This window comes from Lautropia dentalis, assembly GCF_003892345.1.
Classification (GTDB): Bacteria; Pseudomonadota; Gammaproteobacteria; order Burkholderiales; family Burkholderiaceae_E; genus Lautropia; species Lautropia dentalis.
In genome coordinates, this window is sequence record NZ_RRUE01000001.1 from 1788106 (window position 1) to 1903448 (window position 115343).

The 115343-nt window shown below is 65.9% G+C and carries 83 protein-coding genes, 6 tRNA genes, 2 pseudogenes and 1 riboswitch (2 of these 92 only partly in view); of the genes and pseudogenes, 56 read left to right on the forward strand and 35 right to left on the reverse strand.

Translation table 11 applies throughout. The annotated features are described in order from the left end of the window. Both EHV23_RS06925 and EHV23_RS06930 read right to left on the reverse strand, forming a co-directional pair. On the reverse strand, positions 1–454 hold the 5' end (the start) of the coding sequence (locus tag EHV23_RS06925; RefSeq protein WP_125095282.1) for an MFS transporter. It extends 830 nt beyond the left edge of the window; 454 of the gene's 1284 nt are visible here — the first part of the coding sequence; the start codon lies at positions 452–454; its stop codon lies beyond the left edge, outside the window. Then, positions 454–2376 (reverse strand): monovalent cation:proton antiporter-2 (CPA2) family protein, encoded by a 1923-nt coding sequence (locus tag EHV23_RS06930; RefSeq protein ID WP_125095283.1) that lies wholly within the window; start codon positions 2374–2376, stop codon positions 454–456. Before EHV23_RS06930 ends, EHV23_RS06925 begins: the two co-directional genes overlap by 1 nt. 380 nt (positions 2377–2756) lie before the next feature. On the opposite strand from EHV23_RS06930, the gene epsC reads away from it, so the two are divergent. Further along, positions 2757–3719 (forward strand): serine O-acetyltransferase EpsC, encoded by a 963-nt coding sequence (epsC, locus tag EHV23_RS06935; protein WP_125095284.1) that lies wholly within the window; start codon positions 2757–2759, stop codon positions 3717–3719. 116 nt (positions 3720–3835) lie between these two features. Continuing rightward, positions 3836–5035, forward strand: coding sequence for a sulfate/molybdate ABC transporter ATP-binding protein (locus EHV23_RS06940; protein WP_125095285.1), 1200 nt, complete (start codon positions 3836–3838; stop codon positions 5033–5035). Positions 5036–5055: 20 nt separating this feature from the next. Here the strand turns inward: EHV23_RS06940 and EHV23_RS06945 are convergent, their stop codons facing one another. The 5 genes from EHV23_RS06945 to folD form a co-directional block, all read right to left on the reverse strand. After that, positions 5056–6000 (reverse strand): CysB family HTH-type transcriptional regulator, encoded by a 945-nt coding sequence (locus tag EHV23_RS06945; RefSeq protein WP_125095286.1) that lies wholly within the window; start codon positions 5998–6000, stop codon positions 5056–5058. A 246-nt stretch (positions 6001–6246) separates the two neighbouring features. Then, positions 6247–7134, reverse strand: coding sequence for a DMT family transporter (locus EHV23_RS06950; RefSeq protein ID WP_125095287.1), 888 nt, complete (start codon positions 7132–7134; stop codon positions 6247–6249). Between the two features lie 217 nt (positions 7135–7351). After that, positions 7352–8032 (reverse strand): DUF4124 domain-containing protein, encoded by a 681-nt coding sequence (locus EHV23_RS06955; protein WP_125095288.1) that lies wholly within the window; start codon positions 8030–8032, stop codon positions 7352–7354. Between the two features lie 32 nt (positions 8033–8064). Further along, the gene (locus EHV23_RS06960; protein ID WP_125095289.1) at positions 8065–10224 is read right to left on the reverse strand and encodes a M3 family metallopeptidase; all 2160 of its coding nucleotides are present in this window, start codon (positions 10222–10224) and stop codon (positions 8065–8067) included. 59 nt (positions 10225–10283) lie between these two features. Then, positions 10284–11147: a bifunctional methylenetetrahydrofolate dehydrogenase/methenyltetrahydrofolate cyclohydrolase FolD gene (gene folD, locus EHV23_RS06965; RefSeq protein ID WP_125095290.1), complete on the reverse strand. Its 864-nt coding sequence runs from the start codon at positions 11145–11147 to the stop codon at positions 10284–10286. 196 nt (positions 11148–11343) lie between these two features. On the opposite strand from folD, the gene EHV23_RS06970 reads away from it, so the two are divergent. From EHV23_RS06970 to EHV23_RS06985, 4 genes are all read left to right on the forward strand, one after another. After that, a tRNA-Ala gene (locus tag EHV23_RS06970) sits at positions 11344–11419 on the forward strand. Between the two features lie 61 nt (positions 11420–11480). Then, positions 11481–11556: transfer RNA gene (locus EHV23_RS06975), tRNA-Glu, on the forward strand. Positions 11557–11614: 58 nt separating this feature from the next. Then, a tRNA-Ala gene (locus EHV23_RS06980) sits at positions 11615–11690 on the forward strand. Positions 11691–11694: 4 nt separating this feature from the next. Continuing rightward, positions 11695–11770, forward strand: a tRNA-Glu gene (locus EHV23_RS06985). A gap of 460 nt (positions 11771–12230) precedes the next feature. Here the strand turns inward: EHV23_RS06985 and EHV23_RS06990 are convergent. Next, positions 12231–12317 (reverse strand) — tRNA-Leu (locus EHV23_RS06990). A gap of 45 nt (positions 12318–12362) precedes the next feature. Here EHV23_RS06990 and rnr point away from each other — a divergent pair. Both rnr and rlmB read left to right on the forward strand, forming a co-directional pair. Beyond that, positions 12363–15113: a ribonuclease R gene (gene rnr, locus EHV23_RS06995; protein WP_125095291.1), complete on the forward strand. Its 2751-nt coding sequence runs from the start codon at positions 12363–12365 to the stop codon at positions 15111–15113. A gap of 102 nt (positions 15114–15215) precedes the next feature. Continuing rightward, positions 15216–15965, forward strand: a complete 750-nt coding sequence (gene rlmB, locus EHV23_RS07000; protein ID WP_125095292.1) for a 23S rRNA (guanosine(2251)-2'-O)-methyltransferase RlmB — start codon at positions 15216–15218, stop codon at positions 15963–15965. Positions 15966–16180: 215 nt separating this feature from the next. On the opposite strand, the gene EHV23_RS07005 is transcribed toward rlmB, so the two are convergent. Together EHV23_RS07005 and EHV23_RS07010 are read right to left on the reverse strand one after the other, a co-directional pair. Beyond that, on the reverse strand, positions 16181–17626 hold the full coding sequence (locus EHV23_RS07005) for a sodium:solute symporter family protein (protein WP_125095293.1): 1446 nt from the start codon (positions 17624–17626) through the stop codon (positions 16181–16183). After that, positions 17623–17759, reverse strand: a riboswitch (TPP riboswitch). Its footprint overlaps the gene before it by 4 nt. A 3-nt stretch (positions 17760–17762) precedes the next feature. After that, positions 17763–18200, reverse strand: a complete 438-nt coding sequence (locus tag EHV23_RS07010) for a hypothetical protein (RefSeq protein ID WP_125095294.1) — start codon at positions 18198–18200, stop codon at positions 17763–17765. A 243-nt stretch (positions 18201–18443) separates the two neighbouring features. On the opposite strand from EHV23_RS07010, the gene thrS reads away from it, so the two are divergent. Both thrS and infC read left to right on the forward strand, forming a co-directional pair. After that, positions 18444–20354, forward strand: coding sequence for a threonine--tRNA ligase (gene thrS, locus EHV23_RS07015; RefSeq protein ID WP_125095295.1), 1911 nt, complete (start codon positions 18444–18446; stop codon positions 20352–20354). Between the two features lie 131 nt (positions 20355–20485). Next, positions 20486–21040 carry a translation initiation factor IF-3 gene (gene infC, locus EHV23_RS07020; RefSeq protein ID WP_238990379.1) on the forward strand — a complete coding sequence of 185 codons (555 nt, stop codon included), beginning with the start codon at positions 20486–20488 and terminating at the stop codon, positions 21038–21040. Between the two features lie 73 nt (positions 21041–21113). Here infC and EHV23_RS07025 read toward each other — a convergent pair whose 3' ends face one another. Then, on the reverse strand, positions 21114–22136 hold the full coding sequence (locus EHV23_RS07025; protein WP_125095297.1) for an LLM class flavin-dependent oxidoreductase: 1023 nt from the start codon (positions 22134–22136) through the stop codon (positions 21114–21116). Between the two features lie 474 nt (positions 22137–22610). On the opposite strand from EHV23_RS07025, the gene EHV23_RS07030 reads away from it, so the two are divergent. The 3 genes from EHV23_RS07030 (at position 22611) to tfpB (ending at position 28146) form a co-directional block, all read left to right on the forward strand. After that, the gene (locus EHV23_RS07030; protein WP_125095298.1) at positions 22611–24383 is read left to right on the forward strand and encodes a hypothetical protein; all 1773 of its coding nucleotides are present in this window, start codon (positions 22611–22613) and stop codon (positions 24381–24383) included. A gap of 197 nt (positions 24384–24580) precedes the next feature. Further along, a complete protein-coding gene (locus tag EHV23_RS07035) occupies positions 24581–26317 on the forward strand; it encodes a hypothetical protein (RefSeq protein ID WP_125095299.1) in 1737 nt (578 codons plus the stop codon). Then, positions 26314–28146: a type IV pilus assembly ATPase TfpB gene (gene tfpB, locus EHV23_RS07040; protein ID WP_125095300.1), complete on the forward strand. Its 1833-nt coding sequence runs from the start codon at positions 26314–26316 to the stop codon at positions 28144–28146. Before EHV23_RS07035 ends, tfpB begins: the two co-directional genes overlap by 4 nt. 160 nt (positions 28147–28306) lie before the next feature. Here the strand turns inward: tfpB and EHV23_RS07045 are convergent, their stop codons facing one another. From EHV23_RS07045 to EHV23_RS07075, 7 genes are all read right to left on the reverse strand, one after another. Beyond that, a complete protein-coding gene (locus EHV23_RS07045; protein ID WP_203228897.1) occupies positions 28307–29242 on the reverse strand; it encodes an ankyrin repeat domain-containing protein in 936 nt (311 codons plus the stop codon). Between the two features lie 288 nt (positions 29243–29530). Further along, positions 29531–30901 (reverse strand): APC family permease, encoded by a 1371-nt coding sequence (locus EHV23_RS07050; RefSeq protein WP_158615870.1) that lies wholly within the window; start codon positions 30899–30901, stop codon positions 29531–29533. Between the two features lie 200 nt (positions 30902–31101). Beyond that, entirely contained in the window at positions 31102–31704 is a 603-nt protein-coding gene (locus tag EHV23_RS07055; RefSeq protein WP_158615871.1) for a peptidylprolyl isomerase, read from the reverse strand. 135 nt (positions 31705–31839) lie between these two features. Beyond that, a complete protein-coding gene (locus EHV23_RS07060; RefSeq protein ID WP_125095303.1) occupies positions 31840–33261 on the reverse strand; it encodes a molybdopterin molybdotransferase MoeA in 1422 nt (473 codons plus the stop codon). Between the two features lie 54 nt (positions 33262–33315). Next, positions 33316–34080 carry a molybdenum cofactor guanylyltransferase gene (gene mobA / locus EHV23_RS07065; protein WP_125095304.1) on the reverse strand — a complete coding sequence of 255 codons (765 nt, stop codon included), beginning with the start codon at positions 34078–34080 and terminating at the stop codon, positions 33316–33318. Next, on the reverse strand, positions 34073–35212 hold the full coding sequence (moaA, locus tag EHV23_RS07070) for a GTP 3',8-cyclase MoaA (RefSeq protein ID WP_125095305.1): 1140 nt from the start codon (positions 35210–35212) through the stop codon (positions 34073–34075). Before moaA ends, mobA begins: the two co-directional genes overlap by 8 nt. A 197-nt stretch (positions 35213–35409) precedes the next feature. Further along, positions 35410–38712, reverse strand: a complete 3303-nt coding sequence (locus EHV23_RS07075) for an Rne/Rng family ribonuclease (RefSeq protein WP_125095306.1) — start codon at positions 38710–38712, stop codon at positions 35410–35412. Between the two features lie 631 nt (positions 38713–39343). On the opposite strand from EHV23_RS07075, the gene EHV23_RS07080 reads away from it, so the two are divergent. The 3 genes from EHV23_RS07080 to EHV23_RS07090 all read left to right on the forward strand — a co-directional run bounded on the left by EHV23_RS07080 (position 39344) and on the right by EHV23_RS07090 (position 42643). Beyond that, entirely contained in the window at positions 39344–40405 is a 1062-nt protein-coding gene (locus EHV23_RS07080; RefSeq protein ID WP_125095307.1) for an RluA family pseudouridine synthase, read from the forward strand. Positions 40406–40604: 199 nt separating this feature from the next. Further along, positions 40605–41300: an HAD family hydrolase gene (locus EHV23_RS07085; RefSeq protein ID WP_158615872.1), complete on the forward strand. Its 696-nt coding sequence runs from the start codon at positions 40605–40607 to the stop codon at positions 41298–41300. A gap of 332 nt (positions 41301–41632) precedes the next feature. Beyond that, the gene (locus EHV23_RS07090) at positions 41633–42643 is read left to right on the forward strand and encodes a S49 family peptidase (RefSeq protein ID WP_125095309.1); all 1011 of its coding nucleotides are present in this window, start codon (positions 41633–41635) and stop codon (positions 42641–42643) included. Positions 42644–42986: 343 nt separating this feature from the next. Here the strand turns inward: EHV23_RS07090 and EHV23_RS07095 are convergent, their stop codons facing one another. Beyond that, positions 42987–43946, reverse strand: coding sequence for an SAM-dependent methyltransferase (locus tag EHV23_RS07095; RefSeq protein WP_203228898.1), 960 nt, complete (start codon positions 43944–43946; stop codon positions 42987–42989). 41 nt (positions 43947–43987) lie between these two features. Continuing rightward, complete coding sequence (locus tag EHV23_RS07100; RefSeq protein WP_125095310.1) at positions 43988–44569, reverse strand: Maf family protein; 582 nt, start codon at positions 44567–44569, stop codon at positions 43988–43990. 58 nt (positions 44570–44627) lie between these two features. On the opposite strand from EHV23_RS07100, the gene EHV23_RS07105 reads away from it, so the two are divergent. The 20 genes and pseudogenes from EHV23_RS07105 (at position 44628) to pgsA (ending at position 64854) form a co-directional block, all read left to right on the forward strand. Continuing rightward, entirely contained in the window at positions 44628–45158 is a 531-nt protein-coding gene (locus tag EHV23_RS07105; RefSeq protein ID WP_125095311.1) for a YceD family protein, read from the forward strand. A gap of 115 nt (positions 45159–45273) precedes the next feature. Then, a complete protein-coding gene (rpmF, locus tag EHV23_RS07110) occupies positions 45274–45456 on the forward strand; it encodes a 50S ribosomal protein L32 (RefSeq protein WP_125095312.1) in 183 nt (60 codons plus the stop codon). 83 nt (positions 45457–45539) lie between these two features. Continuing rightward, a complete protein-coding gene (plsX, locus tag EHV23_RS07115) occupies positions 45540–46622 on the forward strand; it encodes a phosphate acyltransferase PlsX (protein ID WP_125095313.1) in 1083 nt (360 codons plus the stop codon). 39 nt (positions 46623–46661) lie between these two features. Beyond that, the gene (locus EHV23_RS07120) at positions 46662–47702 is read left to right on the forward strand and encodes a beta-ketoacyl-ACP synthase III (protein ID WP_125095314.1); all 1041 of its coding nucleotides are present in this window, start codon (positions 46662–46664) and stop codon (positions 47700–47702) included. 92 nt (positions 47703–47794) lie between these two features. After that, on the forward strand, positions 47795–48745 hold the full coding sequence (fabD, locus tag EHV23_RS07125; RefSeq protein WP_125095315.1) for an ACP S-malonyltransferase: 951 nt from the start codon (positions 47795–47797) through the stop codon (positions 48743–48745). Continuing rightward, entirely contained in the window at positions 48742–49512 is a 771-nt protein-coding gene (gene fabG, locus EHV23_RS07130; protein WP_125095316.1) for a 3-oxoacyl-ACP reductase FabG, read from the forward strand. The genes fabD and fabG overlap by 4 nt, the downstream gene beginning before the upstream one ends. 143 nt (positions 49513–49655) lie before the next feature. Continuing rightward, on the forward strand, positions 49656–49895 hold the full coding sequence (acpP, locus tag EHV23_RS07135) for an acyl carrier protein (RefSeq protein WP_125095317.1): 240 nt from the start codon (positions 49656–49658) through the stop codon (positions 49893–49895). Then, positions 49895–51130 (forward strand): beta-ketoacyl-ACP synthase II, encoded by a 1236-nt coding sequence (gene fabF, locus EHV23_RS07140; RefSeq protein WP_125095318.1) that lies wholly within the window; start codon positions 49895–49897, stop codon positions 51128–51130. The genes acpP and fabF overlap by 1 nt, the downstream gene beginning before the upstream one ends. A 282-nt stretch (positions 51131–51412) precedes the next feature. Further along, positions 51413–51949 (forward strand): hypothetical protein, encoded by a 537-nt coding sequence (locus tag EHV23_RS07145; protein WP_125095319.1) that lies wholly within the window; start codon positions 51413–51415, stop codon positions 51947–51949. An 81-nt stretch (positions 51950–52030) separates the two neighbouring features. Further along, positions 52031–53590: a DegQ family serine endoprotease gene (locus EHV23_RS07150; RefSeq protein ID WP_125095320.1), complete on the forward strand. Its 1560-nt coding sequence runs from the start codon at positions 52031–52033 to the stop codon at positions 53588–53590. A 173-nt stretch (positions 53591–53763) separates the two neighbouring features. Continuing rightward, a complete protein-coding gene (gene lepA / locus EHV23_RS07155; RefSeq protein WP_125095321.1) occupies positions 53764–55557 on the forward strand; it encodes a translation elongation factor 4 in 1794 nt (597 codons plus the stop codon). A 347-nt stretch (positions 55558–55904) separates the two neighbouring features. Beyond that, positions 55905–56786, forward strand: a complete 882-nt coding sequence (gene lepB / locus EHV23_RS07160) for a signal peptidase I (RefSeq protein WP_125095322.1) — start codon at positions 55905–55907, stop codon at positions 56784–56786. A 74-nt stretch (positions 56787–56860) separates the two neighbouring features. After that, complete coding sequence (locus tag EHV23_RS07165; protein WP_125095323.1) at positions 56861–57238, forward strand: DUF4845 domain-containing protein; 378 nt, start codon at positions 56861–56863, stop codon at positions 57236–57238. A 15-nt stretch (positions 57239–57253) separates the two neighbouring features. Further along, positions 57254–57940, forward strand: a pseudogene (gene rnc / locus EHV23_RS07170) (ribonuclease III); the annotation flags it as partial. 180 nt (positions 57941–58120) lie between these two features. Then, positions 58121–59107 (forward strand): GTPase Era, encoded by a 987-nt coding sequence (gene era, locus EHV23_RS07175; protein WP_338034498.1) that lies wholly within the window; start codon positions 58121–58123, stop codon positions 59105–59107. Beyond that, complete coding sequence (gene recO / locus EHV23_RS07180; RefSeq protein ID WP_125095325.1) at positions 59104–59817, forward strand: DNA repair protein RecO; 714 nt, start codon at positions 59104–59106, stop codon at positions 59815–59817. The genes era and recO overlap by 4 nt, the downstream gene beginning before the upstream one ends. A 223-nt stretch (positions 59818–60040) precedes the next feature. Next, positions 60041–60817, forward strand: coding sequence for a pyridoxine 5'-phosphate synthase (locus EHV23_RS07185; protein ID WP_125095326.1), 777 nt, complete (start codon positions 60041–60043; stop codon positions 60815–60817). Between the two features lie 73 nt (positions 60818–60890). After that, entirely contained in the window at positions 60891–61886 is a 996-nt protein-coding gene (gene nagZ, locus EHV23_RS07190; protein WP_203228899.1) for a beta-N-acetylhexosaminidase, read from the forward strand. Between the two features lie 187 nt (positions 61887–62073). Further along, positions 62074–64017: an excinuclease ABC subunit UvrC gene (gene uvrC, locus EHV23_RS07195; protein WP_125095586.1), complete on the forward strand. Its 1944-nt coding sequence runs from the start codon at positions 62074–62076 to the stop codon at positions 64015–64017. A 261-nt stretch (positions 64018–64278) separates the two neighbouring features. Further along, complete coding sequence (gene pgsA, locus EHV23_RS07200) at positions 64279–64854, forward strand: CDP-diacylglycerol--glycerol-3-phosphate 3-phosphatidyltransferase (protein WP_125095327.1); 576 nt, start codon at positions 64279–64281, stop codon at positions 64852–64854. A gap of 345 nt (positions 64855–65199) precedes the next feature. Here the strand turns inward: pgsA and ltrA are convergent, their stop codons facing one another. The 3 genes from ltrA to EHV23_RS07220 all read right to left on the reverse strand — a co-directional run bounded on the left by ltrA (position 65200) and on the right by EHV23_RS07220 (position 68629). Further along, the gene (gene ltrA / locus EHV23_RS07205) at positions 65200–66576 is read right to left on the reverse strand and encodes a group II intron reverse transcriptase/maturase (RefSeq protein WP_125095169.1); all 1377 of its coding nucleotides are present in this window, start codon (positions 66574–66576) and stop codon (positions 65200–65202) included. A 449-nt stretch (positions 66577–67025) separates the two neighbouring features. Continuing rightward, positions 67026–67099 (reverse strand) — tRNA-Cys (locus EHV23_RS07215). A 150-nt stretch (positions 67100–67249) separates the two neighbouring features. Further along, complete coding sequence (locus EHV23_RS07220; protein ID WP_238990315.1) at positions 67250–68629, reverse strand: Y-family DNA polymerase; 1380 nt, start codon at positions 68627–68629, stop codon at positions 67250–67252. A gap of 176 nt (positions 68630–68805) precedes the next feature. Between EHV23_RS07220 and EHV23_RS07225 the strand changes: the two genes are divergently transcribed. Further along, the gene (locus EHV23_RS07225) at positions 68806–69027 is read left to right on the forward strand and encodes an HP1242/YdcH family protein (RefSeq protein WP_125095328.1); all 222 of its coding nucleotides are present in this window, start codon (positions 68806–68808) and stop codon (positions 69025–69027) included. A 175-nt stretch (positions 69028–69202) separates the two neighbouring features. Here EHV23_RS07225 and ppk2 read toward each other — a convergent pair whose 3' ends face one another. Both ppk2 and EHV23_RS07235 read right to left on the reverse strand, forming a co-directional pair. Beyond that, positions 69203–70549 carry a polyphosphate kinase 2 gene (gene ppk2 / locus EHV23_RS07230; RefSeq protein ID WP_238990316.1) on the reverse strand — a complete coding sequence of 449 codons (1347 nt, stop codon included), beginning with the start codon at positions 70547–70549 and terminating at the stop codon, positions 69203–69205. A 345-nt stretch (positions 70550–70894) separates the two neighbouring features. Further along, entirely contained in the window at positions 70895–71182 is a 288-nt protein-coding gene (locus tag EHV23_RS07235) for a c-type cytochrome (RefSeq protein WP_125095329.1), read from the reverse strand. A 982-nt stretch (positions 71183–72164) separates the two neighbouring features. Here EHV23_RS07235 and EHV23_RS07240 point away from each other — a divergent pair. Beyond that, complete coding sequence (locus EHV23_RS07240) at positions 72165–74468, forward strand: multicopper oxidase family protein (RefSeq protein ID WP_158615873.1); 2304 nt, start codon at positions 72165–72167, stop codon at positions 74466–74468. A 217-nt stretch (positions 74469–74685) separates the two neighbouring features. Here the strand turns inward: EHV23_RS07240 and EHV23_RS07245 are convergent, their stop codons facing one another. Continuing rightward, positions 74686–75063 carry a c-type cytochrome gene (locus EHV23_RS07245; protein ID WP_125095331.1) on the reverse strand — a complete coding sequence of 126 codons (378 nt, stop codon included), beginning with the start codon at positions 75061–75063 and terminating at the stop codon, positions 74686–74688. 847 nt (positions 75064–75910) lie between these two features. Beyond that, positions 75911–76237 (reverse strand): annotated as a pseudogene (locus EHV23_RS07250) (winged helix-turn-helix transcriptional regulator); the annotation flags it as partial. Between the two features lie 439 nt (positions 76238–76676). Between EHV23_RS07250 and EHV23_RS07255 the strand changes: the two are divergent. Beyond that, complete coding sequence (locus EHV23_RS07255; protein ID WP_125095333.1) at positions 76677–77690, forward strand: zinc-binding alcohol dehydrogenase family protein; 1014 nt, start codon at positions 76677–76679, stop codon at positions 77688–77690. 197 nt (positions 77691–77887) lie between these two features. Beyond that, on the forward strand, positions 77888–79066 hold the full coding sequence (locus tag EHV23_RS07260; RefSeq protein ID WP_125095334.1) for an MFS transporter: 1179 nt from the start codon (positions 77888–77890) through the stop codon (positions 79064–79066). 1 nt (position 79067) lies between these two features. Here the strand turns inward: EHV23_RS07260 and EHV23_RS07265 are convergent, their stop codons facing one another. Then, the gene (locus EHV23_RS07265) at positions 79068–79730 is read right to left on the reverse strand and encodes a glutathione S-transferase (protein WP_125095335.1); all 663 of its coding nucleotides are present in this window, start codon (positions 79728–79730) and stop codon (positions 79068–79070) included. Between the two features lie 106 nt (positions 79731–79836). Further along, positions 79837–80751: a LysR substrate-binding domain-containing protein gene (locus EHV23_RS16015; RefSeq protein WP_238990317.1), complete on the reverse strand. Its 915-nt coding sequence runs from the start codon at positions 80749–80751 to the stop codon at positions 79837–79839. Between the two features lie 188 nt (positions 80752–80939). Between EHV23_RS16015 and EHV23_RS16490 the strand changes: the two genes are divergently transcribed. The 3 genes from EHV23_RS16490 to EHV23_RS07290 all read left to right on the forward strand — a co-directional run bounded on the left by EHV23_RS16490 (position 80940) and on the right by EHV23_RS07290 (position 83221). Beyond that, positions 80940–81299, forward strand: a complete 360-nt coding sequence (locus EHV23_RS16490; protein ID WP_203228900.1) for an SGNH/GDSL hydrolase family protein — start codon at positions 80940–80942, stop codon at positions 81297–81299. Between the two features lie 179 nt (positions 81300–81478). Next, positions 81479–82597 (forward strand): alkene reductase, encoded by a 1119-nt coding sequence (locus EHV23_RS07285; protein WP_125095336.1) that lies wholly within the window; start codon positions 81479–81481, stop codon positions 82595–82597. 237 nt (positions 82598–82834) lie between these two features. Next, entirely contained in the window at positions 82835–83221 is a 387-nt protein-coding gene (locus EHV23_RS07290) for a pyrimidine dimer DNA glycosylase/endonuclease V (RefSeq protein ID WP_125095337.1), read from the forward strand. Positions 83222–83893: 672 nt separating this feature from the next. Here the strand turns inward: EHV23_RS07290 and EHV23_RS07295 are convergent. After that, positions 83894–84847 (reverse strand): L-lactate dehydrogenase, encoded by a 954-nt coding sequence (locus EHV23_RS07295; RefSeq protein WP_125095338.1) that lies wholly within the window; start codon positions 84845–84847, stop codon positions 83894–83896. A 377-nt stretch (positions 84848–85224) separates the two neighbouring features. On the opposite strand from EHV23_RS07295, the gene EHV23_RS07300 reads away from it, so the two are divergent. The 5 genes from EHV23_RS07300 (at position 85225) to EHV23_RS07320 (ending at position 93322) form a co-directional block, all read left to right on the forward strand. Beyond that, positions 85225–87240 (forward strand): DNA topoisomerase IV subunit B, encoded by a 2016-nt coding sequence (locus EHV23_RS07300; protein ID WP_125095339.1) that lies wholly within the window; start codon positions 85225–85227, stop codon positions 87238–87240. 42 nt (positions 87241–87282) lie between these two features. After that, positions 87283–89634, forward strand: a complete 2352-nt coding sequence (parC, locus tag EHV23_RS07305; RefSeq protein WP_125095340.1) for a DNA topoisomerase IV subunit A — start codon at positions 87283–87285, stop codon at positions 89632–89634. 288 nt (positions 89635–89922) lie between these two features. Beyond that, positions 89923–92010: a molecular chaperone HtpG gene (gene htpG / locus EHV23_RS07310; RefSeq protein ID WP_125095341.1), complete on the forward strand. Its 2088-nt coding sequence runs from the start codon at positions 89923–89925 to the stop codon at positions 92008–92010. A gap of 112 nt (positions 92011–92122) precedes the next feature. Then, positions 92123–92473 (forward strand): VOC family protein, encoded by a 351-nt coding sequence (locus tag EHV23_RS07315; RefSeq protein WP_125095342.1) that lies wholly within the window; start codon positions 92123–92125, stop codon positions 92471–92473. Positions 92474–92512: 39 nt separating this feature from the next. Continuing rightward, positions 92513–93322, forward strand: a complete 810-nt coding sequence (locus EHV23_RS07320) for a class I SAM-dependent methyltransferase (protein WP_125095343.1) — start codon at positions 92513–92515, stop codon at positions 93320–93322. A 48-nt stretch (positions 93323–93370) separates the two neighbouring features. On the opposite strand, the gene tehA is transcribed toward EHV23_RS07320, so the two are convergent. Both tehA and EHV23_RS07330 read right to left on the reverse strand, forming a co-directional pair. Continuing rightward, the gene (tehA, locus tag EHV23_RS07325) at positions 93371–94330 is read right to left on the reverse strand and encodes a dicarboxylate transporter/tellurite-resistance protein TehA (protein WP_125095344.1); all 960 of its coding nucleotides are present in this window, start codon (positions 94328–94330) and stop codon (positions 93371–93373) included. Between the two features lie 83 nt (positions 94331–94413). After that, the gene (locus EHV23_RS07330) at positions 94414–95178 is read right to left on the reverse strand and encodes a sulfite exporter TauE/SafE family protein (protein WP_125095591.1); all 765 of its coding nucleotides are present in this window, start codon (positions 95176–95178) and stop codon (positions 94414–94416) included. A gap of 172 nt (positions 95179–95350) precedes the next feature. On the opposite strand from EHV23_RS07330, the gene EHV23_RS07335 reads away from it, so the two are divergent. The 3 genes from EHV23_RS07335 to EHV23_RS07345 all read left to right on the forward strand — a co-directional run bounded on the left by EHV23_RS07335 (position 95351) and on the right by EHV23_RS07345 (position 98228). Next, positions 95351–96313 (forward strand): ABC transporter permease, encoded by a 963-nt coding sequence (locus tag EHV23_RS07335; protein ID WP_125095345.1) that lies wholly within the window; start codon positions 95351–95353, stop codon positions 96311–96313. 3 nt (positions 96314–96316) lie between these two features. Next, positions 96317–97111, forward strand: a complete 795-nt coding sequence (locus tag EHV23_RS07340; protein ID WP_125095346.1) for an ABC transporter ATP-binding protein — start codon at positions 96317–96319, stop codon at positions 97109–97111. Positions 97112–97247: 136 nt separating this feature from the next. Next, positions 97248–98228, forward strand: coding sequence for an ABC transporter substrate-binding protein (locus EHV23_RS07345; RefSeq protein ID WP_125095592.1), 981 nt, complete (start codon positions 97248–97250; stop codon positions 98226–98228). A gap of 326 nt (positions 98229–98554) precedes the next feature. Here EHV23_RS07345 and EHV23_RS07350 read toward each other — a convergent pair whose 3' ends face one another. Further along, the gene (locus tag EHV23_RS07350) at positions 98555–98977 is read right to left on the reverse strand and encodes an HU family DNA-binding protein (RefSeq protein WP_125095347.1); all 423 of its coding nucleotides are present in this window, start codon (positions 98975–98977) and stop codon (positions 98555–98557) included. 453 nt (positions 98978–99430) lie between these two features. Next, the gene (locus EHV23_RS07355) at positions 99431–101314 is read right to left on the reverse strand and encodes a hypothetical protein (RefSeq protein ID WP_125095348.1); all 1884 of its coding nucleotides are present in this window, start codon (positions 101312–101314) and stop codon (positions 99431–99433) included. Between the two features lie 250 nt (positions 101315–101564). Between EHV23_RS07355 and serA the strand changes: the two genes are divergently transcribed. Both serA and EHV23_RS07365 read left to right on the forward strand, forming a co-directional pair. Continuing rightward, positions 101565–102791, forward strand: a complete 1227-nt coding sequence (serA, locus tag EHV23_RS07360; protein ID WP_125095349.1) for a phosphoglycerate dehydrogenase — start codon at positions 101565–101567, stop codon at positions 102789–102791. Positions 102792–103027: 236 nt separating this feature from the next. Beyond that, on the forward strand, positions 103028–103546 hold the full coding sequence (locus EHV23_RS07365) for a CreA family protein (protein WP_125095350.1): 519 nt from the start codon (positions 103028–103030) through the stop codon (positions 103544–103546). 65 nt (positions 103547–103611) lie between these two features. Here EHV23_RS07365 and EHV23_RS07370 read toward each other — a convergent pair whose 3' ends face one another. Continuing rightward, a complete protein-coding gene (locus EHV23_RS07370) occupies positions 103612–104658 on the reverse strand; it encodes a TonB-dependent receptor (protein ID WP_238990318.1) in 1047 nt (348 codons plus the stop codon). A gap of 894 nt (positions 104659–105552) precedes the next feature. Here EHV23_RS07370 and EHV23_RS07375 point away from each other — a divergent pair. The 3 genes in view from EHV23_RS07375 to EHV23_RS16025 are tightly spaced (at most 5 nt apart) and all read left to right on the forward strand, a layout consistent with a single transcriptional unit that may run on beyond the window. Then, the gene (locus EHV23_RS07375) at positions 105553–108519 is read left to right on the forward strand and encodes a DEAD/DEAH box helicase (protein WP_203228901.1); all 2967 of its coding nucleotides are present in this window, start codon (positions 105553–105555) and stop codon (positions 108517–108519) included. Beyond that, positions 108520–112674: an exodeoxyribonuclease V subunit gamma gene (gene recC, locus EHV23_RS15215; protein ID WP_203228902.1), complete on the forward strand. Its 4155-nt coding sequence runs from the start codon at positions 108520–108522 to the stop codon at positions 112672–112674. A gap of 5 nt (positions 112675–112679) precedes the next feature. Next, on the forward strand, positions 112680–115343 hold the 5' portion of the coding sequence (locus EHV23_RS16025) for a UvrD-helicase domain-containing protein (RefSeq protein WP_420813048.1). 2466 nt of this gene lie beyond the right edge of the window; the window shows 2664 of its 5130 coding nt (coding positions 1–2664); it begins with the start codon at positions 112680–112682; its stop codon lies beyond the right edge, outside the window.

A 115343-nucleotide genomic window follows, 5' to 3' on the forward strand; every position in this document is an offset into this window, starting at 1 on the left:
GGTTGCGCTTGGCCAGGGCCGGCAGCAGCACATTGCTCATGGCAATGGCGGCAGACATGAGCGCCGTACCCAGAATGAGTGTGGGGGTCGAGGCAAAGCCGGCCCGTACGCCCAGACCGATGATCAGCACCAGATGGGCGGCAATCAGCACCCGCTCCATGCCGAAACGCTGTGCCAGCCGCGAGGCCCAGGGCGAGCAGAACGCAAAGGCCATCAGCGGCAGCGCAGTCACGAAGCCCATCAGGCTGGCCGACAGCCCCAGACTGTCGCGGATCGGGCCCACCACGGGACCGACCACGACGATGGGCGCGCGCAGACTGGCGCCCAGCATGATGACGGCAAACAGCAGCAGCCAGACGGGCAGGGCATGGTGCCCTGGCGCCGTGGCTGGCTGCGGGGGCACGCCCGCCGGTTCGCCGACGGGCCGGGGTGGGGTTCGGGGCTGGCCGGGCATCAGCCGCCCTGCACCGGTTCGCTCATGTTCATGTCGCCGTGTTCGGTGGTGGTCTCGGCGGCGTCCTGCGGCCAGGCGATGGACTGGTCGTGCAGCAGCTGGCGGATCAGGCGTTCGGTTTCGGCAATCTCCACGCGGGCGATGTCGATCAGCGCCTTGTTCTCGAAAATGCCGATGCTCGGGTCATACGCCTTGGCGGCCACGGCCATGCCATGACGGTTGCGGTGGAAATACAGGTTGCCCACTTCCTCGGCCTTGGGCTTGGGCATGCCCAGGCATTCCAGGGCCCGCTTGCCGCAGCGCACGGCCGAATCGAAGTTCTCGCGCACGATCTCGTTGGCACCGGCATGCACCAGCTCGTAGGTGTGCTGCGAGTCGTAGGAGCGTGCCACGATCTTCATCGACGGGTTGATCTTGTGGGCAAACTCGACGATCTGCAGCGCCTGTTCCGGGTTGTCGATGGCCACCACCAGCAGCTTCGCCTCGGCCAGACCGGCCGTCAGCAGCATTTCCTGCCGGGCGGCATCGCCGAAGTAGGTTTCCACCCCGAAGCGCTTGTAGCCGGCCACCGTGGCGGCGTTGTGGTCGATCACGGTAGTCTTGTAGCCGCAGGCCGTCAGCATGGCATTGACCACGCGGCCGAAGCGGCCGTGGCCGGCGATGATGACCGGGTGTTTCTGTTCGATGTGGTCATCGGCCTGCTCGGGGCCGGCCGACTGGTAGGCCCGCGGCACGATCAGCTTGTCGTAGACGATGAACAGCAGCGGCGTGAACAGCATCGACAGCGCCACCACCAGCAGCAGCTTCTTGGCAATGGCCGAGGGCATGACGCCGTTGCTCTCGACCAGCGTGAGCAGCACGAAGCCGAATTCACCGGCCTGGGCCAGCGCCAGCGCGAACAGGCTGCGGTGCAGCCGCTTCAGGCGGAACATCAGGCCCAGCAGCCAAAGGATGGCGCCCTTGGCCACGATGACGGCCAGCGTCAGCCCCAGGATGGACCAGAGCTTGACATAGAGATAGTCCATATCGATGCCGGCGCCCACCGTGATGAAGAAGAGCCCCAGCAGCAGCCCCTTGAATGGCTCAATGTTGCTTTCCAGCTCGTGACGGTACTCGCTGTTGGCCAGCACCACGCCGGCCAGGAAGGTGCCCAGCGCGGGGGAGAGGCCGATCAGCGACATCAGCACCGCAATGCCGATGACCAGCGCCAGCGACACGACGGTGAAGATCTCGCGCAGCCGGGCGGCGGCGATGTAGCGGAACACCGGGGCCGCCAGGAAGTGGCCGCCGACGATGATCATGCCGATCACCCCGAAGGTGATGCCGGCCTTCTGGTAGCCGGGCATGCCCGCCAGCAGGTTGATCGAATCCGAATGGTGGGCCACCTCGTCCACCTGGTGGCTCAGCTCGGGCAGGGCCAGCAGCGGCAGCAGCGCGAGCATCGGGATCACGGCTATATCCTGAAAGAGCAGCACCGAAAAGCACGCCTGGCCGCCCTGGCTGTTGAGCAGGTTCTTCTCGCCCAGCGTCTGCAGCACGATGGCGGTGGACGACATGGCCAGCACGCAGCCGGCGGCCACGCCCACCGTCCAGGGTTGCCCCACCAGCAGCGCAATGCCGGTGATGGCCGCAATGGTGAGGATCACCTGCAGGCCGCCCAGGCCCAGCAGCTTGTAGCGCAGCTGCCAGAGCTTGTGGGGCTCCAGTTCCAGCCCCACCAGAAACAGCATCAGCACCACGCCGAATTCGGCCACGTGCTGGATGCTTTCGGTTTCCTGCCCAACCAGGCCGAAGACCGGACCGATCAGGATGCCGGCAATCAGGTAGCCCAGTACCGAGCCCAGGCCCAGCCGTTTGGACAGCGGCACGGCAATGGCGGCCGAGATCAGGTAGATGAAGGCACTGAGCAACAGGGAGGTCATGCGAGAAGGTCCTGCGGAGCGGGCTGTGGGCGGGGCGAAGGGGGGCGCGGGAGCGGGCACTGAAGCGGTGCCGGCGTGCTGCCCGCAGGGGCAGGTGACGGCAGGGCGCCGCAGGGCGGCCGCTCGCGGGCTGCGCAACATTCTAGCGATTATGCCGGGTGCACAGATCGACCGGCATCGACCGGCGGACGGCCGGTTGACATGGCCGGCAGTGGCGTGGGCTTTGCGACACGGCAGGCGGCCGATATGCCCGGAAACCGTTGCCCTTCGGGGGGCACCGGCATGTCCGATATGCGCCTGCCGCATGACAGGAGGCGTGGGCATGCACAGACCTGATGGTGCGATGGGCGGTATATTCGGGGGGACTGGATTTCCACACGATGGTGACGATGATCAAACCTTCCTTTGGTATAGACGAGGTGGTGGCGCAGCTGCGCGAACGCCGCAACAGTGCCCTGCGTGCCCGCCAGGGCAATGAAAGACCGCCGCTGCTGCCGTCGCGGCAGGTACTGGCCGAGGTGGTCGGCGGGCTGGCGGCGGCGCTGTTCCCGCATCGCCTGGGCCGCCCCGATCTCTGTTCCGAGAACATCGACCACTATGTCGGCTACACGCTGGACATGGCGCTGTCGGCCCTGCACCAGCAGGTGCGGCGCGAGCTGATGTTCCGCTCCGGCTGTCAGGATCTGTGCGCCGACGAGAATGAACGGGCCGTGTCCGTCGTCCAGCGCTTCGGCCAGGCCCTGCCGCGGGTGCGCGAGCTGATCGACTCGGATGTCACCGCTGCCTACCAGGGCGACCCGGCCGCCGGCAGCAAGGACGAGGTGCTGATCTGCTACCCGGGCATCTGGGCGATGATCCACCACCGGCTGGCGCACCTGCTCTACAACGAAGGCATCACCCTCACGGCGCGCGTGATGGCCGAGCTGGCGCATTCGGCCACCGGCATCGACATCCATCCGGGCGCCCAGATCGGTGATCATTTCTTCATCGATCACGGCACGGGCGTGGTCATCGGTGAAACCGCCATCATCGGTCGCCAGGTGCGTCTCTATCAGGCCGTCACACTGGGCGCCAAGCGCTTCAACGTCGAGGAGGACGGTTCGCTGGTCAAGGGTGAGCCCCGCCATCCCATCCTGGAAGACGAGGTCGTCATCTACGCCGGTGCCACCGTGCTCGGGCGCGTCACCATCGGCCGTGGCTCGGTCATCGGCGGTAACGTCTGGCTCACCCGTTCGGTGCCGCCCGGCAGCATGGTCTCGCAGGCAGGTGCCGTCACCGCACCGGAAGTGGCCCAGGGACGCATCCCCAACGATGCCGAGCTGTGGCGTGCCTTCGGCATCTGACATCGTGATTGCCGTTGCCTTCTGACGCCCTTTGACGGCCGGGCGCTTCGGCCCGTGATGGGTCGGGTGCTCGTGGTCGACCCTTGGCGATACGTGGCAGACATCCCGCATCCGACATGAGCATCCTGATCGATCATCTGAACAAGCGCTTCGGCGCTACTGTGGTCTGCGACGACATTTCTCTGGACATCCCGTCCGGCTCGCTGGTGGCGCTGCTGGGGCCGTCCGGCTCGGGCAAGACCTCGCTGCTGCGCATCATCGCCGGGCTGGAGCAGCCCGACAGTGGCCGCGTGCTCTTTCATGGCGCCGATGCCACCCATGCCGACCCGCAGGCGCGGGGCGTGGGCTTCGTGTTCCAGCACTACGCGCTGTTCAACCACATGACCATCTTCGAGAACGTGGCCTTCGGGCTGCGGGTCATGCCGCGCAGCCGCCGGCCGGCCGAGGCCGACATCCGCCGGCGGGTGCATACGCTGCTGGAACTGGTACAGCTCGACTGGCTGGCCGACCGCTACCCGCAACAGCTCTCCGGGGGCCAGCGCCAGCGGATCGCGCTCGCCCGGGCCCTGGCCGTGGAACCGAAGGTGCTGCTGCTGGACGAGCCCTTCGGGGCGCTCGATGCCCAGGTGCGCAAGGAACTGCGCCGCTGGCTGCGGCGCCTGCACGACGAGATGCACGTCACCAGCGTGTTCGTCACGCACGACCAGGACGAGGCCATGGAAGTGGCCGACCGGGTGGTGGTGCTCAACCGCGGCCGCATCGAACAGACGGGCACGCCGGAAGAGGTCTACGACCGGCCCGCCACGCCCTTCGTGCTGAAGTTTCTGGGGGATGTGAACCTTTTCGAGGGGCACTTCGCGGCCGTGCATCCTGCTGGCCAGGCTGCAGGCACACCGTTCGCGGGCGCTGCCGTGAACGCCCGGACGGTGCAGGAACGGCAGGGAACCGATGCGGAACCGGGGGCGCAGCAGAGTCAGGGGGCAGACACGAAGCAGGAGGCGAACCGGACCGTCGTCTACGTGCGACCGCACGAGATCGATGTGGTCGATGGCCCCGGCCCCGGCACGCTGGCCGTGCAGTTCTCGCAGGCGCTCACCGTGGGGCCGCGCACACGGCTGGAACTGAAGCGCCCGGACAACGGCAGCTTCATCGACGTGGAGCTGTCGCGCGAGGCCTGGCAGGATCTGCAGCGCCGTCACACCGTGCAGCGGGGCGACACGCTGCACCTGCGGGCGCGGCAGGAGACCCGCTTCGAGGCCGGCGCCGACTGGTCGGGTGCCCATGGGGCGCCGGCCGACCCCGCCGTCATGATCTGAGCGTCCGGCTGGCAGCCGTTTCAGATCTGGAAATCGATCCCCGGCGTCTGCGTGGCCGCCTGTTCCACCACCTCGCGTGTCAATGGCGAGGCAAAGGTCTCGATGAAGTCGTACACGTAGCTGCGCAGGAAGGTGCCGCGCCTGAAGGCCAGCCGCGTCACGTTCACCGGGAAGAGCTGGCCGGCATCGATGGCCCGCAGCCGTGTGTCGCGCTCCTCGTCGAAGGCAATCGACGCCACGATGCCGATGCCCAGCCCCAGCTCCACGTAGGTCTTGATCACATCGGCGTCCATGGCCGTCAGCACCACGTTGGGTGACAGGCCACGGGCCTGGAAGGCATCATCGATGCGCATACGGCCCGAGAAGCCCGGGCTGTAGGTGATCACCGGATAATCGGTCACCCGCTCCAGCGTCAGCGTCTCGTCATCGAGCAGCGGATGGCGCGGCGGCACGATCACACTGTGCGTCCAGCGATAGCAGGACAGCGTCACCAGCGGCTCGTACTCGGTCAGTGCCTCGGTGGCAATGCCGATGTCGGCTTCACCGTTGAGCAGCATTTCCGCCACCTGCTGGGGCGAACCCTGATGCAGCTCCAGCTGCACGTCCGGATAGCGGCGCCGGAAATCGTGCACCGCATCGGGCAGCGCGTAACGCGCCTGCGAATGGGTGGCGGCAATGCTCAGCTTGCCGGCCGACTGGCGGGCGTATTCCTCACCCACCCGCAGCAGGTTCTCGGCCCCCGCCAGAATGCCCTCGATGACGGGCAGCGCCACGGCCCCGGCCTGGGTCAGTGAAGTCAACCGCTTGCCGGCCCGCACGAACAGCTCGAAGCCCAGTTCCTGTTCCAGTTCGCGAATCTGGCGGCTCACGCCGGGCTGCGACGTGTGCAGCGCCCGCGCCACTTCCGTGAGATTGAAGCCGCGGCGCGCGGCCTCGCGGACGGAACGCAATTGCTGGAGATTCATGGTGCCGTGTCAGAGAGTGTCACAATGGCACCGATGATAGACGCTCGCCCGGCGTCATTTTGCGCGAAAGCTGCGGAAACGGCCCCATGACAGCCGTAAAACGGCACCGAAAGGGCTGTTACTGCCCAGCCTGCATGCAAGGACATGCGGAAATGGCATAACAACCGTGATAATGCCTATCGTTCAGTATCTGGGCGTGTTCATCCAGTACCTCCGGCTGTCATTCAACGGTGGGACCGCCCGGCCTTACGGCCTTCGCCGCCAGGACGAAGGGCGCAGTTCACTGATGATGACCCCTGCCACGATCAGCGCAGCGCCCAGCAGGGCCATGGCAGGGAGGCGATCTCCTGCCAGTCGTCCGAATACGCCGCCCCAGACCGGCTCGCCGGCGTAGATGACGGTGGCACGCGTGGGCGAGACCGACTTCTGCGCCCAGTTCATGGTCAGCTGGATGACGGCGCTGGCAGCGCCCAGCCCCAGGACGCTGCCGGTGAGCACCCAGGAAAAGACGGGTACCTGTTCGCCCGCGGCCGGCACCAGCAGCAGCGAGAGCACCCCGCCCACCAGCAGCTGCACGACGGTGACCCGCCGGCTGTCCACCGAGCCGGCAAACCGGCCGATGAGAATGATCTCCGCAGCAATGGCCACGGCGCTGCCCAGCGTTGCCAGTTCGCCGATGCTCAGGGAAAGGGCGCCAGCCTGTGGACCGGCCAGCAGAATCAGGCCGGCAAAGGCGCAACCGATGCCCAGCCAGCTCATCAGGTGGGGTGGGCGTCGCAGGACGGCCCACTGCAGCAGGGGCACGATCGGAACGTACAGCGCCGTGATGAAGGCAGACTGGCTGATGGAGATGGTCTGCAGTCCCCAGGTCTGCAGACCATAGCCGCCAACGATGGATATGCCGACGAGCACACCGGCCATCAGCTCGCGCAAGGTCAGTCCCCCCAGTGTGCGACGAAACACCAGGGCCATCATCAGTCCCGCCGTCACGAAGCGGAGCCCGACGAAAAACAGGGGGCCGGAATGGTGCAGGGCGGCGTGAATGATCAGAAAGGTCGCGCCCCAGACCACCGTGATGGCAATGAGCGCCAGTTCCTGGCGGGAAAAGGGCAGCGTGATCGGGATGCGGTGCATGGAGAAAACGGAACAGGAAGCAGGCCGCACTATACTCTGAAAGACCTCCTGCAGAAGCACGCGCACAGCCGGTGCGTGCCGTTGCGCGAGGACGAACGGGTCCATGCCATGCGCTGGGGGATGCATGTCCGGGCGACGACAAAAAACCCCGCCTTCGTGTGAAGGTCGGGGTTGTCGGGAGGATCAGGAAAGCCGGAGACACCCGGCCATTCATGACTCAGAACCGGAACGAGGCCGGCGCGTTGCCTCCCCGGGTGGCGCCCGGGTCGATGCGCTGGCCGCCGGCCGGACGCACCTCGCTGGCATCGATGATGCGCACCGGCTGATGGAAGCTGGCGCTGCCCTGCAGGGAATCTTCGGGGGCCAGACTGGCCGAGGCCGGATACTGGTAGGTGGCGGGCAGTTCAGATTCGCGCGGATACTGTGCCGAATCCAGCAGCTTGTTCCAGGCATTCACCTCGTAGCCCACGCTGCGCTGCTCGCCCACCTTGATGGCCGGAAAGCCATTGCCGGTGAAGCCCAGCGCCTTGAAGCGCTCGAAGTCGGCATGCGTCATCACCTTCCATTCCTGGAAGGGGATGCCACGCTGGCGCAGATGGGCGGCCGCCAGGCCACAGGGCTGACAGTCCTTCGCCACGAACAGCGCCACCGGGCTGGCCTTGGCGGCCTGGCGCAGCGCCTGCGGGAAGTGGATGGTCGGGTCTTCCGCCGGCCGCGCCATGGGCGTGACGGTCATGCCGCCCGGGCGGCGCATCGGCTGCGCGTCTTCCGAGGGCGGATGATCACCGTAAACGACGTTGCCGTTCGGGTCGGTCCATTTGTAGGTGGCGGCGGCGGCCGGCTGTGCTGCCAGGCCACAGGCCGTCGCCACAAGCAGGATTGCCGGAAAAACCTTCATGTCGCTCCTTGAGCCTCGCGGGGATGGGTTGCCTATGCTTCCACCATCCCATTATGCCGAAGCAGGGCATCCAGCTCGGGGGCCCGACCTCTGAACGCCCTGAAAGAGTCGATGGCCGGTCGGCTGCCCCCTGCCGAGAGTATCTCCTGCAGGAAACGCTGGCCCACCGCCGGGTTGAACAGCCCTTCCTCCTCGAAGGCGGCATAGCAGTCGGCCGACAGCACCTCGGCCCACTTGTAGCTGTAGTAGCCTGCCGCATAGCCGCCGGCAAAGATGTGGCTGAAGCTGTTCTGGAAGCGGTTGAAGGCGGGCGGCAGCAGCACCGCCACCTCCTGGCGCACGGCATCCAGGATGCGCTGCACCGGATTGGCCTCGCCGGCGGCCAGCGCCTGCGCCGCCTGCTGGTGCAGCAGCATGTCGAACAGCGAGAATTCGATCTGCCGCAGCGTCTGCAGTCCGGCCTGGAAGTTGCGGGCCGCCAGCATCCGGTCGAACAGCGCCTTCGGCATGGGCTCGCCGGTCTTCACATGGTGGGTCATCGATTCGACGATCTCCCATTCCCACGCCCAGTTCTCCATGAACTGGCTGGGCAGCTCCACCGCATCCCATTCCACGCCGGAAATGCCCGACACCGCCAGCGCATCCACCTGCGTCAACATGTGGTGCAGCCCGTGGCCGAATTCGTGGAAGAGGGTGGTGACATCGTCGTGCGTGAGCAGCGCGGGCTGCCCGTCGACCGGTGCCTGGAAATTGCAGACCAGATAGGCCACCGGCGTCTGCAGCCGGCCGTTCTCGTGCTGGCGGCCACAGCAGTCGTTCATCCAGGCGCCCGGCTGCTTGGCTTCGCGTGCATACAGGTCCAGATAGAACTGGCCCAGCAGCTCACCGTTGCGGGTGATGCGGTAGAAGCGCACGTCCGGATGCCAGCCCTCGGCCTGGTCCTCGCCGATCTGCACGCCGAACAAACGCTCCACCAGCCCGAACAGGCCAGCCAGCACGCGCGGCAGCGCAAAATACTGCTTCACCTCATTGTCCGAGAAGGCATAGCGTTCCTGCTTGAGTGCCTCGCTGGCATAGGCCGTATCCCAGGCCTGCAGCTCGGGCAGGCCGAGTTTTTCGGCGGCAAAGGCGCGCAGCTCGGCCAGATCCCTTTCGGCAAAGGGGCGGGCACGCACGGCCATGTCGCGCAGAAACTGCTCGACCTGTGCCGGGGTGTCGGCCATCTTCGGCACCAGCGACAGGTGGGCATAGCTGTCCAGTCCCAGCAGCTTCGCCTTTTCCTCGCGCAGACGCAGGATCTGCTGGATCAGTGCCGTGTTGTCCTGGGCGCTGCCTTCGGCGGCCCGGGTGGCGTAGGCACGGTACATCGTTTCGCGCAGCGAACGGTCGTGCGCGTACTGGATGACGGGGAAGTACGACGGGAACTGCAGCGTGAAGCGCCAGCCCTGCTTTTCATGCCGTTCGGCATCGGCCCGGGCAGCCGCCACCGCGTCGTCGGGCAGGCCGGCCAGCCGCGCACGACCCTCTTCCGTGTCCGGAATCAGCAGCTCGAAGGCATTGGTGGCATCCAGCACGTTTTCGGAGAACTTCTGCTGCAGGGCCGCCAGCTCTTCCTGGATGGCCGCGAAGCGCTCACGGGCCGGCGACTTCAGCTCGGCGCCGCTCAGCGTGAAATCGCGCACTTCGTGATCGATGGCCGTCTGGCGGGCAGCATCCAGCGCTGCATGGGCCGGACTGGCACGGAAGGCCCGGTACTTGTCGAAGAGTGCCTGGTTCTGGCCCAGCCGGGTCCAGAACTCCACCACACGGGGCAGATTCTGGTTGAAGGTTTCGCGCAGCGCGGGCGTGTCCATCACCGAATTCAGGTGCTGCACGATGCCCCAGGCGTGGCCCAGCCGCTCGGTGGCCTGCTGCAGCGGCAGCACCAAGCCCTCCCAGGTCAGTGGCGCGTCGGGGGCCGTGACTTGGGCCAGCGCCCGGTCGGCATCGGCCAGCAGCACATCCAGGGCCGGCGAGACGTGTTCCGGCTCGATGGCCGTGAAGTGCGGCAGCTGCGACGGGCCGGCCAGCAGCGGGTTGGTGGCTGTGGTGGAAGCCTCGGCAGAGGTTTCGGCCCTGGCGGAAACGTCCGAGGAAGAAACGTGGGAAGCGGTATGGGTATCAGTCTTGCCGGAAGAAGAAGTAGTGGTCATGTCGGGGAAAGGGGAAATGAGTCTTCAGTGCGACGGAAGGGCGCAATGGGGCATGTGGTTCAGTGAGCCAGCCCCAGCTGCCGGCGGGCCGCGGTGATGGTGTTCTGCAGCAGCATGGCAATGGTCATCGGCCCCACGCCACCCGGCACCGGGGTGATCCAGCCGGCCACGTCCTTTGCGCCCTCGAAGTCCACGTCACCGGCCAGCTTGCCATCCGGCAGGCGGTTGATGCCCACGTCGATCACCACTGCGCCCGGCTTGATCATGTCGGCCGTGATCATCCGGGGACGGCCCACGGCCACCACAAGAATGTCGGCGCGTCGTGTCTGGGCGGCCAGGTCGCGCGTCTTGCTGTTGCACAGCGTGACGGTGGCGCCTGCCTGCAGCAGCAGGTGCAGCTGCGGCTTGCCCACCAGATTGCTGGCGCCCACGATCACCGCTTCGGCGCCCCGCAGGGGTACCCCGGTGGTTTCCAGCAGGCGCATCACGCCCAGCGGCGTGCAGGGCACCAGCTGCGGTGCACCGGTCATCAGCGCCCCGGCATTGGCCACGTGAAAACCATCCACGTCCTTGATGGGCGAGATGGCCTCGATCACCCGCCGGGTATCGATATGGGCCGGCAGCGGCAGCTGCACCAGAATGCCATGCACGGCCGGGTCGTGGTTCAGCCGGTCGAGCAGTGCCAGCAGGTCGGCCTCGCTGGTGCTTTCGGGCAGATGCTCGCTCACCGAATGAAAGCCGGCCGCTTCGCAGGCGCGGATCTTGTTGCGCACATAGACCTGGGAAGCAGCCGAATCGCCCACCAGAATCACGGCCAGTCCCGGGCGCTGGCCGGTGGCAGCCAGAATCCGTTCGGCCGCCAGGCGGACCTCTTCTCGAACCTGTGCGGAGATGGCCTTGCCATCGATCAGTCGTGCAGTCATGGGAAAGTGCTTCCTCGGGCAGGGATGAACAATGAGCCTGAATCGTACCCGGAAGGCCGCGAACCTGCCTGCACGGCCTGCTTATGTGTTAAATAGCGTTAACCGGTGGCCCGTCAAGTAATTTTTGCCCGAAACGACTTGCGCCCCCTGCCAAAAACTGGTTATTATCCCATTTATCGACTGATTGCGATTCCACGGGGGTATAGCTCAGCTGGGAGAGCGCTTGCATGGCATGCAAGAGGTCAGCGGTTCGATCCCGCTTACCTCCACCAGCTTTCAGTCCGGTCAATCCTGCACAGGGTTGTTGCAGTAAACGCATACAGTGCAGTTCACGTCCCGTTCGTCTAGAGGCCTAGGACATCACCCTTTCACGGTGAGTACAGGGGTTCGAATCCCCTACGGGACGCCACAAGGCGCAGGTGCTCGTCACCCGCGTTTTTTGTTGGAACTGCAGGCATGCGCCGCTTGGGGGTATAGCTCAGCTGGGAGAGCGCTTGCATGGCATGCAAGAGGTCAGCGGTTCGATCCCGCTTACCTCCACCAAGAAGTCCCGTTCGTCTAGAGGCCTAGGACATCACCCTTTCACGGTGAGTACAGGGGTTCGAATCCCCTACGGGACGCCATCTTTCCGGATGGTTTCTCCATCCCGGCACTGCAGTAAATCCCGTCCTGTCATTTCGCTTCGGTCATTTTCGTCCAGGCATCCTGTTGCGTGCGCCGTTCTGCGTGCATGTGGTCTGTATCCATCCATCGCCCGTCCGTGTGGTATGCGCGCCAGTGCGGGAACGAATGAGCACTGCACGCGCCAGTCGTATTTGCCGTGTGCGCAGAGCCTGCCGTATGTATGGGACCTTATGGGACCTGTCACGCGAAACGCACACCGCTCTGGCGACATGCTGCTGCCATGGTGCCTTCTGGCCTGTTCCGATCCTGGGCCCAAAGTGCTCGCAGACTTCTGCAGAGAATCCTGATGGACAGAATGCTGCCCGAAGACGGAAAGCCGGGACGAAAAAAATCCCGCTGCAGCAGGAACTGGAGCGGGATCTTTCAGATTCAAACCGGTTGAAAACCAGTCTGAAGAATTGGTGCCCAGAAGAGGACTCGAACCTCCACACCATTGCTGGCGCCAGGACCTGAACCTGGTGCGTCTACCAATTCCGCCATCTGGGCAATCGATAAAATGGTATTTTAGGTGTTTTTCTGGGCTTGTCAAACATGCAAGAGACAATCGATCCTCCCAGCCGACAGGCCATTCTGGATACGCTGGCCGAGGAGGGGGCGCCGCTCGGCATCGAACAGCTGATCGAGCGCCTGCAGGTGCCCGATGAGGCACTGGTGGGCATGCGGCGTCGTGTGGCCGCCATGCAGCGCGACGGGCAGATTCTCGCCGGGCGCAAGGGCGCCCTGATGCTGGTCAGCCGCATCGACCTGATTCCCGGCCGGGTGTCCGGCCACCGGGATGGTTTCGGCTTCATGCTGCCGGATGACGGCAGCCCCGACATCTTTCTGCCGCCGCGCGAGATGGCCAAGGTGATGCACGGCGACCGGGTACTGGTGCGCCGCATCGGCGCCGACAGCCGGGGCCGGCCCGAAGGCAAGATCGTCGAGATCACACTGCGCAACCCGCGCCCCGTGGTGGGCCGGCTGGTCAGTGAGCGCGGCGTGCTGATGCTCGCTCCCGAAGACCAGCGCATCAAGCACGACATCCTCATCGAGCCCGGTGGTGCGGGCGGGGCACAGCCGGGACAGGTGGTGTCGGCCGTCATCATCGAACCACCGGGCTGGAACAAGCCGCCCATCGCCCGTGTCACCGAAGTGCTGGGCAGCATGGACGATACCGGCATGGAAATCGAGATTGCCGTGCGCAAGTTCGACGTGCCGCACCGCTTTCCCGATGACGTGCTGGCCGAGGCCGACGCACTGCCCGACACGCTGCGCCCGGCCGACTACCGCAACCGCGTGGACCTGCGCGATGTGGCACTGGTCACCATCGACGGGGAGGACGCCCGCGACTTCGACGATGCCGTCTACTGCGAGGCCGTCACCGATGCCCGAGGCCGGCCGAAGGGCTGGCGCCTGCTGGTGGCCATTGCCGATGTCAGCCACTATGTGCGCCCCGGCAGCCCGCTGGATGCCGAAGCGCAGTCCCGCACCACCTCGGTGTATTTTCCGCGTCGCGTCATTCCGATGCTGCCGGAAAAACTCTCCAATGGCCTGTGCTCGATCAACCCCGAGGTCGACCGGCTGGTGCTGGTGGCCGACATGGTGATCGATACGGCCGGCGAGGTCATTGCCTACCAGTTCTATCCGGCCGTCATGCATTCGGCAGCCCGGCTGACCTACAACGAGGTCTGGGGCATTCTGGGTGGAGACGACGTGGCCGCCATCGAACGCCGCAGCGCGCTGCTGCCCCGCCTGCACGAGCTGTATGCGCTCTATCAGGCGCTGGAAGCTGCGCGGAAGAAGCGGGGGGCCATCGAATTCGACACCCCCGAAACGAAAATGCTCTGCGATGCACAGGGCCGCATCACCGAAATCGTCGCCCAGAGCCGCAACGATGCCCACCGGCTGATCGAGGAATGCATGCTGGCTGCCAATACCTGCGCAGCCGATTTTCTGGTGCGCAACAAACACCCGGGACTGTACCGGGTGCACGAGGGCCCCAGTGCCGACCGGCTGGCCAAACTGCGTGAATTTCTGGCGGGTGCCGGCCTGTCGCTGGGCAATGCGGCCCAGGAAGCGAAGGAAAAACGCGGACCCCGGCCGCAGGACTACCAGATTCTTTCGCAGCGCATCCATGGCCGCCCGGACGCCGCGCTGCTGCAGACCATGATGCTGCGCTCCATGCAGCAGGCCGTCTACACCCCAGACAACCAGGGGCACTTCGGCCTGGCCTATGACGCCTATGCCCACTTCACCTCGCCGATCCGCCGCTATCCGGACCTGCTGAATCACCGTGCCATCAAGGCGCTGCTCGAACATCGCCGTTATCAGCCCGCCATCACGTGTGCCGGGCCGTCCGCCGGCGAAGAGGCTGCTGCCGATGGGCGCGCGCATGAGGCCGGGCGGGCGCGTGCAGCCGGCGCCGCTGCGCCAGCGGCTGGGGGGGGGGCCTCCCGGGGCCGGGATTCCGTGTCCCGCGGTGAATCGCTGGCCGTCTGGGAATCGCTGGGCCAGATCTGCTCGGCCAACGAACGCCGTGCCGACGAAGCCAGTCGCGACGTGCAGGCCTGGCTGAAGTGCGTCTACATGCGTGACCGCATCGGCGACCATTATCGTGGGCATATCACCGGTGTGGCGCCGTTTGGCCTCTTCATCACGCTGGATGACCTGTACGTGGAAGGCATGGCACACGTGTCCGAACTGGGCAGCGAATATTTCCGCTTCGACGAGGCGACCCAGATGCTGATGGGCGAACGCACCGGTAAATGCTACGCCCTGACCGACGAGGTCGAGGTGGAAGTGATAGCCGTCAATCTGGAAGCACGACGCATCGATTTTCGCCTGCTGAACGACAGCAGCCGGCGCCGTGCCGATGATGCCCGTATGTCGGCGCGTGCCGGCGGCAGCCCGTCCCGGTCATCGGCACGCAGCGTCGACCCGTCCCGTGCAGCGGAGCATGCTGCCGGCTCGTCCCGCACCCAGACGCGCTTTGCCGGTACGCCGTCCCGCGCAGCGGAGCGTACGGCCAGTGCGTCATCTTCCGCAGCGGAGCGCACGGCCAGTGTGTCATCTCCCACAGTGGAACGCACGGCGAGCACCGCTCCCACCCGCACACCGGGGCGGGGCGCTGGCAGTCGCGCTGCTTCGCAGGCTGAAAAGCCCACGGTCAAACTGGGGCGCCGCTCCGCGGCCCGCACTGCCACGACAGGCCGTGCGGGGGCCTCTGCTGCCAGGGCCGGAGCAGGGCGCTCGGGCACCACGGCCAAACCACCCCGGGCTTCCACCCGGAAACGCAGCAGCTGACTGCCCTGTGCTCATCTGGTGAATTCGCCAGGGGGCGCTTCCTGACCCCTTTCTGCCCCGCCGGCCACGCGGCCGGTTCGGCTTCCTTTCGGAATATCCCTCATGCAGCTCTATGGTTTCCATGCGGTGATGGCGCGGCTGCGCCAGGCACCGGCCAGCTTCAAGTCACTGTATGTGGACCGCCAGCGCGATGACACGCGTGTGCGCGACCTGCTGAAACTGGCACAACAGCAGCAGGTGCAGATCACCCGTGTCGAGGCGGGGCGGCTGGACCGCATGGCCGGCGGAAAACGTCATCAGGGTGTGGTGGCGCAGGTGGAGACGCAGACCATCAATACCGACCTGCCCACGCTGCTGCGGGATCTGGAAGGCCGCGAACGGCCGCCGTTCCTGCTGCTGCTCGACGGTGTGACCGATCCGCGCAACCTCGGTGCCTGCCTGCGCAGCGCCGATGGCGCCGGCGTCGATGCCGTGATCGCCCCCAAGGACCATGCCGCCCCGCTGACCGACGTGGCCATGCACACGGCCAGTGGGGCAGGGGAGTCGGTGCCCTACATTCTGGTCACGAACCTGGTGCGTACCGTGGAGCAGCTGCAGGACGCTGGCTTTCAGGTGTATGGTCTGGCCGACCAGGCCGATGCCGACCTCTATCAGACCCGCTTCGAAGGGCCCGTGGCCATCGTCATGGGCGCCGAGGACAAGGGTCTGCGCCGGCTGGTGCGCGAGCAGTGCGACGTGCTGCTGTCCATCCCGATGATGGGTAGTGTGTCCAGCCTCAATGTTTCGGTGGCTACCGGCGTGGTGGTGTACGAAGTGCTGCGCCAGCGGCAGGCGCAGGGCATTAGCAGGTAAATGCCCTCCTGAATATTCTGCCCGGCCGGGTCATGTGGCCTGCCGGCACGCTGGTGTGCGTGCATGACTGTGCTGGCGGTGTCCTGAAGCCCATCGAGGATGCCGCGCCCCTGCCACCTTGTCCCGCACACCCAAAGGGGATTCCGTGGGGTCGAATGAGTTCGTGCACGCTCCCGCCAGTACCTGTGTTCCCCGGAGCCGGGCCTGATCCCGAATCAGAACCGCTGCACACTGTCGTCCAGCGATTCCAGCCGGAATTCGGTGCGATTCCTGCGCACCAGCCGCAGCATACCCGTGACGGCCACCGGCACCAGCGCCGCCAGCAGAAAGGATTCCAGCAGCGTGTCCATGGGCTGGTCCGGGCGGGGGAACATCATCAGCCCTGCCGCCAGCCCGGCCAGCGTGCCCAGCAGCGCATCCACCCCATCATGCCGGCGGCTCCAGAGTCCGAAAAATACCGGAAAGGCCGCCGCTGCACAGAGCAGATCGGCCAGCAGGAACAGGTACAGCACACTGAAGCCCTGCGCCGCCACGATCATCACCGGAATGGCCAGCAGCAGCACCAGCCCGCGTGACAGCCGCAGCAGCCGGGCCTGCGACGCCTGGGGCATCAGTCGCGCGCTATCCACGGCAATGATGCTGCCGATGGCACTGATGGCCGTATCGGCACTGCTCATCACCAGCGACAGCCCCAGCGGAATGAAGGCCAGTGCCACCCACGGCACCACCCTGGGGATCACCACGGCAAAGAGGGCCACCGAGGCCTCGCCGCCCGGCTCCAGTGCCACCCAGGCCAGACCGAACATGCCCATCAGGAAAATGAACGGCACCACCAGCAGCCCGCCCAGCAGAAAGCCGCGCTGCATGTCCACCACCGAGCGGGCCGCATAGACGCGCTGCCAGCTGCCCTGGTGAAAGATACCGGTGAGCAGAATGGCCACGAAGAAGGTTGCACCCGCCTTCAGTCCAGCCGAATCGCCCAGATCCAGCAGATGGGGGGCCTTCTGCATCAGCCGTTCCGAAACGGGGCCAGGTCCGCCCGTGATGTGCCAGCCCACCGCCACCAGCGCCAGCAGCAGCGGCACGATGATGATGATCTGCACCTTGTCGGTGAAGATCGACGCCTGCAGCCCGCCCACCGCCGTGTAGAGCAGCACCGTGCCCATCACGATCACCGCCGTCAGCCCCATCGGCACCGGTGCCAGCAGCGTCATCAGCATCGAAATGGCCGTGATCTCCGCGGTCAGCTCGATGAACACATAGAACACCATGATGGCCAGCGTCAGGCCGTACAGGGGTCGGCCATAGCGGGCAATCAGATATTCCGTCAGCGAATGCCCATGGGGCATCAGCTCGCGCATGCGCCGCCCCAGAACCAGCATGGCCACCAGGGGTGACATCGAACCCAGCGCATAGCCGATCACCGCCGACATCCCGCCCCAGGTAGCCGACTCGGCCGGGGAGAGCAGAATCCATGCCCCCAGCGCCGAGGCCAGCAGTGTGGCCAGCGTGGCAATGGGACCCTGCGTATTGCGCGCCGTGACGAAGGCGTCGAGATCCTCGTTGTGCCGCCGGGCATACAGGATGCCGGCCGCCGCAAAGAGTGCAGAAAAGACCACCAGCCAGCAAATGGCCTCGGTGGTGCCGAGTGGGGTATTCACGAATAATCCTCCTTCCCTTCGCCGGCATGATCCGGATCAGGTTCTAAGGGTCTTGGCGGTATGCCAACTCTCAGTCCGCGCACATCACGCTGGCCATGCCAGCCCGATGCGAGGGACTCCCCCAGGAACGGCAGCATTATAGGAACGTTTCGTATTCAGGGTTTTCCCGGATCAATGTCTCCCCGTGTCGAAGCCGCAATGCCTGAAAAGGCGGGGGCGCGTGCAGTGACATCCGGAGGACGGCTTCGATGGGAAACGCCCCGGACTGCGGGTTGCTTCTTTCGCTCAGCACTGGCGCGAACAGACACCTGCCTTCGTAGGCGCGGTTCACCCGCGACTGCGTGAAATCGCGAAAGAAGCAACCCTCCGCCCGGGGCTTGCGGCTGGCAGAGGACGGCCGGAGCTTCTTGCGCTTTTCTGTCGCGTCGAAGCCGCAATGCCATGAATCCGGGAAGTGGCCCGGGGAGCGGGAGGCTCCTGCGGCGATTTCGCGGTACGCGTGAACGACTTTCTGACAGTCGGGCGTCAGCCCGATTGTCGGAAAGTGTTTTAGCGCTGGAGGTTTGTTGACCACGACGCAGGTCGTGGGCAACAAAGCTTCAGTGAGCGTATGAGCCGCAGGAGCCTCCCGCTCCCCGGGCCGCCCCACCCGAAGTCGTCTTCCGTGAACAGCCGCTACCCCCCAAAGCCGTCCTCCACACGCTCCACCGTTGTACTGACACAACGAATCCCAGAATCCCCCGCACCCTGTGATATCTTTCCGGCTTGCTTGAATAGGCTTCCTGCGTTTTCAGAAACCCTCACCTCCTGCCCAGACGTGCCCATCATCTCCCTGCCGGACGGCTCCCAACGCCGCTTCGATGAAGCTGTCACGGTGGCCCAGATTGCCGCCTCCATTGGTCCCGGACTTGCCAAGGCCGCCATCGCCGGCCGCGTCAACGGAAAACTCGTCGACCTCTCCCGCACCGTCACCGACGACGCCGAGGTCGCCATCGTCACCGACAGGGATCCAGACGGCCTGCACATCATCCGGCACTCCACCGCACACCTGATGGCCTACGCCGTGCAGGATCTGTTTCCCGAGGCACAGGTCACCATCGGCCCCGTCATCGAAAACGGCTTCTACTACGACTTTGCCTACAAGCGCCCCTTCACACCCGAAGACCTCGCCGCCATCGAAAAACGCATGCACGAGCTGGCAAAGCTCGACGAGGAAGTCGTGCGCGAGGAATGGGACCGTGACGAGGCTACAAAATACTTCCTCTCGGTCGGCGAAAAATACAAGGCCGAGATCATCCAGTCCATCCCGGCCGAAGAAGACATCACCTTCTATCGCGAAGGCCGCTTCGTCGACCTCTGCCGCGGGCCGCACGTACCCTCCACCGGCAAGCTGAAGGTCTTCAAGCTGATGAAGGTGGCCGGCGCCTACTGGCGCGGCGACGCCAACAACGAGATGCTGCAGCGCATCTACGGCACCGCTTGGGCCAAAAAGGACGAGCAGGACGCCTACCTGCACATGCTCGAAGAGGCCGAAAAGCGCGACCACCGCCGGCTGGGCAAGGAACTGGACCTGTTCCATACCCAGTCCGAGGCCCCGGGCATGGTGTTCTGGCATCCGCGCGGCTGGGAGATCTGGCAGCGGATCGAACAGTACATCCGCGACCGCTACCGCGAAAATGGCTACCAGGAAGTGCGCTGCCCGCAGATCCTCGACGTGGACCTGTGGAAGCGTTCCGGCCACTGGGACAACTACAAGGAGAACATGTTCTTCTCCGAATCCGAGAAGCGCGAGTATGCCGTCAAACCGATGAACTGCCCGGGCCACGTGCAGCTCTTCAATGCCGGCCTGCGCAGCTATCGCGACCTGCCGCTGCGCTACGCCGAATTCGGCTCCTGCCACCGCAACGAACCCTCGGGAGCGCTGCACGGCATCATGCGCGTGCGCGGCTTCACGCAGGACGATGGCCACATCTTCTGTACCGAGGCACAGGTGCAGGAAGAGGTCACCCGCTTCCACCAGCAGGCCATGGCCGTGTACCGGGATTTTGGCTTTGACCAGGTCTCGGTCAAGCTGGCCCTGCGCCCGGACCAGCGTCTGGGTACCGACGAGGCGTGGGACCACGCCGAGAACGCCCTGCGTGCGGCGCTGTCCGCCTGCGACGTGTCGTGGGAGGAACTGCCGGGCGAGGGCGCCTTCTATGGCCCGAAAATCGAGTATCACCTGAAGGACTCCATCGGCCGGGCCTGGCAGGTGGGCACCATTCAGTACGACCCGATGATGCCCGAGCGCCTGGACGCCGAATACGTGGCCGAGGACAACAGCCGCCGCCGTCCGATCATGCTGCACCGGGCCATCGTCGGCTCGATGGAGCGCTTCATCGGCATGCTGATCGAGCACCACGCCGGTGCCATGCCCACCTGGCTGGCGCCGGTACAGGTGGCCGTGCTCACGGTGACGGACTCGGCCGCAGACTATGCCGAAGACATCCGGCAACGGCTGATAAAACAAGGATTTAGGGTTATCTCGGATTTGCGGGGCGACAAGATCGGCTATAAAATCCGGGAGCACAGCCTGCAGAAGATTCCCTACCTCGTCGTGGTCGGCGAGAAGGACCGGCAGGCCGGCACGCTGGCCGTCCGGGCCCGGGGTGGCAAGGATCTGGGCAGCATGAGTTTCGACGGTTTTGCCGGTCTGCTGTCGCAGCAGGTGGCAGACAAGGTACATTGAGGCCGGTGGGAGTGCTGCAGCAGAGGTTGCGGTGCTCCTTTTGGCCATTCGGGGGCCGTACATGCCTGTGTGGCGTGTACAGGGCATGAAGCTCGGGGCTTCCGCTGCGCCGCCAGCCGCGTGCTGCCGGCATTCGTTCAGTTCATTCGGAGAAAATCAGCATCGCTACCGAACGCAACCACCGCATCAACGGTGAAATCCACGCCCCCGAGGTTCGCCTGCTGGGCAAAGACAATGAACAGCTGGGCGTTTTCCGTCTGGGTGAAGCCCGTCGCATGGCCGAAGAGGCCGATGTCGATCTGGTCGAAATCGCCCCCACCGCCACACCGCCGGTCTGCCGGCTGATGGACTACGGCAAGTTCCGCTATCAGGAACAGAAGCGTGCGGCCGAGGCCAAGGCACGCCAGAAGGTCGTCCAGATCAAGGAAGTGAAGTTCCGTCCGCAGACCGACGACGGCGACTACAACATCAAGCTGCGCAACATGATCGGCTTCCTGCAGGATGGCGACAAGGTGAAGATCACCCTGCGCTTCCGCGGCCGTGAAATGGCGCACCAGGAGTTTGGCATCCGGCTGCTGGAGCGGGTGCGCAACGACATCGAGGAGATCGCCCAGGTCGAGTCGATGCCGCGCCTCGAAGGCCGCCAGATGGTGATGATGGTCGCGCCGAAAAAGAAAAAGCAGTGAGCTGCATGCAAAAAGGGGGGCCGATGCCCCCTTTTTGCTGCCGCAATCACTGCCGCACGCGCTGCAGAACCCGTCAGCGCCAGCCCAGCAGCGGCGCCACGTGTCTGACCACGGCATCCAGCAGGTGGACGTTGTAGGCCACCCCCAGCTGGTTCGGAATGGTCAGCAGCAGCGTGTCGGCCTCGGCAATGGCCTCGTCCTCGGCCAGCTGCCTGGCCAGCACATCGGGCTCGGCCGCGTAGGCGCGTCCGAACACGGCACGGAAGTCCTTGTCGATGTAGCCCACGCTGTCGCCCCGGCGGCCCTCATGGCCGAAATAGTGCCGGTCCATGTCGTCCATCAGCGGGAAGATCGAGCGGCTCACCGACACGCGGGGCTCGTGCGTGTGGCCTGCCTTTTTCCAGGCGTCGCGGTACAGGCGGATCTGCTTGGCCTGCTGCACATGGAAGGGTTCGCCGCTTTCGTCTTCCTTCAGCGTCGAGCTTTGCAGGTTCATGCCCAGCTCCGCCGCCCAGACGGCCGTGGCGTTCGATGCCGCCCCCCACCAGATGCGGCTGCGCAGCCCTTCCGAATGCGGCTCCAGCCGCAGCTTGCCCGGCGGGTTGGGGAACATCGGCTGCGGGTTGGGCTCGGCAAAGCCCTTGCCCTGCAGCATTTCCAGAAAGACCAGCGCATGGCGGCGCGCCATGTCGGCATCGGTCTCGCCCTCGGTGGGCTCGTAGCCGAAATAGCGCCACCCGTCGATGACCTGCTCGGGCGAGCCGCGGCTGATGCCCAGCTGCAGCCGGCCACCGGCGATCAGGTCGGCGGCGCCGGCGTCTTCCACCATGTAGAGCGGGTTTTCATAGCGCATGTCGATGACGCCGGTGCCGATCTCGATGCGGCTGGTGCGGGCGCCGATGGCGGCCAGCAGCGGGAACGGCGAGCCCAGTTGCCGGGCAAAGTGGTGCACACGAAAGTAGGCCCCGTCGATGCCGATCTTCTCGGCCTCGACCGCCAGCTCGATGGACTGCAGCAGCGTGTCGGCTGCCGTACGGGTTTGCGAACCGCTGGCCGGTGACCAGTGACCGAAGGAAAGGAAACCGAGTTTTTTCATGGCAGTGGCCTTCGAGGCAGTTGCTGCTCATATCCTACCAGTTCTGGTATGCCGGACCGGCATGACCTGATGCCCGTGGCGCAGAAATGCGCCTGTGTGGAGCGGGGCGGCAACGGGGGGCGTGACGATCGTGTGTCATGCGGCAATGGCGTTGCGGTGCATGGTGATGGAGTCATGTGACAGTGGGCTTGATCCGACAACGGCATGGTTATGCAACGGGGAGCGTTGCCATGGGCGGCGAGGTAAAGAAAGGGGAGCGGGCCGGCTGCCGTGCCGTCAGGGCGGGTCGACCGTCTGCACCGCGGTGGGTGGCAGTCAGGGGACATGGGGCGATACCGTGGAGGACGGGGCCATGACACGCGCCGGGGCGCTGTCTGGCGTGTTCATGGGGCCATCGGTGGGACCGAACGGGCCCGTGGCACGCGCTGGATTCTTTTCCAACGGGGTTCGGGCGCGGTTTGGCGGGAGAGGTACATGTCCATCGTTCTGCTGTTGCTGTTTGCGCTCAGCGTTGTGTACACGGGGCTTCGCGCTACATGGGAGCGTGGTCCCGGGCATGATTTTCTGGAGGCGCAACCGGATGAACAGGAATTCCGGGCGCCCGCCATATTCGGCATGCTGCTTCTGCTGGCATGGTTCTGGGAGTTGCCATCTTTTTCCGGTACGTGGTGGCTCTTGCCCCTGGCGTTGCTCGTCCTGTGGCTTGCCCTGTTCATGCTGTGTGCGTTGGGTGCGGCGCTGATTCATCCCGAGCAGCTGGGGCTTTCGTCAGGCCACGCCCGCAGCACCATGACCGTCGTTTTCATGGACAGGGGCAGTGAGCCTCGTGGTGCTTCGGTTCTGATGTTTCTGGCGTTGACCGCGGCACTGATGGCCCTTTTCGTGTATCTGCTGCCGGATGAGGCCGTTCGGCTGCGGCAGAACACGGGTACTGGCCTGTTGCTGGTGATGGCCGCTTCGGGGGCGATGCTCGGGTGGGTATTGTTCCGGCCCTGGTCGATCATTCGCCAGCACCCGAACCGGGAGGATGCCCAGGCATTCTGCCTGCTGGCCATGATGCTGTTCTTTCATGCTGCACTGCTGGCCGTGCCTGCCGAACGTGAGGGCCGTTTGGCTGTGTTTGGGAGTGGGGTGCTGCTGCTGTGCGCAGCCCCTCTGCTCAGGCTTGTTCGCTGGGTGACTGGTGGGGCGCATGGCCCGGGCAGGCAGATGAGTGCTGTGACCCTGTACCTGCTGTGCATTCCGGTGTGCCTCATGACGGGTGTGATGCTTGTCCCTGACGTGCCTGCGCAGGAACCACTGCCATCGATGGCGGTGCAGCACGCAGCCATGACCCGTCAGGACGCAGCCATGACCCGTCAGGAGGCGCAGCAACAACGGGAACAACAGCGCGCGCTGGTGGCCAGCGTGCCGCCAGCACCGGCGCGGAGCACGGCACCGGCAGAATCCGTGACCGCAGCACCGGTGCCGGATGGAATGGCCGCAGGGAGGAGAACCCCGGAGCCGAAGCCGGAGACCGAATCGGGCGGGAGATCGGGGCCGGGCATCGCAGCGCCTGTGGCAGGGAATGCCCGGGTTACATCTGCAGGGCTATCCGCGGATGCGGCAGAATCGCCGCTGGAGACACGATTGGCGCAGATCGTCCGTGAGCGGATTCGTGACCTCATTACAGATGTTCCCGATGTGCGCGTGACGCGCAATGACCGGGGGACGTTCCGGATCGAGATGCGGCCCGGTGTTTTCTACTACCAGCCGGAAGACGGTGATGTGATCGGGCGTGTGGCGGAAAAGCTTCATGATTCCCTTCGCGCCGTGGCTGCGGAAGGTGTGCACATGCATGCGGTCGAGATGCAGGTCTGGGCGAAGGCGAAGGACCGTTACGGCAACCCGTTCGAAAAGCCGGTGCTATCGCTGTCGCTGCACGACCCGGACCTGTCGCGCATCAACTGGCAGGGGATCGACAGGGCGCAAGTGCTCGATCTGGTGCGGGCGAAATGGCAGCCGGATGGTCTGGCGGCGGCCAGGGCGTACTGCCTGAAGCCTGAACACCGGTATGCATCGCCGGAGTTCTGTACCGCGGCAGCTCAGGCGGATGCGGCCAGTGGTGTGGTGCGGCAGGCGGGTGTCGTAGCGCAGTCCACCTCGTTCGAGTCGCCCACCGCAAGGCGTGCATCACACGGGGAAAATTCCGGCAGTGCTGGTAGCCGGACGGGTAATGAGCGGACGTCCCGATCCGGAAAACGCTGATCGCATGGTTGGCAATGCGGCGTGAATGGCTCCCATGACACTCGCCAGTGTGTCCCGGAGGGCGGAAAGACCATTCTTCCGTCAGTTGTCAACCGTTGGGTACATCCGGTCTCGACGCACCAGTGGGTGGGTTTCTATGCTGTGACGCGGAGGCGAAAGAAGCCATCACACGCTCTACCGATTGGGGGTCCTGTGCCATGACTGTCATTCTGCTTTTCATGTTCGTCGTCCTTGCTACCCGGGCAGGGGTCAGGCGTGCCTGGCTGGTTTCCCCCCAGGGACATGTGGCCTTCGATCCCTGGGAAGCACGACTGGCGCTGCTGGTGCTGGCACTGCTGGTCTACAGTCTGGGCAAGGGCCTGGGGACTTCGCATGCATCACCCTGGGAGCTGGCGCTGGCAATGGCATGGCTCGTGGTGGCGATGGTGGCCCTCGGTGTGCTGGGGCAGGCGGTGATTCGGCCGCAGCTGCTGGGTCTGGGATATGGTTCACCGGTGCCCGGAGAAGCAGGGACGGGGCAGGATGGCCGGGATCCGCTGCTGCTTTCCTGTGATGGGGCTGGTTCGGCAGCAGCCCGGCTGCCGGTCAGTGCGGACGTACACCACCTGCCCGGGAAAGACCGGAATACCGTCGTGATGGCGGCACTGGCCTTTTTCATTCTGGCCCTGTGGCTGTTCATCGATGCGCTGCCCGAGGGGAGCGAGGCACGTGCGCGTGTGGCCTATGGTCTGCTGCTGGTGACGTGGCTGGCCTTCTTTGTGCTGGTGCGTCTGGTGTTTCGGCCCTGGGCGGTGTTTCTCGACCATCGGAGCCGGGATGATGCCGAGGCGCTGACGCTGATTGCACTGATGTCATTCCATGGTGCGTACGCGCTGGCGGTGCCCCGAACGCATGGAGACCTGCTCGGTGTCGAGGTCAATGCATTTTTCATCGGAGCGTTGACGCTGCTGGTTTGTCTGGGAAGCTGGATCAGGTACCGGCGTGTTCCGCGGCGCGGCGCTTCGGTTGTCCTGTACCTGCTGGTGCTGCCCTTCTTTCTGGTGGCACTTGCCGATGCGGGGCGCCTGGCCACGGAGCTGGCCGGGATGCCTGCGCCTGCAGCCGGGCCGCTGAAGCCGGAGGCAGGCGAGCGTCCGACTGCGTCTACCGGGGAACGGCGCATGCCGGGGGCTCCGGTGCAGTCCGGCCTGGAAATGGCGACTGCTGCAGCGGGGGAAGTGCAAGGGCAGATGCCAGAAACTGTGCAGGCGGGACAGACGGCGACAAACACGAGGCAGGTGAACAGTCGTGCCTCCCATGCACCGGTTGTTCCGACGGTGACGGTGCAGGCTGCTGCGCCCGGTGCGTTGTCTGCGCCGGCGGACGTGCATCCTGCCGGACAGGTATCGTCTGATCTCCCCGCGGCGCAGGAGGACCGCGCTTCACAGGCCATCGTGCAGGAAAGGCGCGACGCGCTGCTGGAGAAAGCCCTGCTCGGGCGGGTAGCGTATGGTCAGGACGTGGAACTCGACCGCAACGATTATGACCAGTACCGGGTTGCCGTTCACATCGATCTGCCCTGGGCAGAACCCTCGATGCAGGCGTTCATCGTCGAGCAGACCGTGCGCGGACTGACTGCTGTGATGGATGTGATGCGGGAGCATCGCGCCAGACCACATTCGGTCGAGATCATGGCGACCCTGCAGGGACAGGACAGGTTTGGCAATGCGCGCCGTGTCGATGCATTGCGCCTGTCGCTGGGTGATCCGGAACTGTCCCGCATCAACTGGCGGGCCATCGGTCAGGACGCGCTGCTGAATCTGGCGTCGGTGGAATGGTATGGGCCGGGCAGGGCTGCTGCGCAGGCCTACTGCGCCCAGGAGGTCCACAGGCAGGCGGCTTCCGGGTTCTGCCGTGCAGCAGCGTCCGGCAACGCGACCGGAGAGGTGCGATGAACACGACCACGACGTTCGGCAGTACGGTACCGCTGGTGCCAACCGCAGAGCCCCCTTCACCCGGCGACCCCAACCGCCCCCTGTCCATCGACCGCCTGCTCGCCCTGCTGGCCCACCAGGGCCTCATCGACGAGGAGACCCGCCGCACACTGGCCCGCGATGCAGCCCTGTCGTCCGGTGGCCGTCATCCGCTGGAAATGATTGCGGCGCGCAGGCTCAAGGCGCTGCGGGCGCCGCACGAGACGCTGGATCTGGACTGGCTGTGCGGCTGGCTGGCGCAGAGCATCGGCTGGCGCTACGTGCGCATCGATCCGCTGAAGGTGGATTTCTCGCGGATTGCGGAGGTGATGAGCAAGGCCTATGCAAACCGCTTCCGCATCCTGCCGCTGGAGGTGACGCCGGAGTCGGTGACGATTGCCACGGCCGAGCCGTTCATGACCGGTGAATGGGCCACGGAACTGTCGCACACGCTGCGCCGCCGGGTGGTGCCGGTGCTGGCCAGTCCGGTGGACCTGCAGCGCTATCTGGTGGAATTCTTCGATCTGGCCGGTACCATTCGCAGTGCGCAGCGCACGGGGCAGGCGGCGGCACAGAACAGTTTCGAGCAGCTGGTCGAGCTGGGCAGGAGCGGCCGGCAGATCGATGCCAACGACCAGCACATCGTCACGCTGGTGGACTGGCTGTGGCAGTACGCGTTCGAGCAGCGGGCCAGCGACATTCACCTGGAGCCGCGGCGGGATCTGGGCGTGGTGCGCTTCCGTATCGACGGGCTGCTGAACAATGTCTATCAGGTGCCGCCGGGGGTGATGGCGGCCATGACCAGCCGCATCAAGCTGCTGGGGCGGATGGATGTGGTGGAGCGGCGCCGGCCGCAGGACGGGCGGATCAAGACGCGGGCGGCCGATGGCCACGAGATCGAGCTGCGCCTGTCCACGCTGCCCACGGCCTTTGGCGAGAAGCTGGTGATGCGGGTGTTCGATCCGGACGTGCTGCAGCGCGACTTCGACCAGCTGGGGCTGAAGGGGCAGGATCTGGCCCGCTGGCGGGAGATGACTTCGCGGCCCAACGGCATCGTGCTGGTGACGGGGCCGACGGGCTCGGGCAAGACGACGACGCTCTACGCCACGCTGCGGGCACTGGCCACGGAGGAGGTGAATGTGTCCACCATCGAGGATCCGATCGAGATGGTGGAAAACAGCTTCAACCAGATGCAGGTGCAGCCGGCCATCGATCTGGGTTTTGCCGATGGCATCCGCGCGCTGATGCGGCAGGATCCGGACATCATCATGGTGGGCGAGATCCGCGATCTGGAAACGGCCGAGATGGCGGTGCAGGCGGCGCTGACCGGGCACCTGGTGATCTCCACGCTGCACACCAACGATGCGCCCAGTGCCATCACGCGGCTGCTGGATCTGGGCGTGCCGGCGTACCTGCTGCAGTCCACGCTGATCGGGGTGATGGCGCAGCGGCTGACGCGCACGCTGTGCCCGGCCTGCAGGCAGCCCGATGATTCGGTGACGGACGAGCAGTGGGCCGCTTTCGTCAAGCCCTTCAAAAATGTGCCGAAGCCTGCGCAGATCTGGCGGCCGGTGGGCTGTGTGGCCTGCCGGATGACGGGTTTTCGGGGGCGGGCCGGGCTGTACGAGATTCTGGCCAACGGCGAGGCCATCCGTTCCTTCATCACCGAAAGGCCGGAGCTGCGCAGGCTGCGGCTGGCGGCCATCAAACATGGCATGCGGCCGCTGCGCATCGCGGGGGCGGCAGCGGTGGCTGAGGGCATCACCACCATCGAGGAGGTGCTGCGGCATGCGCCGCCTGTCGAAGTCTGAGTCCATGGCACGCGCTGATGGTATGGCGTGACATTATTGAATCCCGCGATATGGGCCAGTTCGCCGTGGTGCAGACGGGCTGTTGCTGGACTGCACCAGCGGGGTTCGGCGCGTCTCATGGACGCATCCGTCCCCGCAAGCCCCCCCCTTTGGGCGTGCATCACTCGCAGCTGGAACGCCCGGTGCGGTGGTTGATGACGCCGTGGGCGATCAGCAGCTTCTGCATGTCCCCATAGCCGCGGGTGCAGGCGTACGAGAGCGCGCTCTGGTCGTAGGCGGCCGCGCCGGTGGAGCGGATGGTGGTGACCAGATTGGGGTCGGCACCCTGCGACAGCAGGTACTCGGCGGTTTCGAGCCGGTCGTTGCTGGCGGCGATCATCAGCAGCGTTTCGCCGTCGCTGTCGAGGGTCTGGTCGTTGAGGTCGGTGTCCGGCAGCAGGGCGTGGATCTTGCGGACGATGCGGGTGTTCTTGCCCAGCACGGCCGATTTGAGCACGTTGTAGACATCGCTGCGGTCGGTGGCCTGCAGGCTTGCGTCCTGCGCGACGAGGTAATCGACCATGTCCTCGTAGCCGATGAAGGCGGCCCAGCCCAGCGCGGTCTGGCCGAGGGCGTCATTGTCCTTGGCCTCGATGTTCTGGCCCTGGGCGACCATTTTCCGGACGGTGGCCAGATCACCGTGCTTGACGGCATCGAACCAGGCAGCGTCCGGGCCGCTCGAGGGCTGTTTGTAGAAAATGCGCCAGGGCAGCTTGATGGGGCCGGCCAGATCCCGGTTTTCGGCATCGGTGTAGCGAAAGCCGCCGGCGGCCACGCGGGCGGCCTGTTCGGGTGTCATGGCCGGGGCCGGGCCGGGGTCACTGGTATCCGGCGCGTGTCCGGCCCCATTGCCCAGACTGGCGGCCGATGGTCGGGTGGCCGGCGTACGGGTCCGCTGGCTGTCACCGAAATCGTTGTGCAGGCTGCCGGCCGTGGCGTTGGCGGATGGGCTGATGGGAGCGGCGCCATCGGAGGTGCGCAGGATGGTGGTGGGCGCGCAGGCCTGCAGGGACAGCAGGCTCAGGGCCAGGGAGGAGAGGACGCGTTTTCGGAACATCGGGAGGGCAGGGGGCCTGCTTGGAGAGGTTCCGATTGTAGGAGGGGCAGAGGGTGGTCTGGCCTTTTGGGTGCGATTCAGTTGTGCAGCAGAAACATTTGGGTGTGAATAATACGTTTCGATGCCATGTACGCCTGTGATGTCAGTGCCGCTTCCGTGGTCGTCCGGCGTATGCCTGACTGGCACATGTAAGGCTGATGCATGTGCAGCCTGCTCCTGCGTGTCCAGCCCGTTTGTGCCCTGCGTGCCATCCAATGCTGCTGGTTGGGGGGGTGATGAATGGGGTCATCACACGCACTGGTGCATCCGGCGGTGGCGCCACCAGCCGGCCAGTCCCAGCAGGCTGCAGTAGATCAGTCCCGGCAGGCTGAAGAGGGGCAGCATGGCCACGACGGTCAGGGTGGCCACGATGCCGAGCAGGCGGGGGCCGGGGCGTGTCTGCAGGCGGATGAAACCGAGTGTGGCCAGCAGGTAGAGCACGAAGAAATTCTGGCCGGCCAGCTGCAGCAGCAGTTCCACACCGGCACCGCTGACGGCCGTCAGGCCGATGACGCCCATGAACAGCGCCCAGGTGGCCAGCATGGCCGGAACGGGCAGGCTTCCGCGGCCCGTGGTGCCCAGACCGCGCGGCAGCAGGCCCTCCCGGCCGGCGGCGTAGACGGCGCGTGAGCACGAGAGAAAGGCACCGGTGACGTTGGCCATGATGAGCAGCGTGGCGATCAGGCCGGTGAGCCGAAGCCCGGTGGCACCCAGCCAGCTGTGGGCCAGCTGAGCCACGGGCGCCAGTTTCCAGGCGTTGCCGGGGCTGGCGGCCTGCGCCACCGTCCAGGCCAGATAGACGTAGAGCAGGGTGACGATGGCAAAGCTCGCCCAGATGGTGCGGGGCAGGTTGCGGGCCGGCTCCTGCATGTCCTCGGCCAGAAAACTGGTCAGCTCCCAGCCGGTGTAGGCAAAGAGAATCAGCGGCAGGGCGGTAAAGACGCCGATCCATCCGGCACTGTCTGCTGCGCCGGAGGTCGCTTTCGTGGATGCGGCAGGGATGGTTGCTGCCTGGGTCACTGTCGTCGTAGCCGTGGCAGCGCTGGCTGTACCGGGAGGCTGTTCCTGAAGCCCTGACGCGATGCGTTGCGTGGCTGCATCGGCCGGGTGGAGGTCTGCACTGAACCAGTAACCGGTGGCAAGGACCAGCAGGCCCAGCACGATGGTCACGGCAATGGCCGTCTGGATGCCACCGGATATCTTCACGCCGAACAAACCGGAGACAAGCCCGAGGGTGACCATCAGCATGGCCACCAGTGGCACGGACAGGCCGGGAAGGCTCTGCTGCAGGTAGGTGGCGCCGATCAGCGCGATGGCCGGCATGCCCAGCGAGAAGGTGCCGAGGATGATGGCCTCGCCCACGGCAGCCATCCGTTCACCCAGGCTGATGCGCACGTAGGCGACGACGCCTCCGGCCGAGGGATGGCGGCGGGCGAACCAGGCGAAGATGCCCAGCAGCGGCAGCATGATGAGGGCCATCAGCAGCCAGGGCAGGTGGCCCAGCCGGCCGGCCTCGGCAAAGCTCAGCCCGGGCAGGGTAAGCAGCCCGGCCCCCACGACGATGGTGACCGACATGGCGGTGGCGGCGATGGGGCCCATTTTCTGGGGAGCTGGGGGCATGGCGGTCAGTCCGGCGTTGGCTGTGGCAAAAGGCCCGAACAACCGGCGGCATGTTACCGGGCGACCGGCGGCGGCAGATGCTGGTGTGGTCGCTGGATATGTCTGGCGGTTGTGCGGGCAGATGCCCGTGATGCTAATGCCTGCCGCCGGGTATGCGCCGCCATTTCGCCGGTGGCGACCGGTGTTTCGCGGGGGGCTGGTTACTGTTGCGGTACGTCCACCTGAACCGGGGGTACCCACGGGCATTCGGGCCGGAAGGTGCCCGACAGCAGCTGTTCCTTGTACTGGGCGTAGCTGATGGGCTCCAGCGGTTTGACGGCGTCCAGCCGGTAGATGCTCCAGCCGGCGCTGGCCTTGACGGGCTTGCCGTGGATCTGGCCCGGTTTGAGGCTGTCGAGCAGTGCGATGGTGTCCTTCGACCAGCGACAGGTGGCAAACGGCCCCAGCACGCCATCGTGGGCGGCGCTGGGGGCGTGCTTCGAATGTTCACGCGCGGTCCTGCCGAAGGGGGCCCCCATCTTCAGCTTGCTGATCCACTGGCGGGCCGCCTTCTCGTCGGCCAGCAGGATGTAGCTGACGGTGTACATCTTCTGGCCCTTCACGCTGGCGCGGTAGGCGTCGTATTCCTGGCCGATGACTTCGTCGCTGATCGGCTGGGGCGCGGGGGCTTCCTTGCCGGCGGCAATGGCGGCAGGGTCGGCCTTCTGCATCGGCGGGTGGGAAGACGCTGCCTGGGCAGCACCGGCCAGCAGCATCAGGCCCAGCAGGGCACGGGAAAGGGGGGGGGCGGGATGGAAACGCATGCGGTGCAGGTCGGGCGGAAGTGTCCGTGAAATGAGGCCTGGAATGGGTGTGTGGACCGGGGCCTGCGCAGGAACAGGCAGGTCCATGACACATTCCAGGGGTAGCAGGGAAGCCTGCCGGCAACGGTCGAGAAGTCAGCTTCCCGTCAGCCCGCGCAGCGGCACCACGTCGAGCAGGTCGCCCTCCGCCAGCGACCCCTGCTCCTCGGGCAGGATGGCAATGCCATCGGCCTCGAACAGCGAACGCAGCAGGGCGGAACTCTGGCTGCCGGTGGGATGGGCGATGGGCAGGTCTCCTGCAGCAGCCCGTGCCGGCTGGCTGCCGGTTTCTGCGGTGCCGGTGAGGGCCTTGCCCATGCTGGACGATGGTGCTGCCGCGGCCAGGGAGAGCTGTTCTTCCGGATGGTAGCAAAGCCGTACCCGCATGAGTTCCAGCCGGCCGGGACGCTTGCGCAGGGCGCACCCGGCCCGGGCGCGAATCCGGGGCAGGGGCTGAGGTCTGAGCCCCGCCATTTTCTGCAAGGCACTCCGGATTACGAACAGGAAGCTCAGCGTGGCGGCCACCGGGTTGCCCGGCAGGCCGAACAGCGGGGTCTGGCCGACGCGGCCCACCACCAGCGGCCGGCCGGGGCGCAGGCGCAGCTTCCAGGCCATGGCTTCACTGTTCGGGGTGGCCGACAGGACGGGCTGCAGCAGGTCGGCATCACCGCCGGCGGCGCCTCCGGTGGTGAGCAGCACATCCACCTGGGGGGCAGCCCGCTGCAGCGCGTCGCCCAGCCGGGCGGGATCGTCGGGCAGGCTGCCCAGATCGACCGGTTGCCAGCCCTGTTCGGCCACCAGGGCCAGCAGGGTGGGCCGGTTGCTGTCGTGGATCTGGCCCGGGGCCAGCGTCTGGCCGGGCTGCACCAGTTCGTTGCCCGTGGAGAAGACGCCCACGCGCAGCGGACGGAATACGTCGACGGTGGTGTGACCCAGCGAGGCTGCTACTCCCAGTGCGATGGCCGAGAGTGCACTGCCGGCGGGCAGGGCAATGGCACCCTGCTGCAGGTCTTCACCGCGACGACGGATATTCTGGCCAGCATGCTGGCCCGGCGGGATGATGATCCTTGCCTGTGCCGGTTCGCCGGTTTCGATGACCTGCACGCGCTCCTGCATGATGACGGTGTCGGCACCCGCGGGCATGGGTGCACCGGTCATGATGCGCTGGGCGTGGCCGGCGGGCAGGGTGGCCGGCGCATCGCCTGCCAGGGTGCGGCCGGCCACGGACAGCTCCGTGGGCGCATCGGGGGACAGGTCCGCAGCGCGTACGGCATAACCGTCCATGGCGGCGCAGTCGTACGGGGGCAGGTCCAGGGGGGCGATCAGGTCGGTGGCCAGTATCCGGCGGTGAGCGGCCGGCAGCAGGACGGATTCATGCCGGACGGGGGCGGGCACCCAGCGGATCAGGTGTTCGCATGCCTGCGCCATGGACAGGGCTTCGGGGTTCGGCGCAGATTCGCCGTCGAACAGGGTGTCCAGGGGGCGCAATGGGGTGGGATGCAGGGAGGCGTCGGTCATGGGGAGACTCTCCTGTGAGGGGGGCCGTCGGAATGGCCGGGCAGACTGCCGGGGTCAGTACGGGGGATGAACAGAGGCATGCCAGGCGCGACCACGTGCCAGACGGGCTTCGGCCTGCTGCCAGTCTTCCGGGGTGTTCAGGTTCATGAAGGCGTTGGGTTCGTCGAACCGCACGGTATGGGCGCCCTGTCCGCCATACCACTGGCGCACGCGGTGGTTGCCGCCCTGCAGGAAGGCTTCCAGTGATGGCAGCACGCGGCGATGCAGAACGGCCACGAGCGGATGGGGCTGTTCCGGGTCGCTGGCGTAGACGACTGGTGCGATACGGGATGGCTTTGCTGGCGATGCGGGATGCCCGGTACGGGGCGCGGTGGCGCATGCAGGATCGCGGGCCTGAAAGCCGGAGGCCGCTGTCACGACAGGGCTGCCGTGTTGCGATGGGGCGGGGATGGCAGCAGCCGGTACCGTGTCTGCCAGCAGCCGGGCCACCCAGTCGGGTGGCAGGAAGGGGGTGTCACAGGCCGCCACGGCCAGCCACTCGGTGGGACAGACCTGCAGCGCAGCGTGAATGCCGGCCAGCGGGCCGGGCAGGTCCGGGAAATGGTCTGCCAGCACGGGATATCCCAGCTGCCGGTAGGTATCCAGATGGCGGTTGGCGCTGATGAGCAGGCTGCTGGTCTGGGGGGCGAGATTGTCGATCAGCCAGGCAGCCAGCGGGCGGCCCGCCAGGGGCAGCAGGCCCTTGTCGGCGCCGGGGTGGGCGGCCTGCAGGCGCCGGGCGGCGCCACCGGCCAGGACCAGTCCGGTGACTTCAACCACCGATGTAGCTCATTTCCACGCGACGCCCGGCGCGTGGTCCGGTACTGGCCGGCTGTCTGCCGCGCAGTTCGGAATAGCGGTCGTCGCGGCCCTGCCAGAGGTTCACCATGGCGCTGCGGATGCTGTCGTCGGGCAGCTGCTGGCGCAGCAGTCCGCGCAGGTCGTGTCCCTGGCTGCCGAACAGACAGGTGTAGAGCTGCCCTTCGGTGGTCAGGCGCAGGCGGGTACAGTCGCCACAGAAGGGCTGGGTGACCGAGGAGATGACGCCGATCTCGCCAGCACCGTCGCGGAAGCGCCAGCGCCGGGCCACCTCGCCACGGTGGCTGGGGCTGACCGGCTCCAGCGGGTGGACGGCGTGGATGCGGGCAATGATGTCGCGGCTGGGCAGCACTTCCTCCATGCGCCAGCCGTTGCTGGTGCCCACGTCCATGTACTCGATGAAGCGCAGGATGTGGCCACTGCCGCGGAAATGTTCGACCATCGGCAGGATCTCGTGGTCGTTGAGGCCACGGCGCACCACCATGTTGATCTTGGTGCCGGTGAAGCCGGCATCGGCGGCTGCCTGGATGCCGGCCAGAACGCGGGCAACCGGGAAGTTCGCATCGTTGAGCGAGCGAAACAGCGCATCGTCCATGGCGTCGAGGCTGACGGTCAGGCGGTGCAGGCCGGCCTCGCGCAGCGACTGGGCCTTTTTGGCCAGCAGCGAGCCGTTGGTGGTGAGCGTGATCTCCACCGGCAGGCCATCGGGCCGGCGCAGACAGCTCAGCTGGGCGATCAGGGTTTCGAGGTCGCGCCGCAGCAGGGGTTCTCCGCCGGTCAGGCGGATCTTGCGTACCCCCAGTTCGACGAACAGCCGGGCGATGCGGGTGATCTCCTCGAAGCTCAGCAGGGAGCCATGCGAGAGAAACTCGTGGTCCTTGCCGAAGACCTCGCGCGGCATGCAGTACGAACACCGGAAATTGCAGCGGTCGGTGACCGAGATGCGCAGGTCGTGCAGCGGCCGGCCGCGGGCGTCGGTGACGGCCTCGCCGGCACGCAGGAGCAGCGGGATGCTGCTGGCGATACGGGCCGGCTGCATGGGTACGACCGCCCGGATACGCTGGTCGTGGATGGGGATGACGCGTTCTGCCATGGGGAACAAGGGCCAGTTCTGCTGGAAACGGACGGGAACCGGTGGTGCCCCATCCGCTACCTGCCGGGTGATTGCCGGATCCGCTGCCGGTGCATGTCCGGACGGCCGGGCGCGGTACGACTGGCGGGCGCCCTGCCCGGGCTTGCCCGGAAAGGTCCGGAACCTTCCCGGGCAGACGGTAATACCGGGCGGATGCCTTACTGCTCGCCAGCCGGTTTGTCGGCCTGCGTTTCTACCTGCTGCAGCGGCTCGGCCGCCACCTGGGGCCGGGGCTTGCGGGTACGGCGCGGGCGCGGCGCACTGGGCGGCGGGCTGACCGGTTCGGCCTGCGGGGCCGAGGTGGTCTGCACCCATTCCAGTCCTGCCGACTGTACCACTTCTTCCAGCGCCTGGGCCGGAACGGGCTGGGCGGTGTGCCGGGGCTGCCGGGGGGCCGGTGCAGGCTGATCCGCTGCGGTCTGCTCTGCCGTGGCCCGCTCTGCGGTGGCCTGTTCCGGTGCGACCGCTGCTTCCTGGGCCGGCGCCTGCCGGGGAGCACGGCGTTCGCGCGGCTCGCGTCCACGGCCTTCCGTGGCCGGTGCTGCCCCGGCGGCCGGTGGCGTCGTGCCGGCACCTGCATCGGCCGGTGCGGCCTCGCTGCCCTCGGATACCTCGGTCTCGTTGCGGTCGCGGCGGCTGTTGCGACGGCGACGACGGCGCTCGCCTTCACCGCTGGCCGATGCATCGGCCGTGTCGGCGTCGGGGGCGACATCGGCCGTGACGGCAGCCGGCTGGGCGGCGCGGGATGCCGCGACCGGTGCTTCGGCCCCGTTCATGGCAGCCTGGTCTTCATCAGCGTGACGGGCGCGCGAACGTTCGCCGGCGGGTTGGGCGGTATCTGTGCCTTCCGCCGGGGGGGCCGACAGGGCACCGGCGTCGGTGCCTACCGCGGACGGGGCGGTGGCGTCTGCCGCCTCGGCATTGCGGCGACGGCGACCCCGTTCTCCCCGCGTGCGGCCCTGGCCTTCGACCGGCGCTGCCTCGGAGGCTGCACCTTCCGCGGTGGGCGCTGCGTCGGCGCGGGTACCACGGGTGCTGCGTTCCTCGCGCTCGGCACGACGCTCGCCACGTGCCGGGCGTTCGGCCGGTGCTGCGGTGTCTGCTGCGTCTGCCGTGTCGGTGCGCTCGCTGCGGGCGTTGCGTCCGGAGTCCTGGCGGTCGTTGCGCGATGCACGCTCCCGGTGGCCTTCACGGGGTTCACGGGCCTCGCGACCGGTGTCCGCCGTGTCCTGGGGGTCGCGCTCGTCGCGTCCGTCCCGCGCGTCGCGGCCGGTATCGCGCGCCTCGTCCCGCGGGCGGGCATTGCCCCGTTCACCGCGTTCATTGCGCTCACTGCGGTCGCCACGTTCACTGCGGTCACCACGCTCATTGCGGTCGCTGCGCTCACCACGTTCCCCGCGGGAGCCGCGGCGGTTACCCTCGGCGGCCTCGGTGCGTTCGGCGTTGCGTTCGCTGCGGTCGGCCCGCTCCGAACGGCGGCCGTTGCGGCCACCCGTTTCCGCACGGTCGCCGCGCTCGCTGCGCTCATTGCGGTCGGTACGGTCATTGCGGTCGCTGCGATCCGAACGTTCGGCGCGGTCGCCACGTTCGGCGCGCTCTGCACGTTCACCGCGCTCGCTGCGACGGCCGCGTTCTCCACGTTCGCTGCGCTCGTTCCGGCCATTTCCGGTGCCGCCCTGCCGGCGGGTACGGCCCTGGGGCGTGGCAGGCGACTGCGGGGCCTCGGGCGGGGTGTCGAGGGTGGCGCCGCCCCAGCCGAACAGGCCGAGGATGCGGTCGATCAGGCCACCGTGTGCAGGGGCAGCCGGTGCCGGGGTGGCCGCTGGACGCGGGCTGGGCGCCGGTGCGGGCGGCTGCTCGCGGGTGATGCTCTTGACCACTGCCTCCTGACGGTTGGCCGGCTGGCGGAACTTGTTGGCGAGGTAGGTGCTTTCCTCGTCGTTGGCCTCGGCCATCGTGTAGCTGGCGCGATAGCTGAGCAGGCGCTCGTCGTCGTGCTTGAGGCGCTCCAGGCTGTAGAGCGGGGTCTCGATGGACTTGTTGGGAATGAGCACGATCTCGACCTTCAGCCGGGCTTCCAGCGTGGCGATCTCGGTGCGTTTCTCGTTGAGCAGGTAGGTGGCCACCTCCACCGGCACCTGGACGTGCACGGCGGCGGTGTTTTCCTTCATGGCCTCTTCCTGCAGCACACGCAGCACGTGCAGGGCCGACGATTCGATGTCGCGGATCACGCCGGTGCCATTGCAGCGCGGGCAGGTGATGTGCGTGCCTTCGTTCAGGGCCGGACGCAGCCGCTGGCGCGAGAGTTCCATCAGGCCGAAGCGCGAGATCTTGCCGGTCTGCACGCGGGCGCGATCCAGACTCAGCGCTTCCTTCAGGCACTGCTCGACCTCACGCTGGTTGCGGCTACTCTCCATGTCGATGAAGTCGATGACGATCAGGCCACCCAGGTCGCGCAGGCGCATCTGGCGGGCCACTTCCTCGGCTGCTTCCATGTTGGTGCGGAAGGCGGTTTCCTCGATGTCGGAGCCGCGCGTGGCCCGGGCCGAGTTCACGTCGATGGCCACCAGCGCCTCGGTGTGGTCGATCACCACGGCGCCGCCCGAGGGCAGCGGCACGACGCGCGAGTAGGCGGTCTCGATCTGGTGTTCGATCTGGAAGCGCGAAAAGAGCGGCGTGGCATCGCGGTAGTGCTTGACGCGGGCCACGTAGTCGGGCATCACGTAGCTCATGAACTGCGTGGCCTGCTGGTGGATGTCCTCGGTGTCGATCAGCACCTCGCCGATGTCGGCCGTGAAGTAGTCGCGGATGGCGCGGATGACGAGGCTGGATTCCTGGTAGATCAGGAAGGCGCCCGGCGCCGATTTCGCGGCCGATTCGATGGCCTGCCACAGCTGCAGCAGGTAGTTCAGGTCCCACTGCAGCTCTTCGACCGAGCGGCCGATGCCGGCGGTGCGGGCGATCAGGCTCATGCCCGACGGCACCTGCAGCCGGTCCATGGCCTCGCGCAGTTCCTGGCGGTCCTCGCCCTCGATGCGGCGCGACACGCCACCGCCGCGCGGGTTGTTGGGCATCAGCACCACATAGCGGCCGGCCAGGGAGATCATCGTGGTCAGCGCGGCGCCCTTGTTGCCGCGTTCTTCCTTCTCGACCTGGACGATCAGCTCCTGGCCCTCACTGATCACGTCCTGGATGCGCAGCGGCTTGCCGCCTTCGGCATCCTGACGGAAATAGGCGCGGGAAATTTCCTTGAAGGGCAGGAAACCGTGACGGTCTTCGCCATAGTTGACGAAGCAGGCTTCCAGCGAGGGCTCGACACGGGTGACGACGCCCTTGTAGATATTGCTCTTGCGACTCTCGCGTCCAGCGGACTCGATGTCAATGTCGATCAGTCGCTGACCATCGACGATGGCAACCCGCAGTTCTTCCGAATGGGTTGCGTTGAACAGCATGCGTTTCATGCCATGACTCCATGCACACGTGGGCGTGGCGTGTAGGACCAGCGAGCATGGATCGACCCGCGAGCCGGGCGCATGGGCCGGCTGCATCGGAACCGTCACGGCACGGTGGCCGTGGTGACAGGCGCGCACGCAGCCACGGGCGCGTGAGGGCACGACGGGGCACAGACCGCGGGGTCTGGCGTCCGGCTGGGCCGGCAGGCTGGCTGCGGGCGGCGGCTGGTGTCGTGATCATCGGGCCGGGTGAGGTGAGAAGCCTTGGTTCGGTTGATACGGGGTTCCGACGGGCACTGGGCGGCTCGTCGCATCGAATGGTGCTCGCGCGCCGAACCTTTCGGCGCCGCGTTTTTGAATCCAATGGTTGCCGTCCGAACGGATGGCCGGGGCGTATCGACGCGTTCCTATACACTGCGGACTGCGCGGGGCCGACAGGCCAGATGTTTCGCATGAGCCAGACCTCCGGTTCGCCGCCGCGAAGGGCCGCTGCGAGAACTGCAGCTCCGTTTTCGCGGCCGGGTTCCATCGCTGCGCTTCGGCTGCTTTTCAGGGCCCGAAAACAGCGATTTTTCAGGGATCTGGCCGAAAGTACGGCACCTTGCCTGCAATACTGACAACCGCCCGGGATTATAGCCGGATGAAAGACGCCGACACAAAACGACCCACCGCACAAACAACAACGCCGATCCAGTGGTTCACCGTCGATGGCGGCCACGAAGGGCAGCGCCTGGACAATTACCTGCTGGCCATGCTGCGCGGTGTGCCCAAGACCCGCATCTACCGGATGATCCGCACCGGCGAGGTGCGCGTCGACGGCCGCCGGTGCCGGGCGGAGCAGCGCGTTGCCGCCGGTGAGCGGGTACGGGTGCCACCGCTGGCCGCCGTGCCCGAAACCGCGCAGCGCCAGGGGCCGGCACGGGGCGGCCCGAAGCTGGACGACCGCCACATCCGCATCGTGTTCGAGGACGAGCACCTGCTGGTGGTGGACAAATCCGACGGGCTGGCCGTGCACGGGGGCAGCGGCATTGCCGCCGGCCTGATCGAGCGGCTGCGCGCCAGCCGCCCGCCCGGCCAGTTTCTGGAACTGGCCCACCGGCTGGATCGCGACACTTCCGGCCTGCTGGTGATTGCCAAGCGCCGCTCCGCGCTGCTGGCCCTGCACCGCATGTTTGCAGCCGGTGAGGTGAAGAAGCGCTATCTGGCCATCGTCAAGGGCTACTGGGGGCGGCCACGTCCGGTGCTGGTGCAGTTTCCGCTGCTGCGTTACCTGACGCCGGCGGGGGAGCGCCGGGTGCGGGTGGATGCCCAGGGGCAGAGTGCCGCCACCCGGTTCTCGCGCCTGCAGAGCCTGGACTTTGGCGGAACGCCCGGCCTGCCGCCCCATGGCGCGTTGCTCGAATGCGAGCTGCTCACCGGCCGCACCCACCAGATCCGCGTGCATCTGGCGCATGCAGGGCATCCCATTCTGGGGGACGAGAAATATGGAGATTTCACTTTAAACAAAGTGCTTGATGATATGCACTTCAACCGCATGTTTTTGCACGCTTTTCGTCTGACCATGAAGCACCCGAAAAAGGACGACATGCTGGTGCTGGAGGCGCCGATGCCGGCAGCATTCGAGGCGCTGCTCGCACGCTTCGGTGTGGATGAGTCGGTGGGTGGCCAGTCTGCGTTTTCGCAGGTTACGCGTAAAAGTTGATCTGTCACTTTAACTTGATATTCTCGTTTGCACGACTTTTCTGATGTGTTTCATGAGCTGGAAAAGTTGTTCCACCGTAGAACATTCATTCATGCCGGTGTTTCTCCCCATCAACACAGGCGGCCGATGATGTGCGGTATCCATGCAACAATGCCGTCACGTTGCAAACACACACGCATCAGATGACAGGAGGGAGGGTATGGCAGGTGCGGCAGCAGAGCGGGATTTCACGCGGCATCAGGTGGTCGTGTTCGACTGGGACGGCACCATTGCCGATTCCGTCGCGCAGGTGGTACAGGCCATCCGGAAGTCTGCCGAAAGCCTGGGCCTGACCCCGCCCGAAGCCGATGCCATCCGTCCGCTGGTTGGGCTTGGCATGAGCGAAATCCTGCAGCGCATCGTGCCGGATTTTCCGGCCGTGCGGCATGCAGAGTTTCTCGATGCCTACCGCCGGCACTACTTCGGCTGCCGGCAGCGTACCGACATCCCGTTCGAGGGCATCGAGGCCCTGCTGCAGGCGCTTGCGGCGGCCGGACGCCGGCTGGCGGTGGCCACCGGCAAATCGTGCGCCGGGCTGGAGCGGGCGCTGCAGTCCACGGGACTGGGCCGCTTCATCGAGGCCACCCGGTGCGCCGAAGAGGGCGTGTCCAAGCCCGACCCCTGGATGCTGCGCAGCCTGGCCGATGAACTCGATGTGCCTCCTGCCCAGATGGTCATGGTGGGTGATTCGATCTTCGACATCGACATGGCCGAAGCCTTCGGATGCGACAGCATCGGCGTCTACTACGACACCGGCTCGCCGGCCCTGTTGCAGCGCTCCCGCCCCACCGCCCTGGCCGGATCCGTACCCGAGCTGGCTGCACTGCTGGGTGTCCATCATCCCGATGTGCACTGAGCCGGCGGTTCCTTCATCCTGCATTTTTTGGGCGCACTGTCGTCTGGATGCTGCAAAGGTGAAAACCCTGCCCGCAGTCTGGAATAATGCAGCGCAATAACCCGGAAGATGGCATTTGTAAGGGTGTTTGACATTTGCCACAGCGGGTGGGCATCCTGACTGCTTCGGGGTCGGGGCCGCTCACTGGCCACCCGGGTTATCGCGCCCGACAGGCACCAGGTGGTTGTGCGGGCGGGCGTATCCGGAAGCGTCCGGCGGGCCAGTATGCGGCTGCACGACCGGCATGTCAGACAGCATCACTTTCCAGCGGCGAACAGCATTGGAGTCTATGAATGGCTGAACAGAACGACAGAACCACCCTGGGGACGGCCGAATGGGGTCGTGGATTCGTGGAAGAACTGGCACGCGAGACCCTGAAGGAGAAGCGTGCCAAACGCCGCTGGCGGATATTCCTCTGGCTGGTCTTCTTTGCCCTGGTGGGCTTTTCCGTTCAGCGCTGTACGCAGGTGGGTGCGGGGCAGCAGGGCGGAGAAGATGCCGGGCCGGCTCACTTCGTGGCCAGCATCAGCATCGAGGGGGTTCTCGCGAGTGGCACTGGTAATGAAGAAGCTGTCTCGGCCGAGCGCGTCAACCGCGCCCTGCGCCGCGCCTTCGATGACAAGCGCGTGGTGGGCGTGATCCTGCGCATCGACAGTCCGGGTGGAAGCTCCGTGCAGGCCGGTGACATCGTCGACGAGATCCGTCGCCTGCGCCGCAAGCATCCGGACAAGCCGTTGCATGCCGTCATCGAGGAGATGGGCGCATCGGCGGCCTACTACGTGGCCTCGGCCGCCGACAACATCTACGTGAACAAGGCGAGCACCGTGGGTTCCATCGGTGTGATCCTCGGCAGAAACGGGGTGTACGGGGTGGAGGAAGCCATGAAGAAGCTGGGCATCGAGCGCCGCACCCTGACGGCCGGCAAGAACAAGGCCCTTCTCGATCCCACCGCTCCGTTCACGCCCGAGCAGAAGGCGCACCTGCAGTCCATGCTGGATGAGTTGCACCGCCAGTTCATCACGGTCGTCAAGGAAGGTCGTGGCCAGCGCCTGAAGGAGTCGCCCGACATGTTCAGTGGTCTGGTCTGGACGGGTGAGCGCAGCATCGCCCTCGGGCTGGCCGATGGGCTGGGCTCGGTGGATTCGGTGGCGCGTGACGTGCTCAACACCGAAGCCGTGATCGATTACAGCGACTACTCGCCGCTGCAGAAGTTCTTCCGCCAGATCGGGGCGGAGGCCATGGGCGGTGCCTGGCAGCAGCTGGAATCGCGCTTTGCGGCCCAGCAGACACTTCGCGTGGAGTGATCTGCACCGGTCGGGGCCGACATGTGCTCCGCACATGAATGCGCATGAACGCGCATGAAGCAGCCCGGGCCGGACCGGCCCGGGCGCCGCGTGAGTCGGGGGCTGTGCCCCGTACACGCATCAAACCGGCCTGCCCGTTTTTGTTTTCGGGCTGGGAACGACAGCGCTGTACGAGGGCTGGATGGGGAGGGTGCAGGCATGTGGCCCTCTTCACCAGAGCAGCCGCCTGATGCTGTTGGGCACTGAATTGCGCAGGTATGTATTTGAGCAGCCTGCTTCACGCTTTTGGCCCGCCTCACGTGAAGGGGGGATATCCGTTGCCTGCTGCTGGTGCTGACAGCCGTCAGGCCAGAAAAAGAAAGACCGCCGGCCGCTTCGGGGGCAGTTCAGGCAGTTTTTTCCGCCATTGGCTCACGGGCAGGGTGCGGACCGACTGGGCAGGCCCCGTCAGGTCGGTGGCGATGCAGAGCCGCGCATCCCCCGGCAGGTGGGTGATCAGCGCCTCGGCCATCGCCTGGTTTCGGTAGGGCGTCTCAATCAGCAGCTGCGTCTCGCGCTGGCTGCGCGAGCGCTGCGCCAGCTGCACGATGGCGCGGCCGCGCTCCTCGGGCTGGCTGGGCAGATAGCCCTGAAAGGCAAAACGCTGCCCATTGAGCCCGCTGGCCATCAGCCCCAGCAGCAGCGAGGAAGGCCCCACCAGCGGAATCACCTCGATGCCCTGCGCATGGGCGGCCGCCACGAGCTGCCCGCCCGGATCGGCCACCCCCGGGCATCCGGCATCCGAGAGCAGCCCTGCATCCTCACCGGCCAGCAGCGGCACCAGCCACTGTGCCGGATCACGCGCTTCGGGCGCGGCCTGCTTGCCCTTGCCGGCACGGTCCGGCAGCACGTGCAGCGAAAGCTCCTGCATGGGGCGCTCCAGGCCCAGCACCCCCAGCCAGCGTCGCGCGGTCTTGGGGGTTTCCACATAGAAATGCGCCAGTGCTGCCACCCGGGCTCGGTCCGCCTCCAGCAGCCAGGTGCCGGATTCCTCCGGCTGCTGCAGGGGTGTGGGGATCAGCAGCAGGCGCCCCGGTCCGTTGCCGGCGCGACGGGGGGTGGCGGTGTCATGGTCATGGTTCTGGGCGCGCTGGTTGGCTGGACCGTGAGCAGTATGGTCCCGGGCGCGGTCATGGGCGTGATCATGTGCATGGGCTTGTGCATGGGCATGCTCACGGCTGCGGGGGTTTGCATGGTCATGCCCATGCGGCGCGCCGTACACGGGAGCGCTGGCTCCGGAGGCAGGTCTGCGGGGTGCGGTCATGTGGGGCAAGGTGGCGGTGGAAGCGATGGCGTGCGAAGCATTCAGCCCAGCAGATCGAACCCGAGCGTGCGCAGATGGCCGGCCAGCCGGATCAGGGGCAGGCCGATCAGCGCCGAGGGGTCGTCGGAATGGATGGCCTCCAGCAGACTGATGCCCAGCCCCTCGCAGCGGGCCGACCCGGCGCAGTGCAGGGCGTCCGGATCGCGGGCCAGATAGGCGCGGATCTCTGCCGCCGTGAGCGTACGAAACCTTACCTGCACATCGACGCAGTCATCGATGGCGGGTTGTCCGGCAGCGCGCAGCGCCAGCGCCGTGTGAAAGTGCATCGAACGCCCGGAGGCCGCCTGCAGCTGGGCGACGGCGCGCTCCAGGGTACCGGGTTTGCCCACGGGCGTGTGGCCGTCGAGCGTGCCCACCTGGTCCGAGCCGATGACGAGGGCGTCCGGGTGCCGGGCCAGCACGGTGTCGGCCTTCAGGGCCGCCAGACGCCGGGCGAGGGCGCGTGGCGACTCGCCCGGCTGCGGGCTTTCGTCCACGTCGGCGTTGACGCAGGCAAAGGGAATTTCGAGCCGTGACAGCAGTTCACGTCGCCAGGGGGAGGCAGAGGCCAGAATCAGTTTCATGGGCTGTTATGATACGACCTTGTTCTTCACCGAATGACCGTGCAGGATCGTACAAGCCATGAATTCCAGTCGTGCCGTGCCATCCCCGGCAGGCAGCCAGGAGGCAGCCTTCACCGGTGACCCGCTGCCCGAAGGCCTGGCGCCCGACATCGATCCGGTGCGCTTTGCACGGGCCGGCGAACGGCTGGCAGGTGTCACGCTGGCCTCGCGCATGCCGCGTCTGCTGGCCAGCGGCGTGCTCGACGGTGCCATGGTCGTGCACTGGCAGCTCCGCGGCGAGAACGCGCGGGACGAACTCGACCGGGTACGCCAGTTTCTGGTGCTGTCGCTGCAGTTTGCCCCGGTGCTGGCCTGCGGGCGCTGCCTGGGTCCGCTGGCAGTGGACGAACTCTCGATCTCCCGGCGTTTCCGGCTCGCTGCCACCGAGCGCCAGGCCGATCTGGAAGACCCCGAGGCCGGTGCCGATGTGGACGTGATCGCCGCCACGCCCCGGCTCGATCTGGCTGCCCTGATCGAAGAGGAGGCCATGCTGATGCTGCCCATGGCGGTGGCGCACGAGGTCTGCCCCAGTCCTGCCACCCTCAACTAGCAGCCGGCATCCATGAGAAGCGCGTCCCATGGGGTTGGTTCCGTCCACTTGTTCAATCTTTCACGGATTCGTTATAATCATCGTTTGCCCGCCGTAGGGCAGGAGAGATATTTCAATGGCCGTTCAGCAAAACAAGAAAACGCCGTCCAAGCGCGGCATGCACCGTTCGCACGATCACCTCGAAAATCCGCCGGTTGCGGTCGAGCCCACCACGGGCGAGGTGCACCTGCGTCACCACATCAGCCCCAACGGTTACTACCGTGGCAAGAAAATCGTCAAGACCAAGTCTGACGAGTGATTCCGGCAGCTGTTCGTGGCCGCTCCGTCATGCCCGGGCATGATGGCGGTTCACGTCCCTGAACCCTCTTGTTTCATCGCGCCATGAGCGTTCGCCTGGCCATCGATGCCATGGGAGGGGACCATGGTCTGACCGTGACGGTACCTGCCGCCCTGTCATTCCTGCAGTCCCACCCGGATGCCCACCTGCTGCTGGTCGGTCGCCCCGACGAGGTCGAGGCCGCGCTGCAGCAGCAGCTGTCGCGCGTGCAGGGCGGTCCCGCCCCGGCACTGTCGGCACGCATTCGTGTCGTGCCTGCCAGCGAGGTCATCCGCATGGATGACAACCCGGTCCAGGCGCTGCGCAACCGTCGCGACTCCTCCATGCGCATCGCCATCGAGCAGGTCAAGGCCGGTGAGGCCGATGCCTGTGTCAGTGCCGGCAACACCGGTGCCCTGATGGCCATCTCGCGCTTCGTGCTCAAGATGCTGCCCGGCATCGACCGGCCGGCCATCGCCACGCAGCTGCCCACCCAGAATGGCGGTTTCACCACCATGCTCGACCTGGGCGCCAACGTCGATTGCGAGCCCGCACACCTGCTGCAGTTTGCCGTCATGGGCAGTGCGCTGGCATCCGTGCTCGATGGCAAGGAGCGTCCCACGGTGGGCCTGCTCAACATCGGTGAAGAGCTGATCAAGGGCAACGACGTGGTCAAGGAGGCCGCGCGCCTCATCCGCGAAACCCCCCTCAATTTCGTGGGCAACGTCGAAGGCAACGACGTGTACGGTGGCAAGAGCGACGTGGTCGTCTGTGACGGCTTCGTCGGCAACGTGGCGCTCAAGACGTCCGAAGGCGTGGCGCAGATGATCGGCAGCTTCCTGCGTCAGGAGCTGTCCCGCAACTGGCTGACCAGACTTGGCGCGCTCTGTGCCATGCCGGCCCTGAAGCGTTTCCGCCAGCGGGTCGATCACCGCCGCTACAACGGTGCGTGCCTCATCGGCCTGCGCGGCATCGTGCTCAAGAGCCATGGCTCGGCCGACGTGCTGGCTTTCGAGGCGGCCCTGCGCCGTGCCTACGATGCCGCACGCAATGGCCTGCTCCGGCGCATCGAGGGTGCCATGGCGGCGGCCGCTGCCGCTGCGCCGCCTCCGGCTGCGGGTGCTGCGGCCGAAGGTTCCACCGCCTGACCCGGCATTCACAGACTTCTTTACGGATCCGGCAACGCCATGTCCAACACCGATTCAGCTGCTCCCGCCCCCTTTCTGCCGGCATCCGCTCCCGTTCCGGGCGGCGCCCGGTTCTCGCGTCTGATCGGCGTCGGCGCCGCACTGCCGGCACGCCGGGTCACCAACGACGATCTCGTGGCCGACCTGGCCACCCGCGGCATCGAAACCTCCGACGAGTGGATCGTCACCCGTACCGGCATTCGCCAGCGCTGGCTGGCCGGCCCCGACGACACCACCACGTCGCTGGGGGTTCGTGCGGCCCGGGAGGCCATGAAGAGTGCGGGCGTCGGCCCTGACGACATCGACCTGATCGTCTGTGCCACCTCCACCGCCGACCAGATCTTTCCCAGCACCGCCTGCCTGATCCAGTCCGAACTGGGCGTCCACCAGGGCGGCGCCTTCGACGTGCAGGCGGTGTGCAGCGGTTTTGCCTATGCGGTGGCCAATGCCGATGCCCTGATCCGGGCCGGTGTGGCCCAACGGGCGCTCGTCATCGGTGCCGAGGTCTTCTCGCGCATTCTCGACTGGAACGACCGTTCCACCTGCGTGCTGTTTGGCGACGGCGCCGGCGCCATCGTGCTGTCCGCTGCCGACACCCCGGGCGTGCTGGTGTCCCGTCTGCATGCCGATGGCCGGCAGTCCGGCATCCTGTCCACGCCGGGCAGCGTGCGCTGTGGTGCCGTCACCGGCCATCCCTTCCTGCGCATGGACGGGCAGGCCGTCTTCAAGCTGGCCGTCAAGCTGCTGGCCGAGCTGGCCCAGGAAACCCTCGAGGCCGCCGGCCTGAAGGTCGACGACCTCGACTGGCTGGTGCCGCACCAGGCCAATGTCCGCATCCTGTCGGCCACGGCCTCACGGCTGGGGCTGCCGCTCGACCGGGTGATCTCCACCGTGGGCGAACACGCCAACACGTCAGCGGCCTCGGTGCCGCTGGCGCTGGCGCAGGCCGTGCAGGAAGGTCGCCTGCGGCCCGGGCAGCTGATCATGCTGCAGGGCGTGGGGGGCGGCTTCACCTGGGCCTCGAACCTGATCCGGCTGTGATGCCGTCGCGGCATCATGGACACCGAACCGATAACATCGTCCCAACGGACACAACCCGAGCAGAATCAACCAGAGGTCCGGAGCACCAACCCATGAGCGTTGCATTCGTCTTTCCCGGCCAGGGCTCGCAGGCCGTCGGCATGCTGTCCTCGCTGACCGGCCGTCCCGAAGTCGATGATCTCGTCCGTCGTGCCGACGCCGCACTGGGCGAACCGGCCCTGTCGAAGGTCATCGCCGAAAGCCCCGCCGAGGAACTGGCCTTGACTACCTGGACACAGCCCGCCATGCTGCTGGCCGGCATGGCCTGCCTGGCTGCCTGGCGTGCGGAAGGCGGCCCCGAGCCGGCCTTCGTCGCCGGTCACAGCCTAGGCGAATACACCGCCCTGGTTGCCGCCGGTTCGCTCGACATCGATACGGCCATCCGTCTGGTGCGCCTGCGTGCCCAGGCCATGCAGGAGGCCGTGCCGGTCGGTACCGGTGGCATGGCCGCCATTCTGGGCCTGTCCGACGCCGACGTGCAGGCTGCCTGCGACGAGGCCCGGCCCGTGCCGGACACCGATCGCCTGGAAGAGGTGGCGGCCGTCAATTTCAACGCGCCGGGGCAGGTGGTCATCGCGGGCCATGCCGGTGCCGTCGAACGTGCCTGTGCGGCGGCCCAGGCCAGGGGCGCCCGCCGTGCCAAGCCCCTGCCGGTCTCCGCACCGTTCCATTCGGTGCTGCTCAGGCCTGCCGGTGACGTGCTGCAGCGCGCGCTGGCCGATGTCGATCTGAAGGCACCGTCCATCCCCCTCATCAATAATGTCGATGTGGCCATCGAGACCGATCCGGCCCGCATCCGCGACGCCCTGGTCCGTCAGGCCTGGCATCCGGTGCGCTGGGTCGAACTCATCCAGAAGCTGGCCGACCAGGGGGTCGACCACTTCGTCGAGTTCGGTCCCGGCAAGGTACTCACGGGCCTGATCAAGCGCATCGCACCCCAGGCGCAGCTCGACAACGTCTTCGACGCCGCCTCCCTCCAATCCACGCTGGCGAAGTTCTCATGACTGCATCCACGCCCTCCGTCCAGACCCCGTTAGGCAACCTCGAAGGGCAGGTGGCCCTGGTCACCGGCGCCTCCCGTGGCATCGGTCAGGCCATTGCCGATACGCTGGCCCGTGCAGGCGCCCTGGTCATCGGTACCGCCACGTCCGAAAGCGGTGCAGAAGCCATCCGCAACCGTCTGGGCGGCAATCACCAGGGCGTCGCCCTGAATGTCACCGATGCCGCGGCCTGTGCTGCGCTCATCGACCGCATCGTGGCCGAACAGGGCAGGCTGTCCATCCTGGTCAACAACGCCGGCATCACCCGCGACACGCTCGCCATGCGGATGAAAGACGAGGACTGGGAGGCCGTCATCGACACCAATCTCACCGGGGTCTTCCGGCTGGCGCGGCTGGCGCTCAAGCCCATGGTGAAGGCCCGGGCAGGGCGCATCATCAGCATCACCTCGGTGGTGGGGCAGATGGGCAACCCGGGCCAGGCCAACTACGCGGCGGCCAAGGCCGGTGTGGCCGGCATGTCGCGTGCGCTGGCCCGTGAAGTGGCCAGCCGGGGCATCACCGTCAACTGCGTGGCGCCGGGCTTCATCGAGACCGACTTGACCCGGGCGCTGCCCGAGGCGCAGGTCGAGGCGCTCAAGGCGCAGATTCCCAGTGGCTGTCTGGGGCAGGCAGACGACATCGCGGCCGCAGTGCTGTATCTGGCCTCGCCGGCGGCCGCGTATGTCACGGGTGTCACGCTGCCGGTCAATGGCGGCATGTACATGGTTTGACGATACAATCCCGTATCGTCAACGTAACCGGGTGGCTTCCATCCCGGAAGCCTTGCAGCCCACGGGTTTACCCGGGGGCATCGAGAAACCCAAAAAAGCCGGTAACATGTACCGGCATCATCACTCATCAGGAGAGTATTGAAATGTCGGATATCGAGGCGCGGGTCAAGAAGATTGTGGCCGAGCAGCTGGGCGTGAACGAAGCCGAGGTCAAGACCTCATCGTCCTTCGTGGACGATCTGGGCGCCGATTCGCTGGACAACGTCGAGCTGGTCATGGCGCTGGAAGATGAATTCGGTACCGAAATCCCCGACGAGGAAGCCGAGAAAATCACCACGGTGCAACAGGCCATCGACTTCGTCACGGCGCAGTCCAAGAGCTGATGAGCAAGCGTCGCGTCGTCATTACGGGCCTTGGCCTCATCTCGCCGGTCGGTAACGACGTCGGGACGGGATGGGCCAATCTGGTGGCCGGCAAGTCGGGGGTCGGACCCATCACCCGCTTCGATGCATCGGCGTTCTCGTCGCGCATCGCCGGCGAGGTGAAGGACTTCAACCCGGCCGACTGGATGAACCCGAAGGAGCTTCGGCACTTCGACACCTTCATCCACTACGGTGTGGCGGCGGGCCTGCAGGCCTTCCGCGACAGCGGCCTCGAAATCACCGAAGCAAACGCCGAGCGGTTTGGCGCCTTCGTGGGTTCGGGCATCGGTGGTCTTCCCCTCATCGAAGCCACGCACAAGGAGTACCTCGCCAAGGGGGCACGGCGCATCTCGCCGTTCTTCGTGCCGGGGTCCATCATCAACCTGGTGGCTGGACAGCTGTCGATCATGCTGGGCCTGCAGGGGCCGAGCTATGCCATCGTCAGCGCCTGCACCACGGGCCTGCATTGCGTGGGCGACGCCGGGCGGCTCATCGCCTATGGTGACGCAGACATGATGCTGGCCGGTGGCACCGAATCCAACCTGTCCCCGCTGGGCGTGGGTGGGTTCGCCTCCATGAAGGCACTGTCCACGCGCAACGACGACCCGCAGGCGGCCAGCCGTCCGTGGGACCGCGACCGCGATGGCTTCGTGCTGGGTGAAGGCGCAGGCGTGCTGGTGCTCGAAGAGCTGGAACACGCGAAGAAGCGGGGTGCACGGATCTACGCCGAGCTGATCGGTTTCGGCATGAGTTCCGATGCACACCACATCACCGCGCCAGACCTGCGGGGGCCCGCCCGGGGCATGCAGAATGCCCTGCGCGATGCCGGCATCAACGTCGATCAGGTGCAGTACATCAACGCGCATGGCACGTCCACGCCGCTGGGTGACCTGAACGAAACCAGCGCCATCAAGCTGGCCTTCGGTGACCAGGCCAAAAAGGTCGTCGTCAATTCCACCAAGTCCATGACCGGCCACCTGCTGGGCGCGGCGGGCGGAATCGAGGCGGTGTTCAGTGCACTGGCCGTTTACCATCAGGTCTCGCCACCCACCATCAACATCGACAACCAGGATCCGGCGTGCGATCTCGATTACTGCGCCAACGAGGCGCGGGAGATGGACATCGACATCGCACTGTCGAACTCCTTTGGTTTCGGTGGCACCAACGGAACGCTGGTGCTGCGCCGTTACCGCTGACGGGCCGGGTGGCCGGCTCTGGCCGGTATCTGCCCCGCCGGGGGGCGTCTGCGCCCCGGCGACCAGCGCTCTCGTGCGCCCGCTGCCGCGCAACCGGCACCTTCCTGTCACAGGCAGGCGGGTGGTGGTGCGCGGCAGTTTTCCGTGGGCGCCGCTGTCTGTCAGCGCCGCTTCGTCATGGACGCTGCTTTCAGGTGAGCGCCGCTTTCTTGTGGGCAACGCTTCCGGATGAGCGCCGCTTCCCTGTGGACGCCAGGTCCGGCCGCTTCCGGGATGCCTCTCATGTCCGAATCTCTGCAGATCCAGGTCAGCCACGCCGACGTCGGCCGGCGCTTCGACCAGCTCGTGATCGGGCTGGTCGTGCTGGCCATTGGCCTGACGTGGCTGTCCGGACCGGGCAATCCCTGGCGCTTTGCCGGGTTTGCCGCGCTCCTCGGGCTGTCCTGGCTGCTTCCCCGTGTCTTCAATGCCAGCCGCCGTGCAGGGGCCTGCAACCCGGCCAGCCTGTGTGCGCAGGCCCGCGTCCAGTACCGGCAGCCAGAGGCACTGCAGTTTCTCGACGACGGCATGCTGCTCGTACGCTGGCAGCCGGATGGCGACTGGGCCACGGCCGTCGAGCTGCGCACCCTGTGGCTCGGCCCGCTGCTGCACGTGGCGGCCGGCACATCTCCCGCCTCGTCAACCCATGCGGCGGCTGAGGCGTTGAACCAGCCGCTGCAGCGTGGCAGCTGCCTGCTGTGGCTTCCCCGTCTGGGCACCGCCGATGCGGCCGCCGTGCGGCGCTGGCTGGTGTGGCGCAGGCGGGGTGGAAGAGGCTAAAGAATTTTTCGGACAGGTTTATCACACACGCCCGCGGCGTTTCGCGTCCAGAACCCGTCCTTCTGTGAGGTTTCCCGATCGATGAGCATTTCCAAGTCTTCCCGCCGGTCCGTCGGTGCACGGCTCACCGCCCCCGTCCAGCGTCCGCTGCGTACCACGCTGGCTGCTTCCGCCCTGGCCGTGGCCAGCCTGTTCGTAGGGTCCGCCACCCTGCTGCAGCCAGCACCGGTGCAGGCCCAAGCCGTACGCGGTCTGCCCGATTTCACCGGCCTGGTCGAGAAAACCGGGGGCGCCGTGGTCAACATCCGCACCACCGAACGTGCGGCCAGCCAGGCCCAGCAGGGCGGGGGGGCAGAACTGCTCGACCCGGATGATCCGTTCTTCGAGTTCTTCCGCCGCTTCCTGCCGCCCGGCGCCATGCCCGGGCTGCCCGGTCAGGGCCAGGGGCAGGGACGCCAGCGCCAGCTGCCGCCGGGTCAGTCGGGTGAGGAGATTCCCCGGGGCCTCGGTTCCGGATTCATCATCTCGGCCGATGGCTATGTGATGACCAACCACCACGTGGTGGATGGCGCCGATGACATCTACGTCACACTCACCGACAAGCGCGAGTTCAAGGCCCGCCTGATCGGCTCGGACAAGAACACCGACGTGGCCCTGCTCAAGATCGACGCGGCCGAACTGCCGGTGCTCGCCATCGGCGACCCGAACAGGCTGCGTGTGGGTGAATGGGTGCTGGCCATCGGCTCGCCCTTCGGGCTGGAGAACACCGTCACCGCCGGCATCGTCTCGGCCAAGGCGCGCGAGACGGGCGACTACCTGCCGTTCATCCAGACCGACGTGGCGGTCAATCCCGGCAACTCCGGTGGTCCGCTGATCAACATGGACGGGCAGGCCATCGGCATCAACTCCCAGATCTACAGCCGCACCGGCGGCTTCATGGGCATCTCCTTCGCCATTCCCATCGACGAGGCGATGCGCGTGACCGAGCAGCTCAAGGCCAACGGCCACGTGGTGCGCGGCCGCATCGGGGTGGCCATCACCGAGGTCACCAAGGACATCGCCGAGCCGCTGGGCCTGTCCAAACCCACGGGCGCCCAGGTCAGCAGCGTCGATCCGAAGGGGCCGGCGGCGAAGGCCGGTCTGCAGCCGGGCGACATCATCCTGCGCTACGAAGGCCGCACCATCGAGCGTTCGTCCGACCTGCCGCGGCTGGTGGGCAATACCCGCCCCGGCACGAAGGCCAGCGTCGAGGTCTGGCGTGCCGGCGCTGCACGTACCCTGCAGGTTACCGTCGGCGAAGTGCCCAGCGACCAGGCCGGCAATGCCAAACGGCCGCAGCCCGAACAGCAGGCCCCGGCCAGGGCCAACTGGCTGGGCATCATGGCGTCCGACCTGAACGCCGAACAGCGCAAGAGCCAGGACCAGCCGCGTGATGGCGTGGTGGTCACCGGGCTGGAGCCGAACGGCCCGGCGGCCCGCGCCGGCCTGCGTGAAGGCGACGTGCTGTTGCAGCTCAACAGCCAGCCGATCTCCTCGGCCGCCCAGTTCGAGGGGCTGGTCACCAAGCTCGACCGCAAGCGCACGCTGGTGCTGCTGGTCAAGCGCGGTGGCGAAGCCTCGTACATTCCGGTCCGCCCGTAGGACGTGTGATGCCCGGGCACAGTGCCACTGCTGCCACTATACAATAGGGCTCCTTCACGGCATGCGCCCGTCCTGCCCAGGCAGGGCGGGCCATTTTTCCGTGTCCACGCGCCCAGGAAGCCCTGCCAGCGCCCTGCGGCACCCTTGCAGCGCTTCCGTCACTTGTCACCGGCATGCAGCACATTCGCAACTTTTCCATCATTGCCCACATCGACCATGGCAAATCCACGCTGGCCGACCGGCTGATCCACCGCCTGGGCGGCCTGTCCGACCGTGAAATGGACAGCCAGGTGCTCGATTCGATGGACCTGGAACGCGAGCGCGGCATCACCATCAAGGCGCAGACGGCGTCGCTGCTGCACAAGGCGGCCGACGGTACCGTCTACCAGTTTAACCTCATCGACACCCCGGGACACGTCGACTTCTCCTACGAGGTCAGCCGTTCGCTCTCGGCCTGCGAGGGGGCGCTGCTGGTGGTCGATGCCTCGCAGGGTGTGGAGGCGCAGACGGTGGCCAACTGCTACACCGCCATCGACCTCGGCGTCGAGGTCGTGCCCGTGCTGAACAAGATGGACCTGCCCTCGGCCGACCCGGACAATGCCCGGGCCGAGATCGAGGACGTGATCGGCATCGACGCCAGCGAGGCCATTCCGGCCAGCGCCAAGACGGGGCTGGGGCTGGACGAGATCATCGATGCCATCGTCACCCGCATCCCGCCGCCCAAGGGCGATCCGGACGCCCCGCTGCAGGCGCTGATCATCGACTCGTGGTTCGACAACTACGTCGGCGTGGTGATGCTCGTGCGCGTGGTCAACGGCACCCTGCGCGTGAAGGATCGCATCCGCATGATGGCCACCGATGCCACGCATCACTGCGACCAGCTGGGTGTGTTCACGCCGCGTTCCTCGCCGCGCGACACCCTTTCGGCCGGGCAGGTGGGCTTCATCATCACCGGCATGAAGGAACTGAAGCACGCGAAGGTGGGGGACACCATCACCCACGTCTCGCCGGCGGCAAAGGATCCGCTGCCCGGCTTCAAGGAAATCAAGCCCTCGGTGTTTGCCGGCCTCTATCCGGTCGAGGCCAGCGAGTACGACGCCCTGCGCGACGCGCTCGAAAAGCTCAAGCTCAATGATGCCTCGCTGCAGTTCGAACCCGAGGTCTCGCAGGCGCTGGGCTTTGGTTTTCGCTGCGGCTTCCTCGGCATGCTGCACATGGACATCGTGCAGGAGCGGCTCGAGCGCGAATACGACATGGACCTCATCACCACGGCGCCCACCGTGATCTACGAGGTCGTGCTCACCGACGGTACCGTCGAGCGCATCGAAAACCCGTCGCGCATGCCCGAGCAGGCGCGCATCGCCGAAATTCGCGAACCCATCGTCAAGGTGGTCATCTTCGTGCCGCAGGAATACGTGGGCCCGGTCATCACGCTGTGCACCGGCAAGCGTGGCCTCCAGCGCGATCTCACCTATCACGGCCGCGCCGTGCATCTCACCTACGAGCTGCCGATGAGCGAGATCGTGCTCGATTTCTTCGACCGCCTGAAGTCCGTCTCGCGCGGCTATGCGTCGATGGACTACGAGTTTCTCGAGTACCGCCCCTCCGACGTGGTCAAGATGGACCTGCTGATCAACGGCGACCGGGTCGATGCACTGTCGGTCATCGTGCACCGTTCCAACGCGGTCTCGCGCGGCCGCGAGGTGGCCAGCCGCATGCGCGAGCTGATTCCGCGCCAGATGTTCGATGTGGCCGTGCAGGCCGCCATCGGCAGCAACATCATCGCCCGCGAGACCATCAAGGCCCTGCGCAAGAACGTGCTGGCCAAGTGCTATGGTGGCGACATCACCCGCAAGCGCAAGCTGCTCGAGAAGCAGAAGGCCGGCAAGAAGCGCATGAAGCAGGTCGGTTCGGTCGAAATTCCGCAGGAGGCCTTCCTGGCGGTTCTGCAGGCCGAGGAGCGCTGATGCCGGAGGATGTGGCGCGCACCGTCACGCTCCCCGGGCACGGTGTCCGTGCTGCCGGCTGGCAGTACCGGACGCCCGGCAGGCCACCCCTTTCCGTGATGGGCGCGTTCTTTTTCCCGGTCACGGGCTGTCTGTCCGACCGTTCGTCGGATACCATGACGGGTTCGCGCATTTTACGTTTGCTTCCTGCTATGTTTGCGTCCGGTTGCGGTTTGCACCCCTGTCTGCCGGCCGCTGCCATGCCGTTTCCGCCCCATTCCGATCCCGGAGCCCGGGCGTTCGCAGGCGCCTGCAGAGGTTTCCTCGCGTCCTGCTGACTTTTCTGCCGGTTTCCAGATTCCTTCACCATGAATTTCCCGCTCATTCTCTTTCTGCTGACCGCCTTCACCCTGTGCATGTGGCTGCTCGACGTGCTCGTGCTGGCACCTGGCCGGCGGCGTCATGCGGCCGAACGCGTCAAGGCCTGGGAGCGGGACCAGACGTCCCGGGGGGGCAAGGTCAGCCCGCAGGCCCGCCAGCAGCTCGAGAGCAGCCTGGTCCGGCGGCCTGCCTGGCTCGACTACACGGCCGGCCTGTTTCCGGTGCTGTTCGTGGTGTTCATGGTGCGCTCGTTCCTGTTCGAGCCCTTCAAGATTCCTTCCGGTTCCATGATTCCCACCCTGCTGGTGGGCGACCTGATCCTGGTGAACAAATACAGCTACGGCGTGCGCCTGCCGGTGTTCGACACCAAGATCATCGACGTGGGGTCGCCCCAGCGTGGTGACACGGTGGTGTTCCGCTACCCGATGGATCCATCGGTCGATTACATCAAGCGCGTCATCGGCGTGCCGGGCGACACCATCACCGTGCGCCGTGGCCGCGTGTTCATCAATGGCGACGAAGCGGCCTTGCACGATGACGGCGAATATTTCGATGCCGATCGCGGCCGCTACATGCAGCGCTATTCGGAGACCATCGGCAACGTGTCGCACAAGATGCTGATCGATTTGCAGAACCCGGCCGTCGTACCGATGCAACGCACGCCGGAAACCGAAAAATACTGCCACTACACCCCCACCGAGCTGACCTGCAAGGTGCCGGAAAACAATTACTTCGTGATGGGAGACAACCGCGACAACAGTCTCGACAGCCGGGCCTGGGGATTCGTTCCCGAGAAAAACCTGGTTGGACGGGCCTTTTTCATCTGGATGAATTTCAACGATCTGCAGAGAATTGGCTCATTCCGGTGAAGGTCCGGCAGCCGACAGCAGGCCTGCCGTCCGCCGGTTTCCCTTTTTGCCAGTCTGGCCGATCCGCTCACATCATGAAAGCTTCCCTTTCCGTTTCCCGCCGCCAGCGCGGCCTCACCCTGGTCAGCTTGCTGCTGATCTGCATCGTCATCGGCTTCACGTCGCTGGTGGTGATGCGCGTTGTCCCCACGTTCATCGAGTACCAGAACATCAAGAAGGCCCTGGTCCGTGCCGTCAGCTCGTCGGGCAACAACAATCCCGAAGCCATCCGCAGCGCGTTCGACCGCTCGCAGGCCATCGACGATTTCAGCGCCATCAGCAGCAAGGACCTGAAAATCGAGAAGGGCGCCGGCGAGCAGCTGCAGGTTTCGTTCAAGTATGAAAAACGCATTCCCCTGTTCGGTCCGGCCAGCCTGGTCATCGACTACGAAGGGGATGCCCGGGCACGCTGAGGACCATACCCCCGCATGACAGGCGCCATTCGCGACACGATCAGACGCATCCTGGAAAATCGTCTGGGCTACCGGTTCCAGTCACCGGAACTGCTGGCCCAGGCGCTGACCCATCGCAGCTTCGGGCGCCAGCACAACGAGCGCCTGGAGTTTCTGGGCGACAGCGTGCTCAACTGCGCAGTGGCTTCCCTGCTGTACCGGCGCTACACCACCTCGCCCGAGGGCGAGCTGTCACGCCTGCGGGCCAATCTGGTCAAGCAGGATCCGCTCCATGACATCGCCCGCACGCTCGGCGTGCCCGATGCGCTGATCCTCGGCGAGGGCGAGCGCCGCAGTGGCGGGCACCAGCGGCCTTCCATCCTGGCCGATGCGGTCGAGGCCCTGCTGGGGGCCATCTATCTCGAATCGGGCTTCGACACGGCCGCGCAGGTGGTCGAACGACTGTACGCCCCCCTGCTCGACAGCGCCGACCCGGCCGAGCTGGGCAAGGATGCCAAGACCCGCCTGCAGGAGTATCTGCAGGGCCACCGGCTGCCCCTGCCGCATTACGAGGTGGTGGCCACCCATGGGCAGGCCCACCACCAGCACTTCGAGGTGCGTGTGCGCCTCCAGAAGCCCGCCCTGGTCTTCGAAGGGCAGGGCGACAGCCGCCGTAAGGCCGAGCAGGTTGCTGCCCGGGCCGCCCTCGACCACCTGGCCGCTCACGGCGTGCGCTGACGCGAAGCCCACCCGGGGCGCCGCACCGCGTAAACTACGGGCTCCCGGGGTGCAGCACCGCGTAAACTACGGGTTCCGTTTCCATTCAGGGCTGCCATTGCCCCGTGCACGCGGTGCAGTGCGGCCAGGGACGCCCTTTCCAGACCCGGCAACGAACAACGCGCCATGTGCGCGGCGCAGCGCATCACCGGTGCCGTGCCCATGGTGCCCGTCGTGCCGCTGCCTGCCCGTCCTTCCATGACCCAGCCTTTTTCTCCCGATCATGTCGCCGGTTTTCGCTGCGGCTACGTGGCCCTCGTCGGACGCCCCAACACCGGCAAGTCCACGCTGCTCAACCAGCTGATGGGGCAGATGCTGTCCATCACGGCCGACCGGGCACAGACCACCCGGCACCGCATCCAGGGCGTGCTCTCGCGTCCGAACGCGCAGCTGATCCTCGTCGATTCCCCGGGCTACCAGACCCAGCGCATCAACCCGCTGAACAAAATCCTCAACCGTACCGCCCAGTCCGTCGGCCAGCAGGCCGATGTGGTGGTGCTGGTCACCGAGGCCGGCCGCTGGCGGCGGGAGGATGACCAGATCCTCGCATGGCTGAAGGGCGATGCCCCGGTCATCGTCGTGCTGAACAAGATCGACCAGCTGCCCAGCGTCAACGAGGCGCTGCCGCTGATCGCGAAGCTGCATGCGGACCATCCCGCCCTGGCGGCCATCGTGCCGCTGTCGGCCCGCAACGGCCAGGGCATCGACGCACTGCTCGATGCCATCGAACAGCATCTGCCGGAAGCACCGCCCATCTACGGCGAGGACGAACTCACCGACCGCCCCGAACGCTTCTTTGCCGCCGAGATCATCCGCGAAAAGCTCTTCCGGCTGCTGGGCGAGGAGCTGCCCTACGAAAGCACGGTCGTCATCGACCGCTTCGAGGAGGAAGGGAACCTTCGTCGCATCGCCGCCACCATCATCGTCGAACGGCGGGCCCAGAAGCCCATCGTGCTGGGGCAGGGCGGTGAACGCATCAAGCGCATTGCCAGCGAGGCCCGGCAGGACATGGAGAAAATGTTCGACGGCAAGGTGTTCCTGACCCTGTGGGTCCAGGTGCGCAGTGGCTGGTCGAAGGATGGCACCCACCTGCGCAGCTACGGTTACGAATGAAACCCGGTCCCGGACCGCTCACCGACGAACCCGGCTTCGTGCTGCACAGCCGGCCCTGGCGCGAGACCAGCCTGATCGTCGAGCTGCTCCTGCGCGACCGCGGCCGCCTGTCGGCCGTGGCCAAGGGGGCGCGGCGCCCCACCTCGGCGCTGCGTCCGGTGCTGCTGCAGTTCCAGCCCATTGCGTTTCGCCTCAGTGGCCGCAACGAGTTGCGCACGCTCACCCGCGCCGAATGGCAGGGCGGCATGGCCGTGCCATCGGGTCGGGCGCTGCTGTTCGGCTTTTACCTCAACGAACTGGTCATGCGCCTGCTGGCCCGGGAGGACCCGCACCCCCAGCTCTTCGATGCCTACACCAGCGCGCTGCACCAGCTGGGCGGGCAGGGGGCGGATGAACGCATCCTGCGCCGCTTCGAATGGCTGCTGCTGCAGGAAATCGGCTATGCGCCCGATCTGGCGGCCGACCATCAGGGGGTGCCGCTGCAGCCGGCACGCAACTACCGGATGAACGAGGGCCAGTGGTTTGCCACCCAGGCTGAAGATCACGCCACATTCAGCGGCCAGACCCTGCTGCAGATCGCCGCGGGGCGGTATGATGCACCCGGCGTGCTGTCGCAGGCCAAGCGCCTGTCGCGGCTGATGCTGGCCCTGCCGCTGGAGGGCGCCTCGCTCGATACCCGGCGCATCCTGATGGACCTGCAGCGGCTGTGAGGTTTCCTGGCGCTTTCTGTTGCATGACCCGGGCAGGTCTGGCAAGGTGGTCAGCCTTGCCTGCGCGGCGCCCTGTCTGCACACGGTTGGGGGCAGCGCGGGGACGAAGGCGTCCGTGACACGCTCCAGGGGATTTCTGCAATAACCCTGCGGCGTGCTGGCTCCCAACCCGGGTCATCCAGTATTTCCTTTTGAACTCTCGCCTGATTTTCCGTTTACTCCCATGATCGAACTCGGCGTCAACATCGACCACGTGGCCACCCTGCGCCAGGTACGGCGTACCTATGAACCCGACCCCGTCTGGGCCGCGGTCGAGGCGCATCTGGGCGGCGCCGACGGCATCACCGTGCACCTGCGCGAAGACCGTCGCCACATCCAGGATGCCGACGTGAGGCGCCTGCGCGAGCAGACCCACATCAAGCTCAACCTCGAAATGGCCGCCACCGCCGAGATGGTGGACATTGCCCTGGCGCTGAAGCCCGAGATGGCCATGCTGGTGCCCGAGGGGCGGCACGAGATCACCACCGAGGGCGGGCTGGATATCGTGTCACAGGAGGCTGCCATCGGGGCCGCCATCGGTCGTCTGGTCGATGCCGGCATCACCACCAGCGTGTTCATCGATGCCGAGCCTGCCCAGGTCGAGGCCGCGGCCCGGGTCGGTGCCTCCGTCTGCGAACTGCACACGGGGCCCTATGCCGAAGCCTTTCACCGGGACGGCCGGGATGTGGACAGTCCTGCCATCCGTCGCGAGATCGACCGCGTGGCCGAAGCGGGCCGGCTGATCCAGCAGGCCGGCATGCGCTTCAACGCCGGACACGGCCTGAACTACTTCAACGTGCAGCCCATCGCGGCGCTGCCGGGGGTGCGGGAGCTGCACATCGGACACGCCATCGTCTCGCGGGCCGTGTTCGTCGGCCTGCGCGAGGCCGTGGCCAGCCTGAAGGCGCTGATGCGCGAGGCGGCTGCCGACGCACAGCAGCGCCGGCTGCTGCGCGGCTGATTTTTTTTCCGGGGCAGCCCGCCCCTCCTGCTCATCCTTCCCCCCGGGGCCGTCTGGCCTTTCTGCCGTCACCATGTTCGCCACTTCAGCCAAACCCCTGTCCCGTCGCAGTCGCAACCTGCCTCCCGGCCCGGTCGTGGTCGATGTCCAGGGCCTGCACCTCACCGATGCCGAACGCCGGCGCCTGCGTCATCCGCTGGTCGGCGGGGTCATCCTGTTTGCCCGCAACTATCAGTCGCCCGGGCAGCTGCGGGCGCTGACCGATGAAATCCACGCCTGCCGGACCCCGCCGCTGCTGGTGGCGGTCGATCACGAGGGCGGACGCGTGCAGCGTTTCCGCGAGGGCTTCTCGGCCATCCCGGCCATGCGCACGCTGGGCGAGCGCTGGGACCAGGACGTGCTGGCTGCCTGCCGCGAGGCCACCGACATCGGCCGGAAGATGGGCGAGGAACTGCGGGCTGTCGGTGTGGACTTCACCTTCGCCCCGGTGCTCGATCTGGACTGGGGGCGTTCCAGTGTCATCGGAACCCGGGCCTTCCACAGTGACCCGCGTGTGGTTGCCATGCTGGCGCGCTGCCTGACCCACGGCCTGCTGCTGGCCGGCATGGCCAACTGCGGCAAGCACTTCCCCGGCCATGGCTTTGCCGATGCCGACTCGCACGTGGCCATGCCGGTGGACGAGCGCAGCCTGGACGAGATCCTTGCCGACGATGCCGCGCCCTATGCCTGGCTGGGCGCTGCGCTCACGGCCGTCATGCCCGCCCATGTCATCTATCCGCAGGTGGACCGCAAGCCGGCCGGTTTCTCGAAGCGCTGGCTGCAGACCATCCTGCGCCGGCGTCTGGGCTTCGACGGCCTGATCTTCTCTGACGACCTCACGATGGAAGCGGCCACCGTGGCCGGGGGCATCACGGCACGCGCCACGGCAGCGCTGAAGGCCGGCTGCGACATGGTGCTGGTCTGCAACCGTCCCGACCTGGCCGACGAGCTGCTGGCCAGCCTGGAACCGCCGGCCAACCCGCACCTGCAGCGCCGCCTCGACGCGCTGCGCCCGCGGGTGATGGGGTAAGCTTGCGGGCATGAACGATGTTCCGTCCCCTGCAGAAGCGGACGCTGCTGTCTCCCCGGCGGTCACGCATGAGCCAGATACCGCTGGCGCCCCGGAGGCTGCCGGCACGCCGGGCGTTGCCGGCACAGCGGACGCCGCCGGTGTACCGCAAGGCAGCGGTACCGGTGAAGCGGCCCCTGTGCCGGACATGGCCGGTGCTTCGCCATCCCCCGATGCGCCCGCATCGCCTGTTCCGGCGCCGCTGCTGGAACGCCCGGCCGACCTGAAGCTCTTTCTGCGCACGCTCCCCGCACTGCCCGGCGTCTACCGCATGAAGGACGCCAGTGGCACCGTGCTCTACGTGGGCAAGGCGCGTGACCTGGGCAAGCGGGTGCGCTCGTACTTCCGCAGGAATCTGCCCAGCCCGCGCACCGCGCAGATGATCTCGCGCGTGGTGGAGATCGACACCACCACCGTCGGCTCCGAGGCCGAGGCCCTGCTGCTGGAAAACAACCTGATCAAGACGCTGAAGCCCCGCTTCAACATCCTGTTCCGGGACGACAAGACCTATCCCTTCCTCAAGCTCAGCGCCCATCCTTTTCCACAGATCTCGTACTACCGGGGCGGTACGGACCGGCGTTCGCAGTTCTTCGGCCCCTATCCCAGCGCCTTTGCCGTGCGCGAGGGCATCCAGCTGCTGCAGAAGATCTTTCACCTGCGCACCTGCGAGGACAGCTACTTCGCCAACCGTTCGCGCCCCTGCCTGCTGCACCAGATTCGCCGCTGCAGCGCGCCCTGCGTGGGGCTGATCGACGAGGAACACTACCGGCGTGATGTCAACGCCGCCATCACCTTCCTGAAAGGGGGGCACAAGGAAATCCTCGAAGAGATGGAGGCCGAGATGCAGCAGGCCGCCGGGGAACTGCGCTTCGAGGAGGCGGCCGTGCTGCGCGACCGCATCAGTGCCCTGTCGCGCGTGCAGCACCAGCAGTCGATGGAGGTCAACGCCGACACCGATGCCGACATCATCGCCATCGAACAGGCCGATGGTCATGTCTGCCTGAACCTGGCCATGGTCCGCGGCGGTCGTCACCTGGGCGACAAGGCCCACTTTCCCACCCAGGTGGGCGAGGTGGACCAGGACACGCTCGCCTCCGTGCTCGATGCCTTTCTCACCCAGCACTACGCCGGCGCCACCATTCCGGGCGTGATCATCTGTGCCCAGAAACCGCAGGACCCGGAAATGCTCGACATGCTGCGCGCCCAGGCCGGGCATCCGGTGGCCTGGGTGCAGGATCCGCGGGCCAGCCGCCGCCGCTGGCTGATGCAGGCCCATACCAACGCGAAGATCGCGCTCACCCGGCATCTGGCCATCGACGGCTCGCAGCTGCGTCGCACGCAGGATCTGCTCGATGTGCTGGGCCTGTCGCTCGATCCGGCCAGCCTGCGGGTGGAATGCTTCGACATCAGCCACACCATGGGCGAGGCCACGCAGGCTTCCTGCGTCGTCTACGAAAACAACCGCATGACGCCCGGCCAGTATCGCCGCTTCAACATCCAGGGCATCGAGCCCGGTGACGACTACGCCGCCATGCGCCAGGTTCTCCTGCGTCGCTACGGCAAATGGGCCGAGAAGCCGGATGGTCCGCAGCCGGAAGAGGAGGCCAGAAAGCGCAGTGATGCAGCCCGCATGCCCGACATCGTGCTGGTCGATGGCGGCAAGGGCCAGATCAGCAGCGCCCGCGAGGTGTTCGAATCGCTGGGGCTGGACATCGGTTTGCTGGTGGGCGTGGCCAAGGGGGAAGGGCGCAAGGTCGGGCTGGAGACGCTCGTCTTTGCCGATGGCCGTGAGCCGCTGGTGCTGGGCGGAGAATCGCCTGCGCTGATGCTGGTGGCCCAGATCCGTGACGAGGCCCACCGCTTTGCCATCACCGGTATGCGGGCCCGCCGGGCGAAGGCACGCAGGGTCTCGCGTCTCGAAGAGGTCGATGGCGTGGGGCCGCGTCGCCGCCAGCGCCTGCTGTCGCGCTTCGGGGGCCTGCGCGGCATCATGGCGGCCAGCGTCGAGGATCTGGCCAGCGTCGAGGGCATCTCGCTGCCCCTGGCCGAATCCATCTACCAGCAGCTGCACCACAGTGGTGATATGCGGTGAACCTGCAGCGTGTCGCCCAGTCTCCCGACCCCGGGATCCGTGCATGGCCAGGGCTGCTCAGGATGTGTGTCATGGACCCACCCGTTTCCGCGCCGGTCCCGGCCGTTTCCTGACGGGAATTGCCTGCTGGCAGGGCATCGCATACGGACAGAGGGCTGTAACGCAACAACCTGTGTCACCGGGAGCCCCCATTTTTGTCTGTCCCGGCTGATGTGATAGGCTTTGGAAAATAATTTTCCGATGTCCTGACAGACCTGCACCATGGCCTTCAATCTGCCCAACCTGCTCACGTGGCAGCGTATCCTTGCCATTCCGCTGCTGGTCTGTGTGTACATGCTCCCCTTCGATGCCTGGGGCGAACCCAGCCGCAACCTGTGGGCCACCGTCATCTTCATCGTGGCCTCGCTGACCGACTGGCTCGACGGCTGGCTGGCGCGCCGGCTGGGCCAGCAGACCGAACTGGGCGCCTTTCTCGACCCCGTGGCCGACAAGCTGCTGGTCTGCGTGGCGCTGGTCATGCTGCTCGATCTCGATCGCATCAATGCCGGCATCGCCATCATCATCATCGGGCGTGAAATCACCATCTCGGCCCTGCGTGAATGGATGGCCAGCATCGGCGCCCGCAAGAGCGTGGCCGTCAACTGGATGGGCAAGGTCAAGACGGCCGTGCAGATGGTGGCCATTCCCCTGCTGCTCTATCACGATCCCATCGGCCAGTTCGACTGCCAGTACTGGGGCAGCTGGATGATCACCCTGGCCGCCATCCAGACCTTCATCTCGATGGTCTACTACCTGAAGCAGGCATGGCCGCAGCTGCAGGGACGCAGCGGGGCCTGAAACCGGCTTTTCCGGCGTGTCCGGGCCGGCTGGCTTCCCCTGCGCAGGCACTGGATCGTGCACTGACAAGGCGCTGTGTTCAGAAAAGGTGCCTTGCTGCGCGGGCCTGCCCCAGGGAACCGACTTCACTGATGTCGGACCGAACGGGCTCAATGGCCTGACTTGATCGCCCATGGCCCATCTCCAGAGAATGTCCATGGACAGTTACCGGACAGGGAGTCAACGTGCGGCAGGACTTTTTTGAGCTTCCCAAAGCAGACATCGGCATAGGGGGCAGCCCTCTGGGCTGCACCCCTGCCACACCACCCGGCATGCGGGTCCGCACCGGGCGGTTCGAGAGGACATTCAGGATGATGCCAGACGGGGCAGGCCAAGACTGTCGAACCATGACAGGGTCAGCACGCTGTTGAGCAGCATCGCACTGTTGTGCCACCAGCGCCGGCTGTTTGCCGCCACTTTCCGGGCCACTTCCGTGCTTGCGCCCATGGCGCACAACTCCCTGAACATGGTCTTGCCCCGCTTCCACTGCCTGAGCTGGATGGCCCGCAGCCGGTGACGTATCCATTCATCCAGCTCTCGCCAGACGCCTGTCGTTTGCGCCAGTCTGAAATAGGCTCTCCATCCCAGCAGCAATGGGCGAAGCCCATCGACCACCTGCTGTATGCTGCGTCCGCCACTGCGGCGGGTCAGCCAGCGCACACGCTGCCTGAAGGCCATCACAGCTTTCCGGGCCACCCTCCGTTTGACGACCCCTTTCGGAGCCATCCAGAAGCTGAAGCCCAGAAACTTGCGGCCAGTGAAGACGCTGGCCACCGCACTCTTGGATTCGTTGATCCGCAAATGCAGCCTGCCGTACAGCCGGCGCAACAGCTGCATCACCCGTTCGCCTGCCCGACGACTGTGCACATATACGTTACAGTCGTCGGCATACCGAACGAAGCAATGCCCGCGCGCCTCCAGCGCCTTGTCCACCTCATCGAGCAGCAGGTTGGCCAGCAGCGGCGACAGCGGTCCACCTTGCGGTGTCCCCTCGTGCCGCTCTACGACCACGCCGCCATCCATGATTCCCGCGTTCAGATACGCCCGGACCAGACGGCATACGCCATCATCTCCAATGCGCTTTCTGACGCGATCCATCAGGATGTCGTGATTGACCCGGTCAAAGAACTTCTCCAGATCGACATCCACCACGATCTTCCTGCCGGACTGGATGTACGACTGCGCGGCCAACACCGCGTCGTGCGCACGCCGTCCCGGCCGAAAGCCGTAGCTGTGTTCACTGAAGCCCGGATCAATCATCGGCTGCAGTACCTGCAGCAGTGCCTGCTGGATCAGTCTGTCCGTTACCGTCGGGATGCCCAGCTCTCGCTGTCCACCTCCCGGCTTCGGAATCATGACCCGTCGTACCGGGCTGGGCCGGTACGTCCCCTGCAACAGTGCTTCGCGGATTCGCGGCCATTCGGTCTTGAGCTGCCGGGCTGTCTGGTCGATGTCCAGACCATCCACACCGGCCGTTCCCCGATTGGCCTTCACCCGCCTCCATGCCCGCTGCATGTTGGCTCTTTCCAGAACTGCATCGAGCAGCCCTGCTCCTGTGTCTTCGGTGTCATGTCGCGGGCCGCAGGCTTCATCACGACATGCGCCCCTCGGGGCTTCACCCCTACTCACTGCATGTCGCCCCACTCGTGCAGGCTTCTGATGCATGGCCTTTGACATCGACATGATCCTGTCAACACATCCTCTCGTTCGGTCCTTCGCCTGACCTGTGTCCCATCATGGGGCTGGTCCTGCTACTACGACCTCTGCTGACTTCTCGCTCCGGCTCGACACCGTCGCCCTTTCGAGCATAAGGCGAGATCTCCCCAGGTAAGAACGCACACCTTCTCTGCACGACCGCCGGATTTACGTCACCTCGCCTTGGCCACAAGAGCTTCGCGGTTACATGCCCGTTCGCCCTGCTCGGCAACGCCTTGTATCCGGTTCTTGTACATCGGCCCGCAGATTACGCTCCACGCTTCCTTCCCACACTCGGTCGCCCTTGTGCAGTTGCGCTTCACTTCACTCACTGTGGCCAGCTTGTGGCGGGACTTGCACCCGCAGGTGTGCGCCCATGCTGGGCGCACATGAAAAAAGCCGTTCGCCCGGACAACAGGCAAACGGCTTTGGGTATCTGGAGGCGGAGGTCGGAATCGAACCGGCGTCCACGGCTTTGCAGGCCGCTGCATAACCACTCTGCCACCCCGCCAGAGAAAAAAGATTTTTACCCAATTCCCCTGTTCTGTCAAGGGTCGGATCAAAAAAGCCTGACTGACAGGACAGGCGTCATGCCGGGCAGGGCCACGCTGGTCACGCAAGGCCGGGGGCCTGCGCAGGGACGAATGCGTTCATACCTGCTCTAAAACGGCAGCTCACCCTGCAGTGGCAGTGCATGGCTGCTACCCGGTGTCCGGCCGGTTTGCGCATCCCTCCCCGGGGGCTCCGGGTGCTCTGCGTCCCGTGGCATGTGTGCCTCATGTCCGGCTACCCCTTTCTGCGCCGGCGGATGCGGACTGAGGGACGACACCCGGATGCCCAGCAGTCTCAGGCGCTGCCGCAGATCCACCCGTTTCAGGCACAGTCCGGCCAGACGGCGGATCTGCGCGGCATCCTGGGTGGGCGTGTCCACGGTCAGGTCGCGCGTCACCGTACGGAAATCGGCATAACGCAGCTTGATGCCCACCGTTCGGCCTGCGTAGCCCTTGCGCTGCAGATCCGCCGCCGTCTGCTCGGCAAGGCGGGTGAACAGCTGGCCCAGCAGCGCCCGGTCGTGCACGGCATGCAGGTCGCGCTCGAAGGTGGTTTCCCGGCTGATGCTGACCGGCTCGCCCCGGTCGGCCACGGGCCGGTCATCGCGTCCCCAGGCAGCATCGTGCAGCCATCGTCCCGAACGCGCCCCGAAATGCCGAACCAGCCAGGGCAGGGCGCAGGCAGCCAGCTGCGCAATGGTGCCTATCCCCAGTGCCTGCAGCCGTGCATCCGTGCGCGGACCGATGCCATTGATGAGCCGGCAGGGCAGGGGCCAGATCCGCGTCTGCAGGTCCTCCGGGTGGATCATCGTGATGCCATGCGGTTTGTCGAAGTCACTGGCCATCTTGGCCAGCAGTTTGTTCGGTGCCACACCGATCGAGCAGCTCAGGCCCGTTTCGTCCTGGATGCGCTGCTGGATGCGGGCGGCCAGCGCACGTCCGCCATCCTGCTGTACGCCGGGCAGTTCCGTGAAGTCGATGAACACTTCATCGATCCCGCGGTCCTCCATCACCGGCGCCTCCGACAGGATGATGGCCTTGAAACGCCGTGAATACGCCCGATAGCTGTCGAAGTCCGCGGGCAGCAGGATGGCCTGCGGGCACAACCGGGCCGCACGGGCAAGCCCCATGCCCGAGCCCAGACCAAAGCGGCGTGCCGCATAGGTGGCGGTGGTCGTCACCCCACGTCCCCGGTAGCCCTGCAGGTGAGGAAAGTGTGCCGGATCGATGCTGGCCAGGACCTGTTCCGCCTCCCGTGTGCCGGCCTGCGCGCGGGCCAGATATCCGGCGTCCGGATGCTGGCTGTCGATCTGTGCCAGCAGCCCGGCCGTGGTCTGGCGGCTGCCTCCGATCACCACCGGCAGATCGCGCAGCTGTGGAAACTGCAGCAACGTCACCGAGGCAAAGAAGGCATCCATGTCCAGGTGGGCGATGCGCCGCTGCCGGGGAGCGGGCACGTCTGGCGTCGGATCGGTGGCTGTGGCTGGCATGGCTTCCTCACCGGTGCGAGCCCGGACGGGCCACGATGATCTGTCTGCAACGAAGGGCCGGCAGGCTGCTTCGGCCCCTGAAAACCCGGGCGCTTGTGCTAGCATCAAACCAGTCGCTGCACGGATGCATCCGGATGCAGCATTGCCCTTTGTTTCCATCCCTGAGGTTGACTGGCATGTTTCCAGAATATCGTGGTCTGATCACCAAGCTGAAGACCGAAGACTCGCATTTTGCACGTCTTTTCGACAAACACAACGAACTCGACCACAAGGTCAAGGCGCTGGAATCGGGGGTCGAGCATGGCGGCGCCGTCGAGATCGAGAATCTCAAGAAAGAAAAACTGCGCCTGAAGGACGAGATGTACGCCATCCTGCGCAAGGCTGACGGCAAGGCCTGATCCGGACGGGCCGGGCAGGGCACTGGTTGCCCCGCCCGGCCTGCCGTATCTGCGCCGCCGGCAGGGCAGCCCCGGTACCGCTGCCGCCCTGCACCAAAAAGCGCCTGTCCCGCCCCCCGGAAGAAGCCAGACTGGCTGTGGGGATCGGGACAGGCGCTTTTGCGTGGGCCGGCCGTTACAGCAGGGCGTCCGGGCGCTCGCCGCGTTCGTACACCACGTGGGCCCGGCCCACGATCAGCGGATCGAGCTTGCCGATGCGTTCGATGGATTTGTTGCTGTAGGGCAGCTTGTGCAGGATGTAGCGCATGGCGTTGAGGCGGGCGCGCTTCTTGCAGTCGCTCTTGATGACCGTCCAGGGCGCATCGGCCGTGTCGGTTTCGAAGAACATCGCTTCCTTGGCGCGGGTGTAGTCCTCCCACTTGTCCAGCGAAGCCTTGTCGATGGGGCTCAGCTTCCACTGCTTCAGCGGGTGGGCCTCGCGCTCACGGAAGCGGCGGCGCTGCTCCTTGCGGCTCACGCTGAACCAGAACTTCACCAGGTGGATGCCGCTGCGCACCAGATGGCGCTCGAACTCCGGCGCCTGCTTCATGAACTCCTGGTACTCCTCGCTGCTGCAGAAGCCCATCACGCGTTCGACGCCCGCGCGGTTGTACCAGCTGCGGTCGAACAGCACGATCTCGCCATGGGTGGGCAGGTGCTCGATGTAGCGCTGGAAGTACCACTGGCCACGCTCGGTGTCGGTGGGCTTCTCGAGTGCCACCACACGGGCGCCCCGCGGATTCAGGTGCTCCATGAAGCGCTTGATGGTGCCGCCCTTGCCGGCCGCGTCACGGCCCTCGAACAGGATCACGATGCGCTGGCCGGTTTCCTTGGCCCAGGCCTGCAGCTTCAGCAGCTCGACCTGCAGCGCGAATTTCTGTTTTTCGTAGTTGGCCCTGCGCATCAGGTTCTTGTATGGGTAGCCACCATCACGCCAGTTGTCGGCCAGCTCCTCGTCGGGGTTGTCCAGCGTCTGCCGCAGTTTTTTCGACATCTTGCCCTTCAGGGCCTTGCGGATCACCGCCCGGTCATCGGGCGAGGCGCCTTCCAGAATGGCACGCAGCGCCTTGCCCCGTTCGGTGACGGTCTTCCGGTCGGTATTGTCGAGGATGGCGCCCACGGCTTCGAGCTGCTTTTCCTGGGAGGCCTCGACCTTCTGCCCGGTGACGAACTTCTCCAGGGCCTTCTTGCCCAGATTGGGTGGCGTGTCGCCCTGGCTAACCCGGCGAACCTCGGCCGGCAGCGGTGTGGTGGTCGGTGCCGCCTTGCGGCGACGGGGTGTGACGGGCTGGGTGGCCCGTGCCGCGGTACGACGGGTGCGGCCCGCGGGTGCGGGTTCTGCCGTGCTGGCCGTGGCACGGTTCCCGGTGGCCGTGCGCGCAGCAGCAGGTGTCTCCGTGGCTTGCGCAGCTGCCTGGACGGTACTGGCAGCGGGCTTTTCGATAGCGGGGGTGGTAGATGAATTGGAAGATGCGTTCTGCATTCAGCCTGTCCTTTGGAGTGATAACGAAATCTGAATCATCCGGCGCGCGTCATGGCACGCGCCATTGTCACAAATGACTATGCGCCTATGGCCAAAACCCATTTTGACACGTGTCAAGACTGACGGAATCCGTCGGAAGCCTGTGGATTTCCTGTAAGGGAGGGCTGACGGGGGCACTCACTGCCAGCCCGCAATGTGCCCCCTTTGGCCCGTTGTGTGTCCCCTTTGGCCCGCAGTGTGCCCCCTTTGGCTGAGGGTGTCGGCAGCGCCTTGAGGATGCAGCGGCTCTGCCGCTCTGTCCTGCACGCCTGCAGGGGACGGGGACGAATGATTCCGTGACGCGTACTAACGAGATTGCGAGCCGTCCGGCAGCTGCAGGATCCAGCGGGTCATGGCCTTGAGCGTATCGTCGTCGAGCTGCGGCTGTGGCGGCATGGAGACCGGCCCCCAGTGACCACGTCCTCCCTTCAGGATGCGTTCGGCCAGCATCGCCTCTGCTCCGGGCTGACCGTGGTAGCGGGCGCCGACGTCGACGAAAGCCGGCCCCACCACCTTGCTGTCGCGCCGGTGACAGGCCAGACAGTGGTGGCTGGCCAGCAGCTTCTCGACCCGTGCGGCCTCGATGGCGGGCATGGGGGCAGGGTGGCTGCTGGCCCCGGGAGCCTGTCGGCTGGCAAGTGGTTCATCTGTGGTTCCGGTTGCTGCAGATGCCCCCGGGTTTCCGGTCGCGTTCGCACCGCCCGGGCCATCAGGTGGATCGGCGGGCAGCACTTCACCGTCATCCTGGGCACCGGTGGCCTGCAGTGGTGGTGATTCGGTCGCGGCATCATCCGTGCCACCTGTGACTGGCGAACCGCTGGAACCGGTCCGGGCTGCGTCCTTCGTATCGTTCGAGGAGGGGCGGGCGGAAGCAGACCTGGCAGGGCTTGGGCCGTTAGCCCCTGGTGACGGGGGCTCACAGCCCGTACCCAGAAGGAGCAGCGACAGTGGCAGCGCCAGAGCCCAACGATGCCGCCAGGGGAGGTGATGTCCCGTGGGAAGAGGGTCATGCAGGCGATTAGCTGTAAAGTTTTTCATACATACAGGGATTTTATTTTACAAACTACCCGCAAAAAATCAGTGCCACATGCGGGAGGTTGTAAGGGACAGTATAGAAAAGCCGGGCGCCGCTTGCAGGTACCGAGATTACAACAGACCCTGAAATGCTTTGGGACAGGTTGCCCCCACAAGTTCCCATAAACACCAATACACAATAGGCAACATGCCGGAAAAACGTTGAAATTTTGTAGAAAGCGACGCCTGGTTGTAACGAAAGTAAGGATCGTGTGAGGCTCTGCAATTGATATTGGTTAGATTGAATGTTGCAACCCATTGATTTTACTGGGGTTGTGACCGGTGTTGGGCAACGGTTGAGCTGGAAACGCCGGCGGAAGCAGCTGTACATGTAATGTGACTTTACGAACATTCCGTTTTGTTAATTTTGAAAACAGGAATTTTTATGTACCGCTCTTATTCTTCGCCTGCACGCCGGATGCGGGGCATTTTCTGCCTGGTCCGGGTGCATTCAGGTTATCCCCTTTTTTTCTCTCTCTCTTCATCAGGCGGAGAATCGATCGTGTCCCAATCCATTTCCCATCATCCCCGCAGTCAGGCGGTGTCCGGTTGTCTGACCACCGGACTTCCGCGAAGCGGTGTGCGTCCGGTGGCGCTGTCCATTGCCGCTGCGCTGCTCGGAATGGTTTCCGTGCCTGCCCAGGCCCAGGAAACCGCTGCCTATGAATCCATCCAGAATCCGCCGGTGTTGCAGGGTGCCACGACGGATACTGCAGCAGCCGGCGCCGCACAGGGACAGGCCCGTGTGCAGGGCGAGGCAGCCGCGCAGGATGCTGCCATCGCGCCGACGCGGACCAAGACCATGTCCCTGAACGTGGGTTATGTGAATACGTACCTGTGGAACCCCACCTCCGGCAAGTATGACCGGGTGCATCTGCGCAGCTACGATGCCCGTGACAATGCCCCGCTCGTTGCGCCGACCATCGATGTGGTGCCCGGAACGCGTATGAACATCACGCTGAACAACAATCTGCCGGCGGAAAATTCGGAAAAATGCAATGACTCCATCACGAATGGTTTTCACTGCCCAAATACCACCAACCTGCATACGCATGGTCTGTGGGTCAACCCCGGCCGGGATGACGCGGGCGTACCCAGCGATGACATCTTTCAGGCCATCGCACCGGGACATTCCCTGAAATACAAAATCGATATTCCCTCTGACCATCCGGCGGGAACCTTCTGGTATCACACCCATTTCCACGGTTCGACGGCGCTGCAGGTGTCCAGCGGCATGGCGGGTGCGCTGATCGTCCGGGGTGACCGTCAGCCCACGGCCCAGCGCAACGGGGATCTCGATACCCTGCTGCGTTCCACCGGCAACACCCAGGTGCAGGAGCGTGTGGTGATGCTGCAGCAGATCCAGTACGCCTGCCGTGGTGCCGATGGCAAGATCAAGCGGGCTGCAGCGCCCGATGGTGCCACGGAGCAGGTCAGGAACAGTCAGCCCTACGCCTGTGATGATGGCGAGGCTGCCGGTGTGGAAGATATCGATGATTTCGGCCCCAACGGCTGGTTCAACAGTGGCCGTCACACCACCATCAATGGCACGACCATGGCGCGCTTCGTGGGTGCGGTGGCAGGACGTATGGAACGGTGGCGCATCATTCACGGCGGAGTACGGGAATCGATCAACCTGGAATTCCGTCCGGCCGTGCTGAACAACATGCCGCCCAGCGAAATCCGCAATCTCAGCGGGCGCAGGCTGCAGAACTTCATTAACAACAACTGTACCGGTGCACCACTCACCCATTACCGGGTTGCTGCCGACGGCCTGACCATGGCCAACATGCAGCCGGCCACAGAAACGGTGTTCCAGCCCGGTTACCGCTGGGATCTGATGATGACGTTCCCGCGTAACGGCTATTACTGCGTCATCGACAAGTCGGTACCGGTCGGCGGCAGTATCAACAACACACCTACCGGCACGGCAGCGCGGCCGGCTCCGCAGACCCTGCTGGGTATCGTCCAGGTCAATGGTGGTGTGGACATGGACACGACAGCCATTCCCGGCTACGTGAAGCAGCAGATGCTGTCGCTGGCCGATGCCAACATCTTCGACGAGGAGATGCGGGCAGCCGTGGTGGCCGATCTGAACGATGGGCTGAAACTTTCGCACTTCACGCCGCATGCGACCATCGCACAGTCGGAACTGAACCAGCCCATCCGGAAGATGAATTTTTCGATCGTGGCCAAGGACCCCAACAACATCCCGGGAGGTGGTTTCCACTATTACGTCAATGGCAAGGAATATGACAAGAATGCGGATCTGACCCAGCTGAAACTGGGCGGCGTGCAGGAATGGGAAATTTCGTCAGAAGGCGCTTCCCACCCCTATCACATCCACGTCAACCCGTTCCAGATCGTGTCGATCATCGACCCGCAGGGGCGTGACGTGAGCGGTTTCGATGCCCCGGACAATTCCGAATCCACCATCGATACCCAGTTCCGTGGCCTGAAAGGGGTGTGGAAGGACACCATCATGATCAAGCACCTGCGCGCAGGCGCCGAGGGCGTGGTGCATCCGGGTACCTACACGGTCAACATCCGCACCCGCTACGAGCGGTACAAGGGCGACTTCGTCATGCACTGCCATATTCTCGACCACGAGGACGAGGGCATGATGGAAGGGTTCCGCATTACGGACGCCACCAATGTGGCCAGCAAGTACGCGCCCGTCCCGGTGTGCAGCACCGACACCTCGGATGGCATCAAGTTCCGCAGCCCCTACGGGGTGAAGAACCCGCTGTCCATCCCGAAGGAAGGCAAGCTGCAGACCAGCATGATGCTGTTGCCGAAGCGGTGATGGGCTGAACAGGAACGGCACGGGTAGCAGCATCGGTGCGGACGAACGCGTCCGTAACGTGCACGAAAGCCTGCTCCCTGCGTTCCGGAACCCAGGAGATGGATGTGATCTTTCACAGGATGGATTTCATCCTGCTCCCCGCGCTCCCAGACCCCGGAGACAGGCCTGACAGTCTGTCTCCGGGGTTTTTCCCGGGCGCTCTCCGGCTACGTTGCGCTCATTTCTTCATGCTCATGATCCATCGGGCCAGCAGCTTCACGTCGTCCGGCTGAACCTGCGGCTGGGGCGGCATGGCCATTTTGCCCCATCGGCCCTTGCCGCCCTTGGTGATGTGTTCCGAGATGGTGTCGACTGCCTTGGGGTCATCGCCATATTTCGCGGCCACTTCTGCGAAGCCCGGACCGACCAGCTTCTTGTCGGTCTTGTGACAGCTCATGCAGAGCTGCGTCTTGAACAGTTTTTCGGCCTTTGCCTTGTCGGCATCCGACAGCGGCTCCTCGGCCCAGGCAGATGTCGACAGCGTACCCAGCGCCAGGGGCAGAATCAGACTGCACAGCAGACGGGGAAGGGCGCGTGGGATGATTTGATGTGTCATGGCATTCACTCTTCTTGTTGTCGGTGCGGAATCATCCGGTTCGCAAGGCCAGACGCCATGAAAAGGGCGGGCTGTCCTCTGGAACCAGCATGGGTAGCCTCTGCCGACGATGTGCCAGAAGCCGCCTCCCTGACACTATATAACCATTAATAAATCGGCGAAACGCGCATGGCATGATTGCGTTTCGTCAAATTTTCCCGGAGCTGGTCTCTGTATTTTGATGATTGTCAAATGACTGCCGGTGTGCTGGTTATTGTTTTCATTCGGAGTTGTCTTTGTGAAATCGGTTATTTATGGGTGTCTGGCCCGAAGTGGTGTGCGCCTGTATTTGATATTTTTAAAGTTCAACCATCCATCTACCTGATCGTATTGTGCATTTTGCCGGGCATGACATGCATTTCTGATTTGATATCTGTCATGTGATGTCCGTGTCCGCCGTGCTGGTGATTCCGGCGCTGCGTCATGCAGGATACTGATGCAACGCGCCGACCCCCATTTTTTTGTCCGTACACAAATCGTGATCCAGATCAAAAGAAGCGAATTCTGTCCTGACCACGGGGTGCTTGCGTGGCGTGTCGTGCAGGTGTCGCTGGGTCATTGCATCGCCGTGTGCCTTATCAGTGGCTTTCGCATGGCATGTTGGCTTCGTTGTGTGCCACGCCGGCTTCGCTACGTGTTTGCCGCGCCTTGTGGTGCCTTCGTCTCGATGTGTGGTTGCCGTTTCCTGTCGGTGTTGTCCCGCCTGGCAAGACGGTCAACCTTGTCCGCGCGGCGCCTTGTCAGCGCCCGGCTGGCGCTGGGGTGGGATGAGTCCCATGACACACGCTCAGTCCGCCCTGTTCGCCACGTACCGGTCCCCCCAGGCCTTCAGGGCCGAGATGACCGGTTCCAGCGTCCGGCCTTCGTCGGTCAGCCGGTATTCCACCCGGGGCGGCACTTCCGGATAGATCGTGCGCTGCACCAGGCCGTCCTTCTCCAGCTCACGCAGCTGGTTGGTCAGCATCCGCTGCGTGATGCTGGGCAGCAGGCGCCGCAGTTCGTTGAAGCGCAGCACCTCCTCGGTCAGCAGCCGGTAGAGGATCACGCCCTTCCACTTGCCACCGATCAGGTTCAGGGTGGCCTCGACCGTGCAGCCGGCTGCACAGGTGAATGTTTCGTGGCGGGTGCGTCCCATACAGGTTCCTTTCTTGATACTGCATATGCATTAATATACTGCGTGCACAAAATGTGCGTACTGGCGGAAAAACTGCGTTCTTCCATTATCTGCAAATACCATCAAAAATAACGCCGAAGCGTATTTCTGCAGATATCCAAAAGGAATTCTGGCACAGAGAACGCCAGGACGAATCATGACACCATGTGTACCAGACGCAACAATCGTTGCCCGTACGTGACGTGATCGCCCGCCATCATTGCTGGCCTCCTGCTTATGAGGGGTGTTCACATGCCTGACACATGATCACGACAGTGTGATACCCGGGCGGGAAGCCGGCGATCCGTGTCCTGTCCTGCATGCCCCGGAGCGTTCCGCGGGGACGCATGGGTCCATGGCCCGCTCTGTGGGGGCGTGGGGACGGGGCAGTCCGTAACACGCTCATCAAGGAGAGCCCGACATGAAAGCCATTGGTTTCAGCCAGCCACTGCCCGTTTCCGATCCGCAGTCCCTGGTCGATATCGAACAACCCACCCCCGAACCCGGCGAACAGGACCTGCTGGTTGCCGTGCAGGCCATCGCCGTCAATCCGGCCGACGCCAAGGTACGTTCGTTTGCTCGTCCGCCCGAGGGGACCTGGCGTATCCTGGGCTGGGATGCCGTGGGCACCGTGCAGGCCGTGGGCTCGCGCGTGACCGCCTTTCTGCCGGGGGATCGGGTCTACTACGCCGGCGCGATCAACCGCCCCGGCTGCTATGCCGGGCTGCAGGCCGTGGATGCCCGCATCGTGGCGCATGCACCCCGTTCGCTGGACGATGAAGCAGCGGCGGCGCTGCCCCTGACGGCCCTCACCGCCTGGGAGGCCCTGTTCGATCGGCTCCAGGTCAGCCAGCCGGTGCCGGGGGCGGCCGATGCCATCGTCATCATCGGTGGTGCTGGCGGGGTGGGCTCGATGACCATCCAGCTGCTGCGGGCGCTGACCGGTCTCACCATCATCGCCACGGCCTCACGCCCCGAATCGGTGGCGTGGGTGAAGCAGATGGGGGCTCACTACGTGATCGATCACGGCAAGCCGCTGGCGGCGCAGGTACAGGCCCTCGGTATCGGCCAGCCGGGCTTCGTCTTCTCCACCGCCGATACCGACCGCTATCTGTCCGATATCGTCCAGCTGATCGCTCCGCAGGGGCGCATCGCGCTGATCGATGACCCCAAAACGCTCGATATCGTGCCGCTCAAGGGCAAGAGCCTGTCGATCCACTGGGAATTCATGTTCACCCGCCCGCTGCAGAACACGGCCGACATCAGCCGGCAGCAGGAGATCCTGCGCAAGGTGGCCCGGCTGGCAGACGACGGACGCATCCGGAGCACCCGCACCCAGTCGCTGGGCACCATCGATGCTACGAACCTGCGCAAGGCACATGCCCTGCTGGAAAGCGGCCGTACCCTCGGCAAGCTGACCCTGGCGGGGTGGTGAGAGGCGCCCGGACACGGCCGGCGCAGCGTCTGTTCTGGCTGTGGCGGAGCCCCGATGCATGCGCAAGGTCGTGTCGCAGTGCAGACCGCGCCGCGGTCGCCGTCATCGTCCTGCATGTGGCAACGCTGGCGGCAGGCCGGGAACTCGGGCACACTCCGCAGTCTGTCTCCGCTTCCGCTGCCATTGCGGCCTGGTTCATGAACGCATCTCCTCCTGCCCATTCGTCCGTTCGTTCGTCTTCCCATCCCCTGGCAGCCGGCAGGCCGTACGAGAACGCCACCCGGATGATCTTCCTGCTGTCCGGCCTGGCCGTGGCGGCCTGGGCCTCGCTGGTGCCGTCGGCCAAGGCGGCCACCGGGGTGAACGAGGCCCAGCTGGGCCTCGTGCTGCTGTGTCTGGGGATCGGCTCCATTCTGGCCATGCCGGTGGGTGGCGCGCTGGCCACCCGTTTTGGCTGTCGCGCCGTGCTGGGTATCAGTGGGCTGGTGCTGTGTGGATGCCTGCCCGTGCTGGCCGTGGTCAGCAGCGTGGCCGCACTGGCAGCAACGCTCTTCGTCTTTGGTGCCATGCTCGGCACCTTCGACTGCGTGATGAACATTCAGGCCGTCATCGTCGAGCGCGACAGCAACCGGCCGCTGATGTCCGGCTTCCACGGTTTCTACAGCCTGGGTGGCCTGCTGGGCGCGGCCGCCACCAGCAGCATCATGGAGCTGGGTGTGTCACCGCTGCCCAGCGTGACGATGATCGGTGCGCTGGGCCTGCTGCTGATGCTGGCCAGCTGGCGCCACATGCTGCCGTGGAGCAACCCGTCGGAGGGTGGGCCGGCCTTTGCGCTGCCGCGGGGCATCGTGCTGTTTCTGGGGGTGCTGTGCTTCACCGTGTTTCTGGTGGAGGGCTCGATGATGGACTGGAGCGCCGTGTTCCTCACCGAGCGCCATGGCATGTCGCTGGCGCAGGCCGGCTATGGCTTTGCAGCGTTCTCGCTGGCCATGACCTTCGGCCGTCTGACGGGGGATCGCATCGTGGCCCGTGCGGGACGGCAGCGGGTGGTGATGGTCGGGGGCACGCTGGCGGTTCTGGGCATCCTGCTGGCCACGTGGGGGGCGTCCTGGCCACTGGCGCTGGTGGGGTACGCGCTGGTGGGGCTGGGCAGCTCCAACATCGTGCCGGTACTGTTCACGGCCGTGGGCCGTCAGACCAGCATGCCGCAGAGTGTGGCCCTGCCGGCCATGACCACCATGGGCTACGCGGGCGTTCTGGCCGGGCCGGCCGGCATCGGCTTCATTGCTCACCATACCAGCCTGGGCGCGGCGTTCGTGCTGGTGGCGGCGATGATGGCAGGGGTGGCCATCAGCGGGAAGTACCTGAAGGTTTGATTCAGAGAACCGGCCGCCCCCCTTCGGCCTCGGCCCGTTGCCAGGCCGGGTCGGCGGCAATCTGTCCCAGCCAGCGCTCGATCTCCGGGTAGTCGCGGGTTCCCAGCCGCCCCTGGGCGGCCTGCAGTGGAAAGCTCATCATCACGTCGGCCCCCGTCAGCGCCTGGCCACACAGCCAGCGCTGCCCCCGCAGCGACTGCTCCACATGGCCCAGATGCAGCGCCGTCTGCGGAAAGATCCACGCCCTGCGGACGCCATCGGTGAACTTGCGCGCAAAGGGGCGGGCAAAGAAGGGCATCGGTGCCGTTTCGGCCCGGCCCATCAGCAGGGCCAGCACCATCAGTGGCATCAGCGAGCCCTCGGCATAATGCAGCCAACGCTGGTACTGCCAGTAATCGGGCGTTCCGGCTGCAGGCATGAAACGGCCGTTGCCGTAGGTCTGTATCAGGTAATCGACGATGGCGCCGCTCTCGGCCAGAACCAGCTCGCCATCCTGCAGTACCGGCGCCTTGCCCAGCGGGTGGATGCGTTTCAGGGCATCCGGTGCCCGCAGGGTTTCGGGATCACGTCCGTGCTGGTCAAGTTCGTAGGGAACGCCGAGCAGCTCCAGCAGCCAGAGAATGCGCAGGGAGCGGGACTGGTCGAGGGCATGCAGGGTGATCATGGAAACTTTTCCGAAGGGGGGACGGGTGCCGCGGACCGCTGGGGAGACCAGCATACCGGATTCGCCGCAGATACGGGACGCTCCGTTCAGTGTAGGGACGCTCCGTTCAGTGTACGGCGCCGAGGACCTCGGGAATCCGTTTCGCCAGAAAATCCAGCAGTGCCCGCACCCGCAGCGGCAGATGCCCTCCCTGGCCCACATACACCGCGTGAATGGCCTCCTCGTCGCCCGGATTGAAGGCCTCCAGCACCGGCACCAGCCGCCCGGCGGCCACGTCGTCCTTCACCTGAAAGGCGGCCAGCCGTGCCAGCCCCAGGCCGGCCAGTGCCAGGTGCCGCAGCGCTTCCCCATCACTGGCCTGGGCGTTGCCGCCGATGGGGATGATCTGGGGCGCTTCGCGGGATGCGGGGGCAGGCCGGTGCGTGGCGGCTGTTTGGTGCGTGCCGGTTGCACGGGCGTTCTGGTTTCTGGCCGTCCCGCTGCCCATGTGTTTGCCGGGCGGGCAGGTTTCCATCCCGGACACCCCGCCGGAACCGGAGGATGGGACGACGCCGTGCGCCTGGCGCAGCAGCGGCCATCCCGGCTGTGCCCGTACATAATTGGCGCCCAGCCGGTTGTGCCGCAGCAGATCATCCGGTGTGGCCGGCACACCGTGTGTCTCCAGATACGCCGGTGCCCCCACGATCATCATCCGCGTGGCGCCCAGCCGCCGTGCCACCAGGCTGGAACTCTTGAGCGGTCCCGCCCGTACCGCCACATCGGTGCGCTGCTCCAGCAGGTCCACCACTTCATCGGTCAGCACGATGTCCAGCGTGACCTCCGGATGTTCCGCCAGAAAGTCCGGCACCAGCGGCAGCAGCAGATGGTGTCCGAATGGCACGTTGACATTCATCCGGACCCGGCCACGCGGCGCCGCATGGGCGCTGGCGCAGCGTTCGGCCTCGTCCAGGTCGGCCAGGATCCGCACGCCGCGTTCGTAGAACGCGCAACCCTCGGCATGGCTGCCGCAGGCAACCCCCATGCAGACTTTCCACTGGGATGCCCGCCAGACCAGCTGGATCGCGCCGGGTGACCAGACGGCGGATGCATCATTGCGGGGAGATGCACTGCGTGCGGATGATGGCATCGATACGCTGTCGGCTGCGCCCCGTACGGCGCTGTTCAGTACCACCGCCCGCCCGCTGCTGGCCGGCGTCCATACGGCCCGGGTTGGCCGGGCTGGGGTTCCGGCAGCTGGCCGAACAGACCCGTGCCCGGGGCGTACGCATCATCGGTGCCACGCTGCCCCCCTTCGAGGGGGCGTTACCCGATACCCCGCTCGACAACTATTACCACCCGGACAAGGATGTGCTGCGCCGGCAGCTCAACGACTGGATTCGCCACAGCGGGACATTCGATGCGGTGACCGATTTCGATGCCGTGCTGCGTGACCCGCAGCATCCCGCCCGCATGGCGCCGCCGTTCGATTCCGGCGACCACCTTCACCCAGGGGATGCCGGCAATCGTGCCATGGCCGGGGCGGTCGATCTGGATGCTCTGTTTGCCGGCGATGCACCCGGCGCGCCATAGCGTGTGTCATGGACCCGTTCGTCCCCGCGCTGGCCTCGAATCTGCGCGCTGTCGGCGTTGCCCTGCATTCGTAAGTGCTGAACGGGACGGGGAACATGTCCGCGCATTCTTCACGCTTTCAAAAATCCACAAAAAGCATTCTACCCATATTTTTCGGGAATTCTTCAGGAGTATTCACCATGCTGTTCACCCCGTATCGTCTGGGCCGGCTGACCCTGCCCAACCGTATCGTCATGCCGCCCATGACCCGCGCCCGCGCCGGTGCCGGCCATGTGCCTGCCCCGATGATGGCCGACTACTACGCCCAGCGCGCCTCGGCCGGGCTGATCATCACCGAAGGGACGCAGATCAGCCCCCAGGGACAGGGCTATGCCTGGACGCCGGGCATCCACAGCCCCGAACAGGTGGCGGGCTGGCGGCGCGTGACGGATGCCGTGCACGCAGCCGGCGGTCGCATCTTTGCGCAGCTCTGGCATGTGGGCCGCATCTCGCACACCGCACTGCAGCCCGGTGGTGCCGCGCCGGTGTCGTCGTCACCGCTGGTGGCCGAAGGCGTGAAAGTCTTCATCGACCCGGAGGGCAGGGGGCCGGCGTCGGGCGTGGGCGAGATGGTGCAGCATTCCGCACCCCGCGCGCTGACCGAAGCGGAAATCGGCCAGATCGTGCAGGATTTTGCCACCGCGGCGCGCAACGCCCTGGAGGCCGGTTTCGATGGCGTCGAGCTGCATGGCGCCAATGGTTACCTGATCGAGCAGTTCATCGATTCACAGGCCAACACGCGCACCGATGGCTATGGCGGTTCGCTGCCCAACCGGCTGCGCTTCCTGCGCGAGGTGACCGAGGCCGTCATCGGGGTGGTGGGTGCCGGGCGGGTTGGTGTGCGGCTGGCGCCACTGACCACCCTGCAGGGGGCCGTGGACGATACGCCGCAGGCCACCTATCTGGCGGCCGCCGCCCTGCTGGACGCGCTGGGCGTGGTCTACCTGCACATCGCCGAAGCCGACTGGGACGATGCCCCCGACATGCCGGCCGCCTTTCGTGAAGCACTGCGGATGATCTACGGCGGCACGCTGATCTATGCCGGCAAATACACCCGGGAGCGTGCCGAAACCGCACTGGAAAGGGGCTGGGCAGACCTGATCGGTTTCGGCCGCCCCTTCGTGGCCAATCCGGACCTCCCCGAACGCCTGCAGCACGGCTGGCCCCTGGCCGAGCCGGACGCCAGCCGCTTCTTCGGCGGTGATGCGCGGGGGCTGACCGATTATCCGCGTCATGATGCGGCATCGCGGCGGGCGTGATGATCATGCCATGCACGGCAGTACGGAGCATCCGGCGCCGGTGCGTGTCGGTGCGGCATGCCGACGGGCGTCACACGTGATGCACGAAGCCTTGCCTGCGGACCAGACCTCGCCATCTCGCGCCGAAAAATGACGGAGAATGCAGGCTACCGTAACCCCCTGCCACCCCGCCCGCACCGGTGCACAGACGACACCCCGTGACGGCGCAGGGATGGCAGGCGTCCTGCTCCCGCCTCCATGACCCGCATCAACGTCGTTCCCCCGGCCGAACTCTGCGACCAGCACCTGCTGGCCGAGCACCGCGAACTTACCCGCATCCCCAACGCCGTGGCCCGTGGTCGTTTCAACCTCGAGGGCCAGCCCGCCGACTACAGGCTGGGCGAAGGCCATGTCCGCTTCTTCTTCGACAAGCTGACCTTCCTGCAGCAGCGCTATGCCGCCCTGCACGAAGAGTGTCTGGCCCGCGGCTTCAACGTCCGGGACATCTGGCCCAAGGATCTGCCCGATACCCCCGCGTTGTGGCGTGACTACACCCCCACCGACCACGCCTTCACCATCAACCGCGCCCGCATCGCCGAGCGCATGCCCAAACAGCCGCGATTCACACCGCGCAATCTCGACTGAACGAAAAAGGGGAGCGTGCGGGGACGAATGACTCAGGTATGCCCCTGGGTGCCTTCGCAAAAATCCTGCGGCACTGTGGCCTCCATGCCAGGGCGATCCAGTGCGTCGCCATTTGCCACCAATAGCCCTGCTATTGCCGACAGGGCGCCTTCTGGCTCATCCCGATCCTTGCCCCAAAGCACTCGCAGACTTTTGCAGAGGTTCCACTGGGTCATTACACAGGGGCGCAGGTGAGGGTAATTCGGGAAAAGAAATGTCTTTCCCGGATGCGCACCCCAGCAGACTTGAGAAGCGGCATGGGGAGCGGGATCCTCATGCGGCGATTTCGTGGTAGCCGTGAAAGGTTTCTGACGGGCGGGCGAAGCCCGGTTGTCGGAAACCTTTATAGGCCTGCGGGTTTGTTGACCACGACGAAGGTCGTGGGCATCAAAACCGCAGTGAGCGTATGAGCCGCATGAGGGTCCCGCTCCCCATGCCGCCCCACCCGAAGCCGTCTTCCGTGTGCCGCGTCCGCTGCCAGGAAGCGTCTTCCATGTACACCGAGCCTCACCGCGACACCGACCTTCACCATTCGAAAGCACAGCCAGAAACGGCGACGGCCCCGTCTCCGGAGCCGTCGTTCTGCTGCAACAGGGGCGCCATCCTTCCTGCGCCCCCGGGATAAAGCGACCCTTACAGCTCGTTCTCGATCTGGTCGAAACTGCTCTGGATGGCATCTGCCGATGCCCGCAGCTTCACGATTTCCTCATCGCTCAGCGGCGTATCCAGCACCTGCTCGACCCCATTGGAACCCAGCACGCTCGGCAGCGACAGCGCCACGCCCTTGATGCCATACTGCCCGTGCAGAATGCTCGACACCGGCTGCACCGAATGCTCGTTGCGCAGGATCGCCTCGCAGATCCGCGAAGCCGACAGACCGATGGCGAAGTTGGTCGCGCCCTTGCCGGCAATCACCTTGTAGGCACTGGTCATCACCTGGTGCGCCAGATCGTCCAGCACATCCGGCGGGAAGACCTGGTTGCCATTGACACGATAGTCGGCAATGGGCACCGCACCGATGCGGGCCACCGACCACATCGGGAACTCGCTGTCGCCGTGCTCACCGATGATCGACGCGTGCACGCTGGATGTCGAGATACGGGCGCGGTCGGCAATCAGGCGGCGCAGACGCGACGAATCCAGCACCGTACCGCTCGAAATCACCCGGTTGGTCGGCAGGCCCGAAATGCGCTGGGCCACCATCGTCAGCACGTCGCAGGGGTTGGTCACCAGAATGAACACGGCTTCCGGTGAGGCATCCACCAGCTTCGGCAGCATGCTCTTCAGGATGCGGGCATTGTCCTTGACCAGCTCCAGACGGCTCTGGCCCGGCTTCTGCTTGGCACCGGCCGTGATTACCACGATGTCGCTGCTGTCGGTCACGGCAATGTCGCTGCTGCCGGCCACATGAGGCCAGCCGGTGAAGTGCGAGCCGTGCGCCAGGTCGGCGGCCTCGGCCTCGACCTTCTCCGTGGCAATGTCGTAGAGTGAAATCTGGTTGGCGACCTGCCGGATCAGTGCTGCATAGGCCACCGCCGTGCCGACGGCACCTGCGCCCACTACCGAAATCTTTCTTCCTTTTGCCATGTGACTCTCCTGGAGATTCGCAAAGATCCAGCGCCGGCGCTGGAGGCGCGCCGTGCCGCCGTTCGTTCCCGCATGCCGGCACCGGGTGAACGCCACCATGCCTGCCCGGCGAGACCGGATTCATGGGCGCTTTCCCGAGCCTGTGGCATCAGGGCTTCCCCCTATTGTAATGGGTGTTTAACTCTGGTTGACGATAAAGGGCCTTTCCACTGGGTGAAGCTGGTACATGTGGCGCGTGTCACGGACCCACTCGCCCCCGCACCGGATCGCCAGGGTGACGCGGGACTTTTGCGGGCACCCCTGACATGCGCCGGGGCTTTCGTGCCATCTGCCACGGGGCGCGCGAACGGGCCGGATCATCGGCGATAATGCCCCCCATGGCAAAATCATCCGCATCCAGAGACAGCGCCGCCTACTCGGAAGCCTCCATCCGGGTACTGAAGGGGCTGGAACCCGTCCGCCAGCGGCCGGGCATGTACACCCGCACGGAAAACCCGCTGCACATCATCCAGGAAGTCATCGACAACGCGGCCGACGAGGCGCTGGGCGGCTTTGCCCGGCACATCGATGTCCGGCTGCTGCGCGATGGCCGCGTGGAGGTCACCGACGACGGCCGGGGCATCCCGGTGGGCCTGCATCCCGAAGAGGGGGTGCCGGTCATCGAGATCGTCTTCACCCGCCTGCATGCCGGTGGCAAGTTCGACAAGACGGCCGGGGGCGCCTACAGCTTCTCCGGCGGCCTGCATGGCGTGGGGGTGTCGGTCACCAACGCGCTGGCCAGAAGGCTGGAGGTGACGGTCTGGCGCAAGGGCGACAAGGATGCCCGTGGCAACCGGCTGGCCCACACCATCGCCTTTGCCGATGGCGAGCTGGCCGAAAAACTGGCACACCGGCCGGCGCTGCGGGATGAACCCGCCTCGGGCACCCGGGTGAGCATCAGCCCCAATCCGAAGTATTTCGACAGTGCCACCATCCCGCTGGGCGAGCTGGAACGGCTGCTGCGCAGCAAGGCCGTGCTGCTGCCGGGCGTGAAGGTCACGCTTTTCATCGAGAAGACCGGCGAGACCCGCCAGTGGCAGTACGACGAGGGCCTGCGCGGCTACCTGCTGGAAGAGCTGGCACAGGAGCCGGAGGCAGAACCGCTGGTGCTCTTCGAGGACCAGCAGTATGCGGCGGCCGGCGACGACAGCTTCGCCGAAGGCGAGGGCGCCCACTGGGTGGTGGCCTTCACCGAGGCCGGTCCGCTGGCGCGCGAATCCTACGTGAATCTCATCCCCACACCGGCAGGCGGCACGCACGAGTCGGGCCTGCGCGAGGGGGTGTTCACGGCCATCCGGGCCTTCATCGAGCTGCACAACATGCAGCCCAAGGGCGTGCGCCTGATGGCCGAGGATGCCTTCGCCCGCGCCAGTTTCGTGCTGTCGGCCCGGGTGCTGGACCCGCAGTTCCAGGGCCAGACCAAGGAGCGGCTCAGCTCGCGCGATGCCGTGCGGCTGGTGTCGGGTGCGGTGCGTACGCAGTTCGAGTTCTGGCTCAACCAGCACGTGGACCAGGCGCGAAAGCTGGCCGAGCTGGTGATCCGCCAGGCGCAGGCCCGCCAGCGCTCGGCCCAGAAGGTGGAAAAGCGCAAGGGCTCCGGCGTGGCCGTGCTGCCCGGCAAGCTCACCGACTGCGAAACCACCGACATCGCGCGCAACGAGCTGTTTCTGGTGGAGGGCGACTCGGCCGGCGGTTCGGCCAAGATGGGCCGTGACAAGGAGTGCCAGGCCGTGCTGCCGCTGCGCGGCAAGCTGCTCAACACCTGGGAGACCGAACCGGACCGGCTGTTTGCCAACAACGAGATCCACGACATTGCCGTGGCCATCGGCGTCGATCCGCATCCGCGGGGGGCCTCGCCGGATCTGGGCGGGCTGCGCTACGGCAAGGTCTGCATCCTGTCGGACGCCGACGTGGACGGCTCGCACATCCAGGTGCTGCTGCTCACGCTGTTCTTCCGGCATTTTCCGGTGCTCATCGATGCCGGGCACATCTACGTGGCCCGCCCGCCGCTGTTCCGGGTGGACGTGCCGGCCCGCGGCAAGCAGCCGCTGCGCAAGATCTACTGCATCGATGCCCGCGAACTGAAGCACATCGAGGACAAGCTGCGCAAGGATGGCCTGAAGGAGGGCAGCTGGACGGTGTCGCGCTTCAAGGGGCTGGGCGAGATGACGGCCGAACAGCTCTGGGAAACCACGCTGAACCCGGCCACACGGAGCCTGTCGCAGGTGCGCTACGGGGCCATTCCCGCCGATGACACGGCAGCCCAGTTCACGCTGCTGATGGGCAAGGGCGAGGCGGCCGGGCGGCGCAGCTGGCTGGAAGAGAACGGCGACCAGGCGCGCGCCGATGTATGACATTTTCAGGGGGCGCCCGCGTGCGGGTGACCCAACGCATCCATGGATACGGTAGAAGAAATCATCCTCGACGAGGAAGAAAGCAGTGATGGCCTGACGCTGGCGCGCTATGCCGAGCGGGCCTATCTCGATTACGCCATCTCCACCATCCGCAGCCGGGCGCTGCCCGATGTGACCGATGGCCAGAAACCGGTGCAGCGGCGCATCCTGTTTGCCATGCACGAGATGGGGCTGGGCCCCACGGCCAAGCCGGTGAAGTCGGCCCGCGTGGTGGGGGATGTGCTGGGCAAATACCACCCGCACGGCGACTCGGCCGCCTACGATGCCATGGTGCGCATGGCGCAGGATTTCAGCCTGCGCTATCCGCTGGTGGACGGGCAGGGCAACTTCGGCTCGCGTGACGGCGATGGTGCTGCGGCCATGCGGTACACCGAGGCGCGGCTCACCAATTACGCCCGCCTGCTGCTGGACGAGATCGATCAGGGTACCGTCGATTTCGTGCCCAACTATGACGGCTCCTCCACCGAACCGGACCTGCTGCCGGCCCGGCTGCCGATGATCCTGCTCAACGGGGCATCGGGCATTGCCGTGGCCATGGCCACGGAGATTCCATCGCACAATCTGGTGGAAGTGGCCCATGCGGCCATTGCGCTGATCCGCGACCCGAAGCTCACGCACGAGGCGCTGATGGACATCCTGCCCGGGCCGGATTTTCCGGGGGGCGGGCAGATCATCAGCAGCCGCACCGACCTGTGCGAGGCCTATCGCAGTGGCCGTGGCTCCATCCGCGTACGGGCACGCTGGCACATCGAGGAGCTGGCGCGCAGCCAGTGGCAGCTGGTCATCGACGAGCTGCCGCACGGCGTGTCCGCCCAGAAGGTGCTGGAAGAGGTCGAGGAACTCAGCAATCCGAAGGTGCGCACCGGCAAGAAGGCGCTGACGCCCGAGCAGCTGCAGGCAAAGCAGCAGATCCTGAACGTGATGGACGCGGTGCGTGACGAGAGCGGCCGCGAGGCGGCGGTGCGCCTGGTGTTCGAGCCGCGTACCTCGAAGATCGAACAGTCGCTGCTGGTGAACACCCTGCTGGCCTGCACCAGCCTGGAAACCTCGGTGTCGATCAACCTGGTGATGCTGGGGCGGGACAGGCGACCGCGCCAGAAGACGCTGACCGACATCCTGCAGGAATGGATCGATTTCCGGCTGCACACGGTGCGCCGCCGCAGTGCGCACCGGCTGGGCAAGGTGGAGGACCGCATCCACATCCTGGAAGGCCGGCAGCTGGTGTTGCTGAACATCGACGAGGTGATCCGCATCATCCGCGAATCGGATGAGCCCAGACCGGCGCTGATGCAGGCGTTCGGGCTGACCGAACGGCAGGCCGAGGACATTCTGGAAATCCGCCTGCGCCAGCTGGCCAGGCTGGAGGCCATCCGCATCGAGCAGGAACTGAAGGCGCTGGAAGACGAGCGGAAAAAGCTGCAGGGCCTGCTGGGCAGCGAAGCCACGCTGAAGAAGGCGGTCATCCGGGAAATCGAGACCGACATCAAGACCTATGGCGACGACCGCCGCACGCTGATCGAAACCGCCGAGAAGGCGGCGGTGGAAGCGAAGCAGGTGGAAGAGCCGGTGACGGTGATCATCTCGGCAAAGGGCTGGGTACGCGCCCGTCAGGGCCATGGTCACGATGCCCGCCAGTTCGGCTTCAAGACGGGCGACAGCCTGCAGGGGGCCCACGAGGTGATGACCACCGATCTGGTCTACGCGCTGGCCAGCAACGGCCGGGTGTATTCGGTGCCGGTGGCCGGGTTGCCGTCGGCGCGGGGCGATGGCGTGCCCATCACGAGCTTCATCGAGCTGGAGGCCGGGTCGCAGATTCTCTTTGCCTTTGCCGCGAAGGCCGATGCCCACGTGCTGCTGGCCACCGAGAAGGGTTTTGGCCTGACCTGCGTGGCCGCAGACTGGCAGAGCCGGATGAAGGCCGGCAAGCACTTCATGACGCTGGAAGACGGTGACGTGCCGCTGCCGCCGGTGCTCTTCGACCCGGTTGATCCGAAGACGGGGCAGACCGTGGTCTGCTTCAGCGATGGCGTGGGCGGTGGTGACAAGGGTCGGGTGCTGACCTATCCGGTGGCCGAGGTGAAGACGCTGCACAAGGGCGGCCGGGGCGTGACGCTGATGGGGCTGGAGAAGAAGGAAAAGCTGCGTCAGGTGATCGTGGCCGGCGAGGCCGGGCTGGTGGTGACCGGCACGGGCCGGATGGCGAAGGCCCAGAGCCGCAGCATGACGGCCCGGGAAATTGCCGCCAATGCCGGTACCCGCGGCCGCAAGGGCAGGCAGCTGGATCCGCGCTGGAAGGAGGTACGGCTGTGGACCCCGGGGACGGAACCGGTGTAGGACGTGGCAGGGACCTGACTGCACGACGACAAGGCATTTCGAAACTGGCAGAAACATCAGGTGCCATCCGGCCCTTGAAAGGCGGCGATGGGGCCTTACTTCCAAGAAATGCCGCATCGTGCATCCCGCTGTCTGCCGGTTTCCCGGCCGGGACCGTCATGGGACGGTCGCCGGTTCAGGGAAGGGGGGCCGGTCACCGGGAAAGTATCTCTTTCCCGGGGGCCAGCAGCCCTGCACATGCACAGGTTTCAATATCCGGAAAATAACGATTTCGCACCAATCACGACCATGAGCGAAGCACACAAGGAAACCCTGGGATTCCAGACCGAGATCAAACAGCTGCTCGATCTGATGATCCACTCTCTCTACAGCAACCGCGACATCTTCCTGCGCGAGCTGATCTCCAACGCATCCGATGCCTGCGACAAGCTGCGCTTCGAGGCGCTCGACAACGACAGCCTCTATGCCGGCGACAGTGATCTGGGCATCTGGATCGAGGTCGACCGCAAGGCCCGGACGATCAGCGTGCGTGACAACGGCGTGGGCATGAACCGCGACGAGGCCATTCGCAACCTGGGCACCATCGCCCGTTCCGGCACGCGCGAATTCTTCAGCCAGCTCACCGGCGACCGCGCCCGTGATGCCAGCCTGATCGGCCAGTTCGGCGTGGGCTTTTATTCGTCGTTCATCGTGGCCCAGCGGGTCACTGTGGAAAGCCGTCGGGCCGGCGATGCCGAGGATCAGGGCATCCGCTGGGTCTCGACCGGCGATGGTGAATTCACCATCGAGACCATCACCCGCAAGGAGCGCGGGACCACGGTCACGCTGCAGCTGCGCGACAACGATGCCGATGGCGAAGAGGGGCACGAATACGACTCCCTGCTCGATGCCTACAAGCTGCGCCAGCTGGTGCGCAACTACTCCGACCACATCGCCATTCCGGTGCGGATGAAGGCCGAAAAGTGGGACGCAGACAAGCAGGAAATGCTGGAAACTGGCGAATGGGAGGTGGTCAACCAGGCCAAGGCCCTGTGGCTGCGTCCGCGCAACGAGGTGACCGAGAAGGAATACGACGAGTTCTACCGGCACATCACGCACGACTTCGAAGGGCCGCTGGCGTACACGCACAACCGCGTGGAGGGCCGCAGCGAATACACGCAGCTGCTCTACATCCCGAAACATGCACCCTTCGACCTGTGGGACCGCCAGCAGCGCCACGGCATCCGCCTGTATGTGCGGCGCGTGTTCATCATGGACGATGCCGAGCAGCTGATTCCGGGCTATCTGCGCTTCGTGCGGGGCGTGGTCGATTCCAGCGACCTGCCGCTGAACGTCTCGCGCGAGATCCTGCAGGAAAGCCGCGACATCCGTCTGATCCGCGAGGGCAACGTCCGCCGTGTGCTGACGCTGCTGGAGGATCTGGCCGAAAACCGCAAGGCCGATTATGTGCGCTTCTGGCGTGCCTTTGGCCAGGTGCTGAAGGAAGGCGTGGGCGAAGACAGCAAGAACCGCGAGAAAATCGCCGCGCTGTTGCGTTTCCGGACCACCGGTGAGCCGATTCGCATCGACGTGGAGGCGCCGGACGCTTCCGGCGCTGCGCCGAAGGCGGCCGTGGCTGAGGATGGCATCGAGGATGCCGTCATCAAGGGCGAAGAGAACACCGCCGGTGCGGCCGACGGGAAAGGCAAGGATGCGAAGGACGCCGACGAGGACGTGAAGAACGCCGATGGCCTGATTTCGCTGGCCCAGTACAAGGCGCGGATGAAGGACGGCCAGAAGGCCATCTACTACATCACGTCCGATTCCGAGGCCGGTGCTCGCCAGAGCCCGCATCTGGAGATCTTCCGCAAGAAGGGCATCGAGGTGCTGTTGCTGTCCGACCGGGTGGACGAATGGATGCTGTCGCACCTGCACGAGTTCGACGGTACGCCGCTGGAGTCGGTGGCCCGCGGCCAGCTGGATCTGGGTGATCTGGAAGACGAGGCCGAGCGCAAGGCCAGCGAGGAAGTGGCGGCCGACTACAAGGATCTGGTCGAGCGCCTGAAAACCACGCTGGGCGAGCGCGTCAAGGACGTGCAGGTCAGCCATCGCCTGACCGATTCGGCGGCCTGCCTGGTTTCGGGCGAGCACGACATGAGTGCCACGCTGGAACGCATGCTGAAGCAGGCCGGCCAGAGCGTGCCCACCCGCAAGCCGGTTCTGGAGATCAACCCGGATCATCCGCTGGTGCAGCGCCTCAAGAGCGAGGACGGCCGCTTCGACGACTGGTCCAGCCTGCTGCTGGACCAGGCAACGCTGGCCGATGGTGGCAAGCTGGAAGATCCGGTCGGCTTCGTACGCCGCATGAACGACCTGCTGCTGGCCTCCAGCCACTGATCGCGGCTGTCGGCTCCGAGATCGGGGCCGGTGCACGCAAGTCGTAGTAACCTTTCGCCTTCCTGGAGCCATGCTTCGGGGGGCGCATTGTGCATTTTGAAGGAGAGTCCTCGTGGCCGTGAAACGCATCATTACCAACATCAAGGCAGATCGGCTGGAAGACGCTCGGCGTTTCTATGCCGACATCCTGGACATGGACGTGGTGATGGACCACGGCTGGATCGTCACGTACGCCTCGGACGGCCAAATGACGCCGCAGATCAGTATCGCCTGCGAGGGAGGGGCAGGAACACCGGTTCCGGACCTCTCCATCGAAGTCGACAATCTTGACGAGGTCCATCGTCGTGCATTGGTGTCGGGCCTGGCGATCGAGCATGGCCCCGTCACCGAGGCCTGGGGCGTCCGCCGCTTCTTCCTGCGAGATCCTTTCGGACGTCTGGTCAATGTGCTCTGCCACGAATGATGGATCAGGTTCTCCTTGCAACCCCGAACACCCACCCTCATGAGCATTGCCAGACAGAAGACCGACGGTACCCGCTCCCGCAGTCCGCGCAAGCGCAGCCAGGCGAAGCGGGTTTCCGAGCCCGTCATCAGCTTCTCCGAGCTGGACGGTATCCGCTACCTGCACTTCGGCTCGCCCTGGGTGCAGGGCGCCATGGACATCGAGCATCCTGATGAGCTGGTGCTGTCCTACATCCAGGACATGATGGCCTGGCTGCTGTTCCTGGAGCCGCCGGCCCGGGTGCTGCAGCTGGGGCTGGGGGCAGCCGCGCTCACCAAGTTCACCCATCGCCATTGCCCGGACACGGCCACCACGGTGGTGGAGATCAGCCAGCAGCTGCCGTGGGTGGCACGCCAGTGGTTCGGCCTGCCCCCGGAAGACGACCGGCTGATGCTGGTGCAGGGCGATGCGGCCGACTTTGTCGGTGATCCGGCCAACCGGGAGGGCTTCGGCGTCATCCAGGTGGATCTGTACGACGAGGAGGCGGCCGGCCCCGTGCATGATGGCAGCCGCTTCTATCGAAGCTGCTACCGAAGCCTGGCCGAGCCGGGCATCATGGTGGTCAACCTGTTTGGCCGCCATGCCTCCTTCGCTCGCAGCGAGGAGCGCATCCGTGCCATCTTCCCGCAGGTGCTGCTGCTGGATCCGCAGGACGAGGGCAACCTGGTGCTGCTGGCCCTGAAGGGGCCGCCCCTGCAGGTCAGCCGCCGGCAGCTGCTGGCGCGCGCCCGCGTGCTGGAAGAGGACTACGGCCTGCCGGCACGCAAGTGGGCCCGGGCCGTGGCCGATCAGCTGGGGCTCGGTCGATAGCAGCGCCGGGAGAAGGGCGCGGCGGCACCCTTTCCCCGTGTTGTTCGTTCATCCCCGCACGAGGAACCGGCCCCGCACGATGCTCAGCAGCGTGTACAGCCACAGCAGTCCCACCAGTGCGGTGCCGATGCCCCAGAGCGCATGGCCCAGCAGCGCCAGTCGCGGATTCAGCACCACCAGGTGCATGCCGCAGCCTGCCATGGCGGCCAGACCGAACGAGAAGCCCCACAGGCTCATGGTGAAGCCGCCTTCCAGCACCCAGGGCAGCAACCGCAGCAGGAAGAGCAGCTGAAGCGTGCCGTAGCCGATCAGCATCAGCGCCACCATGTCCACCTGCCCGCCGTTGATGCCGAAATAGGCGCTGCAGCCCACGAAGGCGGGCGCCAGCTGGATGCCGATGATGCCCCGCACCTTCGGGTCGATGGCTGTTTCCGTGCGCAGTCGTCCCAGGATGGCCGCCTCCAGGCTCATCCATGACAGCACGCCGGCGCCGAAGAACAGGGTGGCGATCTCCGGCTGCTGCATTGCGCTCATGGCCATGGTGCTGACGAAGCTGGTGGCCACCGTCGGCAGATAGATGATGGGCGTGGTGGCCTTGGAGGTATGCAGCCCGCGCCACAGGCCGGCCGCGCGGTACATGGCAAAGACCAGCTGGCCGACGATGCCCAGATAGATCAGCACTTCGGCCGGAGCTGCGGCATAAGGGCGCAGCGACAGGCCACTCATGATGGTGGTGATGGGGATCAGGCTGATGAAGCAGCACTGCACCAGATCCTGGAAGTCGGCCCGGAAGGCCGGCCGGAAGGCCAGGAACTTGGCGAACCAGGCCAGCATCAGCAGTAGCCAGACCACACCGGCCAGGGCCAGCAGGCTCTCGCCGGGCCAGGCGGGCGCCTGACCGACCGTGGCAGCGTAGCGCCATGACATGCCCAGCCCCGCCGTGCCCAGGGCAATGCCGAAGTAGCTCAATGGAATGGGAAAGGGTTTGGCAGCGGGCGTGTCGGCCATGGTGTCGGTTGGAAAGAGGAAAAAGGAGAGGGGCCATTTTCCGTCTTCCGGGCAGGCAGGTCCATGACCGCGGTGACTTGTGGTCAATAGAGCGTCTTCAGCGCATTCCAGCCTGTCTTCAATATCAGCGCCCCTACCACCAGGATGAAGGCATGGCGCACGAAGCCTGCACCATAGCGCAGTGCCAGCCGGGAACCGATGAGCGCGCCGGCTACGTTGGCCACCGCCATGGCGGCGCCGACCTGCCACCAGACATGACCGGTGCTGGCAAAGAGCCCCAGTGCCGACAGGTTGGTGGCCATGTTCAGCACCTTGGCATTGGCCGAGGCCTGCAGGAAATCATGGCCCAGCACCCGCACGAAGAGAAAGACGAAGAAGCTGCCGGTGCCGGGGCCGAAGAATCCGTCATAGAACCCGATCACCAGCGCGATGATCCCCATCAGCAGCGTCTCGATGCGCTCCGTGTGCAGATTCCGCGCCTCGGTGCCCAGATCCTTGCGGCGCAGCGTGTAGACCAGCACGCCCAGCAGCACGAAGGGCAGCAGCCGGCGCAGGAAGCCCGGGTCGATCCGGGTGACGGTCCAGGCGCCGATCAGGGCGCCCAGAAAGGCGCTGACGAAAGCAGGCAGCAGCATGCGGCGCTGCAGGGGGACGCGCCGGCCGTACTGCCACGCGGAAAAGGAGGTGCCCCACACCGAGGCACTCTTGTTGGTGCCGAAGAGCGAAGCGGGCGAGGCATCCGGAAAGGTGGCAAACAGGGCCGGGATGAGGATCAGCCCGCCACCACCCGCCACGGCGTCCATCAGGCCGGCAGCAAAGGAAGCGAGTGTGACGATCAGCCATTCCATGGCAGCGGGTTCTCCATCGAGAGAGCGTGTCATGAACTCATTTGTTTTGGACGGGAGCAAGTGCCCTGTGCGTTTTCGGCAACACGGCAAGCCCGTATAATCGGCGCCTCTTGCCTGTCCGCCTGCCGGTGCGGCGGGCACCGCCTTTCCTGCTGCGACCGGAGGCTGACCCGTGTCTTTCTACATCCTGTGGGGCTCGCTGGAAATCGGGCTGGTCTTCAGCCTGGTGGCGCTGGGGGTGTTCATCACCTTCCGGGTGCTCAATTTTCCCGATCTCACCGTCGATGGTTCCTTTCCACTGGGCGGGGCGGTTGCCGCCACGCTCGTTTCCCAGGGGCACGATCCCTTCCTGGCCACGGCCATCGCCACGGTGGCAGGCGCGGTGGCCGGTGTGCTGACCGGCTGGCTCAACGTCAGCCTGAAGATCATGGACCTGCTGGCCGGCATTCTGGTCATGATCGCCCTCTATTCCATCAACCTGCGGGTGATGGGCGGCCCCAATGTGCCGCTGATCTCCGAGCCGGTCGTGTTCTCGTTCCTGCCCGGCTGGGGGCCTGACTACATCGAACGGCCGCTGGCGCTGCTCGCGCTGGTACTGGTCATCAAGCTGCTGCTCGACCGCTTCTTCGCCTCGGCACGCGGCCTGGCCCTGCGGGCCACCGGTGCCAATCCGCGCATGGCGCGGGCTCAGGGGGTCGATACCGGCAGTGCGGTGCTGCTGGGCATGGCCATTTCCAATGCGCTGGTGGCGCTGGCCGGGGCGCTGTTTGCCCAGAGCCAGGGCGGCGCCGACATTTCCATGGGGATCGGGACCATCGTCATCGGTCTGGCGGCCGTCATCGTGGGCGAGGGTGTGCTGCCGGCGCGGCGCATCGTCTGGACCACACTGGCCGTGGTGCTGGGGGCCGTGCTCTACCGGCTGTTCGTGGCCCTGGCGCTCAACAGCGACGTGCTGGGCCTGCAGGCGCAGGACCTGAATCTGGTCACGGCCATTCTGGTGGGGGTGGCACTGGTACTGCCACGGCTGCTGAAGCGGCGCCGGATGCCTCGTGCCGGTACGGGCCCGCACGCCGGCGCTGGCACTGGCACCGGCGCCGGTACCGGTACGGCTGTTTCTTCAGACCGGAGGAACTGAGGCATGCTCGACGCCCAGGATCTGCACATCACCTTCAACCCCGGCACGCCCATCGAGAATCCGGCGCTGCGCGGCATGAGCCTGGCCATTCCGGAGGGAGAGTTCGTCTCGGTCATCGGTTCCAACGGGGCCGGAAAATCCACCTTCCTGAACGCCATTGCCGGTGACCTGCGGGTCGATCAGGGTCGTATCCTGATCGGCCAGGCCGACGTGACGGCGCAGTCGACCTGGCAGCGGGCCCGGATGGTGGCCCGTGTCTTCCAGGACCCCATGGCCGGCACCTGCGAGGCGCTGACCATCGAGGAGAACATGGCGCTGGCCCTGGCACGTGGCCGGTCGCGCGGGCTGGGCCGGGCCATCGACCGGCAGACCCGCGAGCTGTTCCGCGAGCGGCTGTCCATTCTGAAACTGGGGCTGGAGAACCGCCTCACCGACCGCATCGGGCTGCTGTCCGGCGGGCAGCGACAGGCCGTGAGCCTGCTGATGGCCTCGCTGCGGCCGTCCAGCATTCTGCTGCTGGACGAACACACGGCGGCCCTCGATCCGAAAACCGCTGCCTTCGTGCTGGAGCTGACGGCCCGCATCGTGACCGAAAGCCGGCTGACCACGCTGATGGTGACCCACAGCATGCGGCAGGCACTCGATTACGGCACGCGCACGGTGATGCTTCATCAGGGGCGGGTGATCTTCGATGTGCAGGGCGAAGCGCGTGCCCGGCTGGATGTGCCGGACCTGCTGGCGATGTTCGAAAAAACCCGGGGCGAGGAGCTGGCCGACGACTCGCTGCTGCTGGGGTGAAGCTTATTCGTGTCTTTCTGGAGCAATGACCATGGTTTCTGCCTGTACTTCCGCCAGTACCTCCGCCTGTTCATCCTTTTCCCGGCGACTGGCCGCACGCACCGTGGCAGCAGCTGCACTGGTGCTGGCTTCTGGCATGCCCGCTGCGCTGTTGCCGGCCTGGGGGCAGGATGGCAGCGCAGCGAACGTCCCGGCCGGTGGTGCCGGGGGCATGGGCAAGACGCCCGCTGCCGTATCGGTGCTGTCCATCGTCGAGCATCCGTCGCTGGACGCCCTGCGTGACGGTCTGCACGACGAGCTGAAGGCTGCCGGCTACGAAGACGGCAAGACGCTGAAATGGGCCTACCAGAGTGCCCAGGGCAATCCGGGCACGGCGGCCCAGATCGCACGCAAGTTCGTGGGCGACCGGCCCGACGTGATCGTGCCGATTGCCACGCCGGCGACGCAGGCGGTGGTGGCGGCCACCCGGGACATTCCGGTGGTCTACAATGCCATCACCGACCCGGTGGGCGCCCGGCTGGTCAAGTCGATGGCGCCCTCGGGCACCAACGTGACCGGTGTGTCCGACCGGCTGGTGGCCGAGCAGCAGGTGGCGTTCATCCGGCGCGTGGTGCCCGCGGCCAAACGGGTCGGCGTGATCTACAGCCCCGGCGAGGCCAACTCGGTGACGGCCAAGCGCCAGATGCAGGAAGTGCTCGAGCGCCAGGGCATGTCGCTGGTCGAGGCCGCTGCGCCCCGGAGCGTGGATGTGGGGCAGGCTGCCCAGCGGCTGGTGGGCAAGGTGGATGTCATCTACACCAGCAACGACAACAACGTCATCTCGGCGTACGAGGCGGTGATCAAGGTGGCCAACAGCGCGAAGATTCCGCTGATCTGCGCCGACCGTTCCAGCGTGCAGCGTGGTGCCACGGGTGCCATGGCCATCGACTATTACACGATGGGGCGCCAGACCGGCCGGATGGTGCTGCGGGTGCTGCGCGGCGAAAGGCCGGGTGACATGGCCAGCGAGACCAGCGACCGTCTGGACATCACGCTGAACCTGGCGGCGGCGAAGAAGCAGGGCGCGACGATCTCGCCCGAGCTGAAGGCCGAGGCCAAGGAGGTTTTCGGCGAGTGAGGTCTTGATGTCTGGTGGTGGGGCAGGCTGCCTGGGGTTGCCGTGGCCTGTCCTGCTTCATGGTGACGCATGGCTGTGCTCATGATATGGCGGTATTCATGAAGCATCATGTTTTCCCTGTGCGCCGTGTTGTCGGCACCGCCCATGAAAAATGCCCTGCGCAGCGCGTGCGACAGGGCATTTTTCATGTCTGGCGGCTGCCATGCCGGCAGATGCCTGCGAAGACCGGGTGTCCGGCGCGCGTCATGGACCCGTTCGTTCCCGCGCGCCGTGGCACCCGTTGCCGCCGCCGTGAGTCGGCCGGCAGTGGTCTGCCTCCGGGATGATCAGAGGGCGGCGTCCTTGATTTTCTTCAGGGCGCGGACCTTGATGCGCACGGTGGCCGGCTTGGCGGCGAATTCGCGCTCCTGGCCGGTGAAGGGGTCGATACCCTTGCGTTTCTTCTTGGCCGGCACGTCGATGACGCCGATCTTGAGCAGGCCGGGCAGCGTGAACTCGCGGGCGCCCTTCTTGTGCACGGAGGCCAGGATGGTGAGTTCCAGCGCGGCCATCACGGCCTTGACGGCCTTGGGCTCGACGCCGGTCTGCTCGGCCAGGTGCTGGGCCAGACCGGCCTTGGTGAAGGTTTCCTTCACGGGTTTGAGGGCCGGCGCGGCGGCAGCTTTCGTCGATTTGGCAGCGGGTTTGGCGGCTGCCACTTTCCGGGTGGGGGTTGCTGCCGCACGGGCGGGCTTCTTAGCGGTTGCCATGATGGTGTTGAACTGGGTTCTCGTGTCGATCAGAAAAGGGGTGTCTGGGGCAGAGGGTACCGGCATACCCGGTGATTTCAGCCCGCAGACCGAACTGCAATCTTAGCAACCGGCACATCGTTGTGGCCACTTGCACAGCGCTTTCGTTGGCTGTTGGCCGCATTATCTACGGTTTGTTACGCGTTGATCGGCAAAAGAACACTGGGAATCACGGGTGTTTCTGAAAAACGTGGCGTTGGACACCACGAAAGACCCTTGAAATCCAGTGTTTCCTGCAGGACGGGGCGTCATCACACATGGATCCATTCGTCCCTGTGCTGGCACCTGCCGTGCGCAGGCAAGGCTGCGCGCCCTGGCAAGCAGGGCAGCGCCAGCAGCGCGCGGATTCGGGGGAGGACAACGCCCCTGGGATCGTGCAGGACAGGACGGCCGTGCCGCCGCGCCCTGCACGGATCAGGACTTTTCGTCCCTGTTTTCGTCCTTGCCGTCCGGGGTGCGGCCCTTGTCTGCATCCCGGTTGCGATTGGCCTTGCTGCCCAGCCCGAAGCTGTTGCCCAGGGCGGCACGCAGCTTGTCGGCCATGGCCGAATTGCCGGGGAAACCGCCCGGACGGCCACCGCCCGGTGCACCGCGGCGCTCGCCTTCACGGCGCCCTTCCGGATGACGGCGATCTGCCGGACGCCCCTCACCGTGCCGGTGCCGTTCGCGGTTTGGCCGGCCCTCGCCACCGTGGCGTGGCCCGCGGGCCTGTGATTGTCCGCCGGATGCGGCCTGTCCATCTGCAGCGGCCTGGCCGTCGTGTGGTGGACGACCCCGGCGCTGGCCCGGCTTGCCGCCCTGGCCTGCGTTGCCATCGCGGCCGTGGGGGCGCTTGCCGTCTTGGGGACGGGCCGCGTGCCGGGGGCCTTCGCTGGACGCAGCCGCGTTCCGGCCGCCGGCGGCCGCTTCGCCCTGTGCGCCGGATGCCGGCGCTGCGCTGCCGGGCCTGTGGGGCCTGCCCTGGCCGGGCTGGCGCCCACCACCGCCCTTGCCACCGTGGCGTCCGTCTGCGCGGCGGCTGCCACGCCCCGCATCCTTGCCCTGCCGGTTGCCGGCAGGCTGCTGGGGTGGCTGTTTCTGGCGGAATTCTTCCGGAATGTCCTGCGCGCCCGTTTCGCCGAAGTGCACATCGAGGCTGCGGCTGTCGTCGAAACCGAGGGTGGCGTGTACGGGGGTGTGCCACTGGATCGATTTCAGCGAACCCAGCACCTGCCGGTGCAGGGCGTGCACGCGGGCGGCCATGGCCATGATGTCCGGGTCCACTTCACTGAAGGTGTGGGCCAGCTCGATCTGCAGATGCAGCGGTGCGGCCGGTGCCAGCGACATCATGCTCTTGCGCAGCGTCTGGCGGATCTGGTTGCTACGCTCGCGTGGCAGGGCGGGCGCAGGTGTGCCGGCCGTCGGGGCAGAGGCAGCCACGCCGGCTGCTTCGGTGCTGGGTTCTGTGCTGATTGCGTCGGTGCCGCCTGTTCCGGCGCTGGCTTCAGTGCTTGTGGCTTCGATGCCGGTTGTTCCGGTGCCAGTTTCAGCGCTGGTCGCTTCAGTGCTGGCTGCTTCGATGCTGCCCGCTTTGGTACTTGCCATATCGGTACCGGCTGCCCCAGCGGCAGGCGATGCAGCGCCGGAGGCCGCAGGAGACGCGCCATCCGTGACGCTCGGCGTGTGCAGCAGGCTGCCGGCCATGCGTTCGGTTTTCTGCAGCAGGACCTTCTGGGCGAACTTCAGCTCGGTGGGCGTACTCTTTCCGTTCTGGAAACTGTGGCGGATGTTCCTGCGTTCGGAGACCAGGCGGGACTCTTCCCGTTGCAGGGAGGCAAAACGGATGTTGCCCGCCAGTTTCGACAGGCGCCGGATGCCATGCGCCACCATCACCAGCGCGGCGGCGATGCGGGCGTCGATTTCCTCGGCCTCCGGTGGCAGGGGAATCTGTGGGGCGATGGCCGGGGTGTCCTGCTGGGCCGGCGCCTTCGTGGAGGGTGCGTCCGGTGTGGGAGCTGTGCCGGCAGCAGGTGTGGCGTCCGTGGGGGCTGTGCCTTCTGCGGTGTCCTCGGTGGGCACCGTGCCTTCTGTGGCCGCCGGGGCTTGTGCGTGTGGCGCCTCCGTGACGGCGGCCGTGACTTGTGGAAGTGACGCTTCCGGAATGGCAGCAGGGGTGTCCGGGGGGGCAACGGTTCCGGTTTCAGGTGAAACCTGCGGGGTGGATGCCGCTTCTGGGGCCGACGGGGCCTGCAGTGTGGACACGGTACCGTGTTCGGGGGTATCGGAGGAGGCTGGAGAGGAGGGGACTTCGGTGCTCACGACAGGTGCTCGGGCTGAAAGGGAACAGGCATGCCCGGGATTGTGCTACATATGCGCGCCAAACGTCAGCAATGACAGGCCGGTGCGTTATCATTGGTTGTTTTGGTCACCCGTGCATCCGTGGGCGTCTCATGCCCGCAGGTGTGTCCGCGGGGCATGCAGGATGCCACCGGGCCGGCCCGCAGGAGGAGCGGGCCGGCCGGTGCCCGTGGCAAGGGGGCTGGCTGTCTATTTGTGGAGGTGGAACGACGTGCGTCTCTCGCTCGAAAGAAACAAACTGAAGGTCGTGCTGCTCGAAGGCATTCATCCGTCGGCGGTGGAGGCGTTCACGGCCGATGGCTATACCCAGATCGAATCCCATCCGAAGGCGCTGGAAGGTGAGGCGCTGGTCGAGGCCATCCGTGATGCCCATTTCGTGGGATTGCGTTCGCGCACCCAGCTCACCGCCGGGGTGCTGGAGCAGGCCCAGAAGCTGGTGGCCGTGGGGGCCTTCTGTATAGGCACCAACCAGATTGCGCTGGAGGCAGCGGCACGGCGCGGGGTGCCGGTGTTCAATGCGCCGTTCTCCAATACGCGCAGCGTGGCCGAGCTGGTGCTGGCCGAGATCATCATGCTGATGCGGGGCATTCCCGAGAAGAACGCCCTGCTGCACCAGGGCGGCTGGATGAAGAGTGCCGCCAATTCGTTCGAGGTGCGCGGCAAGACGCTGGGCATCATCGGCTATGGTCACATCGGCACCCAGATCGGCCTGATGGCCGAGCACATGGGCATGCGCGTGGTGTTCTATGACATCGAAACCCAGCTGCCCCTGGGCAATGCCCGCCAGCTGTCCTCCCTGGACGAGCTGCTGGCCGGGTCGGATGTGGTGAGTCTGCACGTGCCCGAAACGCCGTCGACGAAGAACATGATGGACGCGGCCCGCATTGCGAAAATGAAACGCGGCAGCTTCCTGATCAATGCCTCGCGTGGCACGGTGGTGGATATCGATGCGCTGGCAGCGGCGCTGGAAGCGAAGCACATTCTGGGGGCGGCCATCGACGTGTTTCCGGTGGAACCGAAGGGCAACGAGGGCGAGTTCCAGTCGCCGCTCATTCGCTTTCCCAACGTGCTGCTCACGCCGCACATCGGTGGTTCCACGGGCGAGGCCCAGGAAAGCATCGGCCGCGAGGTGGCGTCCAAGCTGATCCGCTACAGCAACAATGGTTCCACGCTGTCGGCGGTGAATTTCCCCGAAGTGTCGCTGCCGGCCCATCCCGGACTGTGCCGCCTGCTGCACATCCACCGCAATGTGCCCGGCATGCTCACCCGCATCAACGAGCGGCTCTCGAACGCCGGCATCAACATTGCGGGGCAGTACCTGCAGACCAACCAGCACGTGGGTTACGTGGTGGTGGATGTGGAGTCCGGATCCAGCACCGAGGCGCTGAACGAGGTGCAGGCCATCGAGGGCACGATCCGCGCGCGGGTGCTGTACTGAGCGCGGAGGCAGCAGGGCCATTCCGGTCGTTCTGCTGCCCGGCCCTCCTGCTGTTCTGGCCGTTCCGGTTGCCTCTGCCGCTCCTGCAGGGCAGGGCCTGCTGCCATGGGGCGGGTGTCGTGGGGACGGCCGCGCCCTCGGGGCAGGTTGCCTGACTCACCAGATGTAACCTCTGCCGGCGGGCGTGGGGGCAGTGGGATGTTAGGATAGGCGCCTGCCACAACCCCATGACGATCATGAAAAAATCCCTGATTTCCCGCGCTTTCGCCCTGTCGGGCGCTGCTGCCGTGGTGGCTGCCGGGCTGCTGGCCGGTACGGCGCCGGCCGTGGCCAAGGACAAGGAACGCACCATCGGCATCGTGGACACCACGTTCAAGCTGCTGACGCGTGACGATGACATCATCGTCGAAGCCTATGACGATCCGGCCGTGCAGGGCGTGACCTGCTATGTGTCGCGGGCACGTACCGGCGGCATCAAGGGCTCGCTGGGCCTGGCCGAGGACAAGGCCGAGGCTTCCATCTCCTGTCACCAGGTCGGCCCGGTGCAGATCGACAAGCCGCTGAAGAAGAAGGAAGACGTGTTTTCCGAGCGGCTGTCCATCCTGTTCAAGCGCCTGCGTGTGGTGCGCATGGTCGATACCGACCGCAATGCGCTCGTGTACCTCACCTATTCGGACAAGCTGATCGACGGCTCGCCGAAGAACAGCGTCTCGGCCGTGCCCATTCCGGCGTCCACGCCCATTCCGGTGAAGTAATTTCCCGGCATCGAGGAAACGAAAAAACCCGTCGAAAGACGGGTTTTTTCGTGGGATACGAGCGATCAGAAGTCGAACGAGGCGCTCAGGCTGAAGGTGCGCGGGGCACCCTGGACCAGGTAGCCGGCACCGGGGTAGCCACCCGACGAGGCCCAGTATTTGCGGTCGGCCACGTTGTCGATGCGGGCACGCAGCGTGACCAGCTTGCCCTGCACGTCCAGTAGGTAGCGGGCGCCGATGTCCAGACGGGTCCAGGCCGGGGCTTCCAGCGTGTTGGTGCTGTTGGCCTTGACGCTGCCGGTGTAGAGCACGCGCGTATCGAGCGACAGACCCTCGACCCACGGCGTGTCCCAGTCCAGGGCCATCGACAGCTGGTGCTTCGGCACGCCGATCACGCGCTTGCCGTCGGTGGTGGCCGAACCGGTGCTGCGCTGCTTGGCATCCAGGAAGGTGATGCCGCCCAGCGTGCGCAGGTGCTTGATGGGCTCGCCCTGCACGGTCAGTTCCAGACCCTGGTGACGGTCCTTGCCGGCAGCGACGAAGGTGTTGGCGCTGTTGACATAGGCGCGCGGCTTGTCGGTGCTGAACAGGGTGGCTGCCACGATGGTGTTGCCCAGATCGTATTTCAGGCCGACTTCCTTCTGCTTGGCCACATAGGGCTTGAGCGACTGGCCGGCGTTGGTCACGGCCACATTGTTGCTGGTGGCGGGGGCGGTTTCACCCTGCGACAGACCTTCGATGTAGTTGGCGTACAGCGACAGGTTGTTCTGCAGCTTGTAAACCACACCCGCCATCGGGCTCACGCGGCTCTGGTCGTAGTGGGCCGTCTGCGCGCCGGTCTGCACGCTCCAGTCGTCCACGCGCAGGGCCTGGTGACGGGCACCGACGGTGACCAGCAGCTGGTCACCCAGGAAGCTCATCGTGTCGCCCAGCGCGATGCTGCGCAGCTTGATCTTGCCAGCCAGGGCCGGGTTGTCGAAGGCAGCCTCGGCAGCACTGGAGGTCCAGTCCGGGCGGGCATAGAAGCTCGGCGAATACAGGTTGGTGGTCATCGACGTGCCGGCAAAGTCGAATTTCCAGCCGTTTTTCTTGCGCGACTGGTAGGTGCCCACGGTACCGACCACCTCGTGTTTGATGTCGCCGGTGGCAAATCGACGGCAGGCGCCGATGGCCGGCGGACGGGGGCTGACGGGCGTTGGGCGCAGGGCAGCGCGGAGGAGGGCCTGGAACGCTGTGTGGCAGGAATGCAACAGCAAGGGGCGATGGTGCGAATGACGCCATGGCACGCGTCAATGGGCTGTCCGGTCACGCATCGCGTGATGGGATGGACCTTTTTTCTGGTATGATGCCGCCACCTTTTGCAACAAAGGTGGAGCGTATACGGCCATACAGAAGGCCGGCGCTTCCATTCGCATCGATATCTGGCCCCCGCGATGTATCCGGGACACCCGACACGGCGGTGTCCAGTGCATCTGCATTCCGGTTGGCGTCGATGAACCGCACGTGATCCGTCAACCCCAGGGTACGCCCCCACATCGTTTACAGGGTACCCACAGGCCGTGGTGCCTGCAGGCAGCGTGAATGACACTGACTGCACAGGGCAGGGCCTTCCAGCGGGAAAAACCCGCTTCATGTCTGCCAGTCATTTCTGAACATCGTCCTACCGTACGTCCCGGCTCCCGGGGTCGTTGCCTTGCGTTTGTGCCTGTGGCCGTTCCGTTTGGGTGCGGGCTGCAGCCAGCAACGCGGGGTACGCCCGGCGCGCTCGGGGTGTGAAGAAGCGGCGAACAGACCCGTTGCAGCGTGCGCAGCGGGGGCAGGCAGGGCTGCACGGCGTTTTCAGGGCTGCACGGTGTTTTTCGCAGGTCATGAAAAACGTCCGGGCGGTTCGCGAAGACCGGAGCGTTGGGACGCATGCGTCCGTGACACGCTCCCGCGAAAAGAGAAACAGCGGCTGCAGCCACGAGTCCGGCAGGCCGCCTGAACGAGCAAGTACACAGCAAATCATGAAAGACCAAGAGAAGAAACGCCAGGCCAGTCACGATCTGGAGAGCAGCCTGGAACATGAAGCAGCGCAGATGGCGCAGGAAGAGGCCCTGGGGGCTGGTGACGCAGGCGGTGCCGGCAGCACCGCTCACGACGGCATGCACGATGACCCGGCCCGCAGGGGCCTGGATGAAGCGGCAGCGGCCATCGGCGCCAAAGGCGATGATGCCGAAGACGGAGAGGCCCTCGATGCAGAAGGTGAGGGTGCCGAAGATGCAGCGGTCTTCGGTGCCGGCGATGAAGATGTCGTCGATGCCGGGGTTGATGAGGACGACGATGAAGTCTCCGGTGATGAAGCCTTCCCGCATGGCGCGGGTGACGACGGCTTCGACGATGAGCGCAGCGACGACGAAGATGACGACGACCCGTACGACGGCGACGAAGATGTCGGGGCCCTGGATGATGATGCCGGGCTGGACGATGAAGGTGATGACGACAGCGACGACGATACGGATGGCGATGAGGGCGACGAAGAGGATGAGCCGGCGCCGCTGCATGCCGATCCCTTCGTGGAAGCCACCGACGCGAGCTTTGCCGAACTGGGGCTGATCGATCCGCTGGTGCAGGCCCTGCAGCGGCTGGACATCATTCATCCGTCGCCGGTGCAGCTGCAGGCCATTCCGGTGCTGCTCTCGGGCAGGGATCTGGTGGCATCCGCCCCGACCGGCACCGGCAAGACGGCCGCCTTCCTGCTGCCGGCCCTGCAGGGGGTGGCGCTGACGGCGCAGGAGCGCATGGCCGAACGGCACGCCCGCCATGAGGAAGCCGGTGAAGATGAGGACGGCCGGGGCCGCCGCGGCAAGGGCCGCCGGCCGCAGCGTCCGGCCTTCGGCCCCAGCGTGCTGGTGCTGACCCCCACCCGTGAGCTGGCCCAGCAGGTCACGCGCACCAGCCATGCGCTGTCGCGGCTGCTGCCGCGCACCAGCACGGTGTGCATCACCGGCGGGGCGTCGTATTTCCAGCAGTCCCGCGCGCTGTCCATGCCCTACGAGGTGCTGGTGGCCACGCCGGGCCGGCTGATCGACCAGCTGGAAAACGGCAAGATCGACCTGTCGGGCCTGAAGATGCTGGTGCTGGACGAAGCCGACCGGATGCTGGACATGGGCTTTTCGGACGACGTGTTCCGCATTGCCGAACTGCTGCCGAAGGAGCGTCAGACCGTCTGCTTCACCGCCACGGTGTCGCACGATGTGCGCAACCTGGCCGACAAACTGCTGAACGAGCCGGAATGGCTGACGGTGGAGCGCAGCGAGGAGGCCCTGACGCCCATCGACGACCACGTGGTGTATGTGGACAACCCGGGGCATCGTGGCCAGCTGCTGCGTGCCTGCCTCAACGACAGCGGGCTGGGCCAGGCCATCGTGTTCACCGCCACCAAGCGGCATGCCGAGGCGCTGACCGAGGAGCTGCTGGCCGAGGGTTTTGCCGTGGATGCCCTGCATGGCGACATGAACCAGCGTGAGCGTACCCGGGCGCTGAATCGCCTGCGCCAGGGTGAGTGTCAGGTGCTGGTGGCCACCGACGTGGCGGCACGTGGCATCGATGTCTCGACGCTGACGCACGTGATCAACTTCGAGCTGCCGCGGGTGGCGGAAGACTACGTGCACCGCATCGGCCGGACCGGCCGGGCCGGCGCCAGTGGCCAGGCCATTTCGTTCGTGGGGCGCGAGGATGTGATTCCGCTGCGCAAGATCGAGCATTTCCTGGGCCGTCATATTCAGGTGAGCGAGTTCCCCGGACTGGAAGCCCAGTTCAAGCCGGAGCCGCCGAAGAAACGCCACAAGAAAAAGGATGCCCGCCGCGAAGGCTTTGGCAAGGGACGTTTCGGGGGGCGCGACGCCCGGGGTGATGGCCGTGGCCGCGAGGGCCGCTCGTTCGGACGCGGACGTTTCGACCGTGGCGAGGGCCGGGGGCGCTGGGAGCGTGATGACGCCCGCGAGGGCGGCGGAAGCTGGAACCGTGATGACCGCCAGGGCGGTGGCCGCGGTGGCTGGGGGCGCGATGACCGCGACGGTGGTTTCCGCGGCGCAGAGCGTGGCTTCGGTCGCGGTGAAGGTGGTTTCGGGCGCCGGGAGGGCCGTGGCTTCGAACGCGGAGAACGTGAGGGCAAGGGCTTCGACCGCCGAGATGGCTTTGGGAGTGGACAGCCCGGGAGCGATCGCAAACCGTTCGCCCGTCGTGAGGATGGAGATTTCCGCCGTCGTCCGGAGGGTGAGGGTCGCAGCTTCGGCCGTCGTGACGGGGATGGCGGTGATCGCCGTTTCAGCCGTGATGATCGGGGTCCGCGCTTTGGTGGACAGGACCGTCATGGCCGCTTTGGCGATGGCGAGCGTCGTGGCCGCTTCGGGGGGGATGACGGCCGTCGCAGCTGGAACCGGGACGAACGCGGTGAGCGCAGCTTCGGTGACCGCGAGGATCGCCCGCAGCGTGCGCGTTTCGGTGACGACAGCCGTCCATTCAACCGTGAACGCCGCGAGGGCGGTCGCCCATGGGAAAACCGCAGCGACCGGGGCCGTGAGGATCGGGGTGGCTGGCGCGGTGGGCGCGATGACGACCGTCGCGGTTTCCGCGCCGACCGTGAGGACTGGAAACCGCGCCGCGAAGGCGAGGGTGGCCGTGAGGGTGGCGACCGTCCGGCCTGGCAGTCGCGCAAGCCGTGGGAAGAGCGCCAGGGCGATGACCGTGGCGGCCGCCGCTTCGGGGGCGAGCGCGACGACCGGGGTGGACGCCGCTTTGGCGGTGATGACCGCGGTGGCAAGCGTTTCGGTGGTCGTGACCAAGGCGGTTTCCGCGGTCGTGACGATGGCCGTGGCGGGCGCTTCGGGAACCGCGACGGCGGGTTTGGCGGTGGCCGCAAGCGTGCTCCGGCCTCACTGGACCCGGACCGTGCCTTTCGCCAGGCCCGCGACGGGTCGGGAGAGGACTGAGTGACGCAACCCTCCGACCGCGATCTGGCCGCCGGTTTCATCGTCATTCATGGCAACCAGTCCGAAACGCTACGCGACCTGCTGTGCGACTGGATGCGGGCGCATCCGCTGGCGCCCCTCGAAAATGAAGTCATTCTGGTGCAGAGCAACGGCATCGCCCAGTGGCTGACGCTGTCGCTGGCGTCCGACCCGGCGCCCGGGACGGACGACGGGACGGCAGACGGGATGGATGATGCCGGGTCGGGGCCGGCGGGTACGGCGCCGGCTGGCATTCATCCGGGGTCGTCCGGCCCTGGTCACGGGCTGGGTATCGCGGCCGCGCTGGACATCCAGCTTCCCTCGCGCTTCATCTGGCAGGCCTACCGGGCCGTGCTGGGCGATGATGCCGTGCCCGAGCGGGCGCCGTTTGGCAAGGATCTGCTGACCTGGCGGCTGATGCGGATGCTGCCCGGCCTGCTGCATCAGGAGGTCTTTGCGCCGCTGCGCCGTTTTCTGGAGGACGATGCGCTGTTGCGTCGCCGCCACCAGCTGGCGGCGCAGCTGGCCGACCTGTTCGACCAGTATCAGGTGTATCGCGCCGACTGGCTGGCCGACTGGGCGGATGGGCACGATGTGCTGCGCACGGCGCGGGCCGTGGCGCCAGCAGGGGCAGTGGGGTCAGCGGCGGCTCTGGCTGTGGCGGCGGAGGAAGGCGGGCGTTCGGGTCTGACAGGTGCGGGCGCCGGTCTGGATACCGAGGGGCACGCGTCGTTCATGTCCTCCAGCCAGAATCTGCATGCGCAGACGATGCGGCAGGGCATGCCGTCAGGCGTGCGGCCCGTGCCGGCGGAGTCGCTGTGGCAGCCGGCGCTGTGGCGGGCGCTGCTGGCCGATGGTGATGTGGCCGACATCGACCGCAACCGGGCTGCCGTGCACGAACGTTTCATGGCGGCCTGTGCCGACCCGGCGCGGGCGCGCCCGCAGCGGCTGCCGCGCCGGGTGCTGGTGTTCGGCATTTCGGCCATGCCGCGCCAGTCGCTGGACGTGCTGTCGGCGCTGGGGCGCTGGTGCCAGGTGCTGATGTGCGTGCAGAACCCGAGCCGGCACTACTGGGGGGACATCGTGCCCGAGCGGGCGATGCTGTCATCCCGGACGGGGCGTCATGCCCATCGGCCCGGTTTCGATCCGGACCGTGCGCTGCTGGCCGGTGTCGATCACGGTCAGGCGCTGCTGGCGGCATGGGGGCGGCAGGGGCGGGATTTCATCGGGCTGCTGGCCGATCATGACGAGCCGGAGGCGGCCGAACGCCGGATGCTGAGCATCGACCGGCGTGCCGATGTGTTCATCGACCACGATCCGGCCGATACGCTGCTCTTGCAGCTGCAGCAGGACATTCTGGATCTGGCGCCGCTGGCCGAGACCCGTCAACGCTGGCCGGCCATCGATCCCCGGCAGGACCGCTCGATCCGCTTTCAGGTATGCCACAGTGCGCAGCGCGAGGTGGAGGTGCTGCACGACCAGCTGCTGGCCGCCTTTGCTGCCGACCCCACGTTGCAGCCACGCGATGTGATCGTGATGGTGCCGGACATCACGCCCTATGCGCCACACATTCAGGCGGTCTTCGGGCTGTATGCCCAGTCCTGGGAGACGCCGGCGCCGGGCCATGAAGGAACAGGGGGTATGCATGGCAGGCGTGATCCGCGCTTCATCCCGTTCTCGATGGCCGACCAGCAGAGCCGGGCGCACGAGCCGCTGCTGGCGGCGCTGGAGATGCTGCTGGGGCTGCCCCAGGGGCGCGTGACGGTGGCCGATGTGCTGGACCTGCTGGATGTGTCGGCCGTGCAGCGGCGGTTTGGCATCGAACCGGAACGGCTCGTGCAGCTGCGGCGCTGGATCGGGCAGAGCGGCATTCGCTGGGGGCTGGATGAGGCGCAGCGCCAGTCGCTGGAGCTGGGACGCATGGGCGACCAGAACAGCTGGCGCTTCGGACTGCGGCGTCTGCTGCTGGGTTACGCGGCCGGGCAGATGGCGGCAGGGGCCGGGGGGGAGGAACCGGCTTCGGACTGGCAGGGTATCGAACCGCTGGACGAGATCAGTGGCCTAGATGGCGAGCTGCTTGGACGCCTGCAGGCGCTGCTCGACGCCCTGCAGCAGGCCTGGCAGACCTGCTGCAGCGAGGCGACGCCGGCCGAATGGGGCCTGCGTCTGCAGGCGCTGCTGGACACCTTCTTTTGGGCGGATGACGGGCGGGAAGGGCTGCTGCTGGTGCGCCTGAACGAGTCGCTGCAGCAGTGGCTTGATGACTGTGCCGAGGCGCGGATGGACCTGCCGCTGCCGCTGTCGGTGGTACGGGAGCACTGGCTGGCCAGCATCGACGAGGACGGGCTGGGACGGCGCTTTCTTGCCGGCGCCGTGACCTTTGCCACGCTGATGCCGATGCGGGCCATTCCGTTCCGGCACGTATGTCTGCTGGGCATGAATGACGGGGATTTTCCGCGCTCGCGTCAGCCGGCCGATTTCGACCTGATGGCGGGCGACTATCGCCCCGGCGACCGTTCCCGGCGGGAGGATGACCGCTACCTTTTTCTGGAGGCGCTGCTGTCGGCACGCGAGCGGCTCACCCTCAGCTGGGTGGGGCGCAGCATTCATGACGACTCGCATCGTCCGCCCTCGGTGCTGGTGGCGCAGCTGCGTGACCATATTGCCGCGGGGTGGCGGCTGGCGGGCGAGGAGGGTGACTCCCCGGCGGCGCAGCGCAAGGGCGGCGAGGCGCTGCTGGCGGCGCTGACCACGCAGCATCGGCTGCAGCCGTTCAGCCGGGCGTATTTTGCCGGGGAAGACGGGCTGTTCAGCTATGCCCGCGAATGGCTGCAGGCGCTGCAGCAGGCCGATGCGGCGCGTGCGCGAGCCCGGCTGCCAGGCGAACAGGGTGCCGGAGCCGCGGGCAGGGAGGCACCGCAGTGGCCACTGCTGCCTCCGGCCGAATTCCCGGACGAACTGACACTGGCGGATCTGACGTCCTTTCTGAAGGCCCCGGTGAAGTATTTTTTTCAGAAGCGTCTGGGCATTTACTGGAACGATGATGAGGACGTGCTGCCCGATCACGAACCGTTCGGTCTGAATGGCCTGGCATGCTGGAAGGTGCAGGATGCGCTGGTGAAGGCCCAGCTGCACAGCCTGCGCGTGAACGAGCAGCAGGCTGGCCCCGTGGCGTGGCCGGCCATGCTGGAAAACGAAACACAGCGCGATGCCCTGCTGCTGCTGCTGGCGCCAGTGCGCGAACGTGCACTGGCGCAGCTGGCCCGTGCCGGTGAATTGCCGGTGGGTGCCTTTGGCGAGCTGCAGCGTGAAAGACTGGAAGAACCGCTGCCGAAAATGATGGCGGATTATCTGCACGAGGTGGCGCAATACCCGCAGGCATTGCCGGATGAGCCTTTCGTGTGGGAGCCGCCCGCCGATGGTTCCCTGCCGGCCGGGCTTCCACCGGTTCTGGGTACGCTGGACTGTCTGCGGACCCGTGCCGAGGGTGCCCGGGTCCGGCTGGTGCTGACGGCCAGTACCGTGGTGGACGGGAAAGGGAAGACGGACGAAAAGGCCTATCGGCTCGACCGCCTGCTGGACCACTGGGTGTATCACCTGGCGGGCAATCTGCAGGACGGCGCCATGAGTACGGTGCTGGTGGGCAAGGCGCAGGGGAAGGCATCTCTACGTCTCGATCCGCTGCCGCCCGGGGTGGCATTGCAGCACTGGCACGCGTTGCTGGATGCCTGGCAGCAGGGCCTGCGCCGTCCGCTGCCGCTGGCGGCGAAGACGGGATTTGCCTGGCTGAAGAAGCCCTGCCATCCGCCGGAAGCAGGCGCCGAAGAACTGCCATCGGGCGACGGGAAGCCCTCGGGCGCCGGGGAACCATCGGGGGCCGACGAACCATCCGATGCCCGTAAAAACTGGCAGGATCTGACCCAGACCTATGAAGGCGCCGGGGAAGAGGGCGGAAAAGGCCGTTTTGGAGGGCAGGGTGAGCGTGACAGCGACATGTATCTGGCACGCGCCTGGCCGGACATGATGGCACTCTGGCAGGCCGGTGAATTCGGCGAATGGGCCGAACGTCTGCTGCGGCCCGTGTGGGATGCGCTGCACCGGAGTTCCAGTAACGACAGCCAGAAGGATGGTGCATGAGCACGATGCGTACACCGGAAAATCCGAATGCAGCGGTGAAACCGGTCGAACCGCTGCGTTTTCCACTGCGCGGCAGCCGCCTGATCGAGGCCAGTGCCGGTACCGGCAAGACCTACACCATTGCGGCGCTCTATCTTCGACTGGTGCTGGGGCATGGCGGGCCGGCAGCGGCGTTTGGTTATGCGGGATCGCCGGATGTTCCGGATCTGGCTGTACAGGTGCTGCCCGGAGCGGCGGATGAGTCGCGCGCGCAGGCGCTGCCCGGAGAGGCGTATGAATCATGCCTGCAGGAACCATCCGGACAGGTGAGTGCGTTGCGTGCGCAGGAACCGCCCGGCGAGGCGGATGACGGTGCACCACGGCCGCTGATGCCTCCCGAGATCCTGGTCGTGACCTTCACGAATGCCGCGGCGCAGGAGCTGCGTGACCGGATTCGTGCGCGGCTGGCCGACGCGGCCGTGTTCTTTCAGGAAAGTGCACTGGCTGCCAGCCGGCTGGGGCTGATGCCGGGAGGGGGCGAAGCATTTCCGGAAGCGGCAGCGAACGAGCAGGCATTCCCTGATGAAAATGGGTTGCCGGCCGGAAATGCGCTGCCGGCTGGGAATACGCTGCTGACTGGAAATGCGCTGCTGGCTGCACATGGTTTGCTGACTGGAAGTGGGCTTCCGGTTGAAGGGGGGCTGCCGGTGGCCGATGACGGGCTGCTGCAGGAACTGCGCAACGATATTCCGGTATCGCGCTGGCCGGCGTGCGCGCGTCGCCTGCAGCTGGCGGCCGAATGCATGGACGAGGCAGCCGTCTTCACCATTCATGGCTGGTGCCAGCGCATGCTGCGCGAACACGCCTTCGACAGCCGGGGACTGTTCGATCTGACGCTCAGCGACGATACCTCCAGTCTGCTGGCCGAGGCGTGCCGCGATTACTGGCGAGTATTCTGTCAGGGGCTGGACCACGAGGCGGCGGTGGTGCTGCACGGCTGGTGGGATTCGCCCGAAAGCCTGCAGGCGGCCGTGAGCGACCTGCTGGAAAAAAGGGATGCCCTGCCGGGTGAGGGGCTGCCGCCGGCACAGGCGCTTGGCCAGGCACGGCAACAGCGGCGCGAAGCGCTCGAGCGGCTCAAGGCACCGTGGCGGGAGGGCTGGATCGATGAGTTGGCGCAGTTTTTCGGGAGAGCCTACGACCCTGCATGCAAGTGGTTGAATGGTCGTGTTTACCGGAACAGCTGGAGTGGCCCCTGGCTGGACGCGTTGCGTGTCTGGGTACGGGAACCGGATCTGGTGGCGGTGCCCTTTGCCGACATCAAGCGCTTTGAAGGGTATGGGGATGGCGCCCTGCCCATGCGGGAAATACTGCAGCTCAACCGGAAACTGTCCGATTTCACGCCGGATAAACTGCCGGGATTGAAAAAATTGACCGCAGCAGCCTTGCGGGAGGGGCTTGCCCGGGGGGTGACTCCGGAAAAACATCCCCAGCTGGCCGCCATGCTCGGCCTCCCCCCCGACCGGCCCGTGCATCCGGCCCTGCAGGCCATGGAGGCGCTGCCAGCCGAACTGGCTGCCCTGCCGCCCGATGGTTACGAGTCCGTGCTGCTGCATGCGGTGCACTGGATCGAGGCGCGCTACCGTGCCGCGCGCGACCAGAAAAGCGAGATGAATTTCAACGATCTGCTCACGCAGCTGCTGCGTGCGCTGGATGAGCCGGGTGGAGAACAGCTGGCGGCACGCATGGCACGCCAGTATCCGGTGGCGATGATCGACGAGTTTCAGGATACCGATACGACGCAGTACCGGATTTTCGACCACGTCTACCGGGTGCGCGAGAACCTGCCACAGCAGGCCCTGATCATGATCGGTGACCCGAAGCAGGCCATCTACGCATTTCGGGGCGGCGACATTCATACGTACCTGAAGGCACGTCAGGCCACGGCCGGGCGTCATTACACGCTGGACACCAACTTCCGCTCGTCGGCGGCGATGGTCGGTGCGGTGAACCACCTGTTTTGCGCGGCCGAGCAGCGCACGGCACTGGGCGGGGCCTTTCGCTTCGTGGGTACGGGTGGTGCCAGTCCCCGGAATCCGGCCAATCCGCTGCCCTTCCTGCCGGTGAAAGCCAGGGGGCGCAGCGAGCGCTGGCATGATCCGGCCCATCCGGCAGGAGCACCGGCTCTGACATTCTGGATGATGCCGCAGGATGAGGCTGGTGCGCGGGCAACGGATGCCGCGACAGTTCAGGTGATGCGGCAGGATGCATCCGGTGCGCAGGGCGGGAACGGCACAAAAGGCGCAGATGGTGCGAAAGGTGCGGCCGGCGCAACAGGCACGGATGAGGGGGCAGCCGGCAGAACCGCAGGCGGCAGGCAGGAAAAGGAAAAGCGGGAAAAGGGGCTGTCGAAAACGGCGTACCGGGCGCATTACGCCCAGGTGACGGCGGCCGAGATCGCGCGGTTGCTGGCGGCCGGTGCGCGGGGTGAAGCGTATTTCTGGACGCCGGCTGCCCGGCAGGAGACAGGCGCGCCGGAAGAGGGGCTGGAAGGCGCGGCAGTGGGTGCTGGTGTTGCCCGACCGGCCGGGGCGGGGCACGCGGCAGGTCATTGCATGTCAGGGCATGGCGATGCAGGGCGCGACGATGCAGAACAGGGTGATTCAGCGCATCGCCGTCCGGTGAAGCCG

Coding starts and splice junctions, on each gene's coding strand:
- EHV23_RS07375 (WP_203228901.1), top strand. CDS start 105,553: ATGAAAGACCAAGAGAAGAAACGCCAGGCCAGTCACGATCTGGAGAGC.
- moaA (WP_125095305.1), bottom strand. CDS start 35,212: ATGGCAGAACGCGTCATCCCCATCCACGACCAGCGTATCCGGGCGGTC.
- rnr (WP_125095291.1), top strand. CDS start 12,363: ATGCAAGAGACAATCGATCCTCCCAGCCGACAGGCCATTCTGGATACG.
- EHV23_RS07025 (WP_125095297.1), bottom strand. CDS start 22,136: ATGAAAAAACTCGGTTTCCTTTCCTTCGGTCACTGGTCACCGGCCAGC.
- EHV23_RS07220 (WP_238990315.1), bottom strand. CDS start 68,629: ATGCCAGCCACAGCCACCGATCCGACGCCAGACGTGCCCGCTCCCCGG.
- EHV23_RS06950 (WP_125095287.1), bottom strand. CDS start 7,134: ATGCACCGCATCCCGATCACGCTGCCCTTTTCCCGCCAGGAACTGGCG.
- EHV23_RS07090 (WP_125095309.1), top strand. CDS start 41,633: ATGGCTGAACAGAACGACAGAACCACCCTGGGGACGGCCGAATGGGGT.
- EHV23_RS07260 (WP_125095334.1), top strand. CDS start 77,888: ATGAACGCATCTCCTCCTGCCCATTCGTCCGTTCGTTCGTCTTCCCAT.
- EHV23_RS06930 (WP_125095283.1), bottom strand. CDS start 2,376: ATGACCTCCCTGTTGCTCAGTGCCTTCATCTACCTGATCTCGGCCGCC.
- rpmF (WP_125095312.1), top strand. CDS start 45,274: ATGGCCGTTCAGCAAAACAAGAAAACGCCGTCCAAGCGCGGCATGCAC.
- EHV23_RS06955 (WP_125095288.1), bottom strand. CDS start 8,032: ATGAAGGTTTTTCCGGCAATCCTGCTTGTGGCGACGGCCTGTGGCCTG.
- EHV23_RS07255 (WP_125095333.1), top strand. CDS start 76,677: ATGAAAGCCATTGGTTTCAGCCAGCCACTGCCCGTTTCCGATCCGCAG.
- tehA (WP_125095344.1), bottom strand. CDS start 94,330: ATGGCCGACACGCCCGCTGCCAAACCCTTTCCCATTCCATTGAGCTAC.
- rlmB (WP_125095292.1), top strand. CDS start 15,216: ATGCAGCTCTATGGTTTCCATGCGGTGATGGCGCGGCTGCGCCAGGCA.
- EHV23_RS07035 (WP_125095299.1), top strand. CDS start 24,581: ATGACTGTCATTCTGCTTTTCATGTTCGTCGTCCTTGCTACCCGGGCA.
- fabG (WP_125095316.1), top strand. CDS start 48,742: ATGACTGCATCCACGCCCTCCGTCCAGACCCCGTTAGGCAACCTCGAA.
- lepA (WP_125095321.1), top strand. CDS start 53,764: ATGCAGCACATTCGCAACTTTTCCATCATTGCCCACATCGACCATGGC.
- EHV23_RS07340 (WP_125095346.1), top strand. CDS start 96,317: ATGCTCGACGCCCAGGATCTGCACATCACCTTCAACCCCGGCACGCCC.
- acpP (WP_125095317.1), top strand. CDS start 49,656: ATGTCGGATATCGAGGCGCGGGTCAAGAAGATTGTGGCCGAGCAGCTG.
- EHV23_RS07105 (WP_125095311.1), top strand. CDS start 44,628: ATGAATTCCAGTCGTGCCGTGCCATCCCCGGCAGGCAGCCAGGAGGCA.
- EHV23_RS07050 (WP_158615870.1), bottom strand. CDS start 30,901: ATGCCCCCAGCTCCCCAGAAAATGGGCCCCATCGCCGCCACCGCCATG.
- EHV23_RS07120 (WP_125095314.1), top strand. CDS start 46,662: ATGTCCAACACCGATTCAGCTGCTCCCGCCCCCTTTCTGCCGGCATCC.
- EHV23_RS07295 (WP_125095338.1), bottom strand. CDS start 84,847: ATGGCAAAAGGAAGAAAGATTTCGGTAGTGGGCGCAGGTGCCGTCGGC.
- plsX (WP_125095313.1), top strand. CDS start 45,540: ATGAGCGTTCGCCTGGCCATCGATGCCATGGGAGGGGACCATGGTCTG.
- ltrA (WP_125095169.1), bottom strand. CDS start 66,576: ATGTCGATGTCAAAGGCCATGCATCAGAAGCCTGCACGAGTGGGGCGA.
- EHV23_RS16015 (WP_238990317.1), bottom strand. CDS start 80,751: ATGGGGGTTGCCTGCGGCAGCCATGCCGAGGGTTGCGCGTTCTACGAA.
- fabF (WP_125095318.1), top strand. CDS start 49,895: ATGAGCAAGCGTCGCGTCGTCATTACGGGCCTTGGCCTCATCTCGCCG.
- EHV23_RS07265 (WP_125095335.1), bottom strand. CDS start 79,730: ATGATCACCCTGCATGCCCTCGACCAGTCCCGCTCCCTGCGCATTCTC.
- EHV23_RS07365 (WP_125095350.1), top strand. CDS start 103,028: ATGAAAAAATCCCTGATTTCCCGCGCTTTCGCCCTGTCGGGCGCTGCT.
- EHV23_RS07330 (WP_125095591.1), bottom strand. CDS start 95,178: ATGGAATGGCTGATCGTCACACTCGCTTCCTTTGCTGCCGGCCTGATG.
- EHV23_RS06940 (WP_125095285.1), top strand. CDS start 3,836: ATGAGCATCCTGATCGATCATCTGAACAAGCGCTTCGGCGCTACTGTG.
- EHV23_RS07185 (WP_125095326.1), top strand. CDS start 60,041: ATGATCGAACTCGGCGTCAACATCGACCACGTGGCCACCCTGCGCCAG.
- parC (WP_125095340.1), top strand. CDS start 87,283: ATGGATACGGTAGAAGAAATCATCCTCGACGAGGAAGAAAGCAGTGAT.
- folD (WP_125095290.1), bottom strand. CDS start 11,147: ATGACTGCACGACTGATCGATGGCAAGGCCATCTCCGCACAGGTTCGA.
- EHV23_RS07150 (WP_125095320.1), top strand. CDS start 52,031: ATGAGCATTTCCAAGTCTTCCCGCCGGTCCGTCGGTGCACGGCTCACC.
- EHV23_RS06945 (WP_125095286.1), bottom strand. CDS start 6,000: ATGAATCTCCAGCAATTGCGTTCCGTCCGCGAGGCCGCGCGCCGCGGC.
- EHV23_RS07100 (WP_125095310.1), bottom strand. CDS start 44,569: ATGAAACTGATTCTGGCCTCTGCCTCCCCCTGGCGACGTGAACTGCTG.
- EHV23_RS07290 (WP_125095337.1), top strand. CDS start 82,835: ATGACCCGCATCAACGTCGTTCCCCCGGCCGAACTCTGCGACCAGCAC.
- htpG (WP_125095341.1), top strand. CDS start 89,923: ATGAGCGAAGCACACAAGGAAACCCTGGGATTCCAGACCGAGATCAAA.
- EHV23_RS07060 (WP_125095303.1), bottom strand. CDS start 33,261: ATGACCGACGCCTCCCTGCATCCCACCCCATTGCGCCCCCTGGACACC.
- EHV23_RS07055 (WP_158615871.1), bottom strand. CDS start 31,704: ATGCGTTTCCATCCCGCCCCCCCCCTTTCCCGTGCCCTGCTGGGCCTG.
- lepB (WP_125095322.1), top strand. CDS start 55,905: ATGAATTTCCCGCTCATTCTCTTTCTGCTGACCGCCTTCACCCTGTGC.
- EHV23_RS07075 (WP_125095306.1), bottom strand. CDS start 38,712: ATGAAACGCATGCTGTTCAACGCAACCCATTCGGAAGAACTGCGGGTT.
- EHV23_RS07225 (WP_125095328.1), top strand. CDS start 68,806: ATGTTTCCAGAATATCGTGGTCTGATCACCAAGCTGAAGACCGAAGAC.
- EHV23_RS07235 (WP_125095329.1), bottom strand. CDS start 71,182: ATGCCCGCCATCGAGGCCGCACGGGTCGAGAAGCTGCTGGCCAGCCAC.
- EHV23_RS06960 (WP_125095289.1), bottom strand. CDS start 10,224: ATGACCACTACTTCTTCTTCCGGCAAGACTGATACCCATACCGCTTCC.
- EHV23_RS07350 (WP_125095347.1), bottom strand. CDS start 98,977: ATGGCAACCGCTAAGAAGCCCGCCCGTGCGGCAGCAACCCCCACCCGG.
- EHV23_RS07300 (WP_125095339.1), top strand. CDS start 85,225: ATGGCAAAATCATCCGCATCCAGAGACAGCGCCGCCTACTCGGAAGCC.
- era (WP_338034498.1), top strand. CDS start 58,121: ATGTGCGCGGCGCAGCGCATCACCGGTGCCGTGCCCATGGTGCCCGTC.
- EHV23_RS07095 (WP_203228898.1), bottom strand. CDS start 43,946: ATGACCGCACCCCGCAGACCTGCCTCCGGAGCCAGCGCTCCCGTGTAC.
- tfpB (WP_125095300.1), top strand. CDS start 26,314: ATGAACACGACCACGACGTTCGGCAGTACGGTACCGCTGGTGCCAACC.
- epsC (WP_125095284.1), top strand. CDS start 2,757: ATGGTGACGATGATCAAACCTTCCTTTGGTATAGACGAGGTGGTGGCG.
- EHV23_RS07285 (WP_125095336.1), top strand. CDS start 81,479: ATGCTGTTCACCCCGTATCGTCTGGGCCGGCTGACCCTGCCCAACCGT.
- EHV23_RS07145 (WP_125095319.1), top strand. CDS start 51,413: ATGTCCGAATCTCTGCAGATCCAGGTCAGCCACGCCGACGTCGGCCGG.
- ppk2 (WP_238990316.1), bottom strand. CDS start 70,549: ATGCAGAACGCATCTTCCAATTCATCTACCACCCCCGCTATCGAAAAG.
- EHV23_RS07030 (WP_125095298.1), top strand. CDS start 22,611: ATGTCCATCGTTCTGCTGTTGCTGTTTGCGCTCAGCGTTGTGTACACG.
- uvrC (WP_125095586.1), top strand. CDS start 62,074: ATGGCCGGTGCTTCGCCATCCCCCGATGCGCCCGCATCGCCTGTTCCG.
- nagZ (WP_203228899.1), top strand. CDS start 60,891: ATGTTCGCCACTTCAGCCAAACCCCTGTCCCGTCGCAGTCGCAACCTG.
- EHV23_RS07320 (WP_125095343.1), top strand. CDS start 92,513: ATGAGCATTGCCAGACAGAAGACCGACGGTACCCGCTCCCGCAGTCCG.
- EHV23_RS07165 (WP_125095323.1), top strand. CDS start 56,861: ATGAAAGCTTCCCTTTCCGTTTCCCGCCGCCAGCGCGGCCTCACCCTG.
- pgsA (WP_125095327.1), top strand. CDS start 64,279: ATGGCCTTCAATCTGCCCAACCTGCTCACGTGGCAGCGTATCCTTGCC.
- EHV23_RS07345 (WP_125095592.1), top strand. CDS start 97,248: ATGCCCGCTGCGCTGTTGCCGGCCTGGGGGCAGGATGGCAGCGCAGCG.
- EHV23_RS07085 (WP_158615872.1), top strand. CDS start 40,605: ATGGCAGGTGCGGCAGCAGAGCGGGATTTCACGCGGCATCAGGTGGTC.
- fabD (WP_125095315.1), top strand. CDS start 47,795: ATGAGCGTTGCATTCGTCTTTCCCGGCCAGGGCTCGCAGGCCGTCGGC.
- recO (WP_125095325.1), top strand. CDS start 59,104: ATGAAACCCGGTCCCGGACCGCTCACCGACGAACCCGGCTTCGTGCTG.
- EHV23_RS07080 (WP_125095307.1), top strand. CDS start 39,344: ATGAAAGACGCCGACACAAAACGACCCACCGCACAAACAACAACGCCG.
- EHV23_RS07045 (WP_203228897.1), bottom strand. CDS start 29,242: ATGTTCCGAAAACGCGTCCTCTCCTCCCTGGCCCTGAGCCTGCTGTCC.
- EHV23_RS07245 (WP_125095331.1), bottom strand. CDS start 75,063: ATGACACATCAAATCATCCCACGCGCCCTTCCCCGTCTGCTGTGCAGT.